The organism is Frondihabitans sp. Leaf304 (assembly GCF_001423105.1).
Lineage (GTDB): Bacteria > Actinomycetota > Actinomycetes > Actinomycetales > Microbacteriaceae > Frondihabitans.
The window spans coordinates 198,473-313,326 of the sequence record NZ_LMNV01000003.1; the positions used below are offsets into that span (position 1 = coordinate 198,473).

Sequence of the window (114,854 nt, forward strand, 5' to 3'; positions counted from 1 at the left end):
CACCCTCAGAAATGGTCGGGCCCTGCCCTCTCTCACGAGAGCAGGGCCCGATTTCTTCGTCGTGCCCATTGCTTTCGATGCGCAAGCGCATCTAAAGCGGCACAGAAATGGTCGGGCCCTGCCCTCTCTCACGAGGGCAGGGCCCGATTTCTTCGTCGTGCCCATGGGCTTCGTATGAGCAAGCGCATCGAAAGCAGATCAGAAATGGTCGTGTCCCTCGGCTCGGTCCGAATGGCTTCAAGACCTTTTGGGCTCGAACATCTTATATGTCTCTGATATTCTGGTGACATCAATCTGACCCGGGGGTAGATGTGCCCAGATCAGGCCGCAAACCAACAACCACTCTTGCCACGAGAAATGGCAGACGCTCCGATATTCAGGGCCTTCGTGCCCTGGCCGTCATCGGTGTCATCGCCAACCACCTGACAGGAGCCCCCTCGGGTGGCTTTCTCGGAGTCGACGTCTTCTTCGTCATTTCCGGCTTTCTCATCACGGGGCTGCTCGTACGCGAGCGACAGCAGACCGGGCGCATCTCTCTCGCTGACTTCTACCGACGCCGGGTCAAACGCATCGTCCCGATAGCCCTGCTCGTCACGATGTCGACGTGTGTGGCCGCGTTCGCACTGTTCAACTCCGCACGAGCCGACTCGGTTCTGACCGACGCGAAGTGGTCCGCCGCGTTTCTTGCCAACTGGCATTTCGCCGCCTCTGGCACCGACTACTTCACGAGCCAGAACGCCACTTCCCCGTTGCAGCACCTCTGGTCATTGTCCGTCGAGGAGCAGTTCTACGTGGTCTGGCCGCTTCTCCTCATCGCCGGCTTCTTCGCCTTCTCCACGGCCCGGTTCTCGCGCCAGCGCGGTGCCCTCGTCGCTGTGGCGATCGCCCTGGTCGGGGCGTCCTTCTTCTACGCGGTCGCGTCGACCAGCGCCGAGCCGATCGCAGCGTATTTCTCGACTCCAGCCCGAGCGTGGGAGCTCGGGTTCGGTGCCGTCCTCGCACTCGCCCTGCCGCTTTGGGAGCGCATTCCCCGCGCGGTGAGCGCCCTCGCCTCGTGGTTCGGCCTCGGGGGCATCGTGGCGTCGTTCGTCTTCATCGATGCGTCGTTCGCGGTTCCCGGCCCTTGGGCGCTCGCAGCCGTTGCCTCGTCCGGGCTCGTCATCCTCGGCGGGGCTGCCCGCACGGCGCCCCGGCTCGTGCCTCTGTCCAATCCGGTCACGGGATTCATCGGTGACATCTCGTACTCGCTCTACCTGTGGCACCTGCCCGTGATCGTGTTCGTGGGGGTCTCGCTCGAGGCCGGCTCTCCGGCTCTGTATGCCGCAGCGATCGCACTCACGGGCGGCCTCTCGGTAGCGACCTACTACCTCCTCGAGCGACCTGCCCTGTCAGCGCCGCTCCTTACGGGCGAATCGGTCCAGAATCGCGCGGCTCTCTGGCGAGAATGGCGGAAAGCGCATGGAGCGACTTACCGTACTGGCGGCCTCGCCGTCCTTTCGGGCATCACTGTCGTCCTCTGCGCCGCGACCCTCCTCCCCTCGACGTCACCCGCGGTCACGCGTCCACTCCCCATGGCCGGAGCGGCTGGAGAATCCAGCACCGCTACCGACCAGGGCGGCCCCGTGCAGCAAAAACTCGCGAAGCAGATCGAGGCAGCGCTCGGGGCCAGCACCTGGCCAGACCTCGACCCCTCCATCGACGCGGAGATCAACGGCCCAGACGCGGCCTCCGAGGTGGCGACCTGCGGCCAACCCGGTCGCATCGATATCGGTAGCTGCAGTTGGGGGTCCCCCTCTGCGAAAAAATCCCTGGCGGTAGTGGGCGACTCCGTCGCGCTTGCCTACGCCAAGACGTTCATCGCCATGACAGAGGCGCATGACGATATCTCGGTCACGAGCCTTGGCCAGTTCGGCTGTCCACTCGCCGATCTCCCGCTTCACGAGGGCAGCACAGATAAAACCGAGTGCTCTCGGCATCGTGAAGAGACGCTGACGACGCTCGAAACGCTCAAGCCCGATGTCGTAGTCGTCACTGACACCTACGCTCCGCTCACCGATGTCACCACGAAGGCATCTGTCTCGGCGGCCCAGTGGAAGACCGGCATGAAGGGTGTCACCGATCGCATGGCCGCTACCGGGGCACAGGTCGTCTTCCTGCCTCCGCCACCGCCGGGGGCCGTTCTCGAGACGTGCTTCACTCCCCGCAGCGTTCCGTCCTCCTGCATCTCACGCGTCAGCAGCACCTGGACGGCCCGGGCCGAGACCGAGAAGAGTCTGGCGAAGTCGGTGCAGGGCACCTTCGTCGACACGCGGCCCCTTTTCTGTGTCTCGGGCCTGTGCCCTGCCTTCGTTGGCCGCGACGTCGTCAAATCCGATCTCAATCACCTCACGGTCCGCTACGCCACCGCGATCGCACCGGCCATGTACGAACTTCTGAAGGAGGCGGGGGTTCTCAGTCCGGCGTGAGAGGCTGACCGCATGCTCGAGGTGGATGCGAACGCGTTTGAGAAGCTCGTGATCAACGAGCTCGACCTCCTTCCCGACGACATGTTCGAGGGTCTGGAAAACGTCGCCTTCGTCACCGAAGATCGCCCCGAAGACGGCTCCCTCGACCTCCTCGGGCTCTACGACGGCGTGAGCCTCACCGAGCGGGGCCAGTACGGCTTCGGTGAGCTACCCGACCGCATCATCCTGTATCGGGAGCCTCACCTCGCGGCGTGCGACACCGAAGACGACCTCCGCGACGAGATCCACGTGACGCTGGTCCACGAGATCGGTCACTACTACGGTTTCGACGACGACAAACTGCACGAGCTCGGCTGGGCGTAGTCGGTCAGCCCTCTACGACGACGTCGGCGAGCCGGCGCGGGTCGTTCGCCATGCGGTGTGCCTCCTCCTGCGCGGCCCAGACATCCCACCACGCACTGTCGGCGTAGTCCGCGGCGTCCACTACCGACCGTTCACGCACACGCGACCGCCGAGACTCATCGTCGAGCTCGACCCACACGCGCAGCGTAGCCAGAGGAGCCGAGGCACGGGTGAGGGCACCGGCACCCTCGATCACCAGCGGCCGTCGCGGGTCGAGGGAGCGCCAGGTGGAAGGCTCACTGGCGTCCCAGTCCCAGCGGCGGTGGCCGGGTTCAGCGGCGCGGAGCATGTCGCGGACGACGGCCTCGGAGGCGCGAGCGAGGCCGTGCCAACCGGGATACACGTCGTCGAGCTCCACGAGCTGAGCGTCGAGGAGTGGCGCCAGGGCTCGGCCGAGTGTCGTCTTGCCGGATCCTGATCTCCCGTCGATGAGCACGACCGGACGCGCGCTCCCAGCCTGCGCACGCGAGGCGAGCAGGGCGAGAGAAGTCGACGAAGACAACGACAGTGGCGAGGGCTGATCAGGCAAAGACGATCGACCAGGTTCCCGCGAGGCAGGCCGCGACGACCGCGACGGCGGCGATGACGACGGCCACGACGACGAGGATCCACTCGGCACGCCCGAAGGTCGACTCACGCGCCCACGTGCGGGGTGCATCGGTGCCGAATCCCTTCGCTTCCATCGCCGTGGCGAGTTTGCTCCCCCGGCGCACCGAGAGCACCAGGAGGGCGAAGGCCATACCCGTGCCGCGACGGACCGCCCCGACGATGCCACCCTCGTCGGCGACGCCCCGGGCACGCCGGGCGAGCCCGAGCTGCCGCCAATCGTCGACGAAGAGGCCCACCAGCCGCAGGCCGGCGAGGCCGCCCAGCACGAAGCGGGCGGGAAGACGCAGCACCTGGGCGAGGCCGTCGGCGAGGTCGGTGGGGTCGGTGGTGGCGAAGAGCACGATGCCGGGGATGCCGACCGCGAGGATCCTGAGCCCGATCGCGAACGCCAGCGCGACCGACCCCTCGGTGACGGTGATGAAACCGAGTCGCCACAGGGTGGCACCGGAGTCGACGCCGTAAAGGGAGGTCGCGATGACCGCGAGCGGCGCCGCGATCCAGAGCGGCAGCGTGCGCTTCACCAGCTGCCGCGGGCTGAGCCCCGCGAAGAGGAGCAGAACGGCCTCGAGCGCGAGCGCCGTACCCGCCGAGACCCAGTCGATGGAGAGCAGCAGTGTGATGCTGACGATCACGGCAGCCAGCAGTTTGGCGACCGGATTGACGCGTCCGATCGCCCGGGTCGTCTCGATCGTGGAGAGGATCGTCACGCCGACACCGCCGCCCGAGAGGCCGAGATCCGAGGCACGGCGCGGGAGCCGGACGGCGCGAGGGTCAGCACTTCGTCGGCGAGCACATCCACGAACTCGGCGTCGTGCGTGACCGCCACGATGGCGCTGCCGGAGTCGAGCAATTCGGCCGCGAGCGCGACGAGCTCGCGCCAGGTGCGGGCGTCCTGCCCGAAGGTCGGCTCGTCGAGCACGAGCACCCGAGGCCGTGAGGCGAGCACCGTGGCGACCGAGAGTCGGCGCTTCTCGCCGCCCGAGAGCGTGAACGGGTTCGCCTCGGCGAGGTGGGCGAGCCGGAGGCGCTCGAGCAGGTCGTCGACGCGCGCATCGACCTCGGTGGGAGCGAGGCGCAGAGCCCGCGGTCCGACAGCCAGTTCGGCCCGCACGCTCGACGCGAGCAATTGGTGCTCAGGATCCTGGAAGACGGTTCCGATCCGAGTCAGCAGCTCCCGTGACTTCCAGCGGATCGGCTCTCGTGCCGCCCCTGCGGCGAGCGGGCCCGCGGCCTCGAGACTGCCCCCGGCCGGAGGCAGGAGCCCCGCGACGGTGAGCGCCAGCGTCGACTTGCCCACGCCGTTCGGGCCCGTGATGGCGAGGGCGCGTCCGGCAACCACGGAGGCGTGGATGCCGGTCGCGACGGTGAGGCCGCGCTGGCGTCCGACAGTGAGGTCGGACACGTCGAGGAGGGGCGTCGGCGTCGGCTGCGACGTCGAGCGCGGAGGGAGGACGGGCGGGCGCCCGGGCACCCAGACCCCCGCCTCCGTCAGCGTCGCGGCGTGGGCGCCGAGGACGGCGTCTGGGGTGCCGTCGGCGAGAACGCCGCCGCCGGCTGCCAGCACGACCACGCGATCGACCACGGGGAGCCAGACCGACACGCGGTGCTCGACCACCACGAGCGTCGCCCCGCTCTGGGCGGTGACCCGGGCGACCGCGTCGCGCACTTCGCGCACCCCCTCGGGATCGAGGTTGGCCGTGGGCTCGTCGAGCAGCAGCAGCCCGGGCCGCATGGCCAGGGCTCCGGCGAGCGCGAGTCGTTGTTTCTGGCCGCCCGAGAGAGCCGACGTGGAGCGGTCGAGGGGCACGTCGAGTCCGACGGATTCGAGGGCCTCGTGCACTCGCGACCAGATCTCGTCGCGCGGTACGCCGAGATTCTCCGGACCGAAGGCGACGTCATCGCCGACGCGCGCGAGCACCACCTGGGAGTCCGGATCTTGGAGGACGAGCCCCGCCCGCCCGCGCTGCGTCGCCGCGGGGCGACCGTCGATGAGGAGCTCGCCGGCCGAGTCACCCTCCTCGTCACCCCCGAGGACTCCGGCGAGCCCCGCGAGGAGCGTCGACTTGCCCGCGCCGGAGGCGCCGAGGAGGAGGACCCGCTCGCCGGGTTCGATGACGAGGTCGAGGGAATCGACGGCGGGCTGGATCCTTGAGGCGTGCCGCCACGACCACCCTCGTGCGTCGACCCGCGCACCCGGCCCGGGCGCGCGGATCACGTCAGACCCTCTTCGTGGCCGAGCGGCCGCTCGCGAACCGGCTGAGTGCACCGGAGGCGGCGAGACCGCGGACGGCGAGCCAGGAGAGCAGCCCGGCCAGCACGGCACCGGAGGCGACGGACGAGACGAGGTAGATGACCTTGAACTCGGGTGCGTAGGCCGCGACGCTCGAGAAGTTGGTGTCGAGGAGCCCCGCCGCGAGCCCGGCCCCCATGCCGGCGAGGAGCGCCGCGCCCAGCCGCCACGACCGGTAGAGAAGCACGGCGAAGAGGAGTTCGGCGCCGAGACCCTCGAGGATGCCCCAGATGAGCGTCGAAAAGCCCCACTGCGTGCCCACCAGCATCGACACGACGGCCGCGACGATCTCGGTGTAAAGCGCGGCGCCCGGCTTGCGGATCACGAGGCCGCCGAGCACGCCGGCGAAGAGCCAGCCGCCGGCCAAGAGACCCTCGAGGCCCGGCGAGAAGGTCAGCAGACCGCTGAGCGGGGTCCAGGCGAGACCCCAAGCCCAGAAGATGACGCCAGCGGCGACGCCCAAGACGCTGGCGACGACGATGTCGACGACCCGCCACCGTCGGGGCGGCGAGGCCGGGGTGCTGCTCGAGGTGGTGCGAGTGCTCGCAGAAACAGACATGCGTTCTCCTCCCTGCGCCGGCATGATCCGGATCAGGTTCGACGGTCGAAGCGTGGATCGCTTCCTCTCAGCCCGGCTCACCGGACTCCCGTGTGTTGTGGGTCGAGCATAACGCCTACCGCGTCCGCGTGCCGGGGAGGGCCCGGACGCGATCAGCCGATCGCCCGTAGGCTTAGCCGAGTCCTGACGGAGGTTCGATGATCACCTGGCCCGGCAACCCCTATCCCCTCGGTGCCAATTACGACGGCAGCGGCACCAACTTCGCCATCTACTCGGAGGCGGCCGAGCTCGTGCAGCTCTGCCTGTTCGACGACTCCGGAGTCGAGACGAGGGTCGACCTCGTCGAGGTCGACGCCTACGTCTGGCACGCCTATTTGCCGAGCGTGCAGCCGGGGCAGCGCTACGGCTACCGAGTGCACGGCCCCTACGACCCCTCCAAGGGGCAGCGCGCCAACGCGAACAAGCTCCTCCTCGACCCGTACGCGAAGGCGACGAGCGGCGAGATCGACTGGGACGAGGCGCTGTTCGCCTACAACTTCGGCGCGCCCGATTCCCGCAACGACAAAGACAGCGCGGCGCACATGATGATGAGCGTCGTCATCAACCCGTTCTTCGACTGGCAGGGCGACCGTCCGCCGAAGTACACCTACGACGAGACGGTCATCTACGAAGCCCACGTCAAGGGCCTGACCGAGACGCACCCCGACATTCCCGAGTCGGAGCGCGGCACCTACGCGGGCGTCGCCCACCCGGCGATCATCGAGCACCTCAAGGGGCTCGGGGTCACCGCCATCGAGCTCATGCCGGTGCACCAGTTCGTGCAAGACAACACCCTGCTCGAGAAGGGCCTCCGCAACTACTGGGGCTACAACACCATCGGCTTCTTCGCACCGCACCAGCAGTACGCCTCGGTGACCGACCACGGCCAGCAGGTGCAGGAGTTCAAGACGATGGTCCGTGTGCTCCACGAAGCGGGCATCGAGGTCATCATCGACGTGGTCTACAACCACACGGCAGAGGGCAACCACCTCGGGCCGACCCTGTCGTTCAAGGGCATCGACAACGCCAGCTACTACCGCCTCGTCGAAGACGACCAGCAGTTCTACATGGACTACACCGGCACCGGCAACTCGCTCAACGTGCGTCACCCGCACTCGCTGCAGCTGATCATGGACTCCCTGCGCTACTGGGTGACCGAGATGCACGTCGACGGCTTCCGCTTCGACCTCGCGGCTGCCCTCGCCCGCGAGTTCTACGAGGTCGATCGCCTGTCGACCTTCTTCGAGCTCGTGCAGCAGGATCCCATCGTCAGCCAGGTCAAGCTCATCGCCGAGCCGTGGGACGTCGGGCCGGGCGGTTACCAGGTCGGCAACTTCCCGCCCCAGTGGACGGAGTGGAACGGCAAGTACCGCGACACCGTGCGCGACTTCTGGCGCGGCGAGCCGGCGACCCTCGGCGAGTTCGCCTCGCGGATCACCGGATCGGCCGACCTCTACCAGCGCGACGGACGACGGCCCATCGCGTCGATCAACTTCGTCACGGCCCACGACGGCTTCACCATGCGCGACCTGGTGTCGTACAACGAGAAGCGCAACGAGGCCAACGGTGAGAACGGCAACGACGGCGAAAGCCACAACCGCTCCTGGAACTCCGGGGTCGAGGGCCCCACGACCGACGAGGCGATCACCGCCCTGCGGCGCCAGCGGGTCAAGAACTTCTTGGCGACCCTGATGCTGAGCCAGGGCGTGCCGATGCTGCTCCACGGCGACGAGCTGGGCCGCACGCAGAACGGCAACAACAACACCTACGCGCAAGACAGCGAGATCGCCTGGGTCGACTGGGAGAACGCCGACGCCGAGCTCGTCGAGTTCACGACACGGGTGATCGAGCTCCGTCGCAAGCACCCGACCTTCCGCCGCCAGAGCTACTTCGACGGACGCAATGTGCGTCGCGGCGAAGGCGACCCTCTGCCCGACATCGTCTGGCTGACGCCCGAGGGCGACTCGATGACCGCCGACGAGTGGGATTCCGGTTTCGGGCGCTCGATCGGCATGTTCCTCAACGGCAATGGCATCCACGGTCGCGACAAGCGAGGCGGTCGGGTCACCGACGTGAACTTCGTCGTGTACTTCAACGCCCACCACGAGGCTGTCAGCTTCACCCTGCCCTCCGACGAATACGCGGAGTGCTGGGAGGTCGTGCTCGACACGACGGACTCCCCCGAACCCACCCACGCGATCAAGGCCGGTGACGTGCTGCCCGTGCCGGGCCGCTCGATCGTCGTCCTCCGCGCCAGCACGGAAGACGCCGAATGACCCGCGCGCACCACCCCTTCTCCACCTACCGTCTGCAGATCCGCGAGGCTTTCGACCTCGACAAAGCCGCCGCCGTGACCAAGTATCTGAACGACTTGGGCGCCGACTGGGTCTACCTCTCACCCGTGCTCGAGGCGGAGCCGGGCAGCGACCACGGCTACGACGTCGTCGACCACTCCCGGGTCGACCCGGCTCGGGGTGGCAGCGCCGGCCTGCAAAAGCTCTCCGACAGCGCGCACGGCCTGGGCCTCGGCGTCGTGATCGACATCGTGCCGAACCACATGGGCGTCGCCACTCCGGCGTCGAACTCGTGGTGGTGGGACCTCTTGAAGCACGGTCAGGAGTCGCGCTACGCCACGGCGTTCGACGTCGACTGGACGGCAGGCGACAACAAGATCAGGATCCCGGTGCTCGGCGACGCGGGCGACGACCGTTTCGACGCTCTCGAGGTCGTCGGCGACGAGCTCCACTACTACGACAACCGGTACCCGATCGCCCCCGGCACCGCTGCCGCCGGCGACTCGGCCGTCGACGTGCACAGCCGCCAGAACTACGAGCTGGTGCACTGGAAGCGCGCCGACTCCGAGCTGAATTACCGGCGTTTCTTCGCCGTGAACACCCTCGCCGGCATCCGGGTCGAAGAGGGCTGGGTCTTCGACGAGTCGCACGCCGAGATCGGTCGCTGGTTCCGCGAGGGGCTGGCCGACGGGCTCCGTGTCGACCACCCGGACGGCCTCGCCGATCCGGCTGGTTATCTCGACCGCCTCGCCGAGCTGACGGGCGGCAAGCACGTGCTCGTGGAGAAGATCCTCGAGGGCGACGAAGAAATGCCGAGCGACTGGGCGACCGCCGGCACGACTGGCTACGACGCTCTCGGTGAGTACGAGCGAGTGCTCGTCGACCCCGACGGACGCGACGCACTCGGCGCGCTCGATTCCGCCCTCCGTTCGGAGCCCGCGGGCGAGTTCTCCTGGGAGGAGATGATCCTCGGCACCAAGCGGGGCATCGCGGACGGCATCCTCGGCAGCGAGATCCGGCGGCTCGCCAGGCTGCTCGGTGAGAGCGGCGCTCCGACGGATCCTCGGGTCGTCGACGCACTCGCCGAACTCGCCGCCGCCTTTCCCGTCTACCGCAGCTACCTGCCGCAGGGCGGCGAGCAACTCGCCCGCGCCGCGGCAGCCGCCGGGGCCGCTCGCCCCGACCTGGCCGACGTGATCGCCACGGTCGTGGAGAGGCTCGGCGACCCGACCGACCCCGCGGCGATGCGGTTCCAGCAGACCAGCGGAATGGTGATGGCGAAGGGTGTCGAAGACACGGCGTTCTACCGCTACAGCCGACTCGTATCGCTCAACGAGGTCGGTGGCGAGCCGAACGTGTTCTCGTTCACGGCCGACGAGTTCCACGCTCGGCAGCAGCGTCGCCTCGCGACGTTCCCCCACGCGATGACGACCCTGTCGACGCACGACACGAAGCGGTCAGCCGACGTGCGCGCCCGCATCACGGTGCTCGCCGAGGTGGCCGACGAGTGGGCCGCGGCGCTCGAGCGACTGCGGCAACTCGCCCCCGTCGGCGACGGACCGTTCGAGAACCTCCTTTGGCAGAGCATCGTCGGCGTCTGGCCCGCTTCTCGTGAGCGCCTCCACGACTACGCCGAGAAGGCGTCACGCGAAGCCGACCTGTCGACGCACTGGACGGCTCCCGACGAGGAGTTCGAGAAGCGGATGCACGCGCTGGTCGACGCCTGCTTCGACGACGACCGGGTCGCGAGTGAGCTGGAGCGCATCGTCGAGGTCGTCCGGAGCGCCGGGTGGTCGAACTCGCTCGCCCTCGCGGCCTTGCAGCTCACCGGCCCGGGAGCACCCGACGTCTATCAGGGAGGCGAGCTGTGGGATTACTCGCTCGTCGACCCCGATAACCGTCGCGAGGTCGACTTCGACGAGCGCCGCCGCATCCTGGCGGCCATCTCGGCCGGCGAGACCCCTCCCGTCGACGAGACCGGCGCTGCCAAGCTGCTGCTGACGCACCGGGCTCTGACCCTCCGACGTGACCGGCCCGAACTGTTCGAGCGCTACGTTCCCCTACCTGTCTTCGGCGAGGCGGCCTCGAATGCCGTCGCGATCGACCGCGGTGGCGCCGTCGTCGTTGCGACGCGCCTTCCGGTCGGTCTTCGCGAATCCGGCGGCTGGCGGGGCACCGAGCTCCACCTGCCCGCGGGCGACCGTGTCGACGCGCTCACCGGGCGACGCTTTACCGGCTCTCGCATCGCCCTGTCCGACCTCCTGGCGACCTACCCCGTCGCCCTGCTGATTCCTGCCCCTCAGAAAGGCTGACGTGGCTCTCTACGACGTCTGGGCCCCCGAGCCCTCCCGTGTCCGACTCCAGCTCGACGGCACCGTGCACGAACTGGCCCGAGGCGACGATGGCTGGTGGCGCGCGCCCGCCGACCTCGACCGCAGCCCAGGTCATCGCTACGGATTCCTGCTCGACGACGCCGAGACGCCCGTGCCCGACCCTCGGTCGCTGAGCCAGCCCGACGGCGTCCACGGGTTGAGCGAGACGTTCGACGCGACGACGTTCGCCTGGACCGACTCCGACTGGAAGGGCCGCCCGCTCGCCGGATCGGTGATCTACGAGCTGCACATCGGCACGTTCACCCCCGATGGAACGCTCGACTCGGCCATCGACAGGCTCGATCACCTAGTCGACCTGGGTGTCGACCTGGTCGAGGTGCTGCCGGTCAACGCGTTCAACGGCACGCACAACTGGGGCTACGACGGCGTCGACTGGTTCGCGGTCACCGAGAACTACGGCGGCCCGGCGGCCTATCAGCGCTTCGTCGACGCGGCTCACGCGCGGGGCCTCGGCGTCGTCCAAGACGTCGTCTACAACCACCTGGGCCCTTCGGGAAACTATCTGCCGCAGTTCGGCCCCTACCTGACCGACAAGCACGCCTCCACCTGGGGCACCGGAGTCAACCTCGACGACGCCGGCTCCGACGAGGTGCGCAGCTACATCTCCGACAACACGATGCTCTGGCTCGATACCTTCCACGTCGACGGCCTGCGTCTCGATGCCGTTCACGCGCTGGTCGACGACTCGCCGGTGCACCTGCTCGAAGAGCTCGCGATCCGCACCGATCACCTCGAAGCCGTCTCGGGTCGCAGCAAGTGGCTCATCGCCGAGAGCGACAAGAACGACGCCTCGCTCGTCACCCCGCGCGAGGCGGCCGGTCGATCCGGTGCCGCGTTCGGAATCGACGCGCAGTGGTCCGACGACTTCCACCACTCGGTGCACGTCGCCCTGACCGGCGAGACCACCGGCTACTACGCCGACTTCGAGCGTCTCGCCGCCCTCAAGAAAGTGCTGACTCGCGGTTTCTTCCACGATGGCACCTGGTCGTCGTTCCGCGAGACGTATCACGGCCGTCCCATCGACACCGAGCGCATGCCCGCCTGGCGTCTCGTGGTCGCGAACCAGAACCACGACCAGATCGGCAACCGCGCCATCGGCGACCGGCTCGCTGCGACCCTCGACGAAGGGCAGCTCGTCATCGCGGCGGCGCTCACCCTCCTGTCGCCCTACACGCCGATGCTCTTCATGGGCGAGGAGTGGGCCGCCTCGACGCCGTGGCAGTTCTTCACGTCGCACCCCGAGCCCGACCTGGGTGAGGCCACCGCGAAGGGGCGCATCGCCGAATTCGCCAAGATGGGATGGGACCCGAGCGTCGTGCCGGATCCTCAGGCCCCTTCGACCTTCACCGACTCGAAGCTCGATTGGAGCGAACTCGCCTCAGGGCGCCACGCGACGGTATTCGAAGCGTACAAGCGGCTGACAGCCCTTCGTCGCGCCGAACCCGAGCTCGTCGACCCCGCGCTTGCCGGCGTGGCGGTCGACTACTCCGAAGACGAGCGGTGGCTCGTGCTGAAACGCGGCTCGCTGCGCATCGCCGTCAACTTCGGCGAGGATCCCACAGAGCTCCCGATCGAATCGAGCGCCGTGCTCTTTGCGAGTGACGAGTCGATCGTCTCCGGCCCGGCGCTCCGCCTGCCCGGGCATTCGGTCGCCGTGGTGCGATAAGCAGAAGGCAGTACTCTTGTAGGAGAAATATCAATAAGGCATAATAGAACCGCCCGTAACCCGATCGGACGGAATTCTTGTGCCTTCTCTTTCGCGACTTCCCCAGCGCCCAACCGCACCCGGCCACCGCAGCGACATCCAAGTTCTCCGTGCCGTCGCCGTCGTAGCCGTCTTCGCCGACCACCTCCTCGCCTTCCCCGGCGGGGGGTTCTTGGGCGTCGACGTCTTCTTCGTGCTTTCCGGGTTCCTGATCACCGGGCTCCTCCTCCGCGAGCACGCCTCCACCGGCCGCATCTCGCTCCGGCGCTTCTTCGTCCGGCGCGTCAAACGACTGGCGCCCGCGGCGCTTCTCGTGCTCGGGGTCACGGTCGCGGTGTCCGCTCTCGTGTTCAACGCGGTCCGCGCGTCGTCGATCCTGACTGATGCCCTGTGGGCCTCCCTCTTCGGGGCGAACTGGCGATTCGGCAGTGTCGGAACCGATTACTTCGCCGCCGACACCCCCGTCTCCCCGCTGCAGCACTTCTGGTCGCTCTCGGTCGAGGAGCAGTTCTACCTCGTCTGGCCGCTCGCCCTCATCCTCCTGCTCGCCCTCGGCCGCGCGTTCAACGCTCGCGGGCGCACGGCGCTGGTCGCCGGCGGGCTGGCGGCCCTGGTCGCGGCCTCGTTCGTCTGCGCCCTCGTGACGACCGGCGAGAATCTGACTTCCGCCTACTTCTCCACGTTCGCCCGGGCATGGGAGATCGGGGCCGGTGCCCTTCTCGCCACGCTGACGCCGCTCCTCGGGCGCATTCCCGACCGAGTGCGACCGGCCCTGGGCTTTCTCGGCTGCGCCGGCATTCTCGGCTCGTTCGTGATGATCGACGAGGCGTTCCCCGTGCCCGGCCCGTGGTCGCTTGCTCCCGTGATCGCCACGCTCGTCGTCCTGGCCGCAGGAACGGGTCGGGCAGACCCCGATCTCGCCGTGGTCCCCTTCGAGACCAACCGGGTGGTCGGGTACGTCGGAGACATCTCGTACTCGCTCTACCTCTGGCACTTCCCCGTCATCATCGTGCTCGCGTCGGTGTTGCCGAGCGGCCCTTTCGAGCTGGTCGCCGCTGCCGTGCTTTCGATCGGGTTCGCGATCGGCTCGTACCACCTGGTCGAGCGCCCCCTGCTCCTGTCTCCCCTCTTCACATCCGGGCCGGGCGTCCGTGCCCGATGGCGCTCCTGGCTCGCCGATGTGCGGCCCACCTACCGTCGCGGCAGCCTCGGTCTCCTCGCCGGCCTCGCTGTGATCCTGTCGGGTGCCGCGGTGGTCGGCTCGGTCCCGGTCACGCCCGCGTTGCCTCCCGAGCTCGCCCAGGCCTCTGAGACGGAACCCGACGCCTCGACCGCGGGGCCCGACGTCACGGCCCTCCAGAAGAAGATCGAGGCATCGCTCAAGCTGACCTCCTGGCCCACGACAGACCCCAGCATCGAGCAGGTCTTGGCGGGTGATACCGGTGCCGACGCCGAGGTGGATGCCGCGTACCACTGTTCGGCCGTGACGGGGTCTCTCACCTCGACAACTGATCCCGCCTGCTCCTTCGGACCCTCCGATGCACCCAAGACCGCCTTCGTCGTCGGCGATTCCATGGCCGCTTTCGGATTCCCCGGCCTCGCCGACATCGTCTCCGACCCGAAGTCGGGATGGAAGCTGCAGAACGTCTCGAAATTCGCCTGCCCCTACGTCGACCTCGACGTCTCGTTCGACGGGACGGAAGACAGCTGCCTGCAGCACAAAGAGGCCGTCCTCGACGCCATTCGGAGTGCCGAGCCTGACATGGTCATCGTCTCGAACGCGTACACCGAAGCCAAAGACCGAAACGGCAAAGCCATCAGCGCGGCCGACTGGGACGCCGCGACAAAGCGGGCTCTCACAGAGTTGGCGAAGTCGACCGACAAACTGGTGATCCTGTCGCCACCGCCCGCAGAGCAGAACATCAAGACGTGCTACACCCCGTCGAGCACCCCCGGCAACTGCCTCTCGCACGTCGTCGGCACCTGGCAGCATCGAGCCGCGTCTGACCAAGCTCTGATGCGCACCCTCAAGGGCTCGTGGATCGACAGCAGGCCCCTCTTCTGCGCGTACGACCTGTGCCCGGCCGTCATCGCTTCGACGGTGGTTCGGATGGACTTCAACCACATCACCCCGGGCGCGGCCCACCTGACTTCGGCGGCTCTGGCCGAGCTCCTCCGCAAAGCCGACCTCCTCAGCGCATGAAGCAGCGTCAGTCAGTCACGCATCGCCGCCGCGACATTCAGGCGCTCCGGGCCCTCGCGGTCTCCGCGGTCTTCGCCAACCACCTCACGGATCGTCCTGCCGGGGGCTTTCTCGGCGTCGACGTCTTCTTCGTCGTCTCGGGCTTTCTGATCACCGGTCTCCTCCTCCGCGAGCACCGCACGACTGGGCGCATCGCTCTCGTCGCGTTTGCCATTCGACGAATCGTGCGGCTCGCACCGGCGGCATTCCTCGTCCTTCTCGCAACCGTCGCCCTCTCGGTCTTCGTCTTCAGCCCCTCCCGTCTGGCGTCGATCTCCGTCGACGCGGTCTGGGCTGCCCTGGCCGCAGCCAACTGGCGATTCTCGACAGACGGCACCGACTACTTCGCAGCGGCATGGGCGATCTCGCCGCTCCAGCACTACTGGTCGCTGGCTGTGGAGGAGCAGTTCTACCTGGTCTGGCCACTCCTGCTGGTTCTGCTCCTGTTCGTCGGCGGCCGAGTGGGCGGCCGGGGCCGCGGCGCCATCCTCGTCTTAGGTATCGCGGCCGTGACGCTGGGTTCCTTCGTCGTAGCGCTAGACCTCACTGCCGATCACCCCAGCGAGGCGTACTTCTCGACGTTCGCCCGGGTGTGGGAGCTCGGGGCGGGCGCTCTCCTCGCGGTCGTGGCACCGTGCCTGGCCAGGATTCCCCACTTCGCCCGCCTCCCCCTTCGACTTGCGGGCCTCGCGGGCCTCGCGGGGATCCTCGCATCATTCCTCCTGATCCCGGCATCGTTCCCGGTGCCGGGGCCCTGGTCACTCGCGCCGGTGGCCGCAACGATCCTCGTCATCGCTGCCGGCACCGGACGAGATTCAGCCCCTCTTCGACCGATTCCCCTTCGGATCGACCAAGGAGTCGTCGCACTCGGAGACATGTCGTATTCGCTCTATCTCTGGCACTTCCCCGTCATCGTCCTGTTGGAGTCGTCGATGGGGCGATCCGTCTGGATCATCCTTCCCGCGACCGCTCTCACTTTTGCCCTATCGCTCGCCACCTACCGCCTCGTCGAGCGTCCCCTCATTGCGTCGCCGATCGGCTCCGTGGGCCGCGGAGTCAAATCGACCTGGCGAGACTGGCGCCGGTCCGTCCGGGCGACCTACCGACGGGGCCTCCCCATCGTCGCCGCCGGCGTCACCATTGTCGCTACCGCCGCGGGCCTCTTCATCGCGCATCCGCCTCAACCGCCGACACTTCCCGAACAGACGGCGTCAGATGCAGCCCTCGCCCAGAGAGAACCGGAGCGGGCTGTACTTCGTGACCGCATCATCGCCTCCCTTCGAGAGTCGACATGGCCCGACGTGAAGCCGAGCATGGAGACCATCCTGGCGAACTCGTATGCCACAGACCTCATCAACGGGTCGCCCGAGGGGAAGTACTACCGGTGCTCGACGAAGACCTCCGGATCAGAGGTCAGCCCCGACTGTCTGTTCGGGCCTCGGAATGCCCCTCGACTTGCCTTCGTGCTGGGTGACTCCATGGCGGCGTTCGAGTTTCCCGGCCTCGGTCAGTTTGTCGAAGCCTCCGGCTCGAAATGGAAAATCCAGAACGCTTCGAAGGTCTCGTGCCCAATCGGAGACAACACCGACACGAGCGAGGAATGCCTCAAGCACCGGGCTGCGGTCGAAAAGGCGATCAGGGCGACGCACCCCGACGTGGTCTTCATCTCCAATATCTACGGCGACTCGAACGACCCGGAGAAAGAGCGGGCTTCCCACCGGGCGATCGCAGGGGCCGTCTCCCGCATCGCGCGCTACACCGAGAAGATCGTGCTCCTGGCTCCCCCTCCGTCGCAGAACAACATTCGCAACTGCTTCACTCGCTTCAGCACTCCGAGCAGTTGCCTGAGCCGCGTCACCGACGGCTGGAAGGCTCGCGCTCGGTTCGAATCAGCCCTGGCTCGGTCTCTTGGTGGCGTGTGGATCGACAGTCGCCCGCTGTACTGCGCCTACGACCTCTGCCCCGCCATCATCGGCACGACGCCGGTGCGCTACGACTTCAACCATCTGACCCCCGAGGCAGCGCACCTGACGTCGCCCGCCCTCATCGAAACGCTGAACGACGCAGGAGTCCTCGACTGAGCCGCGACGACGGCGCACCCGAACGGGCGCGCTACTCCGAGCGGGCCGACACGTAGGTGTCGACGTACTCCTGGGGAGTGAGCTTCTGCACCGCCGCCATAATCTCGTCGGTGACCGCACGCAGCCGCGCCGCGTCGTAGTCGCCCGTCACCTTCTCGAACGTCAGGGGCTTCCCGAAGGTGACGGTGACCCGGGCCCGTCGAGGGAGCTTGGATCCCTTGACCATCACCCCGTCGCTACCGACGATGCCGAAGGGCACGACCGGCACTCCGGAGGAGAGCACGAGACGGGCCACCCCGGTGCGGCCCTTGTGGAGCTTGCCGTCGCGGCTGCGTGACCCCTCGGGGTAGATGCCCAGCGCGCCGCCTCGCTCGAGCACACCGATTCCGGTATCGAGCGCTGCCTTCGACGCCGACCCGCCGGCCCGGTCGATCGGGAGCTGCCCGATCTGCGTCAGGAACCAGCCGAGCAGACGCCCGCCGAATCCGGTCTTCGTGAAGTAGTCGCTGCCGGTCAGGTAGGTCATCGGCCGGTTGGCCGCCCCCGGCACGAACACGGAGTCGATGAACGCGATGTGGTTGCCCGCGATGATGACGCCGCCGCGTTTCGGGATGTTCTCGAGACCGACGACCCGCGTCCGGAAGAAGAGGAACATCACCGGGCGGACTGCGAAGAAGCGGAAGAAGCGATACACGAGGCCACTGTAGACGGCGGGCGGCCGCTGACGGTCACGGCGCGAGGGGTGGCTGGTTCGCCGAAGCGCTACGCCGCCTTCCGAGTCGACGTCAGGTCGGCGAAGACGATCGTGTTCTCGTCGTAGTGGCCGATCGAGGCGTCGAACGTGCCACCGCAGGTGATGAGGCGCAACTGGGGCGTCGGCGACGTGCCGTAGACGTCGCTGGTCGGGAACTCGGTTTTGAGCGCCGCACGGCTGCCCGTGACGGTCCAGGTCTGGACGTCGCCGTTCGAAAGCACGACCTCGACGGTTTCACCCTCCTTCAGCCGGGCGAGGTGCAGAAACACCCCGGGGCCCGTCGTCGAGTCGATGTGGCCGGCAATGATCGCCGGGCCGACCGCGCCCGGCACGACGCCTTTCGCGTACCAGCCGGCGTCGGTCGCGTTCGTCGGCGGATCGAGCTCGCCCGCAGCCCCGATGGCGAGGTCTTGCATGCCGGCCGAGACATCCAGCGACGGGATGACGATCTTCGACGGGACCACCCCGGCAGCCGGGGCGTCCGAGAGTGACTCGGTGTCGGGATCCTGAATCCGTCCGGCCGCGCCTGCACCCGGCGTCGCGGAGGCGGTCGGCGACGCGGCCGTCTTCGGAGCGGAGCCATCGGCCTCGCCGGAGCCCGCCGAGCATCCGGCGACACCGAGTGCGACGATGGCGGCGAGCGCCGCAGCACCCAGGGCCGTCTTCATTCGGGAGAGCATCTACTGTCCTTTCAGGGGAGCGCACGCTCCGAGCGAATCCGTCTGCAGCTGAAGCGCGCCAAGGGCATCCCACGCCGCTCCGTAGTACGTCGGCGTCGACTGCGCGAGTTCGTCGGCCCGCTGAAGGTCGCGCCGGGCGGCGTCGTCTTGCCCGTCGGCGGCCAGGGCGCCAGCCCGAGCAACGTAGCCGAGCGGACTCTGGTCCTGGCTGAGGGGCGAGCCCCCGAGATCGAGCTGCATCGGCAGCGGATCCTTGCCCGAGAGCGGTGCGGCGAGCTTCGCCGCGATCTTCTGGTCGGCGGGGGCGCACGAGTCAGCGAAGCGAATGGCGACGCGGCCGGCGTCGTAGCCGTACTCGACGGTGCCCGAGTCGCCGGTGGGGCCGGGCAGGGGCACGACGGTGCCGTCGGTCTTGACCTGGGCCCAGTCGCTGGGAAGAGCGGCGGACTCCAGGATCCTGGTGGTCACCTTCCGAGACCCGCGCGCCAGCTCGCTCCACCGCGCGTCTCCGGTCGACTTCGCGAGCTCGTCGAAGGCCGCCGGGGCCGCGTACGACGGGTTGTACGACCACGGGCCGGACCCCTGGGCCCAGACCCCGGGCAGCAGGATCCGACCGAGCGGTGTGACTGTCGTCATGTCGTCGAGCACGTGCGCACCCAATGTCTTCCCCTCGCGGGTGTAGGTGGTGGAGTCGAAGGTCTTCCCGGCCAGCAGGAGCGCGCGGGTCATGTCCATGTCGGCGTCGGAGGCGGGCTCGTCGTCGACGATCTTCCCGTCATCCCAGCGCCAGGCCATAAGCCCGTCTTTCTGCTGCAGGTGGGTCGTGGTCCACGACCAGATGGAGTCGAACGTCTTCTCGTCGCCCAGGGCGACCGCGACGAGCATGCCGTAGGCCTGCCCCTCGCTGACCGTGTCGCCCCCCTGGTCACGGCGGACCACGCGGCCCGCCGCCGCCCCGGAGTCGATGACGTAGTCGTCGAGGAACGCCCGTCCGATTTCGGTGGCCGACCGGGTGGGGTCGGCCGACTCGGACGGCTGCGGGGTGCTGGAGGCGGACGGAGCGGCGGTCGACGAGCCGGGGAGCCCGCCGATCGCCGCCGTGGCGATGCCACCCGTGACCAGGACGGCGAGAGCGATTCCTCCGGCGATGAGTGCTTTCGTCTTCGCGGTCATACAGCCCCTAGCGGGTTGCCTCGCTCAGGTCGGCGAAGCGGCCGAAGCTCTGGAAGCCGCCGAAGTACTCGACGTGAGTGGCCTCGTAGCCGCCGCCCGTCTGTACTCCGCCCTTCGGCGTGGTCGTCGTCGCCGCGCTGTCGACCACGGGAACGACCGTGATGCCGTTCTGGGAGTTGTCGAGCACGAAGAGAGTGGTGATGCTGCCCGAGGCGAGGTTGACCGTCTTCGTCGCGTCGACGGCCTTGTCGCGCCCCTGGATGTCGAGGGTCCACTTACCCGCTCCGACCGAGGCGTAGCCGGACGCGCTGCCGAACGCCGCGTCTTTCGCGATCGCGACGCCGGTCGACGTCTCGATGCTGACGGTCTTCGACACGTTGGCCGCCTGGACGAGGCGGATCCGCGACTTGTCGGTGGCGGGCTTCGTGAGGTCGTCCTCGAAGACGGTGGTCTTCAGGTTGGCGTTGGTGCCGTAGGCCACGACGGTGATCGGCTTGCCGGTCGCCACGGTGACCGATGCGCTGATGACCGGCTTAGCGGTGCTGGAGGCACCCGCCGTCGTCATCGCGACCGTGTATTTTCCGCTCGGGAGCTGCTTGTACGGGCTGATCTGGCCGTACTTCACATTGTCGAGCTCGTAGACCGTCTGACCGCCCGAGAAGGAGGTGAGGCGGACATCGACCGACTTGGTGTCGGGCGAGAGGTGGCCGACCCGCACCCAGCCCTTGCCCGCGGTGGTGGCGTTGGCACCGGTCGCAGCGTTGGCAGCGGGCGCGGAGCCGAGGAGGGCGGTGCCGACCGCGATGGCGACGGCCACGACGAGAGCCAGCACGAGGGCGAGTCGGCGGTAGTGAAGGAGACGCGATTCGGTGTTCTCGGGGAGTTCGGACGTTCCCAGGGCGGAGGCCATGGTGGTTCCTTTCTTCGGGTGGGTGCTGCTGCGGGTTGTGCGACGGGTTTTTCGGGTGGAGCGTGCGTGGGTGCCCATCAGCCGAGGAGGCCGGTCGGCTCGATCGCCGGGAAGACGACCTCGGTGCCCGCGCCCGTGGTGCGGATGGTCGAGGGGGCGTAGGTCGATCCCACGTTCTTCAGCCAGTCGGTGAGCTGCGAGCCGGGTTCGCCGGCTGCCGACTCGATGACGAGCCGGCGGAACGACGACCCCTCCTCGCCCGGAAGCGGCTCTAGGTCGGCGACCGTGACCTTGCCGGTGCCGAGGAGCTGCCCCAGCACGACCAGTGCCCGAGAATTCAGCTGCCCAGCGGCGAGTTGCTTCTTCAGCGCGTCGGAGGCGACGAGGTTCGGGTTCTCCGAGATCTCGGTGCCGGCGGCCGTCTGTGCCGCCTTCTCGGACTCGGCCGACTGCTTCGCGGCCGTGGCACCCTCGGGGTTGATGCGACGGACGTCGACCAGCTGGTTGCCGGTGCCGAACGAGGCGACGATGGTCGAGTTCTTCAGCGCGTTCTGCACATCCGGGCTGCCCGCGGCGGAGGTCCGGATCGAATCGGTCGTGACGATGTAGTCGCTGTCCTTCCAGCCGTTCGGCGACTGCGCCTCGACGGCCCCGTCGGTGTCGATCTTGTAGAACCAGATGACGTTGTCCTGATCGAAGCCGTCGTTCACGAGATCGACCCACATGGAGTCGTCGACGAGCAGCCGGGAGTCGTGCGGCACGTTGTCGTCGACCCACTGCTCGGCACTCACCATGGGCTGGTCGAGGTCGGTCTGCAGGAATCCGCGGAGCTGGACGGTCCACAACGGTACAAGTGCCGCGATCGCGACCGCGCAGGCCACGAGCCACGCGGTACCGCCGACGCGGCTGAGGGTCGTGGTGACCTTCCCCGCCCGGCGAGCGCGGTACGTCTTCACGGCCGCGTCGGCGACACCGGCGATGAGGAGCGCGGCGAACGGGATCAGCATGATGACGTACGGCACCGGCACGTAGCTGTTCGGACGGAACATGACGGCGACCGCGAAGAGCACGAGCACGGCCAGGGGGCGGAAGCGCTTGAGGAACAGTGCAACGACGGCCGAGAGGACACCCATCACGATGAACACCTGGTCGAGGACCCACCACTGGTCGACGACCTTGAAGAACAGGCTTCCGGTGTCGAAGATCGATCCGCTGTCGGCGCGGGTGCCGAGCTGGAAGGTGAGCCCGGAGATCAGGCTCGTGTGGCCCGGGCCGGGGATCAGCTCGCCGCGCACGGCCGCCAAGACGACGTAGCTCAGCCCGACGAGGGCCAGAACGGCCCCCGAGGTCGCGAGCGTGTAGCGGCGGGTGCTCTTGTCGGAGTTCCGGATCATGACCCACGCGAGGAACGGCAGGGCAAGGAGGAACGTCTCTTTCGAGAGCACCGCGATACCGAAGGCGAAGGCCGCGCCGATGAACCCGGCCAGCTGGTTCTTCCGGCTCAGAGCCAGGAGGAAGGCCAGCAGCAGCCAGGGCACGGCCACGTTGTCGAGGTACACGGTGCGGTGGAACTGCACGGCCAGCGGCGAGACACCGAACACGAGCGCGGCGACGGCTGAGGCCGGACGGCTGAGGCCGAGACGTCGACCGAGCAGCCACACCAGGAGCACGGAGACGAGGGCGAAGAACAGCATCGCCTCGCGGCCTGCCATGACGGCCTGGTCGTAGCGCCCGAAGGCACCGGTGAGGCCGGTGTAGCCCGCGATCTGAATCCAGCCGAGCGGCGGGTGGTCGTACCAGTAGGTGTAATGCGTCAACTCACCCAGGTGGCCGATGGCCCAGGCTTGCGCGGTGTAGGTGCCCTCATCGTCGATGCGCTGGGGCGACCCGGCCATGTTGATGCGCTGGACGATGCCCGCGAGGGCGAGGACGGGCAGGATCCAGACGAGGGAGGCTCCGTGACGAGCCAGCCAGCCTCGGATCCTTCGGTTCTTCGGGGCAACCGCGGGCGGGCCCGCGAGGTCACGGCTCGCCTGGCGCGGCGGGGCCTGGACCGTGGGACGTTCCTGCGTGGCGGTCATCGCTCGTCTCCCGACACCATCGCGAGCGCGGATTCGGGCTGCTTACGGCCCTCGCCGATCGGCACGACGTTCGATTCGGAGGTGGGCACTTCGGCGTCGCGGTGCAGGCCGCTGTGCTCCGTCTTCTCCCAGCCGTTCTGGCCGCGGAGCTGACGGTAGACCGCCCGCACCGCGCCGAGCGCGAGGAAGATCTGGTACGGAATCAGGCCCCAGACGAGACGGAAGTAGTCGAGGGCGCGGACCTTGATGCCGTAGGTCCGGCCGAACTCGGCGAGTCCGGTGATCTCGACCGCGAGCAGCACGAGGGTCGGTGCCACCGGGATGAAGGTGATCAGGGCGATGCCGGTCGGAACCTTGATCGTGAAGATCAGCACGACCGAGATGGGGATCAGAAGACCCGTGACGGCCTGGATGAACGGCATTGTCAGGAGGTAGCGGGCGTAGAAGCGCTGACGGAAGGTGGGCAGCTTGCGCCACTCCCCCTTGCCGAGCACCTGCATGAAGCCCTGGTTCCAGCGCGTCCGCTGCTTGAGCAGGGAGGTGAAGGTTCCCGGCGTCTCTTCGCGGGTGACGACCTCGGGCGTGTAGGCGACGACCACGTTGGCACCGGCGCTCGAGAGCCGCACGCCGAGCTCGCAGTCTTCGGCGAGACATCCGGCGTCCCAGCCCTCCGACCAGTCGAGCCACTTCTTCGTGACGAAGACCGTGTTCCCGCCCAGCGGGATGAACTTCGACTTGGCGTGGAAGTGCAGACGCGACCGGAACCAGAAGTAGTACTCGAGCACGTTGCGGAGGCTCCACCACGACGACTGGAAGTTCATCAGCTGCACGCCGCCCTGGACGACGTCGGCATCGGTCTCGGTGAACTTCGAGTCGACCAGGGTCAGCAGGCGCGGGTGCACCTCGTCCTCGGCGTCGAACACGCCGACGATCTCGCCGCGGGCCGTTTGCAGCGCCAGGTTCAGCGCCTTCGGCTTGTTCTTCGGCTCGGAGTCGTCGACGATCACCCGAATGAGCTCGGGGTGTCGGGCCGCCGCCTCGCGAGCGACCCGCTCGGTGCCCGGGTCGTCGTGTCCGACGATCGCGATGATCTCGAAGTCGGGGTGGTCTTGCAGGGCCAGACGGTCGAGCGTCTGCCCCATGACCTCCTCTTCGTGCCGGCCCGGTACGAGCAGCGTGAACGAGTGGCGGGCGTCCAGCGGGTCCTCGCTGAACGACGTGCCCTTGAGGTTGTCCTTCGAGCGCCAGGCGTGGAGCATCCACCAGAGGGTCGACACGGCGACAGCCGTCAGAAGCAGCGACACGATGACGAGCGCCGAGTAGCCGATCCATTCCGCCGGCGTCCAGGCGGGGAACTGGAATCCGAAGACGGAGCCGTCGGCACCCGACGAGACCCCGCGGTTGGGAACGAAGGATCCGTCGGACGGCGCCTGGGGAGTGAGCAGCGGCGCGGGTTCGCTGGCTGCGGGCAGGCTGAGGTAACGCGTCGGGTCAGTCGACACGGAGGTCTCCTTTTCGGGGGGAGATCGGGAATGATGCTCGGGTGGGTGAGATCGTCAGCGATCAGAAGGAACGTCCGACCCCCGAGAAGGGGGCACGGAGTCCGGCCATGCCCCTCGTTCGGGTGCCCCCAGGGGAACGGTTTGGTCGGGGTACAGCAATTGGACGGGATTGCCAGACAAAGGTCACAAGTTGTTCATATGCGGGCCTTGGCCCGTGGCGCGTAAGTTGGGGGCCATGGAATTCAGATACCTCGGCAACTCCGGCCTCAAGATCTCCGAGATCACCTACGGCAACTGGCTGACGCACGCGTCGCAGGTCGAGAACGATCAGGCGACCGCCTGCGTGCGTGCCGCTCTCGACTCCGGCATCTCGACCTTCGACACCGCCGACGCGTACGCCAACACCGCCGCCGAGCAGGTGCTCGGCGACGCCCTCAAGGGCGAGCGACGCGAATCGCTCGAGATCTTCACAAAGGTGTACTGGCCCACCGGGCCGCGCGGCCACAACGATGTCGGTCTCAGCCGCAAGCACATCCTCGAGTCGATCGACGGATCACTGAAGCGCCTCGGCACCGACTACGTCGACCTCTACCAGGCACACCGCTTCGACAACGAGACCCCGCTCGAAGAGACCATGCAGGCGTTCGCCGACGTCGTCCGCCAGGGCAAGGCCCTCTACATCGGCGTCTCCGAGTGGAGCGCCTCCGAGATCCAGCGGGGCCACGAGCTCGCGCAGAAGCTCGGCGTCCAGCTCATCTCGAACCAGCCGCAGTACTCCCTCCTCTGGCGCGTCATCGAAGAGGAGGTCGTGCCCGCCTCGAAGCAGTACGGCCTCTCGCAGATCGTCTGGTCGCCGATCGCCCAGGGTGTGCTCACCGGCAAGTACAAGGCCGGCCAGCCGCTCCCCGCGGGCTCGCGGGCCACCGACGAGAAGGGCGGCGCCAACACCATCAAGCGCTTCCTCACCGACGAGGTCTTGACGGCCGTCGCCGATCTCGAGCCGATCGCCGCCGATCTCGGCATGTCGATGGCGCAGCTCGCCGTCGCCTGGGTGCTGCAGAACGACAACGTCGCGTCCGCGATCATCGGCGCCTCGCGCCCCGAGCAGGTGGTCGACAACGTCAAGGCCGCCGGCGTGAAACTGCCCGCCGAGGTGCTCTCGAAGATCGATGCAGCCGTGGGGCACCTGGCCGAGCGCGACCCCGCCAAGACGGTCTCGCCCGACTCGCGCCCGGCGTAGACCCCGGGCCGAAACTTCTTTTCTCGGATCCTTGGGAATTTCTCCCGAATCGATACACTTGCATCTATTCGTCCGGTCGGTGACACGTCACCGATCTCTCGGATCCTCTTACCGCTTCTCACTTACGGAGACACCACATGGCTATCACCACCGAAACCATCCCCGGCTACGTCGCAGGCACCTGGAACATCGACCCGATGCACTCCGAGCTCACCTTCTCGGTGCGCCACCTCGCGATCTCGAAGGTCAAGGGCAACTTCTCGAAGTTCGACGTGACCCTGACCACCGGTGAGTCGATCGTCGACTCCACCGTCGAGGCTGTCATCGACATCTCGTCCATCTCGACCGGCAACGCCGACCGCGATGGCCACCTGCACTCCGACGACTTCTTCTCGACCGAGACGCACCCCACCGCGACCTTCAAGTCGACCAAGGTCACCGAAGACGGCGACGACCTGCTCATCGACGGCGAGTTCACGATGAAGGGCGTCACCAAGCCCACAACGCTGAAGGCCGAGTTCGGTGGCATCGTCACCGACGGCTACGGCCAGACCAAGGCCGGTTTCTCGGCTAAGGGCAAGATCGACCGCACCGAGTTCGGTGTCTCGTTCAACCAGAACCTCGAGAAGGGCGGCGTGCTGCTCGGAAACGACATCTCGTTCGACCTCGAGATCCAGGTCGTTCTCGCCTCCTAGCACTCACTCGCCACGAGGCTGAGACCTCGAAAACGACCGGATCCTTGAGATCCCGCTGGTCGTTTTCGAGGTCTCGCTCCGTTAACGGGCACGCGAGGTGCGTCGGCCCGACCAGAAGGCGAGCGAGGTCAGGCCGAGAGCGACGAGCGTGAGGCCAGCACCGGAAATCCACCGGATCACCTCGAACGGAACGACAGCGCTTGAGCCAGACGGATATGAGCTGATCGATGCCGTGTCGCCTGGCCCACCCGAGAAAGGGATGAAGGTGTCGACCGGCGAGTCGGACGGCAGAGCCGGCTGGATAACGAACACGATCCCGATCACGAGAAGCAGCAGTCCGACGGGCACCAGGATCCGGGTGGCCCACCACCGAGGCCGTGTCGCGCTGTGCTTCCGCCTCGCGTCGACGGTGAGACCCGACCAGAACCCGAGCACGGCGAGACCGATCACGGCGAGAACGACACCCGGCGTGAAGTCGCTCGCGATATCCGGCGTAAACGTGGTGTCGCTCAGCGGCGCGTAGGCGAACCAGCCGAACGAGACGGGCTGCGCATCCGCCCAGATGACGGCGGCCACACCCACCACCGTCGCCGCGACCGAGGCAACAGGCCAGATCAGGCCGCGCCGTCGGATCCTGCGTTCTTCTCCCCCACCACCCATTCGGTGATTCTCCCATCAGCGAACGAGGCCCGGGAACACCTCGACAAGGGTCAGAGTTGCACCAAGCCCCGGGGCCGTGTGCCACTGCTCGGGGCCCGACACGAGAGGATCACACCGTGACCACCGACTGGATCGCCCTCCTTCGCCTCGCCCACGCCGAGTTCGCCGACCGCATTGCCGCTGTCACCGACTGGGATGCCCCGACACCCGACACCGACTGGACCACCCGCGACCTCGTCGCCCACGTGATCGACGACCAGCAGTGGGTGCCGCTCTTGCTTGCCGGCAAGACCACCTCCGAAGCCAAGCTCGCCGTCGCCCCGCTCGGCGACGACCTGGCTCTCGAGTGGCATCGCTACGCCGCTTCCGCTCTGGACGCGTGGCAACAGGCCGACCTCGACCGCGAAGTGCATCTCTCGTACGACACCGTGACCGCGTCCGACTACCTCGCCGAGCAGGTCGGCGACGTGACGATCCACTCCTGGGATCTTGCTCGCGCCACCGGCACCAGCGAAGAGCTCGACGACGCGCTCGTCGACGCCGTGTGGGGAGTGTTCGAGCCGCAGGCCGAGGGGCTCGCCGCGAGCGGCCTCTTCGCGCCGATCGTGCCGGTGCCCGAAAACGCGCCGCTGCGGGTGCGCCTGCTCGCGCTGACGGGTCGCGACGCGAGCTGACCCGCGTGGCTCTGGCGAGCCAGGCCTTTCTGACGCGGATCGGCCAATCCGACCCGGCGCGCCGCGTCGCAATGGCCGATTCACGTCGCTCAGCGAGGCTCAGCGCCCTCAGCGCGGGCGACCGCCGTACTCCCAACCCCACAGCCACCCATGGTTGGCTTGGCCCATGTCAGCCTCACAGCTCCCGGTCGACGTCGACCGCCCCTGGCTCGCTCACTACGCCCCCGGTGTCCCGCACGACATCGAGCCCTCTGACGCGACACTGGTCGACCTCATCGACGAGGCGGCGAGCACTTACCGGAGCCGAACGGCGCTGGAGTTCTTCGGGCGCGAGACCACCTACCGAGACCTGCACGATCGGATCCTGCGCGCCGCGGAGGGCCTCCGACGCCTCGGTGTCGAGCCCGGCGATCGGGTCGCTCTGCTGCTGCCGAACTGCCCGCAGCACGTCGTCGCCTTCTACGCGATCCTGCGACTCGGCGCCGTCGTCGTCGAGCACAATCCGCTGTACACCGACCGCGAGCTTCGCCACCTCTTCGAAGACCACGAGGCAAAGGTCGCAATCGCGTGGGACACCCTCGTCGACCGCCTCGCGTCCATGCCGAGCGACATCCGCTTCGACCGGATCGTCGCCGTCGACATCACCCGTGAACTGCCTCTGGGCAAGCGCCTGGCCCTTCGGCTGCCCGTCAAGAAGGCGCGCGACTCGAAGGCGGCGCTGACGACCGCCAAGCCCGTTACGAGCGGCAAGACGGTCACCACCTGGGCTGACCTCGTCGACCACCGTCCGCTGCGACGAAAGCACGATCGACCCGCAGCCGACGACGTCGCGCTGCTCCAGTACACAAGCGGCACGACGGGCACGCCGAAGGGTGCGATCCTCAGCCACCGCAACCTGCGCAGCAACGTCGAGCAGGGCCGGGCCTGGGTGCCGGGTCTCGACGACGGGGCCGAGACCGTCTACGGCGTCCTGCCGTTCTTCCACGCCTACGGCCTCACGCTGTGCCTCACGTTCGCGATGCGCATCGGTGCCCGACTCGTGCTGTTCCCGAAGTTCGACGTCGACCTCGTGCTCGCCGCGGCGAAGAAGCACCCGCCGACGTTCCTCCCGGCCGTGCCGCCGATCTACCAGCGTCTGGCCGACGCCGCCCGTGAGCGGAAGGTCGACCTGACGGCCTGCCGAGCTGCAATCTCGGGTGCGATGAACCTGCCGGCCTCGACCGTGACCGCGTGGGAGGAAGTGAGCCGCGGGATCCTCGTCGAGGGATTCGGCCTGACCGAGACCTCTCCCGTCGCGCTCGGCAACCCGGTCGGCCCGTCGCGCCGCTCGGGCACGGTCGGCGTGCCCTTCCCGTCGACCTTCGCGAAGGTCGTGAAACGCGAGGATCCCACGGTGCCGGTCGAGCCCGGACAGCCAGGTGAGCTGCTCCTCAAGGGTCCGCAGGTGTTCCAGGGGTATTGGCGCAGGCCCGACGAGACGGCCGCCGTGCTGCTCGAGGGCGGGTGGTTCCGCACCGGCGACATCGTCACCATGAGCGACGACGGCTTCATCACGATCGTCGATCGCATCAAGGAGCTGATCGTGACCGGCGGCTTCAACGTCGCGCCCTCCGAGGTGGAAGACGCCGTGCGCGGCATCGACGGGGTTGCCGACGCCGCCGTCGTCGGTCTCCCGCGTGAGGCCGGCGGCGAGGATGTCACCGCCGTGGTCGTGCTCGAACCGGGCGCGTCATTCGACGAGGAGGCCGCTCGGGCGCAGTTGCGCGACAACCTCGCCGCCTACAAAGTGCCGAAACACCTGTTCGTGGTCGACGAGTTGCCGCGCAACCTGATCGGGAAGGTGCTGCGGCGGAAGGTGCGCGACGAGCTCATCGCCCGAGGCTGACACGCTACGCAGGATCCGCGATACCGAGCCGTGCCCTCCGCAATCGCGCGTGTTTGGCGGCGACCGGCTCCGGCCCCAGTAGCGCGCCGATCCCGGCGAGCATGGCGCCCGCGGGGGCCCGCGTCGGTAGGTCGAGCGGGCCGACGTGGGGCGCGCGAAGCCCGAGTAGTTCACGATGGCGCGGCGATAGGGTGCTGACGGCGCCGTTGAACAGCACGGGGTAGCCGGCGCGCAGCACCGGAAAGAGCGGTGGTCGGCGCAGGAACTTCACGACGTCATCGGTGCGGGCCGAGCGCTCGAGGGTGCCCGCATCGTCGAAGGCCGCCAGTTGCGCCTGCATCTGAGCGACGGAACGCGGCGGATCCTGGACTCCCATGAGCTCGCCGGCTTTGGCCCACTCGCGCACGTACGCGTCGGGCCCGCCCGGGATGGGGTCGCCCCACGCCATGGCCGCCGCCAGGAACGAGTCGGCGAATGCCATATGCACCCAGGCGAGCAGGTCGGGGTCGTTGGCCTTGTAGTCGCGCGAGACGCCGTGGCGGTCGTCGTAGCTGCCACTCACCTTCTCGTGCAGCCGGAGCACCCAGTTCGACGCGTGGGTCGCGGCCTCCTGCGAACCGTACGAGACGGTGAAGATCCAGCGGATCGTGCCGGCGAGACGGCCCAGAGGATCCTCCCGATACCGAGAGTGGTCGTGCACCCCGGCGAGCGCTCCCGGGTGAAGCGCCTGCACGAGCAGCGCGCGAACTCCCGCGGGGATCGTCGACATGCCGCCGTGCACGGCCCACACGGCCGATCCCGGCCCGAAGAAGCCGGGGTCGTCGCCCTTCTCGAGGTCGCTGACCCACTCGGGTGTGCCCGTGCGCTGGCCGTTGAAGGTGTAATGAAGGCGCGAGCGGATCGGTTCGGTGACGCGGGCGAGGCCCGAGGGGGCATCAGTCGAAGGGGCCCCGGACGAAGCAGTGGCTGGCATCCGTCCAGTGAATGCCAGCCACCTGACAGCGGGCCCCCGATCGCTCGGGACCGAGCGATCAGCGGGAGCGGCTGGCTGTGTTCAGTCGCTTTCGATCAGTTGCCGTGCGCCTCAACGGAGACGGGCTGCCATTCGTTCCAGGTCGCCAGACGGGACTCGTAGTCCTTCGTCGCGATCTCGATGGGCGCCTTGCCGAAGAAGATGCGCAGCGGCGGCTTCTCGGCGTCGACGACCTTGAGGATCGCCGTGCGGGTCGCCTTAGGGTCGCCGGGGTTGTTCGCCGACGGACGGCTGGCGGCGGCCTCACGGACATCCTTGTATTCGGGCAGCTCGTCGCTGCGCGAGGCCGAGGGGCCCGACCAGTCGGTCGAGAATCCGCCGGGCTCGATCAGGGTGACGTCGATGCCGAAGCCGGCGACCTCTTGCGAGAGCGACTGCGAGAAGCCTTCGAGCGCCCACTTCGACGCGTGGTACGCGCCGACCGTCGGAAAGGCGCTGATGCCGCCGATGCTCGACACCTGAATGATGTGGCCCGAACCCTGCTTGCGCATGATCGGCAGCGCCGCCTGGGTGACCCAGAAGGCGCCGAACAGGTTCGTCTCGAGCTGGGCGCGGAGCTCGTCTTCGGTGATCTCCTCGATCATGCCGAAGTGACCGTATCCGGCGTTGTTGATGACGACGTCGAGGGCGCCGAAGCGCTCGGCCGCCTGCTGGACGGCGGCGAAATCGGCCGAGCGGTCGGTGACGTCGAGAGTCAGCGGCAGGACGCTGTCGCCGTACTGCTCGACGAGGGAGTCGAGCGTCTCGATCTTGCGGGCGGTGGCAGCGACCTTGTCGCCGCGCTCAAGGGCCGCCTCGGCCCACTCGCGGCCGAAGCCCTTGGATGCGCCGGTGATGAACCAAACCTTGCTCACTGTCGTGTTCCTTTCGATGAGTGATTCCTGGGTCAGGCAACTCCCTCGGATCCTCGGCTTCCCCAGGTTCGTCCCCCGAACCTTCTAGAGTGGTGCAGTGACCATCGACAGCGCCCGTCCCTGGCTGGGCTCCTACGCCCCCGGCATCCCTCACGACATCGAGCCCGCGACCGGCTCCCTCATCGATCTGGTCCGCGACACCGCTCAGAAATACCCGAAAGCCGTGGCGCTCGAGTACTTCGGCGCGGAGACGACCTACGAAGACATGGTCGATGAGATCCAGCGGGCCGCCGAAGGCCTCCGCCGCCTTGGGGTGAAGAAGGGCGACACCGTCGCGCTGATCCTGCCGAACTGCCCCCAGCACGTCGTCGCGTTCTACGCGATCCTGCGTCTCGGCGCCATCGTCGTCGAGCACAACCCGCTCTACACGCCGCGCGAGCTGCAGCACCAGTTCGAAGACCACGGCGCCCGCTTCGCCATCGCGTGGGACAAGACGGTAGCGACGCTGCAGAAGTTCCCGGCCGAGGTGCCCCTCGACGGCATCGTGTCGATCGACGTGACCAAGGCGATGCTCTTCTCGATGCGCGCCCAGCTCCGCCTGCCGATCAAGAAGGCCCGCGAGTCGCGCGAGCGCCTCACGACGAGCGTCTCGGGCACGACTCCGTGGGAGAAGATCGCGGCGTCCCCTCGCATCGACGCGAACCACCCGCGCCCCGAGACGGGCGATCTGGCTCTCATTCAGTACACCTCCGGCACCACGGGCAGCCCCAAGGGTGCGATGCTCACCCATGGCAACCTCCTGTCGAATGCCGCACAGTGCCAGGCCTGGATCCCGCAGATTCAGGAGGGCTCGAGCGTCGTCTACGCAGTGCTGCCGATGTTCCACGCGTACGGCCTCACGCTCTGCCTCACCTTTGCCATGCGGATGGGATCGCGCCTCGTGCTGTTCCCCGCGTTCGAGCCGTCGCTCGTGCTGAAGGCGATGAAGAAGCACCCGCCGACATTCCTGCCCGCCGTGCCTCCGATCTACCAGCGGCTGCAGCGGGCGGCCGACGATGCCGGCGTCTCGCTCAACGGCATCGAGATCGCCATCTCGGGCGCCATGCCGCTCTCGGCCTCCGTGGTCGAGCCCTGGGAGGAGCGCTCGCACGGGTGGCTCATCGAGGGCTACGGCCTCAGCGAGACCTCCCCCGTGCTGATGGCGAACCCGGTCGCCGACAGTCGCCGTGCCGGGACCGTCGGCATGCCCCTGCCGAGCACCGAGGCCCGCGCCGTCGACCCGGACGACCCGACGAAAGACGTCCCGCTCGGTGAGCGCGGCGAGCTCGTGGTGCGCGGACCGCAGGTCTTCAGCGGCTACTACAAGCGCCCCGACGAGACCGCCGAGGTCTTCACGGGCGACTGGTTCCGCACGGGCGACATCGTCACCATCTCGGACGACGGCTACTTCACCATCGTCGACCGCATCAAAGACCTCATCATCACCGGTGGGTTCAACGTGTCGCCGTCCGAGGTCGAAGACACGCTCAAGCAGTTCGCGGGGGTGGCCGATGTCGCGGTCGTGGGTCTCGGATCCTCGTCGAACGAGCAGGTGACCGCCGCGGTGGTCGTCGAGCCCGGCACGACCCTCGACGAGGCGGCACTGCGCGAGTTCGCGCGAGAGAACCTCGCCGCCTACAAGGTTCCGCGTCGCATCGTCGTCGTCGACAGCCTGCCCAAGTCGCTCATCGGCAAGGTCATCCGCCGCCACGTGAAAGAGCAGCTGCTCAAGAAGTAGGCCTTGCCTACCGAGAGCAGCGCCGGGCCGCGTGTCAGCGCCCGGCGCGCCCCTCGGCAAGCCAGGCGAGACGCTGCAGCGCCTCGGTGTTGCGAATGTTCAGCGCTATCGCCATGAGTGGTTTCGGCACCACGAGGCCGGGGCCCTTCGAGGCGAACTCTTCCATGCGGACGACGCAGCCGTCTTTGTGCCGCTTGACGTCGATGATCACGACCGCTTCGCCGATCGGCCAGCCTCGCGCGACGAACTTCGCGTGCCGAGGGGCGTCCCACTCCACCGACGAGGTCGTGTCGTCGATCACGACGGGCCAGGAGCCGAATGAGTGATGGATCTCAGCTCCGGGGGCAGGCCAGGCGTCCGACACGTCGCGGATCCGGGCGGAGCCCACGACCCAGCTCGCGAACAGCCAGCCGTCGGCGAGCACCTCGAAGACGGCTTCGGGTGTGGCGTGGATCAGGCGGTGGCGAACAGACATGGCGCCCCTTTCAGAGTCCGAGGTGAGGAAGCGAGCGTATGCCGAATTCGTGTCGCAGTGCACTTCGGGCCGCGTAGGCGCCACCGAGACCGTGCACGCTCGGGCCGGGCGGGGTCGACGACGACCCGAGGTAGATGCCCTTTTCGGGCGTGCGCCACGGGTCGATATCGACGATCGGCCGCGCGATGAGCTGCTTGACGCTCGGCGCCCCGGTCGCGATGTCGCCGCCGATGTAGTTCGGGTCGTAGTTCTCGAGGTCTTTGGCCGTGCGCGACACCGACGCGAGGATCGTGTCGCGGAACCCGGGCGCGTATTTCTCGATCTCACGGGTGATGACCTCGGTCTGGTCGATGTCGCTGTCGCGCGGCACGTGCGTGTACGCCCAGAGCGCCGCCTTGCCTTCGGGGGCTCGGGTCGGGTCGATCACTCCCTGCTGAACAACCAAGACAAAGGGATCCGGCGCATGGCGCCCGTGGGCCACCGCTCTTTCGGCGGCCGCCACTTGCTCGCGGGTGCCCCCGAGATGCACGGTCGGCGATCGGCGCACGTCGACGTTCAGCCACGGCACCGGCTCCGAGAGGGCGAAGTCGACCTTCGAGGCGGCGTTGCCGTACTCAAACTTGTTCAGCGCGCGCGAGTACCAGGAGGGGAAGCGGTCGCCGCCGATCGCGGCCATCGCTCGGGCGCTGACGTCGAAGACGACTGCTTTGGCGTGGGCGACCTCGTCGAGCGACGTCACCTCGACGCCGGTCTCGATCTCGCCCCCGTGCGCGATCACGTCGGCGGCGAGAGCGTCGATGATGCTCTGACTTCCGCCCTGAGGCAGAGGCCAACCGCGAGCGTGCGCATGCACCGCGAGAGCGAGGCCCGCGGCGGAGGCCGCGAGGGTCGGCATCGGACGGATCGCGTGCGCCATCACGCCGGCGAGCATTGCCGGCGCCTCTTCGGTGCGCCAGCGCTCGTTCCACCACGGCATGCCCTGGTCGAGCATCGCGAGGCCGAAAAGGGCTGCGGTTGCGGGATGGCGGGGAAGCTGCAGCAGCGATGACAGCGAGAACTGCGCGAGCTGGTCGTCGCGGGCGACGAGGTCACCGAGCAGACGCTCGTACGAGCGGCCGTCGGGGCCCAGGCCGGCCACAGTGTCGGCGAGACTCCGGTGCGCGATGCCCGCCCGGCCGTCAGCCAGCGGGTGCGCGTAGCTGATGTCGGGGGTGAGCATCGGGATCCTGCGGTCGAGTTCGAACCGCCGGAAGAAGCCGGAGACAGCACCCATGGGGTGCACGGCGGAGCAGATGTCGTGCAGGAACCCTGGGAGCGTCAACTCGGCCGTGCGCGCGCCGCCGCCGATCGTGTCGTTCCGTTCGAGCACCCTTACCTTCAGCCCGGCCCGCGCGAGCACGACGGCCGCTGCCAGCCCGTTGGGGCCGGCTCCGACGACGATGGCGTCGTCGGTCACTTGCGCGCCTTGACGCCCGCCACCAGCGCCGTGAGCCCAGCCGCAGCCGCGCCGATCGCGGCGGCGTAGCTCACCGTCCGGTGCTGGGTGTACCAGATCTGCGGGCTCGACTCCTTGGCCTTATCGCTGAAGATGCCGCGTGAGCCGTGATCGCCGGCCACGGGCTCGTAGAGGTTCGTCGGCAGCATGGGCTCCGACTTCTCGGGGGCCTGCTGACCGGAGTAGCCCGTCTTGGCAAGGTAGACGTCGAGGAAGCTCGCGACGAACCGGTTGCCCAGCACCGTCATGACGGTCGGCTCGCCGATCCAGCTGCGGCGGCGAGGTCGTTCGGCGACGTCGGCGACGGCGCGGGCGCAGGTCTCGGGCTGGAAGATCGTGGGAACGGGCTGCGGGTGGTCGGGCAGCTGCGACTTGACCCAGTTGAACTGGATGGTGTTCATCGCGGGCATGTCGACCTGCGAGATCTTCACGTGACTCTTGTTGTGGATCAGCTCGGTCGTGACCGACTCGGTGAAGCCCGTGATCGCGTGCTTGGAGGCGCAGTAGGCGGCCTGGAGCGGAATGCCGCGGTGGGCCAGTGCCGACCCGATCTGGATCACGTGGCCCCGGTCGCGGGGAACCATGCGCTTGAGAGCTGCGCGGGTGCCGTTGACGAAGCCGAAGTAGTTGACGTGCGTGGCCCGCTCGAAGTCGCCCGGGTCGGTGGTGAGGAACTCGCCGAAGACGCCAACCATCGCGTCGTTGACCCAGAGGTCGATCTCGCCGAGCTCGACTTCGATCCGCTCGGCTGCGGCCTCGACCGCGTCGTTGTCGGCCACGTCGACGCTGATCGGCAGGGCTCGGCGGCCCGTGCTGCGAACGTCGGCGGCTGCCCCGTCGAGGCCGTCCTCGCCGCGCGCCAGGATCGCGACATCCCACCCGCGCTCGGCGAGTTCGCGGACGATGGCACGGCCCAACCCGGCGGTTCCGCCGGTGACGACTGCGATCTTGTTCGACATGGATCTCCTCGGTGCTGTTGCGTCGGTCGGCTGACCGCGGGATGCTTCACGGTAGTCGTGCGACCCTGAGCCCGCGCGGGCTCCGACGTCAGGTACCCTCGTTTCGCCACACTCGTGTCATCCGGGACTCGTGCGGCGTCACCACCAAGGAGAACCATGGGATCACTGATCTACGGTTCGACCTCGATCGAGATCGAGTTCGAAGACCGCACGCTCGAACACCTGCAGATCGTGATCGCCACCAAGCTCCGTCGTCGCGAGTCGTTCTTCTTCTCGTGGCGAGACCCGCAAAAGGTCGGCGACGGTCGGTCGAGCCTCTGGATGGATCCCGGCATCCCCCTCTACTTCAAGTACAACGGCGGCCGCGTGCCCTCGATCAGCCGGGCCTGGCTGGCCGAGCTGACCACGAGCGCGAACAGCTCGAGCGGCCTCGTGCTCTCGGACGAGCCGTCGCTCGACAACAGCGTCAAGTCGTAGGTCCGGCACCTTTCGGGCGCGCCGCTCGGGGCTCGTCGAAAGTGCAAAAAATGGCCCTGCCTGAGCTAGCGGAGGGCCATTTCTGCACTCTCGCCGCAAGCCCGGCCGGTCGGTGGGCCGGCGGGCCGTCTGCCCGGCCGGGCTAGGCAGCCGTCCGCTGCCGCCGCTTCGCCAGCGTGATCGCCAGAGCTCGCCATCCGAGCAGAAAGACACCGAGCACGATGGTGGTCACGATGACGAAGCTCACCGCTACGCCCTGACCCGACGAATCACGCAGCAGCATCCCGACGAACACGGTCGCGACCCAGATCACGACTCCCGAGTGCAGCGTCACGAACGGCCACCGGAATCCGACGATGCCGAGCCACCCGATCACCAGCCCGCACACGAACGGCCAGGCCGTCGTCAGCACTCCGACGAACGCGTCCGACTCCGCGTGACTGCGTCGACCGATCAGCACGAAGACCAGCACCAGCGCGAGGTCGATCACGAACGACCACCACGGGAACCGCCGAAAGACGGTCGACGACGGATTCACGATCCGATCGATGACGCCCATCAGCGCGACCTCGGATTTTCGAGGGCCCGCGACAGCTCGGCGAGGAGCTCGTCGATCTGCGGTTCGACCAGGCGGTCGATTGCGTCGGAGATCCGGGTGCGGTGTTCGACGAGAGCAAGGCAGACGGCAGTGCCGACCTGCCGGGCGTGGTCGTCGGCGAGTTCGAGTTCGGTGCGCAAAGCGGCTTTAGCTTCTTCCGAGTAGCTGGCGGGGGCGTCGGCGAGCGACGAGGGGGCAGGATCCGACGGCTCGGCACGAGCGGGCGGCACGACGCGGTCGGCTTCCGCGAGTTCGGCGAGGGTGAAGAGGTAGGGCTGCCCGGGCTCCGGCTCGGGATCGATCTCGAGCCCCTGGAACTCGAGGGCGAGACCCTCGTCGGGCTTGTAGCCGGCGGGCTCCGGCTGGGCGGCGCGGCTCAGCTCGCGCGAGACGAGTGGCAGGTTGCGCGCCGTGTACTCCTCGACCGCCTCGTCGATGATGACGCGCATGCGACTGAGCAGAGCGTGCTGCACGGTGTGCGGCACCTCATGGTCGAACCCAGCCGCTGTCGCGACTGGCGAGCCCAGGCAGAGCCGGCACACTTTCGTCCGAGCCCGGGAGGTGCCGATCTCCCAGCGCGGCAGCCATCGAAGGAAGGCGTCGACGCCGTTGCGCACGCGCCCCTCGATCGAATCGGCCATGCGCACATCGTACGGCGAGGACCCCCGTATTCACCGCTACGCCGATCGCGTGCCCCCTCTGCCGATCGCGTGCCCCCGCTGCAAATTTGAAGGAGAAACCGGGCGGCGACCTCGTCGGATCCTGATGTCTTCGTCGGCGGCGCGACGTTTCTCCTTCAAATTCGGGCGGGCCACAGCTCGGGTGGGCAGCAGACCGGGCGGGCAGCAGAGCGGGCAGGCAACAGCTCGGGCAGGCCGATCAGGCGCCGGCAGCAGCCGAGTTGACCATCCAGTCGACGCCGAACTTGTCTTTCAGCATGCCGAACCGATCGCCCCAGGGAGCCAGCTCGTAGGGCGCGACGATGGTGGCGCCCGCGGCGAGCCCTTCCCAGTACGCGGCAAGTGTCTCGGAATCGCCGTCTCCGCCGCCGGACAGCGAGACGCTGATCGCACTGCCCGACTCGCCGGGCATCGACGACGGGGCATCCGCGGCCATCAGCGTCAGGCCGCTGTCGGTGACGAGTTGGCCGTGCATGAGCAGCTGCTCCTCACCGGGGAACTGCTCCGCCATGCCGCCCTCGGCGAAGGTCATCGTGGTGGGGGTGCCGCCGAGCACCGAGGCGTAGAAGTCGAGGGCCTCGCGAGCCTGACCGCGAAAATTCAGATACGGGTTGAGCGTGATAGCCATGGGACCCTCCCGGTCTCGATGTCACAGCCGTTGTGACGGCGCCAGTCTCCCGCTCGGAGGAGGTGCACCACAAGGTGCCCGTACGATTGGCAGATGCCGAAAACGAAGCGAAGGATCCGTCGGATCCTGCGCTTGGCCCCCGTCCTGGCCCTGCTCGTCGGTTGCGGCGTCGCTCTGCCCCTGCCCGCTACCGCGGCCACCTCGGGCGCAAGCCCGGCAGACGGTCCCGAGTATGTCGCCCTCGGCGATTCGTATGCCGCGGGCTACGGCCTCACTCAGCCGACGGATCGTCCTGTCGCCGCGTGCGGTCAATCCGCCCTCGACTACCCCCACCTCGTCGCGTCGTCGCTGGGCCTCGACCTCACCGATGTGTCGTGCGCGGGTGCGACCACCGCCGATATCGTGTCGACGCGCCAGCACGGCGCCGATCCGCAGGCCGATGCCCTCGGCAGTCAGACAAAAGTGGTCACGGTGTCGATCGGCGGCAACGACGCGGGTCTCTTCTCGACGGCGTCAAAATGTATCGCCGTTGCGAAGGAGGGCCCCGTGATCAGCTCGGGGGCGTCGTCGTGCCGGTCAGCGCTCGTCACCGACGGCGTCGATTCGCTGGCCGCGGCGATCGACGGGCACGTCACCTCGGGGCTCCGATCGGCGTTCGCCACGATCGCGTCGCGGGCACCGCAGGCGAAGGTGATCGTCGTCGGCTACCCGGCCATCTTCCCGGACGCAGCCCACACTCCTGCGGCGGGATGCTTCCGCCCGGTCGTCTCGGCGTCGACCCTCACCGACGGGCTGCCCACGAACGGCTTCCCCTTCACCGCTACCGACGTGAAGTACCTCTCCGGTGTGCAGAATCACCTCGACGACGCCCTCCGCTCCGCTACGAAGGCCGCCGGCTTCACCTATGTGTCGACGCTCGCGGCGACCCGGGCGCACTCCGGCTGCGCGACCTCGGGGTCGTACATGCAGGGCATCACTCTGATCGCGTCGGCGGGATTTAGCGACATCTCGCTGCAGCGCGGTGCCCTGCATCCGAATGCCGCCGGCGCTCGCTTCCTGGCTGCGCAAACGGGTGCCGCCGTCGCGGCTGCTCTCGCGCCCACCGCGTCTCCTTCGCCGACGTCGTCGCCCACAGGCTCGGACGGCTTCACGATCGACCTCGGCTGGATCGTGTTCGGCGGGATCCTGGTGGTCTTCGCTGTGATCGTGCTGCTCGCCTGGCGCGGTATCACCCGCGCTCGCGCCGACCGACGCTAGCGAATGCCTGATGGCCAGCCACCCGAGACGTCAAAATCGACCGGGCATCAGCGCCCCAAGAGGTCGATTCAGAGGTCTCACGCGGCGGGCGCCGTGATGAAGTCGATCAGCTCTTCGACTCGGCCCAGAAAGGCCGGCTCGAGGTCGGCGAACGTCCGCACCTGGCCGAGGATCCGCTGCCACGCCCGGGCGATATCGGCCTGCTCGTCGTGCGGCCACCCGAGTGCCTGGCAGATGCCGTGCTTCCACTCGATGGAGCGCGGAATCGTCGGCCACTCCGTCATGCCGAGCCGCCCCGGCTTGACCGACTGCCACACGTCGACATACGGGTGCCCGACGACCAGCACCGAGCGGCCGAGCGGGCTGCGGCTGATCTGTTCGGCGATCCGGCTCTCTTTCGAGCCCTTCACCAGGTGATCGACGAGCACACCGACCTTGCGCGTGGGCGAGGGCTTGAACTCCTTGAGCACGTCGGCGAGGTGGTCGACGCCTTCGAGGTATTCGACGGCGACGCCCTCGATCCGCAGGTCGTGCCCCCAGACCTTCTCGACGAGCTCGGCGTCGTGCCGCCCCTCGACGAAGATGCGGCTCGGCAAGGCCACGCGCGCTGTGGCGTCAGTCACCGCGAATGACCCGGAGGCCGACCGGAGACGCCCCTGAGGCGCCGCCCGGGGGTACTGCAGCCGCACGGGCTCGCCGTCGATCGCGAAGGCCGAGGTGAGCGGAAACGCACGGACGCGGTCTTTCCAATCGACGAGCTCCACCGTCTGGGCTTCGACGCGCACGATGGCGCCGGTGAACCCTGATCGGGTCTCTTCGACGACGAGGTCGCGCACGGCGTCGACGACACGGGGCGGTTTGCGCCCCGCGTCTTTCCAGCCCTTCGCGAGGACGTCGTCGCCGTAGCGATCGAAATCGGTCATGGCCCCTCCTCTAGCGGCGTCGCGCGGCCTTGGCCTCGGCCGGCTGGAATCCGTCGGCGAAGACCCACACCGCGAACACGAGCAGGCCGATGATGTACAGCGCCGAGACGACCACCGGCAGCCACGGCGATTCGAGCAGGCCGTTCTTCTGCGAGACGACCGCCACCATCACCTCGGCGGCGAGAAACCAGAACGTGATTCCGATGGCCCGCGACAGGTAGATGAAGTAGCGGTGCTTCATCTCGCGCACCCGCTCGCGTCCGCCCGACTTCCAGTAGGCGGCGTGCGGCACGAGCATGTGCCGCGCCGGAGTCACCGCGAAAGCGAGAGAGCCGAGGATCCACGCGCCGAGCACGATGAGCCCGGCGATCGTGGCGGTGATCTCGAGATCGCTCCGTGACGCCGCGAGCCCCTGCTTGCCCGCCGAGGCCCAGATGAGGATCGAGTGGGCGGGCAGCACCCGCGAAGCCACGATGACAGCGACCACGAGTGCCACCAGGCCGATCAGGCCCGGACGCAGCGGCGTGAGCCACCAGGCCGTGCCCTTCGGAGCGGGGGAAGACACTGTGCCGGACAGCTCAGGCCTGCGCTCTCTCGAGCACGAGCTCGCGAACTCGGGCCGCGTCGGCCTGACCCTTCATCGCCTTCATGACCGCGCCGATCACCGCGCCGGCCGCCTGCACCTTGCCGTCGCGGATCTTGGCCAGCACGTCGGGCTGGGCAGCCAGCGCGTCGTCGATGGCCGCGATCAGCGCCCCGTCGTCGGAGACCACCTTGAGCCCGCGCTTCTCGACGACCTCGGACGGCGATCCCTCGCCGGCGATGACCCCTTCGAGCACCTGGCGCGCGAGGCGGTCGGTGAGCTCGCCGGAGTCGATGAGCGTGATGAGCTCGGCGACCTGCTGCGGGGTGACCAGCGAGGAGGCCTCGACCTCGGGGCCGGCGGCGTTGGCAAGGCGCGCGATTTCGCCGGTCCACCATTTGCGAGCGGCCTGGGGCGAGGATCCTGCGCTCACCGTCTCGACGATCTCACCGAGCAGACCGGCATTCTTGACGTCCTGGAACTCCAGGTCGGTGAAGCCCCACTCGGCCTTCAGTCGCGTCCGCATCACGGCCGGCGACTCGGGCAGCGCCGCGCGCAGCTCGTCGATCAGCTCGAGCGACGGCTCGACCGGGAGCAGGTCGGGCTCGGGGAAGTAGCGGTAGTCGTCGGCGTCGCTCTTGGGGCGCCCGGCGGAGGTGCGCCCGGTGTCTTCGTGCCAGTGGCGCGTCTCCTGCGTGATCGAGCCGCCCGCGGCGAGGATCGCAGCCTGACGCTGGATCTCGTAGCGGATGGCGCGCTCGACGGCGCGGAACGAGTTGACGTTCTTGGTCTCGGTGCGGGTGCCGAGCTTCTCCTGGCCGCGGGGGCGCAGTGAGATGTTGGCGTCGCAGCGCAGGTTGCCGCGCTCCATCTTCGCCTCCGAGATGCCGAGACCGCGGACGATGTCGCGGATGGTCTCGACGTAGGCGGCACCGAGCTCGGGGGCGAGGTGCTCCGCGCCGATGATCGGGTGCGTGACGATCTCGACGAGCGGCACGCCGGCGCGGTTGTAGTCGACGAGGGAGTACTCGGCGCCCTGGATCCGGCCGGTCGACCCTCCGACGTGAGTCAGCTTGCCGGCGTCCTCCTCCATGTGAGCACGCTCGACGGGCACCGTGAACAGCGTGCCGTCCGGCATCTCGACCTCGACCGAGCCCTCGAACGCGATCGGCTCGTCGGACTGGCTGATCTGGTAGTTCTTGGCGAGGTCGGGGTAGAAGTAGTTCTTCCGCGCGAAGCGCGACGTCGGGGCGATCGAGCAGCCGAGCGCGAGGCCCAGGCTGATCGCGTACTTCACGGCCTGGCCGTTGACGACGGGCAGCGACCCCGGAAGACCGAGGTCGACCGGCGTGATGTTCGTGTTCGGCTCTCCGCCGAACTCGTTCGGGGCGTCGGAGAACATCTTGGTCTTGGTCGACAGCTCGACGTGCACCTCGAAGCCCACGACGGGCTCGAACATCTCGAGAGCCTTGTCGTAGTCCATCAGTTCTGGGCGGGCGGCCATCAGACGACTCCCTCGGTTGCGGCGGACTGTTCGGAGGCGCTGAGGCTCGGCGCCTTCGAGATGAGTGTGTGACCCCACGACTGCTCGAAGAGCTGCTCGAGCGCGGCACCGTAGGTGTAGAGGCGGGCGTCTTCGCGGGCCGGAGCCATGAGCTGGATGCCGGTCGGCAGGCCGTCTTCGTCGGCGAGGCCCATGGGGATCGACATGCCGGGGATTCCGGCGAGGTTCGCCGGGATCGTGGTCAGGTCGTTGAGGTACATCGCCAGCGGGTCGTCGATCTTCTCGCCGATCGGGAACGCCGTGGTCGGCGCGGAGGGCGAGAGGAGGATGTCGACCTCGTCGAACATACGGGCGAAGTCGCGCTGCACGAGCGTGCGCACCTTTTGCGCGCTGCCGTAGTAGGCGTCGTAGTAGCCCGCGCTGAGCGCGTAGGTGCCGAGGATGATCCGGCGCTTGACCTCGGGGCCGAAGCCCTGCTCGCGAGTCGCCGACATGACCTGCTCGACCGTGCCGCCGCCCTCGGGGTTGACACGGAGACCGAAGCGGACCGAGTCGAACTTCGCGAGGTTCGACGACGCCTCGGCGGGCAGGATCAGGTAATAGGCGCTGATCGCGTACTCGAAGCTGGGGGCCGAGACCTCGACGATCTCGGCGCCGGCACTCGTCAGCAAGGCGACGGCGTCGGCGAAGCGGGCCTTGACGCCCTGCTGGAAGCCGTCGCCGTTCAGCTCCTTCACGATGCCGATCTTGACGCCCTGCAGCGAGCCGGGAGCGAGGCCGGCGGTGGCCGCATCGGCGAACGAGGGCCATTCGTCGCGCAGCGAGGTCGAGTCGCGCTTGTCGTGCCCCTTGATGACGTCGTGAAGGAGCGCCGAGTCGAGCACGGTGCGGCTGACGGGCCCGACCTGATCGAGCGACGATGCGAGCGCGATGGCTCCGTATCGGCTCACCGAGCCGTAGGTGGGCTTCACGCCGACCGTGCCCGTGACGGCGCCGGGCTGACGGATCGATCCGCCGGTGTCGCTGCCGAGGGCAAGCGGCGCCTCGAACGCGGCGACAGCCGCGGCCGAGCCTCCGCCGGAGCCTCCGGGGATCCGGTCGAGGTTCCACGGGTTGTGGGTCGGGCCATAGGCCGAGAACTCGGTCGACGAGCCCATCGCGAACTCGTCCATGTTGGTCTTGCCGAGCGGCACGAGGTCGGCGGCGCGAAGCTTCGCGACGACGGTCGCGTCGTACGGCGGCACCCAGCCCTCGAGGATCTTCGAGCCGGAGGTCGAGGGCATGTCGGAGGTGCACAGCACGTCTTTGATGGCGATCGGCACACCGGCGAGCGGGCCGAGCTTCTCTCCGGCTTTGCGCTTCGCGTCGATCTCGGCCGCCGTCTGAAGGGCCGCCTCGCTCACGTGGAGGAACGCGTGCACGTCTTTGTCGACGCTCGCGATCCGGTCGAGGTGGGCTTTCGTGGCCTCGACGCTCGAGACCTCGCCCGAAGCGAGCTTCGAAGCCAGGTCGGCCGCCGACAGGCGAATAAGGTCGTCGCTCACTGCTCTTCTCCCAGGATCGCGCTCACCTTGAAGCGGCTTCCGTCGTGCTCGGGCGCACCCGCGAGTGCCTGCTCCTGCGTCAGCGTCTCGCCGACCACGTCGTCGCGGAACACGTTCGAAAGCGGGATCGGGTGGCTCGTCGCGGGAACGTCTTGCCCGGCGACCTCCTGCACCTTCGCGATGCTGTCGACGATGTGCCCCAGCTCTCCGGTGAGTTTCTCGATCTCGTCGGGCGTGAGGGCGATGCGGGCGAGACCTGCCAGGTGCTCCACCTGCTCGCGGGTGATTTCAGACATGGCCCCAAGTCTATTCGGGCCCCGCCGAGGATCCGGCACGGCGCCGCCCTCCCCCGCGCTCGGAGGCGAGTCGGCGTTACGCGCCCACCGACTCCCGGTTGATGTCCTGGGGCCGTACCAGCCCGAGCGACGGGCCGTTCGTGAGCTCGGGCGCGCCCGGGTCGGGCCGTCGGCCGTCGGCGAGGTCGCCGCGACCGATGCCGATGAGCGCGAGGCTGCGCATCGAGTGGCTGCCGGCCGTGAAGTACTCGTTGTGCGAGACGACGGCCGTGACTCGCTGCTCGGTATACGGATCGACCATCGCCCCGAGATTGAGCTCCTTCGCCCCGAACGCCATCGATCCGGGATCGGCCCCGAACACCGCACTGCCCGCCACGGGGTCGAGGGCCGCCGCCGCGACGAAGACGTGACCGGCCGTGACGTCGAGCTTCGACGCCGTTGCGACCACGCTTCCGGGCGACCCCATGGCCACGAAGTCGTCGACCCGGATGCGACCGGACGACAGGGCGATGGTCGAGGTCGTCGATCCGTAGGAGTGCGCGATGAGGGTGACCCGCGGCATGTCCGTTCGGCGATCGGCGTCGAGGCCCTGGATGGCGTCTTCGAGTTGCCGTGCTCCCGTCGTGGCCAGACCGATTCCGAGCACGTTCGTCAGGCCCGGCGTCTTGTAGCCCATCCACGCGACGACGGCCGAGGTGGCGACGTGGTGCGAGACCGATGTCGAGAGGGTGTTCGACCAGAACGTCTGCGAGCTCTGCAGATCAGCGGCGGCCCCCGTGAGGCTCACCATCTGCGTTGTCACCGTGTAGAGCATGCCCGGCACGATCACGCTGACGTTGGCCGCCCGGTCGACATCGCCGACCGCCACGGCGGCCCGACCCGGAAACACGGTGTCGAGTGAGAGCAGACTCCGGTCGGAACCCGCTGCCAGTGCGGCCTGCACCTGGTCGAGCATGGCCACTCGTGGTGCCTCCGTCGACCCGCCGACGGCCTCGTGCGACTGCGCGGCCCGGGCACTCAGGCGCTGGAGCGTGCTCTCCAGGGTCAGTCGGTTGGCCGCGTCGCGGATCTTGTAGGGGATGCCCTCGAGGTTGCCGACGATCGACGGGAGCGCCGTGGCGAGGGCGGTGCGGCGCTCGAGCCCCAGAGATTGCCACCATGACCTCGTGGCCGTGGCGGATCCTTGGCGCCCGACGGCCGTCGCGAAGGCGACGTCTTCGCCGGTGTCGGAGTCGAGTGAACGGCCGAACCTCTCGAGCGTGGCGACGGGAGCTGTGCCGAGGCCGTCGAGACACGCGGCAGCGTCGGTGACCTCGCCCCGGCAGGCGGTCAGATCGCCGGCCGCGACGGCGGGCGCGAGCGAGACGGCCGAGCGGATCTCTCGACCGGGTGCGATGCGGCTGTCGACCAGGGAGACAGGCGTCGCCGTGGCCGACACGTGGTGGCTCGGCGCCGACACCTGCTGGGCGGTCGCGTCGCTCATGGGCACGGCTGTAGGCCCGGCCACACCAAGCACGTGGACCGAGGAAATCAGGATGGCTGCGGCAAAGAACAGCACGTCGGGGTTCCTCTACTAGCCCACCCGAATCTTGTACCCCTACAGACGAGATCGATGAGCTAGCACACAGCTTAGGAGCGCGACGCCTCCTGTGACCAGTACTGGGGTGGAATCACTCGGTATCGTCACCCGAACTGGGGATACCCTCATCCCCCTCACTGGGGTCGTCAAGCCCCGTCGGGCCCGTCGTGACAAGGATCGCGAATTCGGCGGCGTCGATGATGCGTACCCCGAGGGTTTCAGCCTTCGTGAGCTTCGAACCGGCGCCCGGCCCAGCCGCGACGAAGTCGGTCTTCTTGCTGACACTGTTTCCGGCTTTGCCCCCGGCAGCCAAGATGGCCTCCTGGGCGCCCTCGCGCGAGAACCCCTCGAGCGATCCCGTGGCCACGACCGTGAGACCCGCGAGGACTCCCCCGGCTGACACGGCAGCCCCGGGCCCGGGGTGGCCGGGGGTCGTGAACTGTACGCCCGCGGCGGTCCACCGGTCGATGATCTCGACGTGCCAGTCGACCTCGAACCAGGCGAGGAGGGCGTCGGCGATGATGCCGCCCACTCCGTCGACCGCCGCGAGTTCGTCGCGGGAGGCAGCGCGGATCGCGTCGAGCGACCCGAAGTAGTCGGCGAGCGCGCGCGCGGCGACCGGCCCCACGTGGCGAATGCTAAGACCGACCAGGATCCGCCACAACGGGCTCGTCTTCGCCTTTTCGAGATTTTCGAGCAGCACCTCCGCCCGCTTCGAAGGCGTCGGTGAGCCGTCTTCTTGCAGTTTTGCCACCCGGAACGGCGACATGACCTTCGGCTTGTCGCCGTCGAGCTTCTCCATGCCGGTCTCGGAGTCGCGCACGATCACGCGAATCGGCAGGATGTCGTCGATCGTCAGTTCGAAGAGGCCCGCCTCGGTGCGGAGCGGGGGCTCTTTCGGTTCGAGTGGCTGGGTCAGCGCAGCCGCCGCCACCTCGCCGAGGCCCTCGATGTCGAGTGAACCGCGCGAGGCGATGTGCTCGACCCGACCGCGCACCTGCGCCGGGCAGCTCTTGCTGTTGGGGCAGCGGAGGTCGATGTCGCCCTCTTTTGCCGGCGCCAGCTTCGTGCCGCACTCGGGGCAGTTCTCGGGCATGACGAACTCGCGTTCGGTGCCGTCGCGGAGCTCGACCACCGGGCCGAGCACCTCGGGGATCACGTCGCCGGCTTTGCGCAGCACGACGGTGTCACCGATGAGCACGCCCTTCGCCTTGACGACCTGCTGATTATGCAGCGTCGCCTGCCGTACCTCGGACCCGGCGACCTCGACCTTCTGCATCACGGCGAACGGCGTCGCCCGACCGGTGCGCCCGACGCTGACGACGATGTCGAGGAGCTTCGTGTTGACCTCTTCGGGCGGGTATTTGAAGGCGGTCGCCCAGCGCGGGGCCCGCGACGTCGCGCCGAGCTCTTCGTGCAGGCCGAGGTCGTCGACCTTGATGACGATGCCGTCGATCTGGTGCTCGACCGATGCGCGCTGCTCGCCGTACTTCGTGATGAACTTCTCGACCTCGGCGACGGTGTCGAAGACGCGGAAGTGAGTCGAGATGGGCAGGCCCCACGACCCCAGCAGGCCGTAGATCTCAGACTGGGCCGTCACATCGGTGGATGCCTCGAGCTCACGGACCGGCCAGGCGCCGATGCCGTGGACGAGCATGCGGAGCCCCTTGAGCCGCCTCACCATGAGCGCCTTCTTCTCGGGGCTCTTGCCCTCCTCCTTCTGCCGGAGGGAGCCCGCTGCAGCGTTCCGCGGGTTGGCGAACAGACGCTCGCCTGCGGCGAGCTGGGCGGCGTTCAGCGCATCGAACTCGGCGACGGGGAAGAAGATCTCGCCGCGGACCTCGACGAGCGGAGGATGCCCCGTGCCCGACAAGCGCTCGGGGATCGTGCCCATCGTCAGCACGTTGCCGGTGACGTCTTCGCCGACCACACCGTCGCCCCGGGTCGCCGCCGTGACGAGCACGCCGTTCTCGTAGCGGAGGTTGATCGCGAGACCGTCGATCTTGAGCTCGGAGAGAAACCGCACGCGCTCCGCCCCGGCGTCGCGCTCGACCTTGCCGGCCCACTCGGCGAGCTCGTCGAAGTCGAAGACGTTGTCGAGGCTGAGCATGCGCTCAGCGTGCTCGACGGGGGCGAACTGCGTGGTCTCGGCCCGGCCGCCCACGGTCTGGGTCGGGCTGTCGGGCGATTGCAGCTCGGGGTGCTCGCGCTCGATCTCGTCGAGGCGGTGCACCATCTTGTCGTAGTCGGCGTCGGCCACCGTCGAGGCGTTGCCCTCGTAGTACTGGTCGCGCAGCTCGAGGATCCGGGTCGTCAGAGACTGGGCCTCATCGCGGGCCGCCTCGAGGTCTGTCGTCGGGGTGGCCTCGGCCATGCGGTACTCCTAGAAAGAGGGAACGGGAACCGGCACGGCGCTGACCGTGCGGTCGATCGTGCACTGACCGAGCACACGGGTGCCGACGTACACGACGGCCGTCTGGCCGGGAGCCACTCCGTTGAGCGGCTCGTCGGGTGTGACGACAAGTTCAGTTCTACCCTCGACCGCCGACACTCGGGCGACCGCGGGAACGGGATCGGCATGGGCGCGAATCTGCACGTCGCAGGCGAAGGGCTCCGTGGGATCCTCGGGAGCTTTTCCGGCCCAGGAGAACTTCGAGCCCGCGATCTCTCGGATGTCGAGGGCCTCTTTCGGGCCGACCACGACGGCGTTGTCTTTCGGGCGCACCTCGAGCACGAAGCGGGGCTTGCCGTCGTCCGACGGATAGCCGATATTGAGGCCCTTCCGCTGGCCGACGGTGAAGGCGTGCGCACCCTCGTGCTGACCGATCACAGCGCCCGTGCGGTCGAGGATCTCACCCTGCTCTGCGCCGACCCGGTCGGCCAACCAGCCGCGGGTGTCGCCATCGGGGATGAAGCAGATGTCGTGGCTGTCGGGCTTCTGCGCGACCGTGAAGCCGCGGGCCGCCGCCTCGGCACGAACCTCGGCCTTGGAGGGCGTGGCGCCCAGCGGGAACATCGAGTGGTCGATCTGCTCCTTGGTGAGCACGCCGAGCACGTACGACTGGTCTTTGGCCCAGGCGCTCGCCCGGTGAAGCTCTTTGTTGCCGTCGGCGTCGATCTCGATCGAGGCGTAGTGACCGGTCGCGACGGCGTCGAAGCCGAGGGCCACCGCCTTCTCGAGCAGGGCGGCGAACTTGATCTTCTCGTTACAGCGCATGCACGGGTTCGGGGTACGGCCGGCGGTGTACTCGGCGACGAAGTCGTCGACCACGTCGAGCTTGAACCGCTCCGAGAAATCCCACACGTAGTAGGGGATGCCGATCATGTTGGCGGCCCGCTGGGCGTCCATCGAATCTTCGATCGTGCAGCAGCCGCGGCTGCCGGTGCGCAGTGTTCCCGGCATCCGGCTCAGCGCCAGGTGCACTCCCACCACGTCGTGCCCGGCATCGACGGCCCGGGCTGCCGCTACGGCGGAGTCGACGCCGCCACTCATCGCTGCCAGAACCTTCATGCGAACCAGTCTACGTCTCGGGGCTCTGCCACCTCGGGTCTAGAGTCGTCTTCGATGACCAGCGCCGACGGATCCTTCTCGATGCGATCCGTCGCACTCTCTGCCTTCCTCCCCGCCGCCCTCTTCGCCATCGGCGAGGGCGCGATCATCCCGATCATCCCGGTGGCGAGCGACAACCTCGGTGCGACCCTGGCACTCTCGGCGTTCGTCGCCTCGCTGATCCTCGTCGGCGAGCTCTTCGGCGACATCCCGAGCGGCTGGCTCGTCTCTCGCATCGGCGAGCGCACCGCCATGATCGGCGCGGCCCTGGTCAGCGTTATCGGCCTGCTCGTCTGCGTCTTCTCGCCGAACGTCGTCATTCTCGCGATCGGCGTCTTCCTGATCGGACTCTCGACCGCGGTCTTTGCCCTCGCTCGCCACGCGTTCATGACCTCGTTCGTGCCTCCCGAGATCCGCGCCCGCGCGCTGTCGAGCCTCGGCGGAGTCTTCCGTCTCGGCTACTTCGTCGGCCCCTTCCTTTCGGCCGGGCTCATCCATCTGACCGGCGCCGTGCAGTCCGCCTTCTGGATTCACATCGTCGCGTGCCTGGCAGCAGCCGGCGTTCTCCTGGTGATCAAGGATCCGGCGGCAGCGCTCGCAACGAGGTCGCTGCGCCACCCCAGCGCCGCTCCCACCACCGGCGAGATCGAGGTCGGCACCGAGTCGAAGGGCCTGTTCCCCACCCTCTGGAAGCACCGCGGCGTGCTCGTAAAGCTCGGCAGCGGTGCGGCGCTGATCGGTGCCATGCGCGCCGGGCGCCAGGTGATCTTGCCCCTCTGGGCGGTCTCGATCGGCATCGGATCGTCGCAGACGGCGCTCATCATCGGTATCGCCGGGGCGATCGACTTCGCTCTCTTCTATACGAGCGGCCAGATCATGGATCGCTGGGGGCGGATGTGGAGCGCGATGCCCTGCATGGTCGGGCTCGGCCTCTCGTACCTCGTGCTGTCGGTCACGCATGCCCTCCCGAACAACGTGACGTGGTTCATCGGCGTCGCCATGTTCATGTCGGTCGCGAACGGCATCGGATCGGGAATCCTGATGACCCTCGGCGCCGACCTCGCCGACAAATCCGACCCGGCGCCGTTCCTCGGTGCCTGGCGCTTCACGGGCGACTTCGGCAGCGCGGCCGCGCCCCTGCTGATCGCCGGGATCACGGCGCTCGTGTCGATCTCGCTCGCGTCCGGCGTCATGGGCGTGCTCGGGTTCGTCGGGGCCGGGATCCTGCTCCGCTATGTGCCGCGGTATTCGCCGCATCAGCCGCATCTGAAGCGCTGACGAGGCTCCCGGTGCCGCGCTGCCGGGTACACTCGTCTCGCCGCGGGAGTGGTGGAATTGGCAGACACGCAGGATTTAGGTTCCTGTGCTTTCGAGCGTGAGGGTTCAAGTCCCTTCTCCCGCACTGTAAGCCGAGATCCCAGACAGAGGCACCGGGGCCGCCCGGAATACCGGAGAGATCCTCGGGGGTTACCCCCAGAGTCGCTGTCTTCCGTGTCCGATACGCTTGCCCCGATCACGAAGCGGGCGCACCGACCTCCTTCGGTTCGTTCTTCCTGGAGTTCTCCCCATGCTGCCGCTCGCCGCGATCCCCTTCCTCGATCCCGAGGCCCTCATTCACGCGTTCGGGCCGTGGGCAGTGCTCGGCATCTGCGCCATCATCTTCGCCGAGACCGGCCTTCTGATCGGCTTCATCTTTCCCGGCGACACCCTGCTCATCCTCGCGGGCGTCCTCGCGGCGACCACACCGGGCGGCCTCGGCATGCCCATCGTCCTGATCGCGCTCTTCATCGCGGTCGCGGCGTTCCTCGGGGGCGAGCTCGGCTATCTGATCGGGCACAAGTTCGGTCCGCGCATCTTCGAGCGGAAAGACAGTGGCATCTTCTCGTCCGAGAACGTCAAGAAGACGAACGAGTTCTTCACCCGCTTCGGGTCGGGCGCCGTCATTCTCGCCCGGTTCGTGCCGGTGATCCGCACCTTCCTGCCCCTTGCCGCGGGCATCGCCCACATGCACTACCGCCGGTACTCGCTCTTCAACGCCATCGGAGCCATCGCCTGGGGCTTCGGCATCACGATGATCGGCTTCGGCATCGGCCACATCCCGCCGGTGGCGCAGTTCGTCGAGAACTACATCGACCTGATCCTGCTGGGCGCCGTCGCAGCGACCGTCATTCCGATCGTGATCAAGGTGCTGAGCTCGTCGCGCAAAGCGAAGAAGCTCGAAGAGGCGCAGGCGTCCCCTCAGGCATAGCCGCGGGCCGCAGCCGCTAGGCAAGGCAAGGCGAGGCAAGGCGACGTGAAACGGCCAACCCGACGTGCCGCGGTGCGTCGGTTTGGCCGTTCCACGTCGGGTCAGCCTCGAAGTCGGAGTTGGGCCCTACGAGACCAGCGCGGCAACCCGCGGCGCGAGTGCCCGGAACGCCTGCGACCGGTGACTCGTCGCGTCTTTCTCGGCCGTGCTGAGCTCCGCTGCCGAGCGGCTCTCACCGGCGGGGCAGAAGATCGGGTCGTAGCCGAAGCCGCCGGATCCTGACGCCTTATCGAGAACGTGCCCTGACCAGGTCGCGAGCTCGACATATTCGTCAGATTCGACCGACTCGGCCGGGCCGTCGGGCCCGACGGAGGCGACCGACGGCGGTATGACCAGCGCCGCGGCGCACACGAACGAGGCGCTTCGATCGGCGCCGCCGAGAGCATCGAGGTTGGTCAGCAGCAGGCGGAGGTTGTCGCCGTCGTGGCGGGTGCCGGCGTAGCGGGCGGAGTGGATGCCTGGCGCCCCGTCGAGGGCGTCGACGGTGATACCCGAGTCATCGGCAAGGGCCGGCAAGCCGGTGTATTCGGCGGCAGCCCGGGCTTTGATGAGGGCATTGGCCTCGAAGGTGTCGCCGTCTTCGACCGGTTCTGGGCCGTCGTAGGTGAGGAGCTCGACTCCGTCGAGGGCATCACCTAGGATCCGACGGAGCTCGGCCACTTTGTGGGCATTGTGCGTCGCCAGGACGACTTTCACGGTCGAGGGTGCCACGGTCACACCTCCAGGGTGCGCTTCTGGATCGCGCTGAGGTCGACGGCGCCCGCCAGCGCGAGGTCGAGCAGCGAGTTGAGCTCGTCGCGGTCGAAGGGGGCGCCCTCGGCCGTGCCCTGCACCTCGATGAAGGTGCCCGAACCGGTGACGACGACGTTCATGTCGGTCTCGGCGCGCACGTCTTCGACGTAGGCGAGGTCGAGCATCGGTTCGCCGTCGATGATGCCGACGGAGACGGCCGAGACGCTGTCGGAGAGGGGCGTGGCCTTCTGGGCGATGAACTTGTTGTCTTTGCCCCACTGGATCGCCTGGGCCAGCGCGACGTAGGCGCCGGTGATGGCGGCCGTGCGGGTCCCGCCGTCGGCCTGGAGCACGTCGCAGTCGAGCACGATCGTGTTCTCGCCGAGGGCCTTCATGTCGACGACGGCGCGGAGGCTGCGGCCGATGAGGCGGGAGATCTCGTGCGTGCGCCCGCCGATCTTGCCTTTGACGCTCTCGCGGTCGTTGCGGGAGTTCGTGGCGCGCGGCAGCATGGCGTATTCGGCGGTGACCCAGCCCTTGCCCTTGCCGGCAAGCCAGCGCGGCACGCCGTTCGTGAAGGACGCCGTGCAGAGCACGCGGGTGTTGCCGAAGCTGACGAGGGCGCTGCCCTCCGCCTGCGGGCTCCAGCCGAGCTCGATGGTGACCTCGCGGAGCTGGTCTGTCTGTCGGCCGTCGGCGCGTTCTGTCATGCGGTGTTCTCCTTGGTTCGGTTCGCCCGGAATTCCGGGGGAAGATCGATCGTTCCGGTCTCGAGGTGGCTCACCGTCGAGACCTCGGGGCCGAGGAAACGCTTGGCGAGCCGGATGAAGCCCGCCTGGTCGGCACCGGTGGCCTGGAAGTCGTAGAGGGGCGCAGCGCCATCGCGCCGGTCGAGGTCGTGGGCCACCAGCGTCGAGTAGACGTCGTTGGCGGTCTCTTCGGCGCTCGAGACCAGGGTCACATCGGGGCCCATGACGTACTGGATGGCTGCCGACATCAGCGGGTAGTGCGTGCAGCCGAGCACGAGGGTGTCGACGCGGGCGTCGCGGAGCGGGGCGAGGTACTCCTCGGCGACCGCGCGCAACTCGGCGCTGGAGGTGTCGCCCGCCTCGACGAACTCGACGAAGCGCGGGCAGGCCTGCGTGAAGAGAGCGAGGTCGGGGGCGGCCGCGAAAGCGTCTTCGTAGGCCCGCGAATCGATCGTGCCGGAGGTGCCGATCACGCCGACGCGACGGGTGCGCGTCTGCTTCATCGCGGCGCGCACGGCCGGCTGGATCACCTCGACGACGGGGATGCCGTGCGGGCCGGTGTAGCGCTCGCGAGCATCGCGGAGGACGGCCGCGGAGGCCGTATTGCAGGCAATGACCAACAGCTTGACGCCCTGGGCAACGAGGTCGTCCATGACGGCAAGCGCGTACTCGCGCACCTGGGCGATCGGCTTGGGGCCGTAGGGCATGTGCTCCGTGTCGCCGACGTAGCGGATCGACTCCCGCGGCAGCTGGTCGATGATCGCCCGGGAGACGGTCAGGCCGCCGACGCCCGAGTCGAAGACTCCGATGGGTGCGTCCGTCACGATGGTCGAGTCTACCGGTCGGGCCGCTGCCGAATTTGAAGGAGATCCGCGCGCTCGACCCCGCGCGATCGGCATGACTTCGTCGGCGTCAGCGGGTGTTTCCTTCGAATTTGCAAGAGGCACGCGGCACGATGGCGGGGCCTAGGCTGGCTGCGTGACCAGTGCACTCCTGACCGACCGGTACGAACTCACCATGCTCGACGCGGGCCTCCGCGACGGCACCGCCCTTCGCGAGAGCGTGTTCGAGGTGTTCACCAGACGCCTCCCGCCGGGCCGCCGCTACGGTGTCGTCGCCGGCACCGGCCGGTTCCTGGAGGAGCTCCGGCGCTTCCGCTTCGGCGAACCGGAGCTCGAGTGGCTCCGCGAGCAGAACGTCGTGGGCGCCCCCACGATCGACTGGCTCGCCGACTACCGGTTCACCGGCAACATCTGGGGCTATCGCGAGGGCGAACTCTTCTTCCCGAACTCGCCTCTGCTCATCATCGAGTCGACATTCGCCGAGGCGGTCCTCCTCGAGACGCTCGCGCTGAGCGTCTTCAACTACGATTCCGCCGTCGCCAGCGCTGCGGCGCGCATGGTCGCGGCGGCAGACGGGCGCCCCCTCGCCGAGATGGGTTCGCGGCGCACCGGAGAGTGGAGCGCTGTCGCGGCGGCACGTGCCGCGTTCATCGCCGGCTTCGGAGCAACGAGCAACCTCGAGGCCGGTCGCACCTGGGGAGTCCCGACGATGGGCACGGCCGCCCACGCGTTCACGCTTCTCTACGACACCGAAGAGGCCGCCTTCACCGCGCAGGTCGACGCCCTCGGCCCGTCGACGACGCTTCTCGTCGATACCTACGACATCGAGGCTGCGGTCGAGACGGCCGTGCGGGTGGCCGGGCCGGAGCTCGGCTCCGTTCGCATCGACTCGGGCGACCTCCCCCAGCTCGTCGCGCAGGTGCGGCGCCAGCTCGACACGCTCGGTGCCACCGGCACGAAGATCACCGTCACTAACGACCTCGACGAGTTCACGATCGCGGCGCTGCGGGCAGCCCCCGTCGACAGCTACGGTGTCGGCACCAGCGTCGTCACGGGCTCGGGCCACCCGGCCGCGTCGATGGTCTTCAAGCTGGTGGCGCACCGCGACGACAGCGGCGAGTGGGTGTCGGTCGGCAAGAAATCCGCCGAGAAAGCCACCGTCGGCGGTCGCAAGTTTGCCGTCCGGGCCCGGCGCAAGGGAATCGCGTCCGAAGAGATCGTCCGGGTTGGCTCGACCGAAGTCGGCCCCTCCGAGCGCACGCTGTTGGTGCCGCTCGTGACGGACGGCACGATCGACGAGCGCTGGACCGGCCCCGAGGGCGTCCTCCGTGCCCGAGCACACCGCGAAGCCGCCGTGGGCGAGCTGCCGCAGGCTGCGTTCAGCCTGGGTCGCGGCGAGCCAGTCATCCCAACCCGTTACGAGTGAGCGGGGCCGGACGGGCCGAGACCCCGGGTGCGTCAGCAGAGAGTCGAGCCGAGAAGGCCTCTACTCGGACTTCATCTTTTCGTAGATCGCCTTGCACGTCGGGCAGACCGGGAACTTCTCCGGGTCGCGACCCGGAGTCCACTTCTTGCCGCAGAGCGCCTTGACGGCCTTGCCCGACAGCGCCGACTCCATGATCTTGTTCTTCGGCACGTAGTGCGAGAAACGTTCGTGATCGCCCGGCTCGATGGCCTCCTCGTTGAGGAGTTTCTCCAACTCGCGGTCGAGAACGTCTGTTCCGCCGCCGGTGATTTCGCTTCCGCTACCCGTGTCGCTCATGCCGACCATCGTACGCCGCCCGCCGCGTCCTCTGAAGGGCGACCCGAAGGATCCTGCGCCCCGGCACCCGGCGCGAGTCAGCTTCGCAGCGCGAACGCCAGCAGCTCGGGGGCTCGGCGTGAGAACACCCACGACCCGATGGCGACTCCCGCCACCAGCACGACGGCTCCGGTGCCGAGGCCCGTCCAGAGGGCGGCCGACGCCAGGTCGCTGCGCCCATCGAGCGTCGCGACGATCGCCATCGCGCCGGTCGGCACGCTGAGGAGGACAGCCCCGCCGACGAGCAGGGATTGCGACCAGCCGGCCGCCGAGCTCGTCGACTGGGGTTGCTGGAACGGATCGTCACCGGGGCGGACGGCCGCATAGGGCAGCGCCGCCGACAGGATGCTCGACAGGCCGAGGCCGCAGAAGAGCAATGAGACGCAGATGCCCAGCTCGGGGCCGTAGGCGGTGTAGTCGCCCCGCAGGGCCACGGCTACCAGCGAGCCGACAAGGGCCAGAGGGACGCCGATGACGAGGGCGGGGGTCAGCCGTCCGAGGCGATCGGGGAGCCCGCGCGTATTCGCCGAGATGTGCATCCACAGGGCCGTGTTGTCGTAGGCCACGTCGTTGTGGGGCAGGAAGCCGAGCAGCAGGCACATGACCGGCACGGGGATGAGAGCGAGCAGACGCCAGTCGATGCCCGCGATTCCGAGAGGCACGATGAGCACCGGGAGGAACGGGAGGATCACGAGCGACCAGCGGTATCGGGCGTCGCGCACCCAGTACGTCAGGCTGCGCGCGGCAACGGCACCGCCCGGTGTTCCCCGCGTGAAATCGAACCAGCCGAGGCTCACTCGCTCCGCCTCGAGAGTGGGCGCCGGCGGGCGGTGCAGGGCACGCCCCACCAGCATCCGCCAGACCCACCACAGCACGGCGAGCGTGAGCAGGGCAACGACGACGTCGGCGACCACGCGACCGGTGCTGCCGGTGGCGGCGTGGCCGGGAAGGGCAACCGCGGCACCGAAGGGCGTCGCGGCGAGGAGAGACGCGACGGTGCCGGATCCTCGGTATCCGCCCGGAAGCACGACGCGGATGAGGTCGATCACGAGAGGCACCAGCACGAGGGCGACGACCACGCCTCCGACCGCGAGGAGGTCGCGAGCACGGCGCCCGGTGATCATCGTGTTGATCGTCGAGGCGACCAGCGCGAGGAGGAGCGCCGTGAGCCCCGCGAGAACGGCGGACACGACGGCCAGAGCGGCAATGCCCGAGCCTTCGCCGAACGACCGGACGTAGCCGGCGCCGAGGATCAGCAGCGACAGCGTCGGCAACCCGATGGCCCCGGCGAGAGCGAGACCGCCGGCCGCGGCGTCGGTGCCGATCGGGTAGCCGTACAGGCGACGCGGGTCTCCCCACGGTGGGCGCGACGAGGCGAACGGTGCGACGAGGAACGCCACCAGCAGAAGGGCGCCACCTCCGACGACGAGCGCCTGAACCTCGGGCAGAGGGTCGAAACGAAGGCGGCTGGTCAGCGTCGCGACGGCGATCGAGGCCGCGAGCACGATGACAACTCGCACGACCGTGGCGAAGGCCGGACGCAGGCCGAAGCGCACGAGGTTCGCGATCGAGAGCAGCCTCAGTCGGAGAAGCTGTGCAACCATTCCATCCCCTCCGTCGCTGCTCCCCCGCCGGCCAATTCGACGAACCGTTCCTGTAGCGAGCGACCCGCACGCACGTCGTGGACCGTTCCCTGGGCCAGGACGTGCCCGTCGACGATCACGGCGACGCTGTCGCAGATGCGTTCGACGAGATCCATGCTGTGGCTCGACAGCAGCACGGTGCCGCCGCCGCGCACGTAGCGCTGGAGGATCTCGGTCACGGTCGCGGCCGAAACGGGGTCGACGGACTCGAACGGCTCGTCCAGGATCAGCAGTCGGGGCGAGTGGATGATCGCGGCCGCGAGTGCGACCTTCTTCGTCATGCCGACCGAGTAGTCCATGACGAGGCGCCCGAGGGCGTCCTGCAGGCCGAACGCCTCGGCGAGGTCGGCGGTCCGCTTGCGAGCTGTGGCACCGTCGAGGCCCCGGAGCGTGCCGGCGTAGTAGAGGAATTGCGCCCCCGTGAGCCGATCGAACAGCCGCAGCCGGTCGGGCAGAACGCCGAGCGATCTCTTGGCCTTTGATGACTCCTTGGCGCTCCAGACGTCGTCGCCGAGGATCGTCACGGTTCCCTCGTCGGGGCGCAGCAGCCCGGTCGCTATCGACAGGGTGGTGGTCTTGCCGGCGCCGTTCGGCCCGACGATTCCGTAGAACGAGCCCGCGTGCACGTCGAGGTCGATGTTCTCGACGGCCGTCGTCGCGCCGTAGCGCTTCACCAGGCCCTTGATCGAGAGCACGACGGGCGCGCTCTCGCGAGCGGCATCGGCTGAAGGATCCGACTCGGGCAGCGGGGTCTCGTCGACCTCCGTCTCGGGATCGTCTTCGGCGATCGGGGCAACGGTCGCGTCCGCCTCGGGCTCGGCGTCTGACGCGGGCTCAGCCACGGGCGTTGGCTCGGCTTCGGGAGCGGGCTCCGCCCCGGGAGCGTCGTCCGGCTCCGGCTCGACCTCGAGTTCTGCCGGTGCCTTCGGCTCTGGGGATGCGATCACGACAGGCGCCTCCGCCGATGCCGATGCCGATGCCGTCGGCGTCGGCGTCGGCGACGTGCGCCTTCGCGTCGCTGCGGATGCGCGCGGTGCGCGGGCCGGCGTCACACGGACGACCGGCTCGGCCTCGTCGGCGACCGAGTCGGAGTCGGCGACGGCTTCGCTCTCGTCGGCTGCAGCCTTGGCCGCCTCGGCCTTCACCTTCGCGGCTGCTTCCTTCGCCGCGGTCGCCTTGGCTGCGGCCGTCTTGGAGGCGGCCGTCGTGCGCGACGCCCCCGCCGGCTTCGAGGCAGTGGTTTTCGCGGCAGCCGTCTTCGCGGCAGCGGCCGTGCGGGCGGTCGCGGGCGTCCGTTTCGGCGTGGGCTTGCGAGCGCCCGGGGTATCCGGGGTCCGCTTCGCAGCCGGTGTGCGCGTCACCGGAACCGCCTTGTCGGCGGGTGCCCCGCCGGTCTCGATCTGGTCGCCCTGCCCGTGTGCGACCCCGCCGTCTGCGCCTTCCGTGTTGCTCACGGTGTCCCCCAATGCACGAGTGGTCGTCGTCCTTCTTCCCGGACGCTCAACCGTAGCAACCGGTCGAGGATCCCGGTCCCCGCCTCCCCGAGGCGAGTCGCCGACGTCACGAATAGGCGACAAACACCTGACAATCCGTCCCCCTATCACGCTTTGCCGGTACTCTCAGATTGCACATCGCTGTGCCGCAGACGACAAACCCCAGGTGTGACGACGACGAACAGTCGGTAACGCACGGGCTGCTCTCGCCCCGGGCGAAGCGCCCGGCCGGGTTCGAACCAGAGGAGACACGCATGAGCACGCAGATCGTTATTTTGGCAGCAGGTATGGGCACGCGCCTCGGCCGCTCCCTTCCGAAGTGCCTCACCGAGCTGGCCGACGGCCGCACCATCATGCAGCAGCAGATGGAGAACATCCGCAGCGCCTTCGGTGCCGACGTGAAGATCACCGTCGTCGTCGGGTACAAGTACGAGCACATCGTCGAGGCCTTCCCGACCGCGAGCTTCGTCTACAACGAGCAGTACGACCAGACCAACACCTCGAAGAGCCTGCTTCGCGCCCTCAAGGCGACCGGGTCGTCGAGTGTGCTCTGGATGAACGGCGACGTCGTCTTCGACCCCGCAGCTCTCACCCGCGCCGTGCCGTACATCTCGTCCGACCAGTCGTTCGTCTCGGTCAACACCTCCAGCGTCTCCGACGAAGAGGTCAAATACACCACCGACGCCGAGGGCTTCATCGACGAGCTCTCCAAGCAGGTCAAGCACGGTCTCGGCGAGGCCGTCGGCATCAACTTCGTCTCGAAGGCCGACAAGGCCGACCTGATTCGCCAGCTCGGTCGCGTCGACAGCCAAGACTATTTCGAGCGCGGCATCGAGCTGGGCATCGAACAGAATGCCCTACGCTTCGTACCGGTGGACATCTCCGACCTCTACGCCGTCGAGGTCGACTTCGCGGAAGACCTCGAGCGCGCCAACCTGTTCGTCTGACGCGTTCGGCGGGGTGTCCTGACGACATAGGACTCCCGTGACGACTTTCTCTCCCCCTTCGAGCACGATCGCCTCGCCCCGAGCGACCGGTCTCGCGCGCTACCGGCAGGTGCTCTGGCTGCTGACGTCGCGCGACCTCAAGGTCCGCTACTCGACGAGTGCGCTCGGCTACCTCTGGTCGATCCTCGACCCGCTGCTGATGAGCGCGATCTACTTCTTCGTCTTCACCGTCGTCTTCAAGCGCGACGTCGGCGAAGAGCCGTACATCGTCTTCCTGCTCAGCGGCCTCCTCGCCTGGCAGTGGTTCACCGGTGGGGTGTCGGATGCCACGAAGGCGTTCACCTCCGACGCCAAGCTGGTCCGGTCGACGAAGATCCCCCGCACCATCTGGGTCAACCGGATCGTGGCCTCGAAGGGCATCGAATTCCTGTTCAGCCTCCCCGTGCTGGCGATCTTCGCTCTGATCACCCGGGCCCCGCTGCACTGGGAGGTGGTGTTCTTCCCGCTGGCGATCATCCTGCAGGCCATCCTCGTCACCGGCCTCGGCCTCATCATCGCGCCGCTCGTCGTCTTCTTCCGCGACCTCGAGCGCGCCGTCAAGCTCATCCTGCGCTTCCTTTTCTACGCGTCGCCCATCATCTACGGAACGAAGAACCTCCCCGAATCCTTTCACGTGGTCGCGGCGTTCAACCCCCTCAGCGGCATCTTCGGGCTCTACCGATCGGCGTTCTTCCCCGATCAGCTCCGACCGCTGGAGGTCGTCGTTGCCGCCCTCATGTCGGTGGTGATTCTGTTCGTCGGGATCCTCGTCTTCCGCGCCTCGGAGCGCGCCGTCTTGAAGGAGATCTGATGGGCGAGAACCATCCCGTCATCCGGGTCTCGGGCGCCGGCATCCGGTACCGCCGCAATCGTCGCGCCCGTCGGTCGTTCAAAGACCTCTTCGCCGACAGCAGCCGTCGCACCAGGCCGGGCGAGTTCTGGGCCCTCCGCGACGTCTCGTTCGAGGTGCAGCCAGGCGAGTCGATCGGGGTCGTCGGCCGAAACGGCCAGGGCAAGTCGACCCTGCTGAAACTCGTGGCCGAGGTCGTTCTGCCCGATGAGGGACGCGTGTCGGTCGAGAAGGGCGTCGCGCCGCTCATCGAGATCACCGGCGGCTTCGTGGGCGACCTCAGCGTGCGCGACAACGTCTACCTGACCGCGGGCCTCCACGGTATGCGACGGGCCGAGATCGACGAAGCCTTCGATGAGATCATCGACTTCGCAGAGATCGCCGATTTCGTCGACACGCCCTACAAGCACCTGTCGAGCGGCATGAAGGTGCGAATCGCCTTCTCGGTGATCTCGCGCCTCGAAGAGCCCATCATCCTGGTCGACGAGGTGCTCGCGGTCGGCGACCGAGCGTTCCGGGAGAAGTGCTACCGCCGCATCGAAGAGATGCTCAGCGCGGGTCGCACGCTGTTCTTCGTCTCGCACAACGAGAAAGACCTCCGGCGCTTCTGCACCCGCGGTCTTTATCTCAACAAGGGGGCGCTCGTGTTCGACGGCCCGATCACCGAGGCGCTGGCGAGGTACAACGCCGATCTGGCTCCCAAGACCAAGGCGTAATGTCACGAGGATGCGACGATCCAAAAAAGCAGCCCTCGAGAAGGCCGAACTCGACCGAGCCTCTCTCGACAAGGTCGATCAGGCCGATTCCCGTTCTTCGGCGGTCGACGAGACCTGGGCCGTTCCGATCCAGGGTCAAGAACTGCGCGAGGTCGGTCGTCAATTGACGCGCGATACCGACAGCCCCAAATGGCAGCGCACTCTGAACCGGGTCTTGACGGTTCAGCACCCGGTCGTCGTCAGTCACGTGCGCCAGCTTCGACGCCGTCACCCGAATCACACTCCGGCGCAGGTCCTCCGCACTCTCGAGCGCGAATACCTCGCCGCCGTGACGACGGGTGGGGCCGCGGTGGGAGCGAGCGCCGTCATCCCCGGCATCGGCATTCCGCTCTCCCTCGCCCTCTCCGGGGCCGAGACGGCGTACTTCCTCGAGGCCAGCGCCCTCTATGCCCAGTCGGTAACCGAGGTGCACGGTGTCGCCGTGACCGACCCCGAACGTGCTCGCACCATCGTCATGGCGATGATGCTCGGCGGGCCGGGCGCAGACCTGGTCAAGCAGCTCGCGGGCGAGGCCATCGGCTCGGGCCCCGCGCGATCGGCGTTCTGGGGCGACCTCGTCGCCGAGCGCCTTCCGAAGGCGTCGCTCTCCGGTCTCTCCGGGCTCGTGCGCAAAGAGTTCACCAAGCGCTTCCTCCGCTCGCAGTCGACGTCGATCATCGGTCGCGCGATTCCGTTCGGCATCGGTGCCGTCATCGGTGGTGTGGGCAATCACACGCTCGGTCGCCGGGTCGTCACGAGCTCCCGCACCGCCTTTGGGCCGCCGCCCGCGTCGTTTCCCGTCGAATTAGGATCCTGACCGCCGTCTGTAATTAGCCGGCACACGGGGTCGTTTGCGCCTCCACAGACCCCCGCCCCTCGGGATTATCCCCAGCAATTGCGCCCTCCACAGGGGTGCCGGGCCATTCGTCGTAGGCCCCTTTTAGGGTCGTCCCATGAGAAGCCACGCCCCCGCCTACCCCGTCCCGTTCTGGATCGACCGCGACGATGCTCCGCACGTCATCCGCCTCGTCAATATGAGTGACGAGAGGGTGACCAACCTCCGAGCGACCCTCCTCGGGTCGGGCCACCTGGTCCCGCTCGAACCACTGACCCTCGAGCCGGGCAGAAGCGCCCGACTCACCCTCATCGGGGTGGAGAGCACCGACTCGATCGTCGTAGTGCGCTGGTTCCGCCCCGATGGCGAGGAGTACCTCTGGCGCATTAGCTTCTGAGGCCGGTGGCGTCGCCGCCGGGTTGCTCCGTCAGCTGGGCTGGCGCCCGGCTCGACGACGCTGCTCGGCGACATAGTCGGCGGCGCTGAACGCCTCGAGAAGCGCCGGGAGGTGATCTGCGGTGAGTCCGGCGACGAGCTGCGCCGGGTCGATGTCGAGAACTGCCGAGATGCGCACGAGCGTGTGCAGCACGGGGTTGCCGATGCCGCGCTCGATCTTGCCGTAGTTCGAGACGTTCATGCCCGCCAGATGGGCGACCTCGTCTTGGCTGAGGGCAAGCCGTAGTCGTTCCGCCTTGATCCGTTCGCCGACGATGCGTGACGCTTCAGAACTGGGAGCAGGCATACCCTACGAATACGGCACCCACGTCAGCATGTCCAGACTATATAAAGAGGCACTCTTTATGCCTCATTTGTATATGCCTTATTCGTGACTAGTCGCGGTGAGAGTCGTCGCCGTCATCTGGCCCCGCCTCAGAAGCGTCACCCGACGGTGACGCCTCCGGGCGCGGGCTCTGTGCCGCGAACTCGTGCCACCGGCTCTCGAGAAGCGCGACGGCCGACTCGAATCGGCGGGTCGCCACCCCCGGAGTCGTGTCGCCGAAGTGGTGTTCGGCCCAGAAGTCGAGGCGCTCCCGCGCGTCGGAGTCGAGAAGCACCCGGTCGACCAATCGAACGATGTCGCTAGCCTGATCGGCCGTCACCCACTCGGCCGACCCGAGGTAACCCCCCTCGTCGACCTCGGCCTCGGGTGAGACCGGTCGTGCAATAAGCAACGGTCGACCTGTGGCCAGCCGGTCGTAGACCATCGCCGAGATGTCGGTGATCGCGACATCGGCCGCAGCGAGCTGCCAGCCGAGGTCGGGTCCGTCGTCGAAGAGGTGACCGGCAGCGGGATCCTTGCGGTTCGCCTCCTCGATCAGCCGCTTGATGCCCTCGTGAGCCGTGCGATAGTCGGGGTCGCGCACACCGCTGCGCGGATGCGGCCGATAGACGACCCGGTGCCGGCCGGTCGCCAGCAGCGCCGGCACGAGCGCCGAGTGCGACGCGATCGACCCGTACGCGGCGGCGGGACGGTCGCCCTCCCAGGTCGGAGCGTAGAGGACGACGATACGGCCGTCGGGCGTATAGGGCAGTGCGCCAGCGAAGTGGTCGGCCTGGGGGCGCCCGATCAGAATGGCGCGGCGGTCGAGGTCGTAGTCCCAGAGCTTCGCGCCGAGCCGCTGCAATGCTGCCTTGCCTGCGACGAACGCGTAGTCGTACGTCTTGAACTGGTTGGTCGTCATGTACATCTTGTCGCTCTCGCCGTGATTGACGAAGACGTGCCACATGCGCGCGTATCGCATCATCTGGAAGTTGCGAGAGTTCTGGTTGACGTACAGGGTCATCGCGATCGGCTGCGATTCGACGAAGGCCTCCAGGTCGGCGACCTGGCGCGCATAGGCCACCGGAACCGGCGACTCGGACAGCAGCGCCAGCATCGTCGCGGGGCTTCGCACGACGATGGCAACCGGGGTCGTCCTGTTGAGATGCGCCAGGGGCGCGTACCACTGCCGAATTTGGTAGAGGTTCACCGGCCCGTCGGCGAAATAGACCGCGACGCGCACGACGCCCGGCCGAGGCGCTGTCAGGGTCAGGTCGCGTTTCGCCAGCTGCTTGCGCGTGCGACGGGCGCGCACCGAGCGTTTGACCAGCCCGAGGGCGAGACCGAGATCTCGAACGATCGGCATCAGGCTCCTTCGAAATGGTTGACGGCGGTGGCGGCACCGGAGACGGGCCAGTTGGCCCGACCGAGTCCGCTCTCTCTCAGCATTGCAGAACCCGCCTTAGAGAATCGGAGCGCGCCCGGCGCGGGTCATCCGGATGACCGTCCGCCATCCCATCGACCGACGCCCCCCGGGAGCCGAAGACCACCCCTCTCGGAATCCAGCGAGCCAGGGGCGCATGCGGTCGGGCCGACGACCCCACCGCACCAGGGTCACCAGAGTCCAGGATCCGACGTAAACCGGCACGAGAGGCCACGGCAGATTGCGCTTGGCCAACCACACACGATTGCGGGCGTTGAGCCGGTAGTACTGGCTATGACGCGCCGGGTCGATGGCGGGATGGTGAGCCACCAGGTCGCCCGCGTACCAGACGCGCAGGCCCTGCGCCCAGACCCGCCAGGCCAGCTCGATGCCCTCGTGGGCGTAGAAGTAGGGCTCTCCCCAGCCGCCGCACGCGTCGAACACGCTCCGACGCAGGAGGGTCGCGCCCTCCCACACCGAGAAGACGTCGCCCGAGTCGGTGGCCGACCCCTTCTTCAGCCGAGGGATCCATCGGCGCGGGTCCCCGACACCGCGCGGGTCGGTCACGCGCGGCTGAAGCAGACCGATGTCACCCGCCGTCTCGACGAGGGCGATCGCGTCGGCCAGGAACGTGTCGGAGGCGAGGGCCGCGTCGTCGTCAAGGAAGAACACGTAGTCACCGGAGACAGCCTCGGCACCCCGGTTTCGCCCGGCCGAGATTCCGACGTTCTCAGGGAGCACAAGCGATCGGACGCCGCCCGGAAGCGCGCCGGGATCAGCCCCATTGCCCACGCAGACGATGTCGAGCTCGACGTCGATCTGCCGCAGGACCGACTCGAGCCCGGCCCGCAGGTCGTCCGGTCGACGCCCCTGGGTCAGGCTGACGACGCCCACCGTCGGCCGGACAGGCGGCGAAACGCTCAGGATCGCACCCGCTTCGACGACATGATGGCCACGAAGTGCCCGACGAGGGCCAGCAGCGACAGCGGCGTGAGAATTTGGAGGAGAAGACGGTCGGCGTGCATCTGACCGACGAAGATGCCGACGATCGACACCACGAAGATGATCATCGTGAGCTCGACCGAGTGATACAGCCGATGGAACGGCACGAAGCGGGCAGCCCGCCGCAGCCGCGCCAACAGGCGACCGCTCGGCACGGTCACTCCCCCGCGCTTGTCTTCGAGCTTGTCGAGACCGGCGTTCGCGCGGGCGACGTGCACCATGTCGTTCAGCGCCTTGTTCAAGACGATGATCAGCGCCAACGTCAACCCGAGGGTCGTCCAGAGGAAGTCGGCCGGGGCCTGGAACGGGAATCCCGCCGCCCGGAACCCCAGCATGACCGGAATGAGCGCCTCGGTCGTGTAGTGCCCGACCTTGTCGAGGAACACCCCGGCCGGCGACGACGTGCCGCGCCAGCGGGCCACCTCTCCGTCGCAGCAGTCGATCAGCATCTGCACCTGCCCGAGCACGAGAGCGAGCAGCGGCCCCGCGATGCCGGGAATTAGCAGCGAGAAGGCGGTCGCCCACCCGGCGAGAATCATCAGCCCAGTGACACCGTTGGCCGAGATGCTCGTGCGCAGCAGCACCCAGGTGAGGTACGGCGAGATGTCACGCAGGTACAGCGAGGCGGTCCAGTGCTCGGCATTGGCCCGACTCCGCACCTCCGGTGGTTGCGCGACGCGCTTGAGCTCGGCGATCGACGAGGGTCTCGATCCGGGCGAAGGCGACATTCTTACCTTCCGACGTGGGCGGTGATGTTCTTGGTCAGCGAGAGGAACCCGGCGACGAAGCCGAGCCCCCAACCGAAATGGATGCAGGGCAACACTACGAGAAACCACAGTCTCGTCCGTGCGTCTTCCTCGCGGGCGGCCGTCAGAGTGGCCACGACGACGAACACGAGATAGACGGCCGGAACGGCGAAGCCGACGAGCAGCCACCCCGCCCAGGATCCGAGGACGGCGCCGATGATGCCGACGATCCCGACCAGTGCACCGACACCCACCCCGAGCACCATCGCGGGCGGTACGAGGTAGCGGAGCGAGTTGGCGAGCTTGAATCGGCGCACGAGCTCACCGCGCCAGATGCCCGTGGCGACGAACTGGCGGACGAGCTTGCCGAGACTCGGCCGGGGCCGATACGTCACGGTCAGGGCGGGGGTGAACCACACGGTGCCGCCCGACGCGCGGAGGCGCCGATTCAGCTCCCAGTCTTGACCGCGTTTGATGTCTTCGTCGAACAGGCCGACCTCGATCAGGCGACTGCGTCGGAAGACACCCAGGTAGGCCGTCTCGGCCGGGCCCTCCTTGCCTCCCACGTGATGGGGAGTGCCACCGAGACCGACGCGGCTGCCATAGGCGCGCGCAACGGCCTTCTCGAAGGGGGTGCGGCCCTCGGCGTGCATGATGCCGCCCACGTTGTCGGCCCCGCTGCGGAGCAGGGTCTCGACGGCCAGCCGGGTGTAGTCGGTGGGGAGCACGGAGTGCGCATCGACGCGGACGGTCACGGGGAACCTCGAGGCGAGGATCGCGACGTTCAGGCCTGCGGGAGTCGAGCCGATCGGATTCGGGACCGATCGGATCCTCGGGTCGGCCTGAGCCAGTCGCGCGACGACCTCGTTCGTGCCGTCGACGCTCGGCCCGAGGGCGAGCAGCACCTCGAAGGGGCCCGCGTGATCCTGGGCGATGAGCGACGCCACCGCCGACTCGATCTCGTGCACCTCGTTCAACACGGGCATCACATACGAGACGCCGACGGTGCGACTGTCGACCGAGTCGCCGCCGAGGGCATCGTCACGATCGTGGGTGCTCATGTCGTCCTGGCATGGGTTTGACGGTCGGCCGGGCGCCGTCCGGGGAAATCCGGACGAGCTTACCAGGGCGTCTCCGTCCGGTTGCCGGGCGTCATCCCTTGAGCGTGCCGAGGGTCACCGTCAGCGACTTGGTGCTGCCATCGCGGATGTACGTCAGCGAGGCCGTTGAACCGCCCGCGAGAACGCGCACCTGGGCCGAGAGATCGGTGCCGCTGGTCACCTGGACGCCGTCGAACTTCGTGACGACGTCGCCGGCACGGAGGCCCGCCTTCTGAGCGGCGCCACCGGAGGTCAGCGTCTTGATGAGGGCACCGGTCTGCGTCGCCGACGTGTCGCTCGTCGCGTCGTCGACGGAAGCCCCGAGAAGGCCGTGCGTCGCCGAACCGGTGTCTTTGATGTCGTTCGCCACGCGCTCGACGAGCTTCGACGGGATCGAGAACCCGACCCCGATGCTGCCGGCTGCGCTGCTCGACGACGACGATCCGCCGGCACTGGCGATAGCCACATTGATGCCGATGAGCTTGCCGTCGGTGTCGAGCAGGGCACCGCCCGAGTTACCCGGGTTGATGCTCGCGTCGGTCTGGATCACGGGGAGTGCGATGGTCGAGGTCGTCGAACCGGAACTGCCCTGGCCGTTGTCGAAGCTGAACGGGCCCTGGCCGTTGTTGTCTTGCGAGCCGCCCGAGGTGTCGCCGCCCGTGTCGGGGACGGCCGACGAGGCGACCGTGATGCTCCGGTTGAGGGTCGACACGATGCCGTCGGTGACGGTGTTCGAGAGCCCGAGGGGGGCGCCGATCGCCACGGTCGTGTCGCCGACGTTGAGTTTCGACGAGTCGGCGAACGTGATGGGAGTGAGGCCGGTCGCGTCGATCTTGATGACCGCCAGATCGACGAGAGGATCCGTACCGATCACCTTCGCGGAGTACACCCGGCCGCCCGAGGTCGTCACCGACACGGTTCCGGTCGAGCTCGCTCCGTCGAGGGTGACCACGTGGGTGTTCGTGACGATGTAGCCGTCGCTGGTGAGGATGACGCCCGAACCCGTTCCACCGGAAGAGCCCGACGTCACGCCGATGGTGACGACGGACGGGGTCGCCTTCGCCGCCACCGCGGTGATCAGCGACGCGTCTTTGTAGTGGCCGATCGAGAGGGTGTCGCTCGTTCCGCCGGTGGCCGCGGTCGCCCCCCGACCGAGCAGGGCATAGCCCCCGGTGGCGACGAGAGCGCCTATGACGGCGGCCACCGCGGCGACCGCGACGAACCCGCCGAGGCCGCTCCGCTTGCGCCGAGAGGAGGCCGGACGCTGCCAGACATCGTCGGAACCTGCTTCGGCGGCCGGCTCGGGCTCGCCGTTCTCTCGGAGCGTGCCGAAGGCCGAGGAGTGAGCTCCGGCGTACGGGGCGTGCGACAGCGACGGCGGAGCCTGGTGCACACCGGAGGTCGGCGCGGGTGCGGGGCGTGTGTCGGCCAGAGAAGAGGGGGTCTCACCGGGGAGAGCCGGGGCGCCGACCGGGGCCTGCCACGGCGAGCGCCGCTCGGGGACGACGGGAGTGGTCGTGTCGGCGAGGGGCTCCGTCGGGTTCGTCTCAGACGAACCCGGGTTGTCGGAAGGGCCGGCGTTCTCGGATGAACGGTCGTTCTCGGAAGAGCTGTCGCTGCCGGGGAACTGACTCATGCGCGGAGGGATCCTTTCGTGTCTCGACGGCCCTGCCGGCGATCCTCCTGGACCTCCGACACACCGCGAGCGAACTGATTTCACATCATAGGCTGGCTCTGTAAGGGTCAGCCGAGAACGCCGACCCCGGCCACGAGCGCTTCCGCTCCGAGACCTGACGAGGATGCCATGACGACACCGGCCCCCTGGGAACGCGCCGCTCGCGGCGCCATGCTCCTCGACAGTCACGGGCACCTCGCGCCCACGATCTTCGCCGAGATGTCCGCCCTCGCCGCGGCGACCGGCGCGATCAACCTCGGTCAGGGCTTCCCCGACGAAGACGGGCCCGAAGAGGTTCTCGAGGCGGCCCGCCGAGCCATCACCGACGGCGTGAACCAGTACCCGCCCGGGCGTGGCATGCCAGTGCTCCTCGAGGCCGTCGCCTCGCACCAGAAGCGCTTCTACGGCCTCGATGTCGACCCCGTCACCGAGGTACTCGTGACCGCCGGTGCGACCGAGGCCCTGGCGGCGACGCTCCTCGCTTTCGTCGAGCCGGGCGACGAGGTCGTGACCCTCGAACCCTTCTACGACTCGTATGGCGCCGTCATCGGGCTCGCCGGTGGCGACCACCGCACTGTCGCCCTTCGCGGCCGCGACTTCGAGGTCGACGAAGACGAACTGCGTCGAACCATTACGGACCGCACCCGGATCATCCTGCTCAACGACCCGCACAACCCGACCGGCAGCGTCCTCAGCGAGACGACCAAGCGTCTGCTCGTCGAGCTGGCCCACCAGCACGATGCCCTCCTCGTCTCCGACGAGGTCTACGAGCACCTGCTGTTCGACGGCGCCGAACACCGCCCGATCGCGACCCTGCCCGGAGCGGCCGAACGCACCGTCACGATCTCGAGCGGCGGGAAGACGTTCTCCACCACCGGCTGGAAGATCGGGTGGCTCACGGCCCCGGCCGAGATCGTGACCCGGATCCTTGCGGTCAAGCAGTTCTTGACATTCGTGAACGGGGCCCCGTTCCAGCCCGCCATCGCCGTCGGCCTCGGCCTGCCCGACACCTACTTCAGCGGAATTGCCGCGACACTGCAGAGCAAGCGCGATCTACTCCGGACGGGGCTCGAGGCGGCCGGCCTGCCGACCTCGACGCCGCGCGGCTCGTATTTCGTGGTCGCCGACGCCGCTGGGCTCGGTTTCGACGATGCTGTCGACCTCTGCCGCCGTCTCCCGTCGCTGGCCGGGGTGGTCGGCGTGCCGATCTCGGCGTTCTGCCACGCCGATCTCGCCGAGGAGTACTCATCGCTGGTGCGGTTCGCGTTCTGCAAGAGGTTCGAGGTGCTCGAGGAGGCCGTCGGGCGGCTGTCACGTCTCGGCGCTTAGTCCGCTGGCCGCTCGCCGCACGCCGCTCGCCGCAGGCCGCACGCCGCTAATTTGAGAGCGATCCGCCGCTGCATTCGCACCCGTTACTGCCGTGCGGGGGTGTCTGCTCCGGATCGCTCGCAGAGTGACGCCCGTGTGCCCGCCGTCAGGCCGGAGTCACCCGAAAGCGACGCAGCGCCAGCGCCGGGTTGACCTGCCGAACGTGCTCGAGCCGTGCGCGCGAGATCTCGGCGACCGCGATGCCGGTCTCGTCGCCGAGGGTCGCGATCTCGACACCGAACGGGTCGACGATCATGCTGTTGCCCACACCGATCGGCGGCACGTGGTCGGCTGCGGCGATGTAGATGGTGTTCTCGATGGCTCGCGCCGTGACGAGTGTGCGCCAGTGGTGCTCTTTCAACGGCCCCCGTACCCACTCGGCGGGCAGCAGGACGACCTCGGCGCCGGCGTCGACCAGAGTGCGAGTCACCTCGGGAAAGCGCACGTCGTAACAGGTCTGAAGCCCGACCCGGAAGCCCTCGATCTCGAACGTCTGCGGGGCCTCGATATCGCCGGCGACGACCCATTCCGACTCTTTTGATCCGAACGCGTCGTAGAGGTGCAGCTTCGAATACGTCGCGACTACTCCGCCCCTCGGGTCGACCGCCACGAGCGTGTTGGCAAAGCGACGAGGATCCGATGGCCGCGTCTCGACCAATCCCGCCACCACGTACAGGCCGTGCTTCGACGCGATGGTGCCCAGCCCGCGCACGAACGGTCCGTCGATCGGCTGAGCGCCCTCGACGAAGTTCACCCCGAGCTGCGCCTCGAAGAACGAGGAGTACTCCGGAAATACCGCCACGCTCGCCCCGCGCGCCGCGGCCTTCGCTGTCAGCTCGTCGATGACCCGCAGGTTGGCTTCGAAGTCGGCCGTCGGCGCAAACTGGGCCACTGCGGCGAGCATGGTGTCGGTCATGTCGCCACCCTAGCCGCGCTCGGCAAGGCGCTTTCTGACACGATGACTATCGGAAAGCATCCGTTCGGGTTTGGGGGAACACTTGGCGCACCACGGCTATGCAGTGATCGACTTCGAGACGACCGGCCTTTGGCCGGCCCGGCACGATCGTGTCATCGAAGTCGGCATCGTTCAGGTCTCGCCGAGTGGCGAGATCGAGGGCGAATACGAGACCGTCGTCAACCCGGGTCGCGACCTCGGCCCGACCCATATCCATCGACTCCGTGGCAGTGACGTGGCGGACGCTCCGTCCTTTCGCGACGTGGCCGGCGAGCTCCTCGACCGGCTCGCGGGCCGAGTCGTCGTCGCTCACAACGCGCGCTTCGAGGTCGACTTCCTCCGCGCCGAACTCGACCGAGTCGGCCTCGAGTCGCCACTCGACACCGATCGTGCACTCTGCACGATGAAGCTGGCGTCGCGATATCTGCCGGGGTCGGGCCGGAAGTTGGCCGACTGCTGTGCCGCGTTCGACATCGATCTGACCGACGCGCACGAGGCGCTGGCGGATGCAAGGGCGACGGCGCAACTGCTCGGTCAGTACCTGAGAGTCGGGCAGGAGGACACGCGGGAGTGGGCGGCATGGGGCGACCGGGCAGCGACACTGCGCTGGCCTCTGACTACGTGGCCGGGATCCTCGTGGACTCCTCGGCCCCGCCTTGCTGTCGCTGACGTCGAGGCGACCGCGAACCACGTTGCACCGCAGAAATCCACCGCTCTCGCCGACGCCGCGACCCACCTGCCGGCGCTAGAGACAACCGACAGCGAATCGGAATACGCGGCCATGCTCGACCGAGCCCTCTCGGACGGCTACCTCTCGCTCGACGAAGCCGATGAGCTGCGGGAGCTCGCAGCCATGCTCGCAATCATGCCCGCGCGTCGCCGTTCTCTCCATGAGGACTACTTTCGGGCGCTTGTCGATGCGGTGTGGATGGACGGCATCCTCACGGCCGAAGAACGGAGCGAGCTTGACGCAGTCGGCCGCATGCTCGACATCCCCGCCGAGATGCAGGAGGCCGCACTCGTGCCGCCGGTGGCCGGATCCTTCGCCGGCGCGACCCTCCTTCGGACCGATTCGGTCACCCTCAATCCCGGTGACGTCGTGGTACTGACCGGAGATATGTGGCTGCCCCGGGCCGAGATCGAGCGACTTCTTGCGATGGTTGGCGTCGTCGCATGGCCAGCGGTAACCAAGAGAACAACGCTGCTCGTCGCCGCCGATCCAACGTCCCTGTCGGGCAAGGCCCGGAAGGCACGCGATTACGGGGTGCCGGTTGCGGCTGAGGCGGATCTTCGGCGTGTGCTCGCTGCCGGGTAACGCACGCCGCCGTGAGAAGCCGCGACCGGGCTCGTCTCAACGGCTGAGCTAGCCAGCGGCTCTGCCAGTCAGCGAGTCAGCGGATCGCTCAGGCCGAGCGACCACACGGCCACGCCGCCGATGCGCAGCTGCTTCGCGTAGGCGAGACGAGCACGGTACGACTTCGCATCCGACCACCACACCACCGTCCCGTTCGACAGGGTCGCGTGCCACTCGAGCTGGGTCGTGCTCCAGACGGCCTTCGCCTTCGCCCGCTTGACGAGTGCGCGCGCCGCGCCATCCGACACCTGCGTGCCGTCGCCCTTCGCGGGCCAGGTGTAGCCGTACCCGGCGATGCCGAGGTGGATCCTCGCCGCGGGAACCGTGCGCACAAGCGGCGCCATCGTCTTCTTCAGCCAGGGAAGGCCGCCCACCGGGCCGGCTTTCGTCCAGGTCGGACCGTGCTGGTCATAGGCCATGAGGACGACGTGGTCGGCCGCACGCCCCAGGCCGCGCACGTCGTAGCCGAGATCGGAGTAGCGACCCGTCGTCGCCATCAGGCAGATCGAGACGCTCTTGCCCGCCCCCAGGGCCGAATTCAGTTTGGAGACGAGACTCGTCAACCCCGTCGGGTACTTCGACGACAGGCTTTCGAGGTCAATGGTGACGCCGTCCCAGCCGTGCTTCTGCACTTCGGCGGCCAGCAGCGCCACGACAGAGTCGATATTCGTCGGCGAGCCGAGGAGCGCGTCACCGATGGCCGGGGAGAAATCGCCGAGATCCGCGTCGAAGTTGCCGACGAGCAGCTCCGCTTTCTCATGCCGCGCGTGGGCTGCCTTCAGGAGCGCGAGCGCCTCCGGCGAGACGGCGCTGAGGCTCGCTCCCCCGCGCTCGACGTTGATGCCGTCGACCCCGACCGTCGTGAGAGCGGTCTTGGATGCATCGAGCCTGCTGGTCGGCGTCGAACCGGCCTCGGCATAGCCGACGACCTGCATCGTCGGGGCCGCGCTGGCCGGTGTCGCGGTGCATCCGGAGACCAGCAGGCCGATGGCTCCGGTCAGGCTTACGAGCAATGCCAATCGGGGCGTTCGACGAAACTTCACAGCCCGAGCGTATCGCGCGAAAAACCCCCAAGATCGTGATGATCTCGGGGGTTTCTGTGACGCGTTCGTTGCGGGGGCAGGATTTGAACCTACGACCTCTGGGTTATGAGCCCAGCGAGCTACCGAACTGCTCCACCCCGCGGCACAAGAAATGACTCTAGCACGGGATCCGGCACGGGTCTAATCGAGGCCGGATCGGCTCGCGTGCGGGTGAGCTCCGGTGCCCGGGCGAAGCACTCCTGACTGCAGGCACGCGCACGGCGCGACCCTGAATTCAGGTGGCCAAGCAGCCGGCACACCTGACGGACGCGCGCTGATCGCCCCCGCTCCTGCATTCCAAGCCCCTTCACCTGACTTCAGGATCCGGCCACCCGAGATCACAACGAAACTTCTGCATCCGCGCCCTGCCGCTCCGCACCCGACCCCGCGATTGCAGCGGCCTCAACGACGAACGCCGCCGTGCACCCGAACTCGGGTGCACGACGGCGAACGTGCGGGCAGGTAGTAACTGGCAGCTAGTCGCTAGTCGCTAGTCGCCGGGATCTACTCCGACGCCTTCACAGCCGCCTCAACGGCCTTCTGCAGGGCTGCATCCGCCTCGGCAGCCGCCACCAGGTCGTTCGAGGCGTAGGCGGCCTTGCGGTCGTCGAGGGCCTGCTGTGCGTCTGCAAGCGCCGAGTCGAGGGCTGCACTGGTGCCGGCCCCGGAGCCGGTGCTGCCCGACGTCGCGCCGGATCCTGATGCGGACCCTCCACCGGTCGAGCCGCTGCCGCTGCCGGTCGAGCCGCTACCACTGCCAGTCGAGCCGTCACCCGTCGTCGGAACTCCGCTGTCGCCCGTCGAAGCCCCCGCGTTGCCACCGAAGATCGAGTCGAGCGCCTCTTGGAGGGTGTCTTCGAACGCGATTTTGCCGCCGAAGGAAGCGAGGACCTTGCTCAGGATCGGGTACGAACCGGAGGAGTTGGACTGGACGTAGACAGGCTGCACGTAGAGGAGACCTCCACCGACGGGGAGGGTCAACAGATTGCCTCGTTTGACGGACGTGTCACCCTGCCGCAAGAGCGTGAGAGTGTTCGCGACCGCCGTATTCGAGTTGAAGTTTGCCTGCACCTGGTTGGGCCCTGGCACGCTGTCGTCTTTAGGCAGGGTGAGCAGAGTCAACTTGCCGTAGTCGCTCGAGACCTGCCCCTTGGTCGACCCGGCGTCGGAATTCGCCGCGAGATAGCCCGTCAGCACATTTCGCGCGTTCGCCGCGGTCGCCTGTTGGGGTTGATACGTCGTGTACAGCTGGAACGCCGCGTCTTGACCCGGGAGCTTCATGGTCAGGTAGTAAGGCTGCTGCTCAGCTGATTTGGTCGAAGTCGTATCGGACGCGTCGGTCGGAATGGCCCAGGCGTCGTCGCCCGAGAAGAACGACCCAGCGTCTGTCACGTGGTACGTGGCCAGAGTTGCGCGCTGCATCTTGAACAGGTCTTCCGGGTAGCGCACGTGACTGAGCAGCGTGCTGCTCATCTCACTCATCGGCTTAACCGTCGAGGGGAAGACCTTCTGCCAGGTTTGGAGGATCGGATCGGTTTTGTCCCACGCGAAGAGCGTGACCTTTCCCGAGTACGCGTCGACAGTTGCCTTGACCGAGTTGCGGATGTAGTTGATGTTGTCAGAGGCGAAGGCGCTCTGGGCACTCTTATCGGCCGCAACCGTGTTCGACAGGCTCTGCTGATCGGAGTAGGGGTAGTCGTCGCTCGTCGTGTAGGCATCGACGATCCAGAGGACCTTGCCGTCGACGACAGCCGGGTACGGATCGCCGTCGAGCGTGAGATACGGGGCGACCTTCTTCACGCGCGTGGCGGGATCGCGGTCGTAGAGAATTTGCGAGTCGTTGTTGACCGCGTCGGAAAGGACGATCTGCTCGGACTGGAACTTGATCGCATAGATCAACTTCTTGAAGACGTTGTCGAGCTTGGGCCCACCATCGCCCGTGTAGTTCGTGGTGGGGTTTCCGCTTTCGTCGTTCGAGCCGGACGGATAATCGAGCTCGATGTTCTTGCTCTGATTGCCCCCCACGATCGAGTAGGCGGGATTCTTCTCTCCGAAGTAGACGCGAGGCTGGTAATCGGACGAGTCGCCGAGCTTGCCCTTGACCGGGATGTCGGATTCGAGGAACACCGGCTCACCTGAACCGTTGCGCTGGTTGCCGTAAGCGGCCACGACGCCATAGCCGTGCGTGTACACGAACGTGGAGTTGTAGTCGTTGTTAGCCGAGCCGAGGCCGGCCGTGTCGAGCTCGCGCACGCCGATGACGGTGTCTTGCACCTTGCCGTCGATGCGGTAGCGGTCGACGTCGAGCTTGTCGGCGAACGAGTAGTACTGGCGCAGCTGCTGCAGCTGCGCGAAGGTCTCGGTCACGAGCGCCGGGTCGATGATGCGGATGTTCTCGGTGGTCACCGCGTCGCTCGCCAGAGCGCCCTCTGTCGCACTCGATTTCGCCTCGTACTTCTCCTCTTTCACATCGGAGACCCCGTAGGCATCGCGGGTCGCCTCGATATTGCGCTGGATGTACGCCGACTCCACGCTCTTCTCGGACGGGACGACGGTGAAGCGCTGGATGATCCACGGGTAGATCGCCCCGATGAGCAGGCTGATCACGAGCAGCGCGACGGTTCCGATGATCGGCAAGCGCCAGCGGCCGATGACCGCGGTGACGATGAAGAGGATCGCGACGACCGCGGCGGCGTAGGCCAGGATCTGCTTGCCGGGGATGCCCGCGAAGACGTCGGTGTACGTGGCGCCGACGATGCGCTTGCCCGAGCCGTCGGTCAGGGTGGCGTACTGGTCGAGCCAGAGGCTCACCGCCTGAAGCGCGAGGTAGAGGGCTGCGGTGACCGCGATCTGAATGCGGGCGACGCGAGAGATGCGCACCTCGCGACCCGAAAAGCGGAGGGCGCCGTAGAGGTAGCTCGTTGCCAGCGCGGCGATGACGGAGAGGAGCACGACCGCCGACGCGAAGCCCACGAGCCCTTGATAGAACGGGAGCGAGAAGACGTAGAACCCAATGTCGAGACCGAACTGCGGGTCGGTCTTGCCGAACGGGGTGCGGTTCAACCACTGCAAGACCATGGCCCAGTGCGTGGAGGCGGCGATGCCCCCGAAGAGCCCGAGCACGATCGGAATGCCGAACATCACCGTGCGGCGGAGGGGCTCGATGACCTGCTGGTAGCGGTCGAGCTGCGAATTGAGCTTGGCGTAGACGGGGCGGAAGCGGAACGCGATGTCGATGCTCGCGTACACGGGAAGCGCCATGCCGAGGAACCCGATGAAGAAGAGCGCGGTGCCGGCGATCCACTGCGTCATGATCACGCTGGTGAACCCGAGCTGCTGATACCAGAGGTAGTCGGTCGCGAGCCCCGAGAAGAGGAAGAAGAGGATCACGAGACCGGCGAGAATGCCGATGGTGACGAGGACGGGAACTCGCGGCGAACGACGACCGGTGACGGCCGACGACGCTGATGCAGAGGAAGTCAAGAGGTTGCTCCTGGCTGATGGAGAGGTGGAGTGGCCATCCTATGTGCCCAACCTCCGAGCTACGCCGAGTGGCGAACAGCCTGTGGAGAACCCGTGCATCGGGTGCCGACCGACCTCATGGCAGGCCGAGTCGCGCCGGTCAGGACGCGGGGCAGGTCGGCAGCGCGGCCGTGTCGCCTTTGTCGGCGATCGTCTCCAGCACTGTGACCGAATCATCGAGATCGGACACCGCGTAGACGTCGAGACCCGACGGAATGTGCCCGGTCACCTCGGAGCAGTTGCTCTTGGGGGCGAGGAACACCGTGGCGCCCGAGTCGCGCGCCCCGTACATCTTCTGCCGGATTCCTCCGATGGCACCGATCGTGCCGCCCGCCGTGATGGTGCCCGTGCCGGCCACCTTCTTGCCGCCATTGAGCTCGCCCGGAGTGAGTTTGTCGATGATTCCGAGCGCGAACATTTGACCCGCGCTCGGCCCTCCGACGTCGGCGAGTTTCAGCGAGACCGTGAAGGGGAACGTGTAGGCCACGCTGGCGCCGATGCCGAGGAGGTACGTGCCGCTTTGCTCCACGGGGGTCACGGTGGCAGTGCGGAGGGTCGTGCCAGACGAGCCACTCGAGGATCCTCGGGTGTACGTGATCTTCGCGGGTTTCGTTCCGTTCTCGGCCACCAGTGCTCGGAGGGAATCGACGTCGCTGTTCTTCGACAGTGAAGTGCCGTTGATCGACCGGATCACGTCGCCCTTCTTCAAGACCCCGTCGGCCGGGCTTCCCTTCTCGACCGCGCTCACGGCGATCTTCGTCGTGACGTCGAACCCTTCGTGTGCCAGGGCGGCCGTGATGGCGGACTTCTGGCTCTGTTCCATGTCGATCGTGTTCTGCTGATCGACCTGCTTATTCGAGACGCCCGTCGGGTAGATGGCCTCGACCGGGATGACCGCCTTGCTGGGGTCGAACCAGGCGCTGACGATCTCTGCCCAGTTCGGTCGCTGCGCCTGGTTGCCCAGAACGCTCACGGTGAGAAGGTCGAGCGAACCCGCGGTCGGGTAGGTCTCGTGGCCCTCGATCGTGATGAGGGGCGTCTGCTTACCGTCGAACTCGTTCGTGCCGAGGGTGTCGAAGACCGGGCCCGGCTGCTCGATGAGGTACGGCGCCGGGAGGACGGAGAGGACGATGCCGATGAGGAGGGCGATAGCCAGCACCACTGGGCCGAGCCACCCTCGTCGAGCCGGGGTATTCGGGCGGGAGGCGGGGGCGACGAATCGAGCCAACTCGGTACTGCCTTTCGGGGAGCGACGAACAGCTGCGGGCTGTTCGCCCTGGGCGCAGAGGCGGACCTTGCGAGAAGCGGGCGAATCCCAGACTGTTCGTGTGGCCAGGAGATAGCGTAGTTGCCATGTCTGAAGATTCGCAGCCGGGCCCCGAAGACGAGTTCCGCGACATGCTCCGGCAGTTCCTCTCGGGTGATTCCGAGATCGACCCGTCGAAGCTCGTCGGGGCAGCTGGCCTGCCCAATGATCCCGCTTTCATGGCACGGCTCATGAGTCAGCTCCAGTCGGCCGTCAGCCGCTCGGGTGACGGGATCGACTGGACGCTCGCCACCGAGCAGTCCGCCAGCATCGCCACGCAATCGGCGATCGAGACGTCTCCCGGCCAGGTGAGCGCCCTTGAGCAGGCGTTCCACGTCGCGGCCCTCTGGCTCGACGAGGTCGCGCACGTGGCCGAGCTCACTGTCGAGCCCCGCCTGATGACCAGGGCCGAATGGGCCTCGGCGACGATGCCGGTGTGGAGCCAGCTCGCCGAGCCGGTGGCCGACTCCATCGCCGACTCGCTCACCAGCGTGCTCCGCGACCAGGCGCCCGAAGAAATGCGCGAGATGCTCGCGGGCGCCAGCCAGGTGATGCGAAACGTGGGCGGCGCTCTGTTCGCGATGCAGCTCGGCCAGGTCGTGGGTCAGCTCTCGACCGAGGTCGTCTCCGGCGGCGATGTCGGAATCCCCCTCCTCGACGACCAGCAGGCCGCTCTCGTTCCGCAGAACGTGGCCGCGTTCGGTGAAGGCCTCGACATTCCCATCGATCAGGTCCAGCTGTATCTGGCTGTCCGCGAACTCGCGCACGCTCGCCTGTTCCGCCATGCCCGGTGGCTGCGCCTGCACCTCATCTCGTCCATCCGGGAGTTCTCGCAGGGCATCTCGATCGACACCGGTCGGCTCGAAGAGCTCGCCGCCGACTTCGACCCGTCGAATCCCGAAGAGCTGCGCGAGGCCATGGCGAGCGGTGCCCTCATCCCGCCGAAGACAGAAGAGCAGCTCGCCGCCTTGGCTCGCCTCGAGACGACCCTCGCCCTCATCGAGGGATGGGTCGACGTGGTCACGGCCAAGGCCACCGAACGTCTGCCGAAGTCGTCGTCGATCGCCGAGACCGTTCGCCGGAGGCGCGCCGCCGGAGGCCCCGCCGAGTCGGCATTCGCGACCCTGGTCGGGCTCGAACTCCGTCCGCGCCGACTTCGCGAGGCGGCCGCCATGTGGCAGGCCGTCAGCGACGCCGCCGGTGGCGAGGTTCGCGACTCGCTCTGGGCCCACCCCGATATCGTCCCCACCAGCGACGACATCGACGACCCCCAGGCCCTGATCGCGCGACTGACGGGCGGCCAGCCCGAGCCCGACGACGTCGACCGCGCCATCGAAGACCTCCTCAACGACGTGAGCGACGACCGCCCCCGCGAGGCCGAAGACGGAACCGCCGAGGATCCGCGGAGCTAGCTCGACTCGGCCCCGCTGGGCCTGTGGATCGGGGCCTGTGGACAACTCCAGCGCGATCTGCGCGGATTGTCGATGCTTGTGGGCATGGACATCCGACTCGATCCCCGTCTTCCTCTCGTGTGGCGCGATCCGCAGACTCTGCAGATCGGCGTCGACCGTCCCCGAGCCGTGCTCGACGGGGTGACGACCAAGCAAGAGCGCATCATCGCCGCCATCGCCGCCGGCCACGGTCGCTCCGGCACACCGCCGATCGCGCAGCGGGTCGGCTGCCCCGATCACGAGGTCGCCGAGCTGGTCGAGCGGCTCCGGCCCGCACTGGTGTCACCCGGCCCCGGCGAGGGGCCCGTCGTCGAGGTGCCGGGATCCTCGGGTCTCTCTGCCTCGATCGCCGCGATGCTCACCGCCGAGGGGGTACGGGTCGACCGTGATCTCCCCCACGACGACGCCGGCGAGACGCCCGCCCTCGCCATCGCGGTGTCGTCGCACGTTCACGACCCGGTCGTGACGGCAGGGTGGCTCCGGCGAGACGTTCCGCACCTCTGCGTCGTCACTGGAGACTCGTTCGCCCGGATCGGCCCGGTAGTCGTGCCCGGGGTGACCGCCTGCTGCCGGTGTCTCGATTTGCACCGGGCCGACGTCGACTCCGCTTGGGGTGCCATCGCCGGTCAGCTCTGGGGGCGCCCTCCTCGCGAGCACTCGCCACTCCTCGTCGGCGAGATCGCCGTTCGGGCGAGTCGGCGAGCGCTGAACCGGCTGACGGGCAGCGCCGATCGCCTTCCCGACGCGGTGCTCGAGATGCTCGACGTCGACACCGGGGAGGTCACGACGTCGGTGAGCCGACCTCATCCCGACTGCGGATGCGGAGCTCCTCCAAGAACCGGCTCGGTCGACGCTCCTGCATCGATCGGCCCTGGCCTGTCCGGCTCCACGAGAGATTCAGCCGTTGCCGAGCTCGTGTGACGCCGACGTAGAGGAGGCGCCGCTCTTCGTCGATGCCCTCGAACGTCTTCGCGTAGCTGATCGGCATCAGCCCCTCGCTCAAGCCGACGATGTAGACGCTCTCCCACTCGAGCCCCTTCGCGGAGTGCAGGGTGGCAAGCGTCACGGCCGACATCGTGGGCTCGTGCTGGCCGACCTGGCGAGCGAAGAGCTCGTCGACGAACTGGCGCAGGGTGGTGCCCGGCACCGCCGACTCCGCCAGGCCCATGAGGGTGTTGAGCGACTCCCAGCGGTCACGGACGGCGCCCCGTTGCTCGGGGGGTTCTTGCGCCCAGCCCAGCGAGCGAAGCACGTCGCTGACGGTTTTGAAGAGGGGTTCGTCGACGATGCTCACCGCGGCGCCCTTCAGCATCATGAGCGCCTGCTTGACCTCGCGCAGATCGAAGAACCGGGTAGACCCGTGCAGGCGGGTGCTCACGCCCGCGTCTTCGAGCGCGCGCTCGAGAGCAGCGGTCTGCACGTTGACGCGAAAGAGCACGGCGATCGACTCGGGTGGTGTTCCCCCACGGATCTCGGCGGCGATCGACTCGGCGACGGCACGGGCCTCCGACGAATCCGACGAGTGGTCGGTGATGCGCGGCAGGGGGCCGGGGGCCGACTGGGCGGGATGCAGGTGGAGGGCACCGGGCCGACCCCGCATCAACTCATTGGCGGTCTCGACGATCGGCCTGGCCGAGCGGTAGTTCTGTTCGAGTCGAAGCACGGTCGCGTTGTCGTAGCGAGAGCCGAAACCGAGCAGGTACTCCGACGACGCTCCGGCGAACGAGTAGATCGTCTGGCTGGCGTCACCCACGACACACACGTCGTTGCGATCGCCGAGCCAGAGGTCGAGCAGATCCTGCTGCAGGGGCGAGACGTCCTGATACTCGTCGACGACGAAGAAGCGGTACTGCTCGCGCACCTGCTGCGCGACTCGCGCTTCGAGTTCCAGCATCCCCGCCGTCGCCAACAGGACGTCCTCGAAGTCGAGCTGCCGGCGCGAATCCTTGATGTCTTCGTAGGCCTGGTGAAGGTCGAGGGCCTGCTCCGGTGTGACGTTCTGAGGCAGAGCCCGGCTGGCGAGGGAGTGCGAGTACTCCTCCATCGTCAGACGCGAGACTTTTCGCCACTCGATCTCGGCCGAGAGGTCGCGAAGACTGGCGGTGTCGAGTCGAAGCCGGAGGGTCTCCGACGCGTGCGCGACGAGCTTGGCCTTGCTCTCGAGCAACCGCGGCATCGTGCCACCCATGGTCTGCGGCCAGAAGTAGGCGAGCTGGGAGAGCGCGGCGGCGTGGAAAGTGCGGGCCGCCACTCCCCCGGCGCCCAGCACTCGAAGACGCCCTCGAAGCTCGGCCGCGGCCCGTGAGGTGAAGGTGAGTGCCATCACTCGGTTCGGCGCGTAGACACCGGTCGCGACACCGTAGGCGATGCGATGCGTGATGGCCCGGGTCTTTCCCGTGCCGGCCCCGGCGAGTAGGCAAACGGGCCCCAGAAGTGTCTCTGCGGCGACGCGCTGCTGCTCGTCGAGACCTGCGATCAGGTCGGCGGCCTCCATCGGTCGTTCGCCGATCAGTCGTCGAGCTCGGCGCCGAACCAGTCCTCGATGATCGCGCGCGCGATCGAGGAGCGGCCGGGAAGAATCACGCTGTCGCCGGCGCCGGCCAGTTCGTCGCGGGTAAACCAGCGGAGGTCGATGATCTCCGCGCCGTCGGGCTCGAGGGTGCCGGGGTCGGCCGGATCGACGGTCGCGCGGAAGCCCACCATCAACGAGGCAGGAAAGGGCCAGGGCTGCGAACCGAGATAGACGGGGTCGACGACGCGCACACCCGACTCCTCGAAGATCTCGCGCTGGACGGCGTGTTCGAGCGACTCACCGGGCTCGACGAACCCGGCGAGAAGCGAGAACCGGTTCTTCTCCCACAGGGCATTGGAGCCGAGCAGCAATCGATCGTCTTCGTCGGTGACGCCGACGATGATCGCCGGATCGGTGCGCGGGAAGATCTCGTGGCCGTCGTCGGGGTCGATTCGCACCCAACCGCCCTTCGCCGGCACGAGGGGCCGCCCCGTTCTCGGCGAGAACCGGTGCGAGGCGTGCCAGTTCGCGATGGCGATCGCTTCCGTCGCGAGCCCGGCATCCCGGTCGCTCAGCCCGGTCGCGAACATCCGGAGGTTGCCCCATTCCTCCTCGGACGCGAGGGTCGCCGCCTGGTCGTCGTCGAGAATCGCCGCGACGATAGGAGTGCCGACGGGTTCTGGGGCATCGGGGTCGAGAGAGCGCCCCAGGTAGACGAGAGTGGACTGCGTCGGAATCGCATCGGGTGACAGCAGCGAGATCGACGAGCTCCCGGCGAAGAGCGCGCGCCCGTGCCACACCGGCACCACGCGTGTCGCCGAATCGGCGAGCAGTTCAGGAAAAAGGCCCTCGCGCTCCCGGGTGAGGTAGTCACGATCGATCTGGTGCCGAGAGAGCGGGAGCTTCGCCGCGAACGACTCCTGGCTTCCAGAGGAACGTTCAGGCATCCGACCACCAATCGACTCGAGGAACCAGCGTGGCGCACGAGGCAGGCCGTGGCTGTCGGCCTACCCTTACGGCATGGCCAGATCCCACTTCACTCTAGCCGCGTTGGCGACGGCTGCCGTCGCTGACCTCGACGTCCGCCGGGCCGGCCCGCACGGCTCCATCGGCGCCGGCGATTTCGACTCCGCTCGACTCTCCGGCTCGGGTGGCGAGGAGTGGATCATCCGGGTTCCGAGAACGACTCGCGCCGAAGCCCAGCAGTCCGCCGATCTCGTGGCCATCCGCGCGCTCAGCCAGGGCGTCCGCAGTCGTCTCTCATTCGGAGTGCCGTCGTATCGCGGCCAGGCACCCATCGCCGAGACGCGAGCAATTCTCTACGACTACCTCGAGGGCGAGCCCCTCGACGTCTCCGAGATGATCGCAGGATCCGGCCTCCCGTCGTCGGTCGGAGCCGCAATCGCGGCCATTCACTCGCTCCCCACCAGCTTCGTCACCGACTCGGGGCTCACGAGCCACACGCCCTTCGAGGCCATGCGGTCGTCCGCCAGCGTGGTCGACCGCGCCGCGGCGACGGGGCTCCTCCCCGCCGCTCTCGTGGAGCGCTGGGAGTCGGCGATTCAAGACTCTCAGCTCTGGCAGTTCCAGCCGACGGTGATCAATGGATCGCTGGAGGCCTCGTCGGTGCTGGTGTCGGGCGACCGGATCAGCGGAATTCTGGGGTGGCACGAGCTGCAGATCGCGGATCCTGCGCGTGACCTCGCCTGGGTGCTCGGAGCCCCCAACGACGACAGCGTCGATGCGGTCTTCGATGCGTACGCTGCGGCCCGCGGCACCAGCGAGCGCCAGCTCCGCAACCGCGCGACGCTGTACCACGAGCTCGATCTCGCGCGGTATCTGCTGCACGGCAGCCACACGAAGAACACCGAGGTCGTCGATGACGCCGTCGCGATGATGTCTCGGCTGGTCGACTCGGTGCAGCAGTCCGACGAGCGTCCGCTGGTGTCGGGGTCGACCGAGGCATTGGACGTCGCCGGCGTCGAGAACCTGCTGGCGGCGACGGAGCGACACCGGAGCGAGTCCGCCTGACGCGGTGCCCGTCCCGGGCTGTTGCCGACGGTTGCGCCCGGTTCGGCCAGCCCGTCGGCACGGAGGCCCATGGCTCGGTCAGAGCCTCGCTTCGACGCCACCCCACAGCTTCTCGAGCTCGTCGCGGTCGCTGACGTGGCTCGGCTCGAGCTTCTCGTCGTCGGCCACGAAGTAGAACACCGCGTCGATTTGGCCCGGGTCGATGCCCCGGAATGAGGCGTACGCCTCCCGGTAGAGCGCGAGCTGGAGCTGCTTGAGTTGGAGCTCGTCGGCGTCGCGCGGTGCCTTGCCGGTCTTCCAGTCGACGACCTGAAAACGGCCGTCGCGTTCGAACACGGCGTCGATCTTGCAGATGACGGTTCGAGAGCCGAGGGGCAGGTGGATCTCGAGCTCGACGTCGACGGGTTCGAGTTCGGCCCACTCCGACGCCTCGAAGGTCGCCTGCAGCTCTGCAAGCCGACGGGCGTCGTCGACATCGACCGGGACTCCCGCGGCGAGCACACCGCGCTCGCCCTCGTCGAGGTCGAGATCGAGCCCGCCGGAATCGAGGGTCTCGAGTCGGCCGGTGGGTCGGTATCGCGCTTCGACCCAGTCGTGGAAGAGGGTGCCGAGACGCGTGGCTCGATAGGGCCTCTCGGGCAACGGCCGCCGAAGCGCAGCGACCACTGCCGCCGGGTCGTCGACGTAATCCTTGAATCGCGACGCGGGGATGCGCTGCGGAAGAGCCGTCACCACCGCGTTCTCCCGAGCCGCCTGCCGTTCGCGAAGCAGGAGCTCGATGTCGGCGTTCCAGCGGCCCGCGTCGTCGTCGTGTCGCTCGATGGCGGTCTTCACAAAAGCTGCGGCGTTCTCGACCGCGGGTCGCCGGGCACCGAGCGGGTCGAACGGCCACTCGGGGGTGCGGTACTCCGCCGCCAGGGGGTTCTCCTCGAACGCCGACGCGTCGGGTAAGAGACCCGCGTCGATGATCTCCGCCTCGGCGAGCTCGCGCAGATAGAGGCTCGCCGTTCGCGGTCGCTTCTGCGTGGCCCAGAACGACCCGGTCAGCAGCAGGGCGTCTTGAGCACGGGTGAGAGCGACGTAGGCCAGTCGACGCTCTTCGGCGAGGTGTCGCTGCTTGAGCTCGTCACGGAACACCTCGACGGCTTCGTGGAACTCGTTCTGGTCTTCGGCTCCGCGCCAGGCGAGCACCGGGAGCTCCATCGCGTCGCCGCGGAACTCGTAGGGCAGTTCGCCGAACGCGACCCAGCCGTTGCCTTCGCGAGCTGTGCCGGGCAGCTCGCCCTCGACGAGCCGGGGCACGGCGACAAGCTGCCATTCGAGGCCCTTCGACCCGTGCACGGTGAGCAGCTGCACCACCCCGGCCTCGCTGGCGTCGGAGCGAGGCCCCATGTCGTCACGGCGCTCGGCGGCACTGATCCAGGAGAGGAACCCGGCGAGGCTGGCCGACTCGTCGGTGGCCGCATAGCCCGCGACCTCATCGTCGAACGCCTGCAGGTACGCCCGGCCGTGAACGGAGCCGCTGACCGCCGCCACCTCGATGTCGAGGAGCATCTCCTGCTGCACCAGAGCCACGAGGTCGACGAGATCCAGCCCGACCCGGTTGCGCAGGAAGGCCAGCTGTCGGGCGAGCGCCCGCAGCCTCGAGAGGCCCTCCGGGCTGAATCGCCGCAGCTGCCCGTGCGATTCGGGAGCCGTGCCCACGAAGTCGAGGGCGTCGACGATCGACCCGTCTTCGCCCGCGGCGACGGAAGCCCGCAGTCGGGCGCGCACCTCGTCGGGGAGCTTCTGCTGAGCGTGGTCGTGTTGGAACAGCCATGACGAGACCTCGCGAAGCATCGCGATGTCGTGGATGCCGATGCGCCATCGGGCCCCGGCCATCAGCCGAATCAGCTCCGACCCGGCTGCCGGGTCGTGCAACACGCGCAGGCAGCTGACCAGGTCGACGATTTCGGGCCTCGACAGCAGGCCGCCCACCCCCAGGATGTGGAACGGCACCCCGCGCGCACGTAGGGCTGCAGCGAAGGCCTGCACGTTCTTCTTGGAGCGGAAGAGCACGGCGGCGGTGCGCTTCGTGCCGTCGGGATTCAGGATCCGCAGCTCCCGTTCGAACCATTCGGCCACCGCGGCTGCCTCTTCGGGCAGGGTCTCGGCGAAGGCCGCGCTGACCTCGCCGAGCGGCGCGTTCGGGCGGGCCGCGAGCGTGCCGACCGCGACGTCGGACCTGCGGGACAACTCGTCGACGACCACGTTGGCCGAGTCGAGGACCCTGACCGGGTTTCGCCAGCTCGTCGAGAGCGTGTACGAGGCATCGGGTCGCGCGTCGAAGTCGACCGGGAAGCGCCCGAGGTTCGCTGCGCTCGCGCCCCGGAACCCGTAGATCGACTGGTGCGGGTCGCCGACAGCCATGACCGCTGTGCCGCCGAAGAGGCGCGAGAGCAGGCGAGTCTGGACGACGCTGGTGTCTTGGTACTCGTCGAGCAGCACTATTTTGAACCGGTCGCGGTACTCCCCCACCACGCTGGCGGATGTCTCGCACACCTCGAGGGCGAGGGCGACCTGGTCGGAAAACTCGACGAAGCCTCGACGCGCCTTCTCATCGGCGAATGCGGTCGCGAGGTCGACGAGCGGGGGAAGCGTCTCGAGTGCTGCCGCTGCCCGTCGCACGTGGGGACGAGGTGCTCGACCGCTGAACGGCAGGGAGGCGACGTCGAGGAATCGGTCGGCCATTGCCGACACGGCAGCGGGGTCGGCGACGTTCTCGCCGAGGGCGTGGCTCAGCGACAGGACGGCCTCGGTGATCTGGTCGACCGACTTGCCGAGGGTGGCGAGACGCTCGTCGGTGCTCCGGACGACGAGGGAGCGGGCGAGCTGCCAGGCCGATGCCTCGCCGAGCAGTTGCGACTCGCTCTCACGGCCCACGATCAACGCGTGATCGCGGAAGATCGCGTTGGCGAACGCGTTGTAGGTCGACACGGTCGGCGTCTCGAACGGGTCGCCCTGCGTGTCGAGGAGGCCGCGCTCGACGAGGAGGTCGATCCGCCGGCCGATCCTTTCGCCGAGCTCGCCGGCCGCCTTCCGTGTGAAGGTGAGCCCCAACACCTCGGGCACTGTGACGAGTCCGTTGGCGAGCAGCCAGACGACACGACTCGCCATCGTCTCGGTCTTTCCGCTGCCGGCGCCCGCGACGACCAGGGCCGGCTCGAGCGGCGCCTCGATGACGGCGCGCTGCTCGATCGTGGGCGGAGGCAGCTCGAGGGCCTCGGCGATGTCGATGGCGGAGTACTGAACAGGGAGCGTAGACACGGCGACACCCTCGTCAAAAGAATCGCTCACTGGGTGACCTCTCCGACCACGTGGATTCGGCACGAGCCACCGTGTCGTTGGAGGCAGTGCTCGTCGATCCGCGCCTCGAACACCCGCTTCGCCATGCCGCGGGCGTCGTCTTGCACGCGCTCTCGGAAAGCCGCAAGGGCCTCCCCGTCGAATGGCGTCTGCGATCGCTCGACGTAGGGCTTCTTGGCGGTCGACACCGCGACGAACAGGAGTTTCGCACCGCCCCGGGGCGAATCGGCCGACGCTGCCTCGAGCGCGCCCTCGGCGAGCGCCAGCTGGTAGCTGCCGAGCTGCGGGTTCTTCTCCGCCTCGGGCGCCGAGGGGGCGTACTTGCCGGTCTTGAGGTCGACGATGACGACGCTGCCGTCGGCCTGCTGCTCGACCCGGTCGATCATCCCGCGGAGCAGGGCGGGCGCCGCGTCGAGCTCGAAAGCCGACTCGGCGCCGAGCAGCGTGGAGTTGCTCGCGACGAAGTCGGTCAGGTAGGCCGAGAGGCTCTCGGTCATGGCGCGGGCGCGTTTCTTCTCGGCGGCTCCGATCCACTCCGACTCGAATTCGAGCTCGCCCCAGCGCGCCTCGACGCTCCTCCAGAGCGAGTCGGCGTCGATCTCGACGGCGTTCTCCATCACGTCGTGGATCACCGTGCCGAGCCCCATGGCCGTGCTCGACGACGAGCCGCCGAAGCGGTCGACGAACCAGTGCAGCGGGCACTCCTCGAAACTGCCCATGGCCGACGGCGAGACTCGCACGCGGGCCTCGGGATCGTCGAGGTCGACCAGCTCGTCGAGGGTGGAGGGCTCGTGGAGGCCGTACCACTCGTCGGGGGCGGCGCCCGCGACGTCGGCCGCTGCGAGGCGCGCCAGGCCGATCGCGGCATCGGCCGAGTCGACGGCGCTGCGGGAGGCGAGCTGCGCGTGTCGGAGGTGGCCCACGAGGCCCCGCAGCGACAGCGGCGGTCGCACGTCGACGAGCGGGGTGGTGGGCGGCAGCAGGCGGAGGAACATCGACGGCGACTCGTCATCGTTGGCCGTGCACGACAGGATGACCTGCTGACGGGCCCGCGAGACGGCGAGCGCGAACATCCGGAGCTCGTCGGAGAGCACACCGGCCCGGCGATCGACGACGGACGCCCCAGTGGAAGCCCCGGCGGAGGACCCGGCGGCAGACGACCCGGCAGGAGCTCCGGCGGGAGGCGCTTCACCGACGGACGGCACCGAAGGATCCCCCTCCGCCGCTTCGACCAGAGCGTCGGGAGAGAGCAGCCCGCCCCGCACCCGCAGGTTCGGCCACACCCCGTCTTGCAGTCGGGCCACGACCACGACGTCGACCTCGGCCGCGATGGCCCCGGACGGGGTCGTCACGAGCACGGTCTCGGCGAGCGCCTGCGGCGACAGCGTGTCTTCGGGCACATCCGCGTCGATCATCGCGTCGAGAAAGGCCAGCGCCGAGGCCTCGGGCGACCGCTCGACGAATCGCTTGGCCGAGGTGAAGAGCGCCACGACCCCGTCGAGCTGTCGGTCTGACTCGGAGGCGACGATGCCGTGCCCCCGCGACTGCGCGCTCCACTCGTCGGCGAGGCCGCTTCGCTCCCAGAGCCCCCAGAGGATCTCTTCGATGCTGAGGCCTTTCGACGCGTCGGCGCGAGCGCGGTCGAGGCTCGTCGCGAAACGCCCGGCGCGCGCGGCGAAGCGGGAATCGATCGTGGCGAAGCGGCCCGGGCCGGAGAGCGCCTCGACCAGCAGTTCGTCGGCGGATCGGGTGCCGCCGCCCGCGAGCTCCTCCGCCCGGAGAGCGAGGCGAAGGCGACGAAGGCTGAGGGAGTCGAAGCCGGCGAGCGGCCCGGCGAGCAGTTCGCCCGCGACGAGCGGCGTGAGGGCGTCGCGTCCCGTGGCGACCGAGGCGGCGAGAAGGAGGTGCCGGGCACCGAATTCGTCGCGCACCGCTCGACCGGCGATCGGCGTGCGGGTGGGCACCTCGGCTAAGTGCAGTGATCTCGCCACCGCGGGCACCAGAGCACCGCTGCGGACGACGACCATCATCTTCGACCACGGAACCCCGCCGAACAGATGGTGTTCGCGGAGCGCCCGGGCCACCGACGCGATCTCGTGCGCCGGGCTGTCCGACTCGATGCGCTGCAGCGCAGCAGGGCCCAACGACTCGGGCGCCGCCGAGAGTGCCGCGTGCTGCCGCCCGGCACCCGCCGTGCCGATTCGCTCGGTGATCGACGAGACGAACCCGCGCAGCGAGGGCTCGTGCCGGTGCACCGATTCGAGCGTGATAGTCGTGACCCGGGAGAGGCCCAGCCGGGTGGCAAGGCGGCCGAGAACGTCGGGCGAGCCGCCACGAAAGGCGTTGGTGGCGAGATCGGGGTCGCCGAACGCGACGATCGCCACTCCCCGTCGGGCGAATGCTCGCAGCAGCGCGAGGGTCGACTCGGTCGCCTCCTGGGCGTCGTCGACGACGATCACCTTCAAGTCGGCCACGAGAGGCGACGACTCGCCCCGGTCGAGCGCTGCGACCGCGTAGTCGACGAGTTCGGCGGCGTCGAGGGCCGACACCTGGAGGCCGTCGACAACGGCGTGGTATTCGTCGGCGAAGTCGGCGACGGCGCTCCATTCGGGACGACCGTTCGTTGCACCCAACTCGCGAAGCCGGTTCGCGACGATGCCGTGCTCGGTCGCGCGCATCAGCACCTCTCTGAGCTCGGTGCGGAACCCCCGCAGACCTCGGACGACCGGGCCGAGCTCGTCGGGCCAGGCAGGACCGGTGCCCTCGTCGAGATGCCCATCGAGAAGGTCGCGGATGATGGCGTCTTGCTCTCCACCCGTGAGCAGCGTGGGCGCGGGGCTCGACGCCAACCGCGCCGCGTGCCCGACGATGTCGAAGGCGAGTGACGAGATCGTTCGCGCAAGAGGGCCGGGCGACGGGATGTCAAGGCGCCCCGCGAGGGTGTCTCGGAGTGCGGTGGCCGACCCTCGCGTCGGCGACAGAGCCAGCACGGCTGCCGGGCCCCACCCGTCGCGATGCACCCGATCGAGCACGAACTCGATCAGCGCCGTCGTCTTGCCCGACCCGGGGGCGCCGATCACGGCGGCACTCTCGCCGTCGGCAAGCTCGAGGACGAGGCGCTGGGAAGCATCGAGGGGTGCGATCACGCTGTCGACGCTAGCGGCTGCCGCCGACATTGAAGCGCAGGATCCGACGGCTGGCGACCACGGGGATCCTCGGCTCTTCTGCCCAGAGTGAACGCCGCCCGCGGGCTTCGACGAAGTCGGATATCGTCGTGCTCGTGGACATTCGCATCGGTATCGCCAACAGCCCCCGTGAGATCACCCTCGAGTCGAACGACTCCCCGGCCGACGTCGAGAAGGTCGTCGCCGAGGCCCTCGACGGAAGCAAGACGTACTTCACCCTGAAAGACAGCAAGGGCAAGGTCTACATCGTGCCCACGTCGGGTCTCGCCTACGTCGAGGTCGGCAGCGTCGAGCGCGGCCGCGTCGGCTTCGTCAGCTAACCGTGGAACTCCTCTTCGCCGCTCTCGGCGGTGCCCTGATCGGCCTCATCGTGCACTTCGCCCTCCCCGGGCAGGCGACGCGCGGGTTGTTCTGGGTCGCCGGCTGGTCGACCTCGGCCGCCATCGTGGTCTGGGAAGTCCTGACCTGGCTCGAGTGGAAGTCGGACGCCGGCTGGATCTGGATCGTGACGCTCCTCGTCGCCGCGTTGACCGCCGTCGGCGTCGCGCGCGTCTTCGCCCGGCGCCGCGAGGCCGCCGATCGCGAGTTGCTCGAAGAGCTGTTCCAGGGTCGCAAGACCGCCTGAAGCGCGCTGAGCGGGTGCGGCGGTGTGCCGGATCCTGCCGTGTTGCCGGCGCGCCAGTCTCGCTGACGACTAGGCCGTCAGGCCGAGGGCGTCCATCCGCCGAGTGTGAGCGGCGATCAACTCGGTGAAGACCGGTTCGAGCCGCTCGTCGTCGGCCGACTGGTGCGACGCCGCGATCGCCGCGCGGGCCACCAGAAGAGTGTCGCCGACGAGACGGCGCCCCCAGAGGGCCAGCCGCGAGGCCAGGCGAGGATCGGCTCCGATCCCGAGCGACAGTTCGGCGACGATCGCGGTCTCATCGCTTTCGGCATCGACTTCGAGACCGGCGACCACGCGATCGCGGTAGTCGCCCGGCAGACCATCGGCGAGGCGGACGAACACGTCGTCGAGCAGACCGGCTGCCACGTAGGTCGCCAGCATGGCCTCGTGCCAGTCGCGGCCGGCAGTGCGGCGCTGGAAGTCGTCGATCAGCTCGGCGTGCGGCTGCATCACGTCGGACGCGTCTTTGTCGGCGCGCTCGATTAGGGCGAGCATAGCCTTGTGTCGCTCAAGGGTCGACGCCGCGATCACGCCGGTCAGCGCCTTCGTGCGGGTAGACGGAGCCAGGCTCGACGCGTGGCCGAGCGACTCGAACAGAGCGAGCTGGAAGTAGGCGACAAGGCCGAGGTAGACGTCGAGATCGGGAGTGAAATCGCCCAGCTCGACGCGGCTCACCGGGATGGGCCTCGGGGCAGGTCGGGGACGCTGACCGGCGGTCGACGACCGACCGAACCGGAACCCCTTCCACGACACCACGGCACCACCTTAGAGGGTTGCGGCCCGGCGTCCGGTGAGGGCTTGCATGCGACCGGCTAAACTGTGGGCTTACCCCTCTATATGAAACAGGGCCACACTTGACATTCAGCGACCTCTCCATCGACCAGGACATGGTCGATGCACTGGCGGCAAAGGGCATCGTCGAGCCCTTCCCGATCCAGACCCAGACCATTCCGCTCGCTCTCTCCGGCCAAGACATCATCGGCCAGGCGAAGACCGGCACCGGCAAGACCTTTGGTTTCGGCCTCCCGATCATCCAGCGCATCGGCCACCACCCGGCGCCCGGCGTCAAGGTGCTCGTCGTCGTGCCGACGCGCGAGCTGTGCGTGCAGGTGACCCAAGACCTCGAGATCGCCACGGCGAACCGCCCCGACACGAAGATCGTCTCGATCTACGGCGGCAAGGCGTACGAGGGCCAGGTCGAGCAGATCAAAGACGGCGCGCAGATCGTCGTCGGCACCCCGGGTCGGCTCCTCGACCTCGCGGGGCAGCGTCTGCTCAACCTCAAAGACGTCACCGAGGTCGTGCTCGACGAGGCCGACAAGATGCTCGATCTCGGGTTCCTCTCCGATATCGAGAAGATCTTCGCCCAGATTCCGCCGACCCGCCACACCATGCTCTTCTCGGCCACCATGCCCGGGCCGATCGTCGCCCTCGCGCGCCGCTTCATGACGAAGCCGATCCACATCCGCGCCACCGACCCCGACGAGGGCCTCACGCAGGCGAACATCAAGCACGTCGTCTATCGCGCGCACTCGCTCGACAAAGACGAGGTCATCGCGCGCATCCTCCAGGCCGAGGGTCGCGGCAAGACCGTCATCTTCACCCGCACCAAGCGCGCGGCTGCCAAGCTCGTCGAAGAGCTGAACGACCGCGGGTTCAGCGCTGCGGCGGTCCACGGCGACCTCAACCAGGAGCAGCGCGAGCGGGCCATGGCCGCCTTCAAGGCCGGCAAGAAAGACATCCTGATCGCGACCGACGTCGCGGCCCGAGGCATCGACGTCAACGACGTCACGCACGTGATCAACCACACGGTGCCCGACGACCACGACACCTACCTGCACCGTGCCGGCCGTACCGGCCGCGCCGGCAAGACCGGAATCGCCGTCACCTTCGTCGACTGGGACGACCTGCACAAGTGGGCCCTCATCAACCGCGCGCTCGAGATGAACATGCCCGAGCCGGTCGAGACCTACTCGTCGAGCCCGCACCTCTTCACCGACCTCGACATCGCCGAGGGCACCCGCGGCCGGCTCAAGCCGACGTCGCGCGAGGTTCCGCCCCGCACCGCACCGTCGACCGGCGGCCGTTCGTCGGGTGGGCGCTCCGAGGGGCGCTCGTCTGAGGGCCGCTCCTCCGACGGTCGCTCGGGTCGCTCGCGCACCCGGGGCGGCGACAGTGCAGGATCCTCCTCCCCCGCCACCGAGACCAGCGCGCCCGCCGAGTCGACCGAGGGCGAGGCTCGCCCCGCACGCTCACGCAGCCGCAACCGCCGACGTCGCCCGGCCGGCGAGCAGTCGTCGACCTCGCAGGCTCCTCAGGAGTAGCGAGGGGCCCAGCTCGACCGGGCTCTGTCCCTAGCCCTGTTCCGAATTTGAAGGAGATCCACGCCGTTTCGCGAAAGTGAGGCGGATCGGCGCGGCGTGTCGCCAGGATCTCCTTCGAATTCGGCAGGGGCACAGGGCGCGGGCCCCAACGCCGAGACTCGTCTGGCGAATCAGCCGACGAACGGCGCCGACCCGGTGGCTCGGTCGATAATGCGCTTCAGTTGCTCGGGCTCGGTCGTGTTCTCGCCGAGCCGGTTGGGCTTGCCCTCGCCGTGGTAGTCGCTCGAGCCTGTCACGATGAGGTCGTACTCGTCGGCGAGCGCGCGTAGCGTCTGCTTGCCGCCCTCGGTGTTGTCGCGGTGGCTGATCTCGACGCCGCCGAGCCCGGCTTCGACGAGCTCGAGCAAGTGGGACTGCGGCAGGTTCGCCTCACGCCCGCGGGTGGCCGGGTGCGCGAGCACCGGCACGCCACCTGCCGCGCGGATGATGCGGATGCCGAGCAGAGGCGAGGGTGCCTCGTGAGGTTCGTAGTAGCCACTGCGCCAGTGCAGGATCCCGGCAAACGCCGCACTGCGATCCCGGGCGTAGCCTTTCGCCACGAGGGCATCGGCGATGTGGGGTCGACCGAGAGTCGCCCCCTCGGAGGCCTGGGCGAGCACGTCGCCCCAGTCGATGTCGTAATCGGCGCCGATACGCGTGACCATCCGCTCCGCGCGGTGCAGCCGGTCGTTGCGGAGACGGGTGGTCTCCTCCACGAGTTCGGGCGAAGCCGGGTCGAAGAGATACCCCAGCATGTGCACGCTGTTGTAGCCGACCCGGGTGGAGAGCTCCATGCCGGGGATGAGGGTCAGGCCGGTGCCCACGATCGCCGCTCGCGCCTCGTCCCAGCCGCTCGTCGAGTCGTGGTCGGTGAGAGCCACGGCCGCGAGGCCGGCCGTCACCGCGCTGGCGATCAGGTCGGCGGGAGCCTCTGTGCCGTCGGAGACGCTGCTGTGGGTATGCAGGTCGATCGGCCCGGTGATCATGGACTCCATCGTAGGCGGTGCGGGAGAGGTCGAAGTCGGCGGTGTCCCCTAGGCTCGTTCCACCGTGATCCGTCGACTCGTCTCCTTCGTCCTGCTGCTGGCCCTGGCCGCGGCGCTGTTCGTCGTGGCGTTCCCCCAGGTCCTCGGGCTGGAACAGCGCTATTACGTCGCGCAGGTGATCGCGTTCCGCGGGATCCTCGTGGTCGTCGCCGTCGTCGTGGCGGTCGTGTTCCTTTTCGCGGGCCTCGCCCTCCGCGCCGTACGGAGTCTGCTCGCTGCCGCGGCCGTGCTGCTGCTGGTCTTCGCGGCGATTACCGGCGGGGTGCTCGTCGAGCGCGGCACCGGGTCGACGAAGTTCGATGCGAAGGCCGCCGGAGACGTTCGTGTGCTCGCGTGGAACACCCTCGGCGGGGCTCCGGGCGCATCGACCATCGCGAAGCTCGCCGTCAACTCGAAGGCCGACATCGTGAGCCTGCCCGAGACGACCCGCAAGACCGCCAACGCCGTCGCCGCAAAGATGAAGGCAGCCAAGCGCCCCGTCAGCGTGCTCGTGCTCGCGTACGACAAGACCGACAGCGCCAAGTCGACGGCCCTGCTCATCTCGACCAAGCTCGGCACCTACCGGGTCGTCGCCGACGATGAGGGCGGCACCACGCCCGTGCTCCCGACGGTCGTGGCACGCCCGGCCGATGGCTCCGGCCCGGTCATCGTGGCGGCCCATCCAGCGGCGCCCGTCAAGGCGCTCATGACCGACTGGCGTGCCGGGCTGCGGTACCTCGCGAAGCTCTGCTCGGGCGAGAGCATGATCATGGCCGGCGATTTCAACTCGACGCTCGACCACCAGTCCGGCCTCGGTTCGAAGCCGAGCACCACCCTCGGCAGCTGTCGTGATGCGGCGAAGGCGTCAGCCAACGGGGCAGTCGGCACCTGGCCGACCACGGTTCCCGCCCTGCTCGCTGCACCGATCGACCACGTGATGGCGACCTCCGACTGGAGCGTCTCGGGCTTCCGCGTGATCACGACGCAGGACGGCTCGGGCAGCGACCACCGACCGGTGCTCGCGCAGCTCACCCCGGCGTCGACCGACTAGAGCGCAGCCACGGGCACGACGCGACCCTGTGGAGAACGCAATCCGCTCTCGGGCGGCGGCGACCATAATGGTGGGCATGGCTGATCAGAAGGCACCTCGCGCCACCTCCAATCGTTCGACGACCCCGGGCTCCGATACGTTCAAGGAGTACATCTCGTCGCAGTGGGCCGATCGTGCCGACTCGGTCTCGACGCCCCGCGAGCAGACGGCTTTCACGGCCGATCGACGTGCGCGCCTATCGGCTCTCCACCCGGGCAAGCGGCTGATCGTGCCGGCCGGGCAGGCCAAGGTGCGGTCGAACGACACCGACTACCCCTACCGCCCTCACTCCGCCTTCGCGCACCTGACGGGCTGGGCCTCCGACAGCGTCCCCGGCTCCGTCCTGGTGCTCGAGCCCACCGCCGACGGCCACGAGGCGACGCTCTACTTCCGGGCGAGCGCGGGCCGCGACTCCGACGAGTTCTACGCCAACTCCGACATCGGCGAGTTCTGGATCGGGCCTCGGCCGTCGCTCGCCGACGTAAGCGTCGACCTCGGTCTGGCCACGCGCGATCTCTCTGACTTCGAGTCGGTCGTCGGCTCCGTCGATGCCGACACGCTCCTCGTCCGCGAGGCCGACGGCGATCTGACGCGCCGCGTCGATGCCCTGCTTCCCGTGCCGGCCGGTGAGGCGACCGTCGACACTGTGGCCGATCGGTCGGCGACCACCGACGTTCTCGCCCGCGACCTCAGCGAGCTCCGTCTCGTCAAAGACAGCTACGAGATCGCCCAGATGCGGCAGGCGGTCGCCGTCACCAAGAAGGGTTTCGACGACGTCATCGCCGACTTCGACGAGGTCTTGGCACACCCTCGGGGCGAGCGCATCGTCGAGGGCACATTCAACCGCCGCGCCCGCGCCGATGGCAACACCGTCGGCTACGACACGATTGCCGCGTCCGGCGAGCACGCCTGTGTTCTGCACTGGACCACCAACGACGGCCGCGTCTCCCCCGGCGACCTCATCCTGATCGACGCGGGGGTCGAGCTCGACAGCCTGTACACCGCCGACATCACCCGCACCCTGCCGGTCTCCGGTCGGTTCACCGACGTTCAGCGCCTGGTGTACGAGGCCGTGTTGGAGGCGGCCGATGCCGCCTTCGCGATCGTGAAGCCCGGCATTCGGTTCCGCGAGATCCACGCCACGGCTATGGCCGTCATCGCCGAGAAGACCGCCGAGTGGGGGTTCCTGCCCGTCTCGGCCGCCGAGTCGATCAAGCCCGATGCGCAGTACCACCGTCGCTACATGGTGCACGGCACGAGCCACCACCTCGGCATCGACGTGCACGATTGTGCCGCTGCCCGACGCGACCTCTACCTCGACGGTGTGATCGAGGCCGGCATGGTCTTCACCATCGAGCCCGGCCTCTACTTCCAGCCCGACGACCTCACGGTGCCCGAGGCGTTCCGGGGCATCGGCGTGCGCATCGAAGACGACATCCTCGTCACGGCCGACGGCGCTGAGAACCTCTCGGTCGGCATTCCCCGGACCGCGTCCGACGTCGAGGCCTGGATCGCCCGGGCCTGAGTCCCTGCACCCAGGGGCCGCTACTTCTGCTCCCGCGTCCGTAGCCGCTGCGGGACCGCGCCTCGTCGCCGCGAGTGCCGCTGAATGTCGCTCCGGGCGCGCCAAGTCCGGCAAGCGGCGGCACTCGGTGACTCCTGCCCGTGCTGACTCCGCCGCGCTGGGGAGCGAGTGCCGCCAAATGTCGCACCGGGCGTGCTCGGTCCAGCATTTGGCGTCAGTCGGTAGCCCATCCCCGCGCCGGTCCCCGACGGTCACCGGCACAGGCTAAATTGGTCGGGTGAGCGCCACGAGAGTTTTCGTCGCCCGGCTCGCCGGGTGCCTCGTTTTCGACCCCGCGGGCGATCGCGTCGGCAAGGTCCGCGACGTCCTCGTCGTCTACCGCAACGACGAAGCTCCGCGGGTCGTCGGTCTCGTCGTCGAGGTCCCCGGAAAGCGACGCGTGTTCGTGTCGATCGGCCGGGTCACCAGCATCGGCTCCGGTCAGATCATCACCACCGGCACCATCGCGCTCCGTCGGTTCGAGCAGCGGGGCGGCGAGGTGCGGGTGATTGCCGAGATCCTCGGCCGCAAGGTTCGACTCCGCCACGACGACTCGCTCGCCACCATCGAAGACGTCGCGATCGACGAGACCGACGAGGGCGGCTGGGAGGTCGGGCAGGTCTTCCTGCGCAAGCCGAAGGCGAGCCCCTCCCCGTTCGGCAAGGGGCCGACAGTCTTCGCCCTGTGGACGGACGTCCGCGAAGAGAGCGCCCCCGGCGAGGCCCAGAGCGCCGAGCACGTCATCGCCGCCTACGCCGACCTGCTTCCCGCCGACCTGGCGAACACCCTGCTCGATCTGGGCGAAGAGCGTCGCTACGAAGTCGCCGAAGAGCTCTCTGACGACCGTCTGGCCGACGTCCTCGAAGAGATGCCCGAAGACGAGCAGGTGTCGATCCTCAACCGCCTCGACGACAATCGCGCGGCCGATGTGCTCGACCAGATGCAGCCCGACGACGCGGCCGACCTCATCGCCCAGCTCACCGATGAGCGGGGTGAAGCGCTGCTGGCTCTGATGCAGCCCGACGAGGCCGACGACGTCCGCATGCTCCTCAGCTACGACTCCGACACGGCGGGCGGTCTGATGACGACCGACCCAGTCATCGTGTCGGGTGATGCCACCGTCGCCGAAGGCCTCGCGCTGATCCGACGCCACGAGATCGCTCCGGCGCTCGGCGCAGCCGTCTGCGTCGTGCTGCCGCCCTACGAGCCTCCGACCGGCCGCTTCCTCGGCATGGTGCACTTCCAGCGGATGCTCCGGTATCCGCCCAACGAGCGTCTGGGCACGCTTCTCGACGCTCAGACCGAGCCGGTCAACGTCGGCGCGTCCGCTCTCGAGGTGACGCGCGTCATGGCGCGCTACAACCTCGTCAGCGTCCCGGTCGTCGACGACAACCACCGACTTGTCGGGGTGGTGACTATCGACGACGTCCTCGACCACGTACTGCCCGACGACTGGCGAAGCCAGGATCCCGAGCAACCCTTGGGCCACACCCGGCCCCGCCTCAGAAGAGCAACCGCGACCGTAACCGGAAGGAGGACGACCAATGGCACGCGACAGCCGTAGCGACGTCCGTCTCGACTCGCCCAAGGGCCTCCGCACCCGCGTCCTCTCCGGCCGCAAAGGGCCGAGCCGTGATCGCTTCGGACGAGCGACCGAGTCGATCGCCCGCAACATGGGCACGCCCTACTTCCTCATCGCCCTGACGCTCTTCTGTGTCGCCTGGATGGGCTACAACACGCTCGCTCCGCTCAATCTCCGCTTCGACTCGGCCGCGATCGGGTTCACGGCCCTGACCCTCATCCTGTCGCTCCAGGCCTCCTACGCCGCGCCGCTGATCCTCCTCGCACAGAACCGTCAAGACGATCGCGATCGAGTGCAGGTCGAGCAGGATCGCCAACGTGCCGAGCGCAATCTCGCCGACACCGAGTACCTGGCCCGCGAGGTCGTGGCACTGCGCCTCGCGATGAAAGACATGGCGTCGAAAGACTTCATCCGCGACGAACTCCGGTCGCTGCTCGAAGAACTCGACCGTCGAGACGAACCGGAGGCATCGCCAGAGACCCCAGGATCCGCGCGTGACTGACCCGCTGCCCGCCCCCGAGGGCGTGTCAGCGCGCATCCGCACCGCCCTCGCCGGCGTGCTCGACCCCGAGATCCGCAAACCCATCACCGACCTCGACATGGTCGGCGACATCGCGGTCGACGACAGCGGCGCGGCGACCGTCGGCGTCAAGCTCACGATCGTCGGTTGCCCGGCGGCCGACACCATCGAACGCGACGTTCGCGCTGCGACCTCTCGCGTCGCGGGGGTCACCGCGGTCGACGTCGACATCACTGTCATGACCCGCGAGGAGCGAGCTGCGCTCACCGAGAAGCTGCGCGGCGGCCGCGCTGCCCGCGTGATGCCCTTCGGTCCCGGCTCGCTGACGCGGGTCTACGCCGTGACGAGTGGCAAGGGCGGCGTCGGCAAGTCGACGGTCACTGCCAACCTCGCAGTCGCTCTGGCCGCCCGCGGGCTCGCGGTCGGCATCGTCGACGCCGACGTCTACGGCTTCTCGATCCCCGGCCTTCTCGGCTTGGTCGACGACGCGGGTGCGAGTGTGAAGCCGACGCAGGTCGACGACATGATCCTGCCGCCCGTCGCCTACGGGGTGAAGGTGATCTCGATCGGCATGTTCGTCGACGACACCTCAACCGCAGTGGCCTGGCGTGGCCCCATGCTGCACCGCACGATTCAGCAGTTCTTGACCGACGTCTATTTCGGCGACCTCGACGTGCTCCTGCTCGACCTGCCACCCGGCACGGGCGACGTGGCGATTTCGGTCGGGCAGCTGCTGCCGAATGCCGAGGTCATCGTCGTCACGACGCCCCAGCCGGCGGCGGCCGACGTCGCCGAGCGCTCCGGGCTCGTCGCCCGGCAGACCGGGCAGAAGCTACTCGGCGTGGTCGAGACCATGTCGGGGATGCCCCAGCCCGACGGCTCAGTGCTCGAGCTGTTCGGCTCGGGCGGCGGCGCGGAGACCGCCCGGCGGCTCTCGAAGGGGCAGGAGTCTCCCGTCGAGCTCCTGGCCAGTGTGCCGTTGAGCCTGGCGCTGCGCAAAGGCGGCGACGCGGGCGAGCCGGTCGTCGTCGGCCTACCGGGTGACCCGGCGGCACAGGCGATCGAGACCTTGGCCGCGAGGCTGGCGAGCCAGGGGCGCGGCCTGGCGGGCCGCCGACTCGGGGTCACGGTCTTCTGACGCGTTCAGAAGTCTGGCAAAAGCGAGCCGAAAGGCCCCTGCCGCAGGCAAAACAGCCGGTTTTGCCAGAGTTCTGAACGCGCGCCTACCCCGGCCGGGCCGTCGTCCTGCGAATTCGGCCTGATCCGGCCGATTTGGGGCCGAGACGCGCAAAACCGGAGGCTAAAGGTTCGGGCGACCCGTCGGATCCTGAGCCACGAAAAGGACTGCACCCGACAGGCTGCATCGTTAACAGCAAAGGCGACCTCCCGCTACTGCGGGGGTCGCCGTGGGCTGCTGCTGGTCGCGCGAGCGCGTGGGCTCAGTCGAAGGAGCGCGTGGGCTGACGACGGTAGCCGTCGGTGCTGGTGCTGACGACGGTGCCGACGATACCGGCGAATGCGGCGACTGCGAGAACGGTGATTCCGATGAACATGATGCCCTCCATGGCGATGTGGTTGTTGTGTGTAATACCAGTATGAAGAGGCACATTGCAAAGGACAATCGACCTTTTCTAGGGTGACAATGTAGATTTGCTTCATGGATGTCAAGCGTCTCGAGCTCCTCCGCGAACTCGCCGAGCGGGGCAGCATCGCCGCGGTCGCCAAAGCCACGCACCGCACCCCGTCGGCCGTGTCACAGCAGCTGAAGGTGCTCGAACGCGAGGCCGGCACACCCCTCACCGAGCGGCAGGGGCGGGGTCTCGTGCTGACCGGGTCGGGGCGCGTGCTGGCCCAGACGGCGGCCGATGTCGCAGTCGCCCTCGAGCGCGCGCAGGCCACCTGGGACGACTTCCTCGTGGCACCCCAGGGGGAGGTCACTTTGGCGACGTTCCCGACGGCCGGACAGATGCTGCTTCCCGGGCTGCTCAGGACCGTGGCCGAGACGCCGGGCCTGGCCGTGCGCGCATCCGACCACGATCCGGCCACCCTCGCGTTCCCCGACCTCACGGGCGACTTCGACGTGGTCATCGCGCACTCCCCCGACGGTGAGCGAAGCTGGCGCGGTCGAGGGCTTACGATCGTGCCCCTGCTCCGCGAACCGCTCGACATCGCGCTCCCCGCCGACCACCGACTCGCCGGCCGCGCCTCGCTGGCCCTCGAAGACCTCGTCGGCGAGAGCTGGATCGGCGTGCCGAAGGGCTACCCGTACGACTGGGTGTACCGCGAGATCGAGCGCATCACCGGCACGGCACCGCGCATCTCGCAGCGCTTCAGCGACACCCGCATCACCGAGTCGCTGGTCGGCGCCGGCCTCGGCATCGCCGTGCTCCCCCGCTTCACGTCGAGCGGCGTCCGCGACGACATGGTGCTGCTGCCGCTCGAGGGGATGCGCGCAGTGCGCTACGTGTCGGTCCTGCTCCGTCCCGATCGCGCCGAACGGCCGTCGGTTCGCCGCGTCGTCGACGCCCTTCGCGCCGAGGCCTCACGAGTGGCTTCGCTGCACGGCACGGTCTAAAGAGACGAGGATCCGTGCAGGGCCTACGTCGCCTCGTTGTCGTAGGGCGGCGCCTCGCCTGCAGACAACGGCACCACCGTCGCGCGCGAGCTGCGGGTGGGCAGCCCCGCCGCCACAGCCGACGCCGCGGCAGCCGACGCCGGGGTCGAGATGACGGTCGTGGGCTCGTCGAGGAGGGCATCGCGGATGATGCGACGGGGATCGTACTGACGCGGATCGAGCTTCTGCCAGTCGACGTCGTTGTACTCCTCGCCCATCTCCTCTTTCATGCGCGCCCGGGCCGTGTCGGCCATGCCCCGAACGGTTCGGACGAGCTGGCCGAGCTTCTGCGCGTAGATCGGAAGGCGTGTGGGCCCCAACAGCATGACCGCGATGAGCGCGATCACGAAGATCTTGTCGAAGGAGGGCAACACGTGAAGAGACTAACGGCTCGAACCTCGGAGCGCCCCCTAGAGTTGACCGACGAGGAGTAACGAGTGCCACACAAAGAGTCCAGTTGGAAGTTCGCCGAAGAACTGGTCACCGAGAGCGACGCCATCGGTCTTGCGCGCCAGCACTCCCTCGAGGCGGGTGTCGAAGCGGTCTCGCCTGGTGTCGGTGCGCAGCTGGCGCTGACCACCGCCCTTATCGGCGCCAAGAACATCATCGAGATCGGCACGGGTCTCGGCGTCTCCGGCCTGTGGCTCATGGCGGGAGCGCCCTCCGCCACGCTCACGTCGATCGACAGTGAGGTCGATCATCAGCAGACGGCTCGCGAGACGTACGTGCTCGCCGGCATCCCGGCCAACCGCGTGCGGCTGATCGCCGGTCGTGCCCGCGAGGTGCTGCCGCGGATGAACGAGAACTCCTACGACGTGGTCTTGATCGACGCCGACCCCGAGGGCGTCATCGAGTACGTCGAGCACGGCCTCCGGCTGGCCCGCACGGGCGGAATCGTCCTCGTCGCTCATGCCCTCTGGAACGGCCGCGTGGCCAACCCCGCCGCCCGCGAGCAGATCACCGCCGACTACCGCACGCTTCTCACCGAGGTCTCGACGTCACCGGCCGTGATCAGCTCGCTCGCGACCGCCGGCGACGGACTGCTCCAGCTCGTCAAGCGCTGACGCGGGCACGCAAAAACGCCCCGCACGTTCTGTGCGGGGCGTCTTCTGGGGGCCGTTAGGAAGCGGCTTTGACGACGCCGGCTAGGGCGTCGTGCAGCTCTTTGGCCTCGTCATCGTTGACCGAGACCACCAGGCGCCCTCCGCCCTCCAGCGGAACGCGCACGATGATGAGCCGACCCTCCTTCACGGCCTCCATTGGTCCGTCGCCGGTCCTCGGCTTCATGGCTGCCATCAGATAGTCCCCTTTCGCGGAATGCTCATACCTATTATCGGTGATTTGCAGGCCAGTCCCTAAACGTCGGCCGTCAGGCGTCGCCGAACCGCCTGTCACGGGGGTGTCCAGTCGTACCCGTTCACCCACCAGCAGTAGTAGAGCCAGATCCACTGGGCGACGACGAAGACGGCCACGAGGCTCACGCGGAACACCTTCGACCGCGGAACGGCGAGCGCTCCGAGCAGCGGGAAAATCGGCATCAGCACACGGAACGTCGACGACTGCGGAAAGAACACCGCCAACAGGTAGAGCACGTAGGCAACCACCCAGAACCGCAGGTCGATGGGCAGACGCCGTGCCCATGGGGTGACGAGGAACAGCCCGAAGAGGACTACCGCCACGACGAGGAAGACCACCCCCGCACCACCCGGCACCCACCAGTTCGCCCCCTGGACCCACGAGGTAAAGGGCAGGAGGTGGCCGTAGCCGATGTAGTCGGCGCGCCATGACAGCTCGGTGGCCGTGTAGGCGTCGAGACGGCCGGTGACGATGGCCGCCACGACGGGCCAGGCCAGACCGAAGACTCCCGTGGCTATCGCCACGACTCCGACTTTCAGACGCTCCCGAGGCGAGAACGGCTCGCTCTCCCGCCGGATGTACCGGTGACCCCAGTGGAGCGCGAGCGCCAGCGCGAAGGCGATCACACCGGGCCGGGTGAACGACGCCACCGCGAGCACGAGCAGCATCAACCCGTAGCGCCGCTGCAGTAGCAGAAGAAGCGCGACCGCCAGCAGCAACAGGAACAGCGACTCGGCGTACGCCACCTGCAGCAGCGGTGACAGCGGGGCCACACAGAAGAGCAACACTCCAAAGAGGGCCGACCCGCCGGGAAGGAACCGGACGAGGATCCGAGAGAGCACCAGGGCGGTCGCTGCGGCCGCCAGCACCGACACGAACGCTGCCGTCGGCGCGAACGATGCTCCAGTCAGCTCCATCAGCCCACGGGTGACCACGGGGTAGACCGGGAGGAACGCCCACTGGTTCTGCGCGACGTGCCCGTCGGCGGTGAGCGGCAGCACGCTCGGATACCCGATCTGGGCGACGATGTAGTACCACTGGCCGTCCCAGATCTTCGCAAAGCTCGCGTAATCGGGTCGAGAGACGGTCCAGGGGTTGGTCGCCTGAGCGCCGGCGAACCCGAGCAGAAGCGCCGTGCTGACGAAGCGCGACGCCACGAAGATCAGCAGGACCTGGGCCCACCACGGCAGCCGGTCGACGATCGCGCGAACGCGTGACAGCGGCGTCGCCGCACTCACCTTGCTTCGCGCCGAAGGACGGCTACCGGTGATCAGGCCGTCAGCCACGCCCTCAGCCCGCGCTCGCACTCGGTGATCTGCTCGAGCGCGACGCGCTCGTCGTCGGCGTGGGCCTTCATCGGGTCGCCGGGGCCGTAGTTGACCGCGGGGATGCCGAGGCCCGAGAAGCGCGCAACGTCGGTCCAGCCGTACTTCGGCTTGGCCTCGCCGCCGACGGCCTTCAAGAATTCCTGCGCGAGGGGCGCGTCGAGGCCCGGCCGAGCGCCCTGTGCCAGGTCGACGATCGCGACGTCGTACTCGCCGAACAGCTCGTGGATATGCGCCACGGCCTCGTCGGCCGAGCGGCTCGGTGCGAACCGGTAGTTGACGTGCACCATGCACTCGTCGGGGATCACGTTGCCGGCGACGCCGCCGCTGATTCCGACGGCGTTGAGACCCTCGCGGTAGACGAGGCCGTCGACTTCGACCTGGCGCGCCTCGTAGGCGGCGAGCTTCGCGAGAATGGGCGCGGCCTTGTGGATGGCGTTGTCGCCGATCCAGGAGCGAGCGCTGTGCGAGCGGAGGCCGTAGGTGCGGATCTCGGCGCGGAGGTTGCCGTTGCAGCCACCCTCGACGCTCGAGTTCGACGGCTCCATGAGGATCGCGAAGTCGGACGCGAGCATCTCGGGGTACTCGCGAGTCAGGCGGCCGAGACCATTGAGCGCATCGGAGACCTCTTCGTGGTCGTACCAGACCCAGGTGATGTCGACGTTCGGCTCGGTCAATTCGACGGCGAGCTTGAGCGCGACCGCGCAGCCGGCCTTCATATCGACGGTGCCGCGGCCCCAGAGGTAGTCGACACCGTCGATCGTCTCGTAGCGGGTCGGAACGTTGTCGTTGATCGGCACGGTGTCGATGTGCCCGGCGATGACGACCCGCTTCGCCCGGCCGAGGTTCGTCTTCGCGACGATGGCATCGCCGTCCCGGAAGAGCTCGAGGTGATCGCACCCCTCGAGAGTGGCCCAGATGTCGTCGGCGATCCGCTTCTCATCGGCCGACACCGAGGGGATATCGCACAGCTGCCGGGTGAGGTCGATCGAGGAGACGGTCAGGTCGAGGGCTGGCATGCGCACAGCCTAGCCGGGCGGCGATAACGGGACCTCGGAGACGAACGCGACCCCGTCGGATCCTCGATACCCTTTTGCCATGAGTGCTTCTTCCGCCGCCTGGGGCTACGGCCTCGCCACCATCGCCTCCGACGGCACGATCCTCGACACGTGGTTCGGCTCGCCCGTTCTCGGCGAGTTTCCCGCCGATCGCGACCCGGCTCTCGCGCCGGCCGAGATCGGCGAGCAGGCCGGCCCCGACGACCGCCGAGCCGTGACGCTCGAGCCCGTCACGGTGCGAATCGACCTCGAGGCGGCACCCGCGTCGACCCCCGACGCCTATCTGCGCCTGCACCTTCTCAGCCACCTGCTCGTCAAGCCGAACACGATCAACCTCGACGGCATCTTCGCCCACCTGCCCGCGGTCGTATGGACGAACGCCGGCCCCGTGCACCCCGACGACTTCGGCCGGCTGCGCCGAAGCCTGCAGCGCGCGGGAATCCAGGCGACCGGCGTCGACAAGTTCCCCCGCCTGCTCGACTACGTGCTGCCCGAGCGGGTGCGCATCGCCGACGCGTCGCGCGTGCGCCTCGGCGCTCACCTGGCACCGGGCACGACCGTCATGCACGAGGGCTTCGTCAACTTCAACGCGGGAACGCTCGGCGACTCCATGATCGAGGGTCGCGTGTCGCAGGGCGTCGTCGTCGGCCACGGCTCCGACGTCGGCGGTGGCGCCTCGATCATGGGCACGCTCTCGGGCGGCGGCACCCAGCGCGTCTCGATCGGCGACCGGGCCCTGCTCGGGGCGAACTCGGGCATCGGCATCTCGATCGGCGACGACACCGTCGTCGAGGCGGGCCTCTACGTGACGGCCGGCACGAAGGTGGTCGTCGTCGGGTCAGCCTCCGACACGAACGGCAAGCAGCAGACGGTCAAGGCCGTCGAGCTGTCGGGCCGGGCCGGGCTGCTGTTCCGCCGCAACTCGCTGACCGGGGCCGTCGAGGTGCTGCAGCGCAAGGGCACCGGCGTGACGCTGAACGAGGCGCTGCACGCTTGAGCCAGGCATCCGCGTCAGCTAGTCGCAAAACGCGGGTTTAGTCGCGGAATGCCGCGACTAGACCTGCGGAACGCGACTAGCTGTCGCACGCCAAGACGGTCAGCGACCCTCGGGCCAGTCGCGCTCGGTCGCTCCGACGTACAGCTGCTGCGGTCGGCCGATCTTGGTGGCCTTGTCGACGTTCATCTCGCGCCAGTGCGCGATCCAGCCGGGCAGGCGCCCGATGGCGAAGAGCACCGTGAACATGCGCGGCGGAAACCCCATGGCCTTGTAGATAATGCCGGTGTAGAAGTCGACGTTCGGGTACAGCTTGCGCGAGATGAAGTACTCGTCGCTGAGCGCGACCTGCTCCAGCTCGAGGGCGATGTCGAGCAGCTCGTCTTTCACGCCGAGGGCCGCGAGAACCTCGTCGGCGCTCTCTTTGACGAGCTTGGCGCGCGGGTCGTAGTTCTTGTAGACCCGGTGGCCGAAGCCCATCAGCTTGACGCCCTCCTCCTTGTTTTTGACGCGCTCGACGAAGCGGGCGACGCCCTGACCGGAGTCGCGGATCTCGGCGAGCATCTTGAGCACGGCCTCGTTGGCGCCGCCGTGCAGCGGGCCGTAGAGGGCGGAGATGCCGGCCGAGATCGAGGAGTACATGTTGGCCTCGGTCGAGCCGACGAGGCGGACCGTCGAGGTGGACGCGTTCTGCTCGTGGTCTTCGTGGAGGATGAGCAGGCGTTCGAGGGCTTTCGAGAGCACCGGGTTGACGACGTACGGCTCGGCCATCGTGCCGAAGTTGAGCTTCAAGAAGTTGTCGACGAACGAGAGGCTGTTGTCGGGGTAGAGGAACGCCTGCCCGAGGCTCTTCTTGTGGGCGTAGGCGGCGATGACGGGCAGCTTCGCCAAGAGGCGGATGGTCTGGAGTTCGACCTGCGCCGGATCTTTGACGTCCATGGTGTCTTCGTAGAACGTCGACAGCGCGCCGACGGCCGACGACAGCACCGACATCGGGTGAGCCGAGGCGGGCAGCGCATCGAAGAACCGGCGGAGGTCTTCGTGCAGAAGAGTGTGGCGGCGGATGCGCGCGTCGAACGAGGCGAGCTCGTCGGCGGTCGGCAGCTCACCGTAGATCAGCAGCCACGCGGTCTCGAGAAAAGTCGAGTTCGCCGCGACCTGCTCGATCGGGTACCCGCGATAGCGGAGGATGCCCTCGTCGCCGTCGATGTAGGTGATCGCGCTCTTGGTGGCGGCCGTGTTCACGAATCCGGCGTCGAGCGTCGAGTAGCCCGTCTGCTTCATGAACGTCGAGATGTCGACGCTCGATGCCCCGTCGCTCGACGGGACGATCGGGAACTCGGCCGTTCCGCCCGGGAACGTGAGTTTCGCCGTCTGCTGCGTGGCCTTCTGGGCGTCGTTGGCAGTGTCAGTCACTCGTTCAGCCTAGTAGGAGGGGCAGCGGGCGCGAGCACCCCCGAGCGTAGGATCCGACGGCTCAGCCGGCGAGACGACTCACGGCCGCATCGATCCGCTCGTCGGTCGTGGTGAGAGCGATGCGCACATGACGTGCACCGCTCACCCCGTAGAACGTGCCCGGCGCCACCAGGATGCCCCGGTCGGCGAGCCACCCAACGGTCGCCCAGGCGTCTTCGTCGCGGGTGGCCCAGAGGTAGAGGCCTGCCTCGCTGTCGTCGATGCGGAATCCGGCGGCGACGAGGGCTCGCGAGAGCCGGTCGCGCCGCCCTCGGTAGAGCGCCTTCTGGGCGCGGACGTGGTCGTGGTCACCCAGGGCTGTCACCATGGCCTGCTGCACCGGCGCCGGAGGCATGAGACCCGCGTGCTTCCGCACACCGAGCAGCTGCCCGACGATCTCGCCGCAGCCGGCGATGAACCCGGCGCGGTAGCCCGCGAGGTTCGACTGCTTCGACAGCGAGTAGACCGAGATGACGTTTCGGCGGCTGTCGCCGATCACTCGCTCGTCGAGGATGCAGGGTGTCGCCGTGTCGTCGTACTCCGTCTCCCAGCCGAGCTCGGCATAGCACTCGTCGCCGGCGATGACGGCCCCGAGGTCGCGGGCACGGTCGACGGCGGCCTTGAGCTGCTCGATGGAGAGGACTCGACCGTCGGGGTTGCCGGGGCTGTTGAGCCAGACGAGCTTCGTCGACCGAGGCCACTCGGCGGGGTCGTCGGAGGCGAGTGCGGTGGCGCCTACCAGGGCGGCGCCGAGTTCGTAGGTCGGGTAGGCGTTCGTCGGGTACACGACAGTGTCGCCCGGGCCGAGACCGAGCCAGAGGGCCATGCCGGCGATGAGCTCTTTCGAGCCGATCGTCGGCAGCACGTTCGCGTCGGTGAGGCCGGTGACGCCGCGCCGTTCGGCATACCAGTCGATGATGGCGGCGCGGAGGGCCGGGGTGCCGGCGACCTGCGGATAGGCGTGCGCATCGGTCGCCTCACGCAGGGCGTCGCGCACGACGGCCGGGGTCGGGTCGACGGGCGATCCGACCGAGAGGTCGACGATGCCGCCCTCGTGACGGCGCGCAGTGGCCGAGGCGTCGGCCAGGGAATCCCACGGAAACTCGGGAAGAGTCAGAGCCACGCCGAGACGCCGATCAGTGCTCGGCGGCCTGCGGCGGCAGAACCGAGATGACCGGGTGGTCGTGAGCGATCACGCCGATCTTGGCGGCACCGCCCGGAGAGCCGATCTCGTCGAAGAACTCGACATTGGCCTTGTAGTACTCGGACCACTTGTCGGGTAGATCGTCTTCGTAGTAGATCGCCTCGACGGGGCAGACCGGTTCGCAGGCACCGCAGTCGACGCATTCGTCGGGGTGAATGTAGAGCGAGCGTTCACCCTCGTAGATGCAGTCGACCGGGCACTCGTCGATGCAGGCGCGGTCTTTGACATCGACACAGGGGAGGGCGATCACATACGTCACGGGCTAAATCTGTTCCTTCGCATCGGGCAGGTCGGTCGGACTCTGCGGCGAGTGTCCCAGTCTATCGACCCGCGCGGCCCGTGCGGCCCGCAGAGCCCCGAAACGGGGCCAGCCCAAGACGAACAGGGCGATCACGACCGGGCCGAAGAGCCACGCGTAGCCGAGCGCGTTGCCCGGAACGAGCACGGTTCCGCTCGACTGGGGAAGGGACAGGAGGCCGACGACGCCGACCACTCCCAGGGCGGCGAGGACGCCGACGAATCGTGAGCCGAATTGGATCCTGAAGCCGATCAGCAGTGCCGCGACCATGGCCAGCGCCAGCGTCGCCCCGACCGGGAAGCCACCCGCCGTCTCTTGATGGGCGATCGTGCCGATGGCCCCGAAGAGGGCGCCGGCGACGAGCGAGGCGCCGTAGGTCAGGCCCTTGCCCAGCGGGCCGAGCTCGTCCAAGCCGGCACCCTGCGGGAACGACGCAGGCTCCGGCTCGGCCACGTGACGGAAGGTCTCGACGACGCTGACCGGCTCGATGGCGCCGTGGGGAAACTCGAGGGCGGGCCCGCCCGGCGTGCGGACGACGCGCACCTGCGAGCGGTAAGCCTCGAGGGCGCGGACCTTGCGCTCGAGCACGGGGGCGCCATCGACGACGACGTCGGCGCCCGCCAAAGTCGGCGTCCCGGACGGCCTCCCGCCGGACGAGGTCTTCATCTCGACGGTGCCGCCCGTGATCGCGAAGAACGGAACACCCGCGATCTCGGCGGTTCGTGCTACCGCGCGGTTGACCCGGACGTGATCGGGGTGACCGTAGCCGCCGTCGACGTCGTAGCTGACGATAGCGGTCGGATGCACGTCGTCGACCACGGCCGCCAGGTCGGAGACAATCTCGCCGAAGGACGCGGAGCAGAACGCGGCCGGATGCACGTCGGCCACGGGGATAGGCATGCCGTCGCTCCCCCACTCCATGCCGGAGTCGCGGTAGGCGCGGACGGGAAGACCGGGCGTGCGAGCGCTTTCGGTACCGAGGAACCGGTGGTCGGTCACCCCGAGAACGGCCATCGCCTCGGCGATCTCGTTCTGTCGGTGCGCGGCGAGCGCGGCGTCGCGGCCGCGCAGGGCGGCGAGGTCGTCGGGCATGACCTCGCCGAGCTCTCCGCGAGTGCAGGTGACGACCGTCACCTGGGCGCCGTCGTCGACGAGGGTCGCCAGCAGCGCCCCCGTCGCGATCGTCTCGTCGTCGGGGTGGGCGTGCACCACGAGGACGCGCTCGAGGTCGCTCCCTCGGTCTCTCGATGTCGAGGCAACAGGGGCTGGAGGGTCGGTCTCGGAAGTGCTCATCACTGGACAGGATAGGCGAGCGGCCATTATGGTCGTCTCTGGTTAGGCAAGGCTTACCAACATAAGTCGACCTCACCCGGCCAGGGCCATCGCCCCGCCGACCGGCTCCGGCCCATCCGATTCATAAGGCTCGCCCGTGCTCGCCAACTTCCTCATCGGCCTCCGCGAAGGTCTCGAGGCCTCCATCGTCGTAGGCATCCTCATCGCCTACCTGGTCAAGGTCGGGCGGCGCGACGTGCTGCCCCGGATCTGGGCCGGCGTCGCCCTCGCCGCAGTTCTCTCGCTCGGCCTCGGTGCCCTGCTCACCTTCGGCCGCTACGGCCTCAGCTTCCAGGCGCAGGAGATCATCGGCGGCGGGCTGTCGATCATCGCCGTCGGCTTCGTCACGACGATGACCTTCTGGATGGCGAAGACCGCCGGCAGCATGAAGCACGACCTGCAGTCGAACCTCGACAAGGCCCTCCTCGGCGGCGCCTGGGCGATCGTCGGCCTCGCGTTCCTCTCGGTCGGCCGCGAGGGCATCGAGACGGCGCTGTTCGTCTGGGCCACCGTGTCGACCGCGGGAGGCACCGCCATTCCCGCAATCGGCGCTCTTCTCGGCATCGCAGCGGCCATCGTGATCGAGATCGGCATCTACCGCGGCTTCGTCCACCTCAACCTGGCGAAGTTCTTCACCATCACCGGGTTCTTCCTGGTGATCGTCGCCGCCGGCGTGTTGCTGTACGGCATCGGCGACCTGCAGGAGGCCGGAGTCCTGCCCGGCGCGAGCGTCTACGCGTTCGACATCTCGCGTGCGATACCGCCGACCAGCTGGTACGGCACCCTTCTCCAGGGCCTCGTCAACTTCACCCCGCGCCCGACGGTGCTGCAGTCCGTCGTCTGGCTCGCCTATCTCGTGGTCGTCCTCCCGCTCTTCCTCCGCGCCACACGGCGCCGCCCGGCCAAGACGACCTCCCCCTCGACCACCACCGCCGACTCGACGCCCGCCCCGGGTTCGCGCGAGTCCGTTCTCAGCACTGGAGCACCCGAATGATCGTTCGCCCCCTCGGCCTCGCGGCCGGAGTCGCCGTCGCCGCCCTCGCCCTGACCGGCTGCGTCGAGAACAACCCGTCCGCGGGATCCTCGTCGAATGGCGCCCCGACCGTCAGCGTCACCGGCAAAGACTCGAGTTGCGAGGTCTCGACTACGACCGCGCCGAGCGGCACGGTCACCTTCACGATGGCGAACGAAGGATCCGACAACACCGAGTTCGAGGTCCTCGCCTCGGACGGGCTCCGGATCCTGAGCGAGAAAGAGAACATCGGGCCCGGAACGTCGGGCACGCTGACCACGCAGCTCGCGGCCGGCGACTATTACACCGCCTGCATCCCCGGCCTCGTGGGAGAGGGCGTTCGCGCCAAGTTCACGGTCACCGACTCGGGCAAGACCATCAAGGCGACCGGCACCGAGCAGCAGCAGATCGACGCGGCCGACAAGGCCTACGTCGGGTACATCAAAGATCAGACCGGCCAGCTCGTGACCGGCACGCAGGACTTCCTCGACGCGTGGCTCGCGGGCGACGACGCCGCGGCTAAGAAGCTCTACCCCGAGGTGCGTGCGCACTACGAGCGCATCGAGCCCGTCGCCGAGTCGTTCGGCGACCTCGATCCCCAGCTCGACAACCGCGCCGCCGACCTCGAGAAGGGCGAGAAGTGGACGGGCTGGCACCGGATCGAGAAAGACCTGTGGCAGCCGACCGCCGCCGTTCCCGGCCGCTCCGACTACAAGACCGCTCTGACCGCCGCGGAGAAGAAGACCCTCGCCGCGCAGCTCACCAAGAACACCAAGCAGCTCTACGACGAGGTCACCGCCTCCGACTTCAGCGTCGGGCTCGACACGATCGCCAACGGCGCTGTCGGCCTCCTCGACGAGGTCGCGACGTCGAAGATCACCGGCGAGGAAGAGACCTGGTCGCACACCGACCTCTACGACTTCCAGGCCAACCTCGAGGGCGCGCAGGTCGCCTACGAGGGCGTGCGCTCGATCCTCCTCACGAAAGACAAGTCGCTCGCGACGGAGCTCGACTCCGAGTTCAAGTCACTCGACGCGCTCCTCGCGAAGTACGGCAGCCTCGACACTTCGTACCCGTCGTACACGAAGCTCACGGCAGCCGACAAGAAGGCCCTCTCCGACGGCGTCAACGCCCTCAGCGAGCCCCTGTCGAAGCTCACCGCGGCGCTCCTCGGCTAGGGCGCAGGGTGAGAGACAGGCAGACGAGCGTGCCCACAGACGACGAGACCGCTCCGCGCCCCGGACTGTCGCGGCGCGGGCTGCTCGGCCTGGCCGGAGTGGGCCTCGGCGCGGGCGTGATCGGCGCAGGCTCCGCACTCGGAATCGAGTCGGCGGTCACCAGCGCTGCGGCCGCCTCGAGCGGCGCGAACACGACCTACCCCTTCTACGCCACGCACCAGTCGGGCATCGTCACCGCGGCGCAGGACCGCCTGCACTTCGCGGCCTTCGACATCGCGTCGGGCGTGACGCGCGAGGAGCTCGTCGATCTCCTCAAAGACTGGTCGTACGCGGCCGGCCGCATGACCCGTGGGCAGGAGGTGTCGCCCACTGGCGCCACCGGCGGCTCGCTCTACGCTCCCCCGGATGACACCGGAGAAGCGCTCGGTCTGCCGGCTTCGGGCCTCACCATCACGATCGGCTTCGGCCCCTCGCTGTTCGACGATCGCTTCGGCCTCGCCTCGAAACGCCCGCCCAAGCTGATCGACCTGCCCGAGTTTCCCGGCGACAACCTCAACGCCGCGGCCAGCGACGGCGACCTCTGCATCCAGGCGTGCAGCGACGACCCGCAGGTCGCCGTCCACGCCATCCGCAACCTCTCGCGCATCGCGTTCGGCCGCGCGTCGCTCCGCTGGTCGCAGCTCGGATTCGGCCGCACCTCGTCGACCACCCGCGGCCAGACCACACCCCGCAACCTGTTCGGCTTCAAAGATGGCACGGCCAACCTCAAGGCCGAAGACACGGCGCTCGTGCGCAAAGACGTCTGGGCCCAAGGATCCGACGGTGCGGCCTGGATGGCAAACGGCACCTACCTGGTCTCCCGCA

General features: G+C 68.2%; 98 protein-coding genes, 2 tRNA genes, 1 pseudogene and 1 riboswitch (1 of these 102 cut by a window edge). Of the genes and pseudogenes, 42 read left to right on the top strand and 59 right to left on the bottom strand.

The genetic code is table 11. The features are described from left to right. The first annotated feature begins 311 nt into the window (after nt 1–311). Together ASF54_RS11265 and ASF54_RS11270 are read left to right on the top strand one after the other, a co-directional pair. Nucleotides 312–2,465, top strand: coding sequence for an acyltransferase family protein (locus tag ASF54_RS11265; protein WP_055962849.1), 2,154 nt, complete (start codon nt 312–314; stop codon nt 2,463–2,465). A 12-nt stretch (nt 2,466–2,477) separates the two neighbouring features. Further along, on the top strand, nt 2,478–2,828 hold the full coding sequence (locus ASF54_RS11270) for a metallopeptidase family protein (protein WP_055962851.1): 351 nt from the start codon (nt 2,478–2,480) through the stop codon (nt 2,826–2,828). Nucleotides 2,829–2,832: 4 nt separating this feature from the next. Here the strand turns inward: ASF54_RS11270 and ASF54_RS11275 are convergent, their stop codons facing one another. The 4 genes from ASF54_RS11275 to ASF54_RS11290 all read right to left on the bottom strand — a co-directional run bounded on the left by ASF54_RS11275 (nt 2,833) and on the right by ASF54_RS11290 (nt 6,325). Next, nucleotides 2,833–3,369 (bottom strand): ATP-binding protein, encoded by a 537-nt coding sequence (locus tag ASF54_RS11275; RefSeq protein ID WP_200919617.1) that lies wholly within the window; start codon nt 3,367–3,369, stop codon nt 2,833–2,835. 19 nt (nt 3,370–3,388) lie between these two features. Continuing rightward, nucleotides 3,389–4,183 carry an energy-coupling factor transporter transmembrane component T family protein gene (locus ASF54_RS11280; RefSeq protein ID WP_055962854.1) on the bottom strand — a complete coding sequence of 265 codons (795 nt, stop codon included), beginning with the start codon at nt 4,181–4,183 and terminating at the stop codon, nt 3,389–3,391. Next, nucleotides 4,180–5,691 carry an ABC transporter ATP-binding protein gene (locus tag ASF54_RS11285; RefSeq protein WP_326934338.1) on the bottom strand — a complete coding sequence of 504 codons (1,512 nt, stop codon included), beginning with the start codon at nt 5,689–5,691 and terminating at the stop codon, nt 4,180–4,182. The genes ASF54_RS11280 and ASF54_RS11285 overlap by 4 nt, the downstream gene beginning before the upstream one ends. Nucleotide 5,692: 1 nt before the next feature. Continuing rightward, the gene (locus ASF54_RS11290) at nt 5,693–6,325 is read right to left on the bottom strand and encodes an ECF transporter S component (RefSeq protein WP_055963957.1); all 633 of its coding nucleotides are present in this window, start codon (nt 6,323–6,325) and stop codon (nt 5,693–5,695) included. Beyond that, nucleotides 6,317–6,427: riboswitch (TPP riboswitch) on the bottom strand. It overlaps the preceding gene by 9 nt. A 95-nt stretch (nt 6,428–6,522) precedes the next feature. On the opposite strand from ASF54_RS11290, the gene glgX reads away from it, so the two are divergent. The 5 genes from glgX to ASF54_RS11315 all read left to right on the top strand — a co-directional run bounded on the left by glgX (nt 6,523) and on the right by ASF54_RS11315 (nt 17,079). Beyond that, nucleotides 6,523–8,640 (top strand): glycogen debranching protein GlgX, encoded by a 2,118-nt coding sequence (glgX, locus tag ASF54_RS11295; RefSeq protein ID WP_084816211.1) that lies wholly within the window; start codon nt 6,523–6,525, stop codon nt 8,638–8,640. Then, the gene (treY, locus tag ASF54_RS11300) at nt 8,637–10,970 is read left to right on the top strand and encodes a malto-oligosyltrehalose synthase (protein WP_055962857.1); all 2,334 of its coding nucleotides are present in this window, start codon (nt 8,637–8,639) and stop codon (nt 10,968–10,970) included. Before glgX ends, treY begins: the two co-directional genes overlap by 4 nt. A gap of 1 nt (nt 10,971) precedes the next feature. Next, the gene (gene treZ / locus ASF54_RS11305; RefSeq protein WP_055962860.1) at nt 10,972–12,717 is read left to right on the top strand and encodes a malto-oligosyltrehalose trehalohydrolase; all 1,746 of its coding nucleotides are present in this window, start codon (nt 10,972–10,974) and stop codon (nt 12,715–12,717) included. Between the two features lie 79 nt (nt 12,718–12,796). Next, on the top strand, nt 12,797–14,959 hold the full coding sequence (locus ASF54_RS11310; protein WP_055962863.1) for an acyltransferase family protein: 2,163 nt from the start codon (nt 12,797–12,799) through the stop codon (nt 14,957–14,959). Further along, a complete protein-coding gene (locus tag ASF54_RS11315; RefSeq protein WP_055962866.1) occupies nt 14,956–17,079 on the top strand; it encodes an acyltransferase family protein in 2,124 nt (707 codons plus the stop codon). Before ASF54_RS11310 ends, ASF54_RS11315 begins: the two co-directional genes overlap by 4 nt. Before the next feature lie 31 nt (nt 17,080–17,110). On the opposite strand, the gene ASF54_RS11320 is transcribed toward ASF54_RS11315, so the two are convergent. The 6 genes from ASF54_RS11320 to ASF54_RS11345 all read right to left on the bottom strand — a co-directional run bounded on the left by ASF54_RS11320 (nt 17,111) and on the right by ASF54_RS11345 (nt 24,179). After that, entirely contained in the window at nt 17,111–17,773 is a 663-nt protein-coding gene (locus ASF54_RS11320; RefSeq protein WP_235481038.1) for a lysophospholipid acyltransferase family protein, read from the bottom strand. Nucleotides 17,774–17,841: 68 nt separating this feature from the next. Next, entirely contained in the window at nt 17,842–18,513 is a 672-nt protein-coding gene (locus tag ASF54_RS11325; RefSeq protein WP_055962868.1) for a sortase domain-containing protein, read from the bottom strand. Continuing rightward, complete coding sequence (locus ASF54_RS11330) at nt 18,514–19,686, bottom strand: glycosyl hydrolase family 8 (RefSeq protein WP_055962870.1); 1,173 nt, start codon at nt 19,684–19,686, stop codon at nt 18,514–18,516. Between the two features lie 7 nt (nt 19,687–19,693). Continuing rightward, a complete protein-coding gene (locus ASF54_RS11335; RefSeq protein ID WP_055962872.1) occupies nt 19,694–20,596 on the bottom strand; it encodes a DUF4397 domain-containing protein in 903 nt (300 codons plus the stop codon). Nucleotides 20,597–20,673: 77 nt separating this feature from the next. Next, the gene (locus ASF54_RS11340; protein WP_055962874.1) at nt 20,674–22,677 is read right to left on the bottom strand and encodes an ArnT family glycosyltransferase; all 2,004 of its coding nucleotides are present in this window, start codon (nt 22,675–22,677) and stop codon (nt 20,674–20,676) included. Beyond that, on the bottom strand, nt 22,674–24,179 hold the full coding sequence (locus tag ASF54_RS11345; RefSeq protein WP_235481040.1) for a glycosyltransferase: 1,506 nt from the start codon (nt 24,177–24,179) through the stop codon (nt 22,674–22,676). Before ASF54_RS11345 ends, ASF54_RS11340 begins: the two co-directional genes overlap by 4 nt. A 235-nt stretch (nt 24,180–24,414) precedes the next feature. Here ASF54_RS11345 and ASF54_RS11350 point away from each other — a divergent pair, with 235 nt between their 5' ends. Both ASF54_RS11350 and ASF54_RS11355 read left to right on the top strand, forming a co-directional pair. Next, the gene (locus ASF54_RS11350; protein ID WP_055962877.1) at nt 24,415–25,419 is read left to right on the top strand and encodes an aldo/keto reductase family protein; all 1,005 of its coding nucleotides are present in this window, start codon (nt 24,415–24,417) and stop codon (nt 25,417–25,419) included. A 137-nt stretch (nt 25,420–25,556) separates the two neighbouring features. Continuing rightward, nucleotides 25,557–26,114: a YceI family protein gene (locus ASF54_RS11355; protein ID WP_055962878.1), complete on the top strand. Its 558-nt coding sequence runs from the start codon at nt 25,557–25,559 to the stop codon at nt 26,112–26,114. 81 nt (nt 26,115–26,195) lie between these two features. Here ASF54_RS11355 and ASF54_RS11360 read toward each other — a convergent pair whose 3' ends face one another. Further along, complete coding sequence (locus ASF54_RS11360) at nt 26,196–26,774, bottom strand: DUF805 domain-containing protein (protein ID WP_157510161.1); 579 nt, start codon at nt 26,772–26,774, stop codon at nt 26,196–26,198. Between the two features lie 116 nt (nt 26,775–26,890). On the opposite strand from ASF54_RS11360, the gene ASF54_RS11365 reads away from it, so the two are divergent. Both ASF54_RS11365 and ASF54_RS11370 read left to right on the top strand, forming a co-directional pair. Continuing rightward, nucleotides 26,891–27,448 (top strand): TIGR03086 family metal-binding protein, encoded by a 558-nt coding sequence (locus ASF54_RS11365; protein ID WP_055962882.1) that lies wholly within the window; start codon nt 26,891–26,893, stop codon nt 27,446–27,448. A gap of 166 nt (nt 27,449–27,614) precedes the next feature. Further along, complete coding sequence (locus ASF54_RS11370; protein WP_055962885.1) at nt 27,615–29,333, top strand: long-chain-fatty-acid--CoA ligase; 1,719 nt, start codon at nt 27,615–27,617, stop codon at nt 29,331–29,333. A 4-nt stretch (nt 29,334–29,337) separates the two neighbouring features. On the opposite strand, the gene ASF54_RS11375 is transcribed toward ASF54_RS11370, so the two are convergent. Both ASF54_RS11375 and ASF54_RS11380 read right to left on the bottom strand, forming a co-directional pair. Further along, complete coding sequence (locus ASF54_RS11375; protein WP_055962888.1) at nt 29,338–30,306, bottom strand: oxygenase MpaB family protein; 969 nt, start codon at nt 30,304–30,306, stop codon at nt 29,338–29,340. A 95-nt stretch (nt 30,307–30,401) separates the two neighbouring features. Further along, entirely contained in the window at nt 30,402–31,220 is an 819-nt protein-coding gene (locus ASF54_RS11380; protein ID WP_055962890.1) for an SDR family oxidoreductase, read from the bottom strand. A 97-nt stretch (nt 31,221–31,317) separates the two neighbouring features. Between ASF54_RS11380 and ASF54_RS11385 the strand changes: the two genes are divergently transcribed. Further along, nucleotides 31,318–32,997 carry a long-chain-fatty-acid--CoA ligase gene (locus ASF54_RS11385; protein WP_055962892.1) on the top strand — a complete coding sequence of 560 codons (1,680 nt, stop codon included), beginning with the start codon at nt 31,318–31,320 and terminating at the stop codon, nt 32,995–32,997. Between the two features lie 34 nt (nt 32,998–33,031). Here ASF54_RS11385 and ASF54_RS11390 read toward each other — a convergent pair whose 3' ends face one another. The 3 genes from ASF54_RS11390 to ASF54_RS11400 are packed head-to-tail and all read right to left on the bottom strand — an operon-like array spanning nt 33,032 to nt 35,926. Beyond that, a complete protein-coding gene (locus ASF54_RS11390; RefSeq protein WP_055962895.1) occupies nt 33,032–33,472 on the bottom strand; it encodes an SRPBCC family protein in 441 nt (146 codons plus the stop codon). Nucleotides 33,473–33,482: 10 nt separating this feature from the next. After that, on the bottom strand, nt 33,483–34,928 hold the full coding sequence (locus ASF54_RS11395) for a phytoene desaturase family protein (protein WP_055962898.1): 1,446 nt from the start codon (nt 34,926–34,928) through the stop codon (nt 33,483–33,485). Beyond that, complete coding sequence (locus tag ASF54_RS11400; protein ID WP_055962900.1) at nt 34,925–35,926, bottom strand: SDR family oxidoreductase; 1,002 nt, start codon at nt 35,924–35,926, stop codon at nt 34,925–34,927. Before ASF54_RS11400 ends, ASF54_RS11395 begins: the two co-directional genes overlap by 4 nt. A gap of 156 nt (nt 35,927–36,082) precedes the next feature. On the opposite strand from ASF54_RS11400, the gene ASF54_RS11405 reads away from it, so the two are divergent. Beyond that, the gene (locus ASF54_RS11405; RefSeq protein ID WP_055962903.1) at nt 36,083–36,403 is read left to right on the top strand and encodes a DUF7882 family protein; all 321 of its coding nucleotides are present in this window, start codon (nt 36,083–36,085) and stop codon (nt 36,401–36,403) included. 142 nt (nt 36,404–36,545) lie between these two features. On the opposite strand, the gene ASF54_RS11410 is transcribed toward ASF54_RS11405, so the two are convergent. The 3 genes from ASF54_RS11410 to ASF54_RS11420 form a co-directional block, all read right to left on the bottom strand. Then, nucleotides 36,546–36,962, bottom strand: a complete 417-nt coding sequence (locus ASF54_RS11410) for a DUF3054 domain-containing protein (protein ID WP_084816214.1) — start codon at nt 36,960–36,962, stop codon at nt 36,546–36,548. Then, complete coding sequence (locus ASF54_RS11415) at nt 36,962–37,642, bottom strand: hypothetical protein (protein WP_055962907.1); 681 nt, start codon at nt 37,640–37,642, stop codon at nt 36,962–36,964. Before ASF54_RS11415 ends, ASF54_RS11410 begins: the two co-directional genes overlap by 1 nt. Before the next feature lie 238 nt (nt 37,643–37,880). Next, a complete protein-coding gene (locus ASF54_RS11420; RefSeq protein ID WP_055962909.1) occupies nt 37,881–38,309 on the bottom strand; it encodes a VOC family protein in 429 nt (142 codons plus the stop codon). A 93-nt stretch (nt 38,310–38,402) separates the two neighbouring features. On the opposite strand from ASF54_RS11420, the gene ASF54_RS11425 reads away from it, so the two are divergent. Next, nucleotides 38,403–39,566, top strand: coding sequence for an SGNH/GDSL hydrolase family protein (locus tag ASF54_RS11425; RefSeq protein ID WP_055962913.1), 1,164 nt, complete (start codon nt 38,403–38,405; stop codon nt 39,564–39,566). A 77-nt stretch (nt 39,567–39,643) separates the two neighbouring features. Here ASF54_RS11425 and ASF54_RS11430 read toward each other — a convergent pair whose 3' ends face one another. The 8 genes from ASF54_RS11430 to mnmA all read right to left on the bottom strand — a co-directional run bounded on the left by ASF54_RS11430 (nt 39,644) and on the right by mnmA (nt 49,506). Then, nucleotides 39,644–40,489 (bottom strand): DUF3097 domain-containing protein, encoded by an 846-nt coding sequence (locus ASF54_RS11430; RefSeq protein WP_055962916.1) that lies wholly within the window; start codon nt 40,487–40,489, stop codon nt 39,644–39,646. A gap of 10 nt (nt 40,490–40,499) precedes the next feature. Next, a complete protein-coding gene (locus tag ASF54_RS11435; protein WP_055962919.1) occupies nt 40,500–41,054 on the bottom strand; it encodes a hypothetical protein in 555 nt (184 codons plus the stop codon). Between the two features lie 13 nt (nt 41,055–41,067). Next, nucleotides 41,068–42,576 (bottom strand): Asp-tRNA(Asn)/Glu-tRNA(Gln) amidotransferase subunit GatB, encoded by a 1,509-nt coding sequence (gatB, locus tag ASF54_RS11440; protein WP_055962921.1) that lies wholly within the window; start codon nt 42,574–42,576, stop codon nt 41,068–41,070. After that, nucleotides 42,576–44,120: an Asp-tRNA(Asn)/Glu-tRNA(Gln) amidotransferase subunit GatA gene (gene gatA, locus ASF54_RS11445; RefSeq protein WP_055962925.1), complete on the bottom strand. Its 1,545-nt coding sequence runs from the start codon at nt 44,118–44,120 to the stop codon at nt 42,576–42,578. Before gatA ends, gatB begins: the two co-directional genes overlap by 1 nt. Beyond that, nucleotides 44,117–44,416, bottom strand: coding sequence for an Asp-tRNA(Asn)/Glu-tRNA(Gln) amidotransferase subunit GatC (gene gatC, locus ASF54_RS11450; RefSeq protein WP_055962927.1), 300 nt, complete (start codon nt 44,414–44,416; stop codon nt 44,117–44,119). The genes gatA and gatC overlap by 4 nt, the downstream gene beginning before the upstream one ends. 76 nt (nt 44,417–44,492) lie before the next feature. After that, a complete protein-coding gene (locus tag ASF54_RS11455) occupies nt 44,493–45,899 on the bottom strand; it encodes an alpha/beta hydrolase (protein ID WP_157510162.1) in 1,407 nt (468 codons plus the stop codon). Nucleotides 45,900–46,086: 187 nt separating this feature from the next. After that, a complete protein-coding gene (gene ligA, locus ASF54_RS11460; RefSeq protein WP_055962933.1) occupies nt 46,087–48,369 on the bottom strand; it encodes an NAD-dependent DNA ligase LigA in 2,283 nt (760 codons plus the stop codon). A gap of 9 nt (nt 48,370–48,378) precedes the next feature. Beyond that, nucleotides 48,379–49,506: a tRNA 2-thiouridine(34) synthase MnmA gene (mnmA, locus tag ASF54_RS11465; protein ID WP_084816215.1), complete on the bottom strand. Its 1,128-nt coding sequence runs from the start codon at nt 49,504–49,506 to the stop codon at nt 48,379–48,381. A 54-nt stretch (nt 49,507–49,560) separates the two neighbouring features. Here mnmA and ASF54_RS11470 point away from each other — a divergent pair, with 54 nt between their 5' ends. The 3 genes from ASF54_RS11470 to ASF54_RS11480 all read left to right on the top strand — a co-directional run bounded on the left by ASF54_RS11470 (nt 49,561) and on the right by ASF54_RS11480 (nt 51,793). After that, complete coding sequence (locus tag ASF54_RS11470) at nt 49,561–50,823, top strand: MFS transporter (protein ID WP_055962936.1); 1,263 nt, start codon at nt 49,561–49,563, stop codon at nt 50,821–50,823. Nucleotides 50,824–50,865: 42 nt separating this feature from the next. Next, nucleotides 50,866–50,947: transfer RNA gene (locus tag ASF54_RS11475), tRNA-Leu, on the top strand. A gap of 165 nt (nt 50,948–51,112) precedes the next feature. After that, on the top strand, nt 51,113–51,793 hold the full coding sequence (locus ASF54_RS11480) for a DedA family protein (protein WP_055962939.1): 681 nt from the start codon (nt 51,113–51,115) through the stop codon (nt 51,791–51,793). A 126-nt stretch (nt 51,794–51,919) separates the two neighbouring features. Here the strand turns inward: ASF54_RS11480 and ASF54_RS11485 are convergent, their stop codons facing one another. The 3 genes from ASF54_RS11485 to murI are packed head-to-tail and all read right to left on the bottom strand — an operon-like array spanning nt 51,920 to nt 54,158. Further along, nucleotides 51,920–52,570, bottom strand: a complete 651-nt coding sequence (locus tag ASF54_RS11485; protein ID WP_055962942.1) for a non-canonical purine NTP pyrophosphatase — start codon at nt 52,568–52,570, stop codon at nt 51,920–51,922. Further along, nucleotides 52,567–53,295: a ribonuclease PH gene (gene rph, locus ASF54_RS11490; protein WP_055962945.1), complete on the bottom strand. Its 729-nt coding sequence runs from the start codon at nt 53,293–53,295 to the stop codon at nt 52,567–52,569. Before rph ends, ASF54_RS11485 begins: the two co-directional genes overlap by 4 nt. Further along, the gene (gene murI, locus ASF54_RS11495) at nt 53,292–54,158 is read right to left on the bottom strand and encodes a glutamate racemase (protein WP_055962948.1); all 867 of its coding nucleotides are present in this window, start codon (nt 54,156–54,158) and stop codon (nt 53,292–53,294) included. Before murI ends, rph begins: the two co-directional genes overlap by 4 nt. A gap of 193 nt (nt 54,159–54,351) precedes the next feature. Between murI and ASF54_RS11500 the strand changes: the two genes are divergently transcribed. Further along, nucleotides 54,352–55,602 carry a nicotinate phosphoribosyltransferase gene (locus tag ASF54_RS11500; protein WP_055963970.1) on the top strand — a complete coding sequence of 417 codons (1,251 nt, stop codon included), beginning with the start codon at nt 54,352–54,354 and terminating at the stop codon, nt 55,600–55,602. 60 nt (nt 55,603–55,662) lie between these two features. Here the strand turns inward: ASF54_RS11500 and ASF54_RS11505 are convergent, their stop codons facing one another. The 3 genes from ASF54_RS11505 to ASF54_RS16915 all read right to left on the bottom strand — a co-directional run bounded on the left by ASF54_RS11505 (nt 55,663) and on the right by ASF54_RS16915 (nt 59,074). Further along, complete coding sequence (locus ASF54_RS11505) at nt 55,663–55,938, bottom strand: DUF3039 domain-containing protein (RefSeq protein ID WP_123942759.1); 276 nt, start codon at nt 55,936–55,938, stop codon at nt 55,663–55,665. Nucleotides 55,939–56,015: 77 nt separating this feature from the next. Next, nucleotides 56,016–57,581, bottom strand: coding sequence for a hypothetical protein (locus tag ASF54_RS11510; protein WP_055962954.1), 1,566 nt, complete (start codon nt 57,579–57,581; stop codon nt 56,016–56,018). Further along, the gene (locus ASF54_RS16915; RefSeq protein WP_235481041.1) at nt 57,557–59,074 is read right to left on the bottom strand and encodes an ATP-binding cassette domain-containing protein; all 1,518 of its coding nucleotides are present in this window, start codon (nt 59,072–59,074) and stop codon (nt 57,557–57,559) included. Before ASF54_RS16915 ends, ASF54_RS11510 begins: the two co-directional genes overlap by 25 nt. 293 nt (nt 59,075–59,367) lie before the next feature. Here ASF54_RS16915 and ASF54_RS11520 point away from each other — a divergent pair, with 293 nt between their 5' ends. The 5 genes from ASF54_RS11520 to ASF54_RS11540 all read left to right on the top strand — a co-directional run bounded on the left by ASF54_RS11520 (nt 59,368) and on the right by ASF54_RS11540 (nt 62,936). Beyond that, nucleotides 59,368–60,060: a phosphocholine cytidylyltransferase family protein gene (locus ASF54_RS11520; protein ID WP_055962958.1), complete on the top strand. Its 693-nt coding sequence runs from the start codon at nt 59,368–59,370 to the stop codon at nt 60,058–60,060. 37 nt (nt 60,061–60,097) lie between these two features. After that, a complete protein-coding gene (locus ASF54_RS11525) occupies nt 60,098–60,910 on the top strand; it encodes an ABC transporter permease (RefSeq protein ID WP_084816217.1) in 813 nt (270 codons plus the stop codon). Continuing rightward, the gene (locus tag ASF54_RS11530) at nt 60,910–61,665 is read left to right on the top strand and encodes an ABC transporter ATP-binding protein (protein WP_055962961.1); all 756 of its coding nucleotides are present in this window, start codon (nt 60,910–60,912) and stop codon (nt 61,663–61,665) included. Before ASF54_RS11525 ends, ASF54_RS11530 begins: the two co-directional genes overlap by 1 nt. A 10-nt stretch (nt 61,666–61,675) precedes the next feature. Then, the gene (locus ASF54_RS11535) at nt 61,676–62,521 is read left to right on the top strand and encodes a hypothetical protein (RefSeq protein WP_055962963.1); all 846 of its coding nucleotides are present in this window, start codon (nt 61,676–61,678) and stop codon (nt 62,519–62,521) included. Between the two features lie 136 nt (nt 62,522–62,657). Next, complete coding sequence (locus ASF54_RS11540; RefSeq protein ID WP_055962966.1) at nt 62,658–62,936, top strand: hypothetical protein; 279 nt, start codon at nt 62,658–62,660, stop codon at nt 62,934–62,936. 30 nt (nt 62,937–62,966) lie between these two features. On the opposite strand, the gene ASF54_RS11545 is transcribed toward ASF54_RS11540, so the two are convergent. From ASF54_RS11545 to ASF54_RS11570, 6 genes are all read right to left on the bottom strand, one after another. Then, on the bottom strand, nt 62,967–63,281 hold the full coding sequence (locus ASF54_RS11545) for a helix-turn-helix domain-containing protein (protein ID WP_084816218.1): 315 nt from the start codon (nt 63,279–63,281) through the stop codon (nt 62,967–62,969). Between the two features lie 88 nt (nt 63,282–63,369). Further along, a complete protein-coding gene (locus ASF54_RS11550) occupies nt 63,370–64,665 on the bottom strand; it encodes a CDP-glycerol glycerophosphotransferase family protein (protein ID WP_084816219.1) in 1,296 nt (431 codons plus the stop codon). A 96-nt stretch (nt 64,666–64,761) separates the two neighbouring features. After that, nucleotides 64,762–65,616: a glycosyltransferase family 2 protein gene (locus tag ASF54_RS11555; protein ID WP_235481043.1), complete on the bottom strand. Its 855-nt coding sequence runs from the start codon at nt 65,614–65,616 to the stop codon at nt 64,762–64,764. A 26-nt stretch (nt 65,617–65,642) separates the two neighbouring features. Further along, nucleotides 65,643–66,452 carry a CDP-alcohol phosphatidyltransferase family protein gene (locus ASF54_RS11560; protein ID WP_055962971.1) on the bottom strand — a complete coding sequence of 270 codons (810 nt, stop codon included), beginning with the start codon at nt 66,450–66,452 and terminating at the stop codon, nt 65,643–65,645. A 2-nt stretch (nt 66,453–66,454) separates the two neighbouring features. Beyond that, nucleotides 66,455–67,531 carry a glycosyltransferase family 2 protein gene (locus ASF54_RS11565; protein WP_055962973.1) on the bottom strand — a complete coding sequence of 359 codons (1,077 nt, stop codon included), beginning with the start codon at nt 67,529–67,531 and terminating at the stop codon, nt 66,455–66,457. Between the two features lie 91 nt (nt 67,532–67,622). After that, nucleotides 67,623–69,206 carry a S1C family serine protease gene (locus ASF54_RS11570; protein ID WP_055962978.1) on the bottom strand — a complete coding sequence of 528 codons (1,584 nt, stop codon included), beginning with the start codon at nt 69,204–69,206 and terminating at the stop codon, nt 67,623–67,625. 168 nt (nt 69,207–69,374) lie between these two features. Between ASF54_RS11570 and ASF54_RS11575 the strand changes: the two genes are divergently transcribed. Further along, on the top strand, nt 69,375–70,574 hold the full coding sequence (locus ASF54_RS11575) for an aminotransferase class I/II-fold pyridoxal phosphate-dependent enzyme (RefSeq protein WP_055962982.1): 1,200 nt from the start codon (nt 69,375–69,377) through the stop codon (nt 70,572–70,574). Nucleotides 70,575–70,719: 145 nt separating this feature from the next. Here ASF54_RS11575 and ASF54_RS11580 read toward each other — a convergent pair whose 3' ends face one another. After that, entirely contained in the window at nt 70,720–71,529 is an 810-nt protein-coding gene (locus ASF54_RS11580; protein ID WP_055962985.1) for a carbon-nitrogen hydrolase family protein, read from the bottom strand. An 82-nt stretch (nt 71,530–71,611) separates the two neighbouring features. Here ASF54_RS11580 and ASF54_RS11585 point away from each other — a divergent pair, with 82 nt between their 5' ends. Continuing rightward, on the top strand, nt 71,612–72,883 hold the full coding sequence (locus ASF54_RS11585) for an exonuclease domain-containing protein (protein ID WP_055962988.1): 1,272 nt from the start codon (nt 71,612–71,614) through the stop codon (nt 72,881–72,883). Between the two features lie 68 nt (nt 72,884–72,951). On the opposite strand, the gene ASF54_RS11590 is transcribed toward ASF54_RS11585, so the two are convergent. The 4 genes from ASF54_RS11590 to ASF54_RS11605 all read right to left on the bottom strand — a co-directional run bounded on the left by ASF54_RS11590 (nt 72,952) and on the right by ASF54_RS11605 (nt 78,688). Beyond that, the gene (locus ASF54_RS11590; protein ID WP_157510163.1) at nt 72,952–73,965 is read right to left on the bottom strand and encodes a glycosyl hydrolase family 18 protein; all 1,014 of its coding nucleotides are present in this window, start codon (nt 73,963–73,965) and stop codon (nt 72,952–72,954) included. Between the two features lie 68 nt (nt 73,966–74,033). Next, nucleotides 74,034–74,107, bottom strand: a tRNA-Met gene (locus ASF54_RS11595). 401 nt (nt 74,108–74,508) lie between these two features. After that, entirely contained in the window at nt 74,509–77,487 is a 2,979-nt protein-coding gene (locus tag ASF54_RS11600) for a UPF0182 family membrane protein (RefSeq protein ID WP_235481044.1), read from the bottom strand. 139 nt (nt 77,488–77,626) lie between these two features. Continuing rightward, nucleotides 77,627–78,688 (bottom strand): YlbL family protein, encoded by a 1,062-nt coding sequence (locus ASF54_RS11605; protein ID WP_233573081.1) that lies wholly within the window; start codon nt 78,686–78,688, stop codon nt 77,627–77,629. A gap of 191 nt (nt 78,689–78,879) precedes the next feature. Here ASF54_RS11605 and ASF54_RS11610 point away from each other — a divergent pair, with 191 nt between their 5' ends. Next, complete coding sequence (locus ASF54_RS11610; protein ID WP_055962994.1) at nt 78,880–80,244, top strand: zinc-dependent metalloprotease; 1,365 nt, start codon at nt 78,880–78,882, stop codon at nt 80,242–80,244. 393 nt (nt 80,245–80,637) lie between these two features. Continuing rightward, nucleotides 80,638–81,087: pseudogene (locus ASF54_RS16920) on the top strand (hypothetical protein); the annotation flags it as partial. Here ASF54_RS16920 and ASF54_RS11615 read toward each other — a convergent pair. Together ASF54_RS11615 and nudC are read right to left on the bottom strand one after the other, a co-directional pair. After that, the gene (locus ASF54_RS11615; RefSeq protein WP_055962997.1) at nt 81,065–82,777 is read right to left on the bottom strand and encodes an ATP-dependent helicase; all 1,713 of its coding nucleotides are present in this window, start codon (nt 82,775–82,777) and stop codon (nt 81,065–81,067) included. The pseudogene ASF54_RS16920 and the gene ASF54_RS11615 overlap by 23 nt on opposite strands. 14 nt (nt 82,778–82,791) lie before the next feature. After that, complete coding sequence (gene nudC, locus ASF54_RS11620) at nt 82,792–83,742, bottom strand: NAD(+) diphosphatase (RefSeq protein WP_055962999.1); 951 nt, start codon at nt 83,740–83,742, stop codon at nt 82,792–82,794. Nucleotides 83,743–83,815: 73 nt separating this feature from the next. On the opposite strand from nudC, the gene ASF54_RS11625 reads away from it, so the two are divergent. Continuing rightward, the gene (locus ASF54_RS11625) at nt 83,816–84,826 is read left to right on the top strand and encodes a phosphotransferase (protein ID WP_055963003.1); all 1,011 of its coding nucleotides are present in this window, start codon (nt 83,816–83,818) and stop codon (nt 84,824–84,826) included. A 78-nt stretch (nt 84,827–84,904) separates the two neighbouring features. On the opposite strand, the gene ASF54_RS11630 is transcribed toward ASF54_RS11625, so the two are convergent. The 3 genes from ASF54_RS11630 to ASF54_RS16970 are packed head-to-tail and all read right to left on the bottom strand — an operon-like array spanning nt 84,905 to nt 91,459. Further along, nucleotides 84,905–88,132, bottom strand: coding sequence for an ATP-dependent DNA helicase (locus ASF54_RS11630; protein WP_235481045.1), 3,228 nt, complete (start codon nt 88,130–88,132; stop codon nt 84,905–84,907). Nucleotides 88,133–88,158: 26 nt separating this feature from the next. Further along, on the bottom strand, nt 88,159–91,317 hold the full coding sequence (locus tag ASF54_RS11635; RefSeq protein WP_235481046.1) for an ATP-dependent DNA helicase: 3,159 nt from the start codon (nt 91,315–91,317) through the stop codon (nt 88,159–88,161). A 10-nt stretch (nt 91,318–91,327) separates the two neighbouring features. Beyond that, complete coding sequence (locus tag ASF54_RS16970) at nt 91,328–91,459, bottom strand: hypothetical protein (protein ID WP_268761021.1); 132 nt, start codon at nt 91,457–91,459, stop codon at nt 91,328–91,330. On the opposite strand from ASF54_RS16970, the gene ASF54_RS11640 reads away from it, so the two are divergent. Both ASF54_RS11640 and ASF54_RS11645 read left to right on the top strand, forming a co-directional pair. Continuing rightward, the gene (locus ASF54_RS11640) at nt 91,452–91,676 is read left to right on the top strand and encodes a DUF3107 domain-containing protein (RefSeq protein WP_055963008.1); all 225 of its coding nucleotides are present in this window, start codon (nt 91,452–91,454) and stop codon (nt 91,674–91,676) included. The genes ASF54_RS16970 and ASF54_RS11640 overlap by 8 nt on opposite strands. A gap of 2 nt (nt 91,677–91,678) precedes the next feature. Then, complete coding sequence (locus ASF54_RS11645; protein WP_055963010.1) at nt 91,679–91,981, top strand: hypothetical protein; 303 nt, start codon at nt 91,679–91,681, stop codon at nt 91,979–91,981. A 69-nt stretch (nt 91,982–92,050) separates the two neighbouring features. Here ASF54_RS11645 and ASF54_RS11650 read toward each other — a convergent pair whose 3' ends face one another. Continuing rightward, nucleotides 92,051–92,776 carry a ferritin-like fold-containing protein gene (locus ASF54_RS11650; protein WP_235481047.1) on the bottom strand — a complete coding sequence of 242 codons (726 nt, stop codon included), beginning with the start codon at nt 92,774–92,776 and terminating at the stop codon, nt 92,051–92,053. 98 nt (nt 92,777–92,874) lie between these two features. On the opposite strand from ASF54_RS11650, the gene ASF54_RS11655 reads away from it, so the two are divergent. After that, nucleotides 92,875–94,344, top strand: coding sequence for a DEAD/DEAH box helicase (locus tag ASF54_RS11655; protein ID WP_055963013.1), 1,470 nt, complete (start codon nt 92,875–92,877; stop codon nt 94,342–94,344). A 170-nt stretch (nt 94,345–94,514) separates the two neighbouring features. Here ASF54_RS11655 and ASF54_RS11660 read toward each other — a convergent pair whose 3' ends face one another. Continuing rightward, entirely contained in the window at nt 94,515–95,369 is an 855-nt protein-coding gene (locus ASF54_RS11660; RefSeq protein ID WP_157510164.1) for a PHP domain-containing protein, read from the bottom strand. Nucleotides 95,370–95,433: 64 nt separating this feature from the next. Here ASF54_RS11660 and ASF54_RS11665 point away from each other — a divergent pair, with 64 nt between their 5' ends. The 6 genes from ASF54_RS11665 (at nt 95,434) to ASF54_RS11690 (ending at nt 102,739) form a co-directional block, all read left to right on the top strand. Then, a complete protein-coding gene (locus tag ASF54_RS11665) occupies nt 95,434–96,459 on the top strand; it encodes an endonuclease/exonuclease/phosphatase family protein (RefSeq protein ID WP_235481048.1) in 1,026 nt (341 codons plus the stop codon). Nucleotides 96,460–96,535: 76 nt separating this feature from the next. Further along, nucleotides 96,536–98,023 (top strand): aminopeptidase P family protein, encoded by a 1,488-nt coding sequence (locus ASF54_RS11670; protein WP_055963996.1) that lies wholly within the window; start codon nt 96,536–96,538, stop codon nt 98,021–98,023. A gap of 277 nt (nt 98,024–98,300) precedes the next feature. Next, the gene (locus ASF54_RS11675; protein ID WP_055963018.1) at nt 98,301–99,626 is read left to right on the top strand and encodes a magnesium transporter MgtE N-terminal domain-containing protein; all 1,326 of its coding nucleotides are present in this window, start codon (nt 98,301–98,303) and stop codon (nt 99,624–99,626) included. Next, the gene (locus tag ASF54_RS11680; RefSeq protein WP_055963021.1) at nt 99,607–100,146 is read left to right on the top strand and encodes a DUF1003 domain-containing protein; all 540 of its coding nucleotides are present in this window, start codon (nt 99,607–99,609) and stop codon (nt 100,144–100,146) included. Before ASF54_RS11675 ends, ASF54_RS11680 begins: the two co-directional genes overlap by 20 nt. After that, the gene (locus tag ASF54_RS11685) at nt 100,139–101,302 is read left to right on the top strand and encodes an Mrp/NBP35 family ATP-binding protein (protein ID WP_055963025.1); all 1,164 of its coding nucleotides are present in this window, start codon (nt 100,139–100,141) and stop codon (nt 101,300–101,302) included. Before ASF54_RS11680 ends, ASF54_RS11685 begins: the two co-directional genes overlap by 8 nt. Before the next feature lie 519 nt (nt 101,303–101,821). Then, nucleotides 101,822–102,739 carry a LysR family transcriptional regulator gene (locus ASF54_RS11690; RefSeq protein WP_055963028.1) on the top strand — a complete coding sequence of 306 codons (918 nt, stop codon included), beginning with the start codon at nt 101,822–101,824 and terminating at the stop codon, nt 102,737–102,739. A 23-nt stretch (nt 102,740–102,762) separates the two neighbouring features. On the opposite strand, the gene ASF54_RS11695 is transcribed toward ASF54_RS11690, so the two are convergent. Beyond that, nucleotides 102,763–103,152 carry a Sec-independent protein translocase TatB gene (locus ASF54_RS11695; RefSeq protein WP_233573078.1) on the bottom strand — a complete coding sequence of 130 codons (390 nt, stop codon included), beginning with the start codon at nt 103,150–103,152 and terminating at the stop codon, nt 102,763–102,765. 63 nt (nt 103,153–103,215) lie between these two features. Here ASF54_RS11695 and ASF54_RS11700 point away from each other — a divergent pair, with 63 nt between their 5' ends. Next, nucleotides 103,216–103,842 carry an O-methyltransferase gene (locus tag ASF54_RS11700; protein WP_055963031.1) on the top strand — a complete coding sequence of 209 codons (627 nt, stop codon included), beginning with the start codon at nt 103,216–103,218 and terminating at the stop codon, nt 103,840–103,842. Between the two features lie 55 nt (nt 103,843–103,897). Here the strand turns inward: ASF54_RS11700 and ASF54_RS16120 are convergent, their stop codons facing one another. The 3 genes from ASF54_RS16120 to dapE form a co-directional block, all read right to left on the bottom strand. Beyond that, nucleotides 103,898–104,074, bottom strand: coding sequence for a DUF3117 domain-containing protein (locus ASF54_RS16120; protein WP_084816223.1), 177 nt, complete (start codon nt 104,072–104,074; stop codon nt 103,898–103,900). A gap of 95 nt (nt 104,075–104,169) precedes the next feature. Beyond that, entirely contained in the window at nt 104,170–105,420 is a 1,251-nt protein-coding gene (locus ASF54_RS11705; RefSeq protein ID WP_235481049.1) for a hypothetical protein, read from the bottom strand. Further along, nucleotides 105,405–106,478 carry a succinyl-diaminopimelate desuccinylase gene (dapE, locus tag ASF54_RS11710; protein WP_055963034.1) on the bottom strand — a complete coding sequence of 358 codons (1,074 nt, stop codon included), beginning with the start codon at nt 106,476–106,478 and terminating at the stop codon, nt 105,405–105,407. Before dapE ends, ASF54_RS11705 begins: the two co-directional genes overlap by 16 nt. A gap of 79 nt (nt 106,479–106,557) precedes the next feature. Between dapE and dapD the strand changes: the two genes are divergently transcribed. Continuing rightward, nucleotides 106,558–107,514: a 2,3,4,5-tetrahydropyridine-2,6-dicarboxylate N-succinyltransferase gene (gene dapD / locus ASF54_RS11715; RefSeq protein ID WP_055963037.1), complete on the top strand. Its 957-nt coding sequence runs from the start codon at nt 106,558–106,560 to the stop codon at nt 107,512–107,514. Nucleotides 107,515–107,613: 99 nt separating this feature from the next. On the opposite strand, the gene ASF54_RS11720 is transcribed toward dapD, so the two are convergent. From ASF54_RS11720 to ASF54_RS11735, 4 genes are all read right to left on the bottom strand, one after another. Continuing rightward, complete coding sequence (locus ASF54_RS11720; RefSeq protein ID WP_084816224.1) at nt 107,614–108,927, bottom strand: citrate synthase; 1,314 nt, start codon at nt 108,925–108,927, stop codon at nt 107,614–107,616. 61 nt (nt 108,928–108,988) lie between these two features. Then, on the bottom strand, nt 108,989–110,089 hold the full coding sequence (gene dapC / locus ASF54_RS11725) for a succinyldiaminopimelate transaminase (RefSeq protein ID WP_055963040.1): 1,101 nt from the start codon (nt 110,087–110,089) through the stop codon (nt 108,989–108,991). Between the two features lie 13 nt (nt 110,090–110,102). Next, complete coding sequence (fdxA, locus tag ASF54_RS11730; protein WP_055963045.1) at nt 110,103–110,429, bottom strand: ferredoxin; 327 nt, start codon at nt 110,427–110,429, stop codon at nt 110,103–110,105. A 3-nt stretch (nt 110,430–110,432) separates the two neighbouring features. Continuing rightward, nucleotides 110,433–111,761 (bottom strand): PIG-L family deacetylase, encoded by a 1,329-nt coding sequence (locus ASF54_RS11735; RefSeq protein WP_162237129.1) that lies wholly within the window; start codon nt 111,759–111,761, stop codon nt 110,433–110,435. A gap of 136 nt (nt 111,762–111,897) precedes the next feature. On the opposite strand from ASF54_RS11735, the gene efeU reads away from it, so the two are divergent. The 3 genes in view from efeU to efeB are tightly spaced (at most 29 nt apart) and all read left to right on the top strand, a layout consistent with a single transcriptional unit that may run on beyond the window. Then, entirely contained in the window at nt 111,898–112,794 is an 897-nt protein-coding gene (gene efeU / locus ASF54_RS11740) for an iron uptake transporter permease EfeU (protein ID WP_055963052.1), read from the top strand. After that, nucleotides 112,791–113,990, top strand: a complete 1,200-nt coding sequence (gene efeO / locus ASF54_RS11745; RefSeq protein WP_055963055.1) for an iron uptake system protein EfeO — start codon at nt 112,791–112,793, stop codon at nt 113,988–113,990. The genes efeU and efeO overlap by 4 nt, the downstream gene beginning before the upstream one ends. 29 nt (nt 113,991–114,019) lie before the next feature. Beyond that, nucleotides 114,020–114,854, top strand: partial view of an iron uptake transporter deferrochelatase/peroxidase subunit gene (efeB, locus tag ASF54_RS11750; protein ID WP_235481051.1) — the 5' portion only. Its footprint extends 446 nt past the window's final position; 835 of the gene's 1,281 nt are visible here — the first part of the coding sequence; it begins with the start codon at nt 114,020–114,022; the stop codon falls past the right edge of the window.

What these genes read in the sequence shown, in the direction of transcription:
- ASF54_RS11270 (WP_055962851.1), top strand. Translation starts at nt 2,478, where the DNA reads ATGCTCGAGGTGGATGCGAACGCGTTTGAGAAGCTCGTGATCAACGAG.
- ASF54_RS11290 (WP_055963957.1), bottom strand. Translation starts at nt 6,325, where the DNA reads ATGTCTGTTTCTGCGAGCACTCGCACCACCTCGAGCAGCACCCCGGCC.
- glgX (WP_084816211.1), top strand. Translation starts at nt 6,523, where the DNA reads ATGATCACCTGGCCCGGCAACCCCTATCCCCTCGGTGCCAATTACGAC.
- treY (WP_055962857.1), top strand. Translation starts at nt 8,637, where the DNA reads ATGACCCGCGCGCACCACCCCTTCTCCACCTACCGTCTGCAGATCCGC.
- ASF54_RS11315 (WP_055962866.1), top strand. Translation starts at nt 14,956, where the DNA reads ATGAAGCAGCGTCAGTCAGTCACGCATCGCCGCCGCGACATTCAGGCG.
- ASF54_RS11325 (WP_055962868.1), bottom strand. Translation starts at nt 18,513, where the DNA reads ATGCTCTCCCGAATGAAGACGGCCCTGGGTGCTGCGGCGCTCGCCGCC.
- ASF54_RS11330 (WP_055962870.1), bottom strand. Translation starts at nt 19,686, where the DNA reads ATGACCGCGAAGACGAAAGCACTCATCGCCGGAGGAATCGCTCTCGCC.
- ASF54_RS11335 (WP_055962872.1), bottom strand. Translation starts at nt 20,596, where the DNA reads ATGGCCTCCGCCCTGGGAACGTCCGAACTCCCCGAGAACACCGAATCG.
- ASF54_RS11340 (WP_055962874.1), bottom strand. Translation starts at nt 22,677, where the DNA reads ATGACCGCCACGCAGGAACGTCCCACGGTCCAGGCCCCGCCGCGCCAG.
- ASF54_RS11350 (WP_055962877.1), top strand. Translation starts at nt 24,415, where the DNA reads ATGGAATTCAGATACCTCGGCAACTCCGGCCTCAAGATCTCCGAGATC.
- ASF54_RS11355 (WP_055962878.1), top strand. Translation starts at nt 25,557, where the DNA reads ATGGCTATCACCACCGAAACCATCCCCGGCTACGTCGCAGGCACCTGG.
- ASF54_RS11360 (WP_157510161.1), bottom strand. Translation starts at nt 26,774, where the DNA reads ATGGGTGGTGGGGGAGAAGAACGCAGGATCCGACGGCGCGGCCTGATC.
- ASF54_RS11370 (WP_055962885.1), top strand. Translation starts at nt 27,615, where the DNA reads ATGTCAGCCTCACAGCTCCCGGTCGACGTCGACCGCCCCTGGCTCGCT.
- ASF54_RS11375 (WP_055962888.1), bottom strand. Translation starts at nt 30,306, where the DNA reads ATGCCAGCCACTGCTTCGTCCGGGGCCCCTTCGACTGATGCCCCCTCG.
- ASF54_RS11390 (WP_055962895.1), bottom strand. Translation starts at nt 33,472, where the DNA reads ATGTCTGTTCGCCACCGCCTGATCCACGCCACACCCGAAGCCGTCTTC.
- ASF54_RS11400 (WP_055962900.1), bottom strand. Translation starts at nt 35,926, where the DNA reads ATGTCGAACAAGATCGCAGTCGTCACCGGCGGAACCGCCGGGTTGGGC.
- ASF54_RS11405 (WP_055962903.1), top strand. Translation starts at nt 36,083, where the DNA reads ATGGGATCACTGATCTACGGTTCGACCTCGATCGAGATCGAGTTCGAA.
- ASF54_RS11410 (WP_084816214.1), bottom strand. Translation starts at nt 36,962, where the DNA reads ATGGGCGTCATCGATCGGATCGTGAATCCGTCGTCGACCGTCTTTCGG.
- ASF54_RS11415 (WP_055962907.1), bottom strand. Translation starts at nt 37,642, where the DNA reads ATGGCCGATTCGATCGAGGGGCGCGTGCGCAACGGCGTCGACGCCTTC.
- ASF54_RS11420 (WP_055962909.1), bottom strand. Translation starts at nt 38,309, where the DNA reads ATGGCTATCACGCTCAACCCGTATCTGAATTTTCGCGGTCAGGCTCGC.
- ASF54_RS11425 (WP_055962913.1), top strand. Translation starts at nt 38,403, where the DNA reads ATGCCGAAAACGAAGCGAAGGATCCGTCGGATCCTGCGCTTGGCCCCC.
- ASF54_RS11430 (WP_055962916.1), bottom strand. Translation starts at nt 40,489, where the DNA reads ATGACCGATTTCGATCGCTACGGCGACGACGTCCTCGCGAAGGGCTGG.
- gatB (WP_055962921.1), bottom strand. Translation starts at nt 42,576, where the DNA reads ATGGCCGCCCGCCCAGAACTGATGGACTACGACAAGGCTCTCGAGATG.
- gatC (WP_055962927.1), bottom strand. Translation starts at nt 44,416, where the DNA reads ATGTCTGAAATCACCCGCGAGCAGGTGGAGCACCTGGCAGGTCTCGCC.
- ASF54_RS11455 (WP_157510162.1), bottom strand. Translation starts at nt 45,899, where the DNA reads ATGAGCGACGCGACCGCCCAGCAGGTGTCGGCGCCGAGCCACCACGTG.
- ligA (WP_055962933.1), bottom strand. Translation starts at nt 48,369, where the DNA reads ATGGCCGAGGCCACCCCGACGACAGACCTCGAGGCGGCCCGCGATGAG.
- mnmA (WP_084816215.1), bottom strand. Translation starts at nt 49,506, where the DNA reads ATGAAGGTTCTGGCAGCGATGAGTGGCGGCGTCGACTCCGCCGTAGCG.
- ASF54_RS11470 (WP_055962936.1), top strand. Translation starts at nt 49,561, where the DNA reads ATGACCAGCGCCGACGGATCCTTCTCGATGCGATCCGTCGCACTCTCT.
- ASF54_RS11480 (WP_055962939.1), top strand. Translation starts at nt 51,113, where the DNA reads ATGCTGCCGCTCGCCGCGATCCCCTTCCTCGATCCCGAGGCCCTCATT.
- rph (WP_055962945.1), bottom strand. Translation starts at nt 53,295, where the DNA reads ATGACAGAACGCGCCGACGGCCGACAGACAGACCAGCTCCGCGAGGTC.
- ASF54_RS11500 (WP_055963970.1), top strand. Translation starts at nt 54,352, where the DNA reads ATGCTCGACGCGGGCCTCCGCGACGGCACCGCCCTTCGCGAGAGCGTG.
- ASF54_RS11505 (WP_123942759.1), bottom strand. Translation starts at nt 55,938, where the DNA reads ATGAGCGACACGGGTAGCGGAAGCGAAATCACCGGCGGCGGAACAGAC.
- ASF54_RS11510 (WP_055962954.1), bottom strand. Translation starts at nt 57,581, where the DNA reads ATGGTTGCACAGCTTCTCCGACTGAGGCTGCTCTCGATCGCGAACCTC.
- ASF54_RS11520 (WP_055962958.1), top strand. Translation starts at nt 59,368, where the DNA reads ATGAGCACGCAGATCGTTATTTTGGCAGCAGGTATGGGCACGCGCCTC.
- ASF54_RS11530 (WP_055962961.1), top strand. Translation starts at nt 60,910, where the DNA reads ATGGGCGAGAACCATCCCGTCATCCGGGTCTCGGGCGCCGGCATCCGG.
- ASF54_RS11535 (WP_055962963.1), top strand. Translation starts at nt 61,676, where the DNA reads ATGCGACGATCCAAAAAAGCAGCCCTCGAGAAGGCCGAACTCGACCGA.
- ASF54_RS11540 (WP_055962966.1), top strand. Translation starts at nt 62,658, where the DNA reads ATGAGAAGCCACGCCCCCGCCTACCCCGTCCCGTTCTGGATCGACCGC.
- ASF54_RS11545 (WP_084816218.1), bottom strand. Translation starts at nt 63,281, where the DNA reads ATGCCTGCTCCCAGTTCTGAAGCGTCACGCATCGTCGGCGAACGGATC.
- ASF54_RS11550 (WP_084816219.1), bottom strand. Translation starts at nt 64,665, where the DNA reads ATGCCGATCGTTCGAGATCTCGGTCTCGCCCTCGGGCTGGTCAAACGC.
- ASF54_RS11560 (WP_055962971.1), bottom strand. Translation starts at nt 66,452, where the DNA reads ATGTCGCCTTCGCCCGGATCGAGACCCTCGTCGATCGCCGAGCTCAAG.
- ASF54_RS11565 (WP_055962973.1), bottom strand. Translation starts at nt 67,531, where the DNA reads ATGAGCACCCACGATCGTGACGATGCCCTCGGCGGCGACTCGGTCGAC.
- ASF54_RS11570 (WP_055962978.1), bottom strand. Translation starts at nt 69,206, where the DNA reads ATGAGTCAGTTCCCCGGCAGCGACAGCTCTTCCGAGAACGACCGTTCA.
- ASF54_RS11575 (WP_055962982.1), top strand. Translation starts at nt 69,375, where the DNA reads ATGACGACACCGGCCCCCTGGGAACGCGCCGCTCGCGGCGCCATGCTC.
- ASF54_RS11580 (WP_055962985.1), bottom strand. Translation starts at nt 71,529, where the DNA reads ATGACCGACACCATGCTCGCCGCAGTGGCCCAGTTTGCGCCGACGGCC.
- ASF54_RS11610 (WP_055962994.1), top strand. Translation starts at nt 78,880, where the DNA reads ATGTCTGAAGATTCGCAGCCGGGCCCCGAAGACGAGTTCCGCGACATG.
- ASF54_RS11615 (WP_055962997.1), bottom strand. Translation starts at nt 82,777, where the DNA reads ATGGAGGCCGCCGACCTGATCGCAGGTCTCGACGAGCAGCAGCGCGTC.
- nudC (WP_055962999.1), bottom strand. Translation starts at nt 83,742, where the DNA reads ATGCCTGAACGTTCCTCTGGAAGCCAGGAGTCGTTCGCGGCGAAGCTC.
- ASF54_RS11625 (WP_055963003.1), top strand. Translation starts at nt 83,816, where the DNA reads ATGGCCAGATCCCACTTCACTCTAGCCGCGTTGGCGACGGCTGCCGTC.
- ASF54_RS16970 (WP_268761021.1), bottom strand. Translation starts at nt 91,459, where the DNA reads ATGTCCACGAGCACGACGATATCCGACTTCGTCGAAGCCCGCGGGCGG.
- ASF54_RS11660 (WP_157510164.1), bottom strand. Translation starts at nt 95,369, where the DNA reads ATGATCACCGGGCCGATCGACCTGCATACCCACAGCAGCGTCTCCGAC.
- ASF54_RS11670 (WP_055963996.1), top strand. Translation starts at nt 96,536, where the DNA reads ATGGCTGATCAGAAGGCACCTCGCGCCACCTCCAATCGTTCGACGACC.
- ASF54_RS11680 (WP_055963021.1), top strand. Translation starts at nt 99,607, where the DNA reads ATGGCACGCGACAGCCGTAGCGACGTCCGTCTCGACTCGCCCAAGGGC.
- ASF54_RS11690 (WP_055963028.1), top strand. Translation starts at nt 101,822, where the DNA reads ATGGATGTCAAGCGTCTCGAGCTCCTCCGCGAACTCGCCGAGCGGGGC.
- ASF54_RS16120 (WP_084816223.1), bottom strand. Translation starts at nt 104,074, where the DNA reads ATGGCAGCCATGAAGCCGAGGACCGGCGACGGACCAATGGAGGCCGTG.
- dapE (WP_055963034.1), bottom strand. Translation starts at nt 106,478, where the DNA reads ATGCCAGCCCTCGACCTGACCGTCTCCTCGATCGACCTCACCCGGCAG.
- dapD (WP_055963037.1), top strand. Translation starts at nt 106,558, where the DNA reads ATGAGTGCTTCTTCCGCCGCCTGGGGCTACGGCCTCGCCACCATCGCC.
- ASF54_RS11735 (WP_162237129.1), bottom strand. Translation starts at nt 111,761, where the DNA reads ATGAGCACTTCCGAGACCGACCCTCCAGCCCCTGTTGCCTCGACATCG.
- efeO (WP_055963055.1), top strand. Translation starts at nt 112,791, where the DNA reads ATGATCGTTCGCCCCCTCGGCCTCGCGGCCGGAGTCGCCGTCGCCGCC.